Raw genomic sequence first — 110,868 nt, 5'->3', positions numbered from 1 at the left:
TTCGTCCGGGTCGAGCGCTGGGTGACCGGTCGGGGCGGGCGTCCGCTGGTGGACGCCAAGGTGCTGGCCGCGCCGGGCATGCGTCCCGGCCTGGCGATCCTGCTGTTCGGCCCGGCGACCTGGGGCGCGTTCCTGTTCACCTCGGCCCTGCACCTCCAGGGCGACCTGCACCTCTCCCCGCTCGGCTCGGGCATGATGCTGGTGCCGTGCGCGCTCGCCTTCGGCATCGTCGGCCTGCTGTGGCCGCGGCTGCCCGCGGGGCTGCAGCGCCCGCTCGTCCCGGTCGGTTACGTGGTGGCCGCGCCCGCCTACCTCGGCCTCGGCCTCGCCGCCGACGGCGGCGTCCTGTACGCGGTCATGAGCGCCCTCATCGGCGCCGGGCTCGGCGTGCAGGTGGCGGTGACCAACATGGCGACCGAGCAGGTGGACGGCGCCTACGCGGCGGACGCGAGCGGCGCGCTGCTCACCGTGATGCAGCTCGGCCATGTCATCGGCGTCTCGACCGTGGGCACCCTGTTCATCTCGCTGAGCCAGGGCCACGGGACCGTCTCGGCCTCCCTCATGGCCGCCGTCGCGATGGCGGGCCTGGCCGTACTGGCGGGCCTGAGCAGCCTCTTCCTGGTCCGCCGCCGGGCCATGCGCTGACCGGCCGGCCCGGCGCGCGCGATGTTTCGGGGAGAAGGGGGCCTTGGGGCTCGGCGCGCGAGGGGCCAGGGCCGTTGGGCGGCCGAAGTGCGGTCGTGGCCGTCCGGGCTCGTCCTGAGCGGCCCTGCGAGGGTGTGCCACCAACTCGCCAGGGCCGCTTTTCACGCGCTGGCGGCCAGGGAGTCCAGGTCGAACTCACCGCCGCGCACGCCGGCCGTGAAGGCCGCCCACTCGGACGGCGTGAAGACGAGCACCGGGCCGTCCTGCACCTTGCTGTCCCGCAGGGCGACGTTGCCGTCGCCCAGAGGTGCGACCTCGACGCAAGAAGACGCTCCGTTGCAGAAGCTGCTCTTCCGCCAGGCCCGGATCGTAGTAGTGGTGTGCATTTTCTCCCCAAAAGGTATAGGCAGGCCCCTTTGCCTGCCTACTGGGACCGCGCGCTCTAGCGCCGCCACAACATGGCTTTGCGTTGGATGAGTACGCGGGATTCGTCCTCGTCGAGTGCCTCTGCCCACATGTGGTCAAAAGCGTTCTCATAGCCGGCGACTCGTTCGAGGTCCTCTACGAAGTGAGCAGTGTACAAGTGCTCCAAATAGACGACATCGTCGAAACCGGTGAACTTCAGATGAATGAACGCCCCGGTATTGACCGGATGGAGCGAGTCCAGCGGCAACACCCGGACGTTGACGTGCGGCAACAGGGAGACCTCGATGAGGTGTTCCATCTGCTCCCGCATGACCGAGGGCTCCCCGAAGCGCCGCATCAGCACCGCTTCGTCGAGCACCACGTTGAGGCGGCAGGGATCGGGCCGGTGCAGAACCCGTTGCTGCCGGTCGAGGCGGGCCTCGACGCGACTGCGCACGCCGCTGTGCGTGATCCGGACGATTCCGCGCGCGGAGAGGATGACCTCTCGCGCGTAGTCCTCGGTCTGGAGGAGACCGGACACCAACTGGGGTTCCCAGTTGCGCTGAACCGTCGCCTCCGCCTCCAGCCCGAGAAGCCTGATGTACTCCTCGGGCAGGGAGTCTTCATAATCTTCCCACCACCCACGCTGCTCCGCATCTCGCAGGAGGCCGAAGAGTTCGTCAAGTCTGTCGCCGTCGAGGCTGTAGAGCTCGCCCAGCGCCTTGATGTCGGCGGCGCTCGGCATGGTCTTCGCGGCTTCGATGCGGCTGACCTTGCTGGCCGACCAGCCGAGCTCGCGCGCCGCCCGGGCCCCGGTGAACTTCCGTCGTTCGCGAAGGAGGCGCAACTCCTGGCCTAGGCGGAGCCTGCGCACTGTCGGACTGCCCTGCTGCGATGGCACCGTCCACTCTCCTTGTCGGGAATGAAGGTGTGGCGGGAACGGATCGTTTGGCAACCCGGTTTGTGGGCCGTTCACTCAATCTTACACTGCAACTTGCACGAACTCTGCCGCATGGGGTTGCCCGAAGGCTTTCACGGAGAGAGCGTGGGAGCAAGACAAGGCTTCACGTAGGTATAGAGGTCAGGGGGAGGATTTACGGCCGTCCTGGAGGTCTCATGTGCCCCTGACAGAACGCGTGCAAGTTGCACGGCAACTAGAACGGCAATCTGCGAAGAAACTTAATTCTTCCCTTGCTCGATGTATTGCAGCATCACCGAACGCGGAGGACGATCGAGCCAGGAGGGTTCTCGACCGACGAGGGGAGGCCGGGATGACGAAACGGCCTCGCACGTCGGGCTCTCCGCTCACGATCGGGCGCCCGCGCGAGGGCCGCCTCACCGGCAACGGAGCCGTCCCGGATACGAATGTCCACATGAGGGAGGCCGCTTGCCGGAAGGACCGTCCCATCGCCTGAAAAGCGTGTCGCTCATCGGAGCAGGAAGAAAATGCCGGGCCGAGACCGGATCCGCGTTCGCCGCATATGGGCTGCCACCCTGCGGCGGGACGGGACCCGACCTGCGACCCGGCGAAGAAGCCACCTCTGGAAATGCCGCGAAAGGGGTCTTCTATGTACTCACAAGGTACCAAGGGGCTCGGCCGAATCAAGTCCCGGATCCGGGATCTGATCGCATGGACGGACCGCGAGATCTGCATGGAGCCGGACGAGTTCGCCATCTACCGGGGCTGGACGGTCACCAGGACGGGCTTCGGCGCCCGCGCCTACCGCGACCCACGCTTCGACCAGCTCACGGTGGCGTCACGGGTGCCCGAGGAGGTGTCCTGACATGTCGAGGAACCCGCGCAACCAGATCTACCCGGCCGTCGAGGACCTCCCGGGCGCGGGCGGCGGGGGCCCGCTGACGCGGATCTGGCGCGTCCGCAGCGAGCTCATGGTGCTGGCGGGGCTGGGGCTGTTCGTCCTGGCCCTGCTGGGCGCCGCGCGGGACGGCCACTGGGTGCCGTTCGTCCTGCTGAGCAGCGCCGTCTCGGCGCCCGCCGCCACCAGGACCGGCCGCAACTGGGCCCTGGCCCACTTCTGGTGCGTGGTCTCCCGCCACCGCCTGCAGCGGGTCTGCCTGGAGACGACCATGCACACCCGGGCGGGACGGATCCCGCTGGTGCTCTGGATCACGCCGTCGGCCAGGGGCGAGAAGGCGCTGGTCATGACGCGGGCGGGCATCTCGGCCGAGGAGTTCGACGCGTACGCCGAGGAGATCGCGGCGGCCTGCTGGGCCAGGAGCGCCACCGTCCACAGGCACCGCGACCGGGCCCAGCTGCTGCTGGTGGAGATCGTCCGGCGGGACGAGTTGCCCGGCGTGACCGCTCCCGGCCTGGAACGCCTGTACGGCCGCCGCTCCTGGACGCCGCTGCGGTCCGACCTTGAGGAGCCGCACGATCTGCGCGCGCCGCCGGCGTTGCCGCAGGTCGTCCGATGACCTAGGGAAGGCGGGACGTCTCCCTGGGAACGGCCCCGGGGACCGCGGGGGCTCCCGGGGCTTCCCCATGCGGACGGGACGGGCCAAGATGAGTTCACCTGGCGAACTCAGGAGTCGCGATGACCTCGACCGTCCACCGCACCTGTCCCCTCTGCGAGGCCGTCTGCGGCCTGACGCTCACCCTCGACGACGGCGGCCACGTCACCGGCGTCCGCGGCGACCGGGACGACCCCTTCAGCAAGGGGTTCATCTGCCCCAAGGGCGCGAGCCTGGGCCGCCTCGACGAGGACCCCGACCGCCTGCGCAAGCCGCTGATCCGCGAGGGCGACCAGTGGCGCGAGGCGAGCTGGGAGGAGGCGTTCGAGGCCGTCGGGCGGGGCCTGGCCCGCGTCACCGAGCGGTACGGACGCCGGTCGGTGGCGGTCTACCTGGGCAACCCCAACGCCCACACGATGGCCGGCGGCCTCTACGCCGGGCCGCTGGTCAAGGCGCTCGGCACCCGCAACGTCTTCACCGCCGCCACCGCCGACCAGATGCCCAAGCACGTCGCCAGCGGCCTGATGTTCGGCCACCCGCTGGCCGTCCCGGTCCCCGACCTGGACCGGACCGACTTCCTGCTGATGCTCGGCGCCAACCCGCTGGAGTCGAACGGCTCGCTGTGCACCGCCCCCGACTTCCCCGGCCGGCTCAAGGCCCTGCGCCGGCGCGGCGGCAGGCTCGTCGTGGTGGACCCGCGCCGGACCAGGACGGCGGCGCTGGCCGACGAGCACGTCTTCGTCCGGCCGGGCTCGGACGCGTACCTGCTGTTCGGGATCGTGCACACGCTGTTCGCCGAGGATCTGGCCAGGCCGTGGCACGAGGTCAACGGGCTGGCCGAGGTGCGCGAGGCGGCCAAGCACTTCCCGCCGGAGGCGGTGGCCCGGCGTACCGGGGTGCCGGCGGCGACGATCGTCCGGCTGGCCAGGGAGCTGGCCGGCGCGCGGACGGCCGCCGTGTACGCCCGGATGGGCACCTGCACGACCGAGTTCGGCACGCTGGCCCAGTGGCTCGTGGACGTGCTCAACGTGCTCACCGGCAACCTCGACCGGCCGGGCGGGGCCATGTTCCCCAAGCCGGCGACCGAGTTCGGGGCGCGGCGGCGGCCGTACGCGGTGGGCCGGTGGCGCAGCCGGGTGCGGGGGCTGCCCGAGGCCAACGGCGAGCTGCCGGTGGCCACGCTGGCCGACGAGATCGAGACGCCGGGCGAGGGCCAGGTCAGGATGCTGGTCACGGTCGCGGGCAACCCGGTGCTGTCCGCGCCGCACGGCGACCGGCTGGCGACGGCCTTCGCCGGGCTCGACTTCATGGTGAGCGTCGACCCGTACCTGAACGAGACCACCCGGCACGCGCACGTGATCCTGCCGCCGCCGCGCGTGCTGCAGTCGGGCCACTACGACTTCGCGCTGCTCGGGTTCGCCGTACGCAACTACGCCCGTTACTCGCGTCCCGCGCTCCCGCTGGACGGACGGCCCAGCGAGGCCCGGATCCTGGCCAGGCTGGCCGCGATCGCGTCCGGACTGGAAGGGCCGCACGGACCGGACGGGCCGGAAGCGGACCTGGACGAGTTCCTGATCGGCGAGATGCTGCGCAAGGCCGTGCAGACCCCCGGCTCCGGCGTCGAGGGACACGACGTGGCCGCGCTGCGGGCCGCGCTGGAGGGCGAGACGGGCGCCGAGCGCAGGCTGGACCTCATGCTCCGGCTCGGCCCGTACGGCGAGTGGGCCGGCAAGGGCGACCTGTCGCTGCGCAAGCTGCTGGACCACCCGCACGGCCTGGACCTCGGCGCCCTGGAGCCCCGGCTGCCCGAGGTGCTGAAGACCGCCTCCGGTGTGATCGAGCTGGCCCCGCCGCAGCTCGTCGAGGACGTCGAGCGCCTGCGCGGCGGGCTGGCGGAGGAGCCGCCGGACGTCGTGCTGATCGGACGGCGGCACCTGCGCTCCAACAACAGCTGGCTGCACAACGTGGGCCCGCTGGTCGGCGGCAGCAACACCTGCACGCTCCAGATCAACCCCGCCGACGTGGCCAGGCTGGGCCTGACCGGCCAGGCCGTGGTCACCTCGGCCACCGGCAGCCTCACGGTGACGCTGGAGCCCACCGACACGATCATGCCGGGCGTGGTGAGCCTGCCGCACGGCTGGGGGCACGCGGGCAGCACGCAGCAGGTGGCGGCCCAACACGCCGGTGTCAACACGAACGTGCTGACGGACGAATCCGCCCTGGATATCCCAAGTGGTAACGCAGTGTTCAACGGAGTTCCGGTCACGATTTCACCAACCGGGGTGATCACCGCACATTAGGGTGTCGCGCGTGACTATCGCGCCAGAAGAGGACCGCCTGTACGCCCAGATCGCGTTCGCCGTCGAGATCGACAAGTTGAAGCGGATCATCCGCCGCAACCATCTGATCGACGGGTCGCGGCGGGAGAACTCCGCCGAGCACTCCTGGTACGTGGGCACGCTGGCGATGGTCCTCGGCGAGCACGCCCCACCCGGGACGGACCTCCAGCGGGTGGTGGCGATGTTACTCGTGCACGACCTGGTCGAGATCGACGCCGGCGACACCTTCGTCTACGACCACGTGGCGGTCGCCGCCCAGGCCGCCGCCGAGACCGCCGCGGCCGATCGCATCTTCGGCCTGCTCCCCGCGGAGCAGGGCGCCCGGCTGCGGGAGCTCTGGGACGAGTTCGAGGCCAGGCGGACGCCGGAGGCCAGGTTCGCCAAGGCTCTCGACCGGTTCGCGCCCATCCTGGCCAACCACCACACCGAGGGCGGCACGTGGCCGCTGTTCAAGGTGACGGCCGGCGAGGTCAGGGAGAAGGTGCGGATCATCCAGGAGGGATCGGCCTCGCTCGGCGCGTACGCGCTGGAGCTGGTAGAACTCTCCGTGGCCAGGGGACACCTCGCCGAGTGATCCCGTCAAGGCCGGGGTAGGGGACTTGTCGTGAAAGAGACAGTGCGAGCGAAGCGTCGGCAATTGCGGGGTTTCGTCGGTCCGGTTGACCTCGCCGATCGACTTGAGAAGTCGAAGGCGATGGACAAACCGATCCGGGGGCTGGCCAAGGTCGTACGCGAGCGCCTGCGTCAGGGCACTCTGCGCGACCTGCTGCACGGCGTGCCCACGGGGAAACCGCTGCACCCGCCGCTGGCCACGGTCACCCTCGGCTGCTGGCTGTCGGCCGCCGTGCTCGACCTGGCCCACGCCGATCCCCGGGCGAGCAGGCTGCTCCTGGCCACGGGCATCGGCAACGCGCTGCCCACGGCGGCGGCCGGGCTGACCGACTGGTCCTCGCTCCACCGCGAGCAGCAGCGCGTGGGCTTCGTGCACATGGCCGCCAACATGGCCGCCCTGGGCCTGATGTCGGCCTCGCTGGTGGCCCGGCTGCGCGGCGCCGAGCGGGCCGGGCGCGTGCTGTCCTACGTCGGGCTCGGGCTCGGCGGGCTGGGCGGCTACCTCGGCGGCCACATGGCCTACCGCCAGGCCGCGGGGGCCAACCACGCGCCGCAGGTCGCCCATCTCGTACCGCTGGGCTGGCACGACCTGTGCCCGCTCAAGGACCTGCCCGACGGCAGGCCGGTCGCGCGCCGGCTCGGCTACATCCAGCTCTTCGTGCTGCGCCAGGGCGACGGGGTGACCGTGCTGGCCGACCGCTGCCCGCACCTGGCCGGCCCGCTGCACCAGGGCCGGCTGGTCATGGAGGACGGCGAGGCGTGCGTGGTCTGCCCGTGGCACAGCAGCACGTTCCGGCTGACCGACGGCTCGGTGAAGCACGGTCCGGCGACCGCGCCCGCGCCCATGTTCGAGACCCGCATCCGCCGCGACGGCACGATCCAGGTACGGCCGGGGTTGACCTGAACTTAACTTGAGGTCCTACCGTCGGGGCCATGAGCAAGATCCTGGTGACCGGCGCTACCGGCAATGTGGGCAAACATGTGGTCTCCCAGCTCGCGGAGGCGGGCCTGGACGTGCGGGCGCTGGTCAGGAACCCTGACAAGGCCCGGCTTCCCGAGGGCGTGGAGGCGGTGCGCGGCGACCTGACCGTGCCCGAGACGCTTGAACCGGCGCTGCGGGACGTCGAGAGCGTCTTCCTGCTGTGGCCCGGCTACTCCGAGGCGGCGACCGCGGACGCGGTGACGGCCCTGGCCCGGCACGCCCGCCGCGTGGTCTACCTGTCCGCCGACGTCGAGGACCTGGCCGACGGCGAGGAGCCGACGCTGTTCCACCAGAGTGTCGAGCGGCTGATCCGGCATTCCGACCTGGCCTGGACGTTCCTGCGCCCCGGCGGCTTCGCGGCCAACACGCTGGGCTGGGCCCCCCAGATCCGGCAGGGGGTCGTGCGCTGGCCGTTCGGTCAGGCGGTCAGAGCGCTGATCCACGAGAAGGACATCGCCGCGGTGGCCACGCACGTGCTCACCTCGGCCGGCCACACGGGCGGCAAGTACGTGCTCTCCGGCCCCGAGCAGCTCACCCAGGCCGAGCAGGTGCGGATCATCGGCGAGGTGGCCGGGCACGAGGTGCGCTGGGAGGAGCAGCCGCTGGACGAGGCCCGCGCGCACCTGACGGCCGCCTGGGGCGATCCCGGGTTCGTGGAGGCCGCGCTGAAGGGCTGGGGGGCGGCGGTGCACAACCCGGAGCGGGTGACCGACACGGTGCAGCGCCTGCTCGGCCGGCCCGCGCTGACCTTCCGCCAGTGGGCCGAGGACCACGTGGCGGACTTCCGCTAGTCGTCCCCGGCGGCTTCGTCGGCCGGATGCTCCACGAGGGCGAGGATCCGGCTGGACATGAAGCGGGCCGTGCGTACCGGCGTGCCGCTGCGGGTGACCTCGCTCACCTCCACCAGCCCGCGCCGGTTGGCCACCTCGACACGCCGGCCCGCGCGGGTGGCCGTGACCTCGTAGGTTCGCGGGGAGCCGCCCGCGTCGATGACGATCTCCACCCGATCACCCTTCATGTACTGATTTATACCCACTTAGTCCGGTATTTATCCGTACATGTGTTTGAGTTATCCCTCGGGGTTCTTCGGGGCGGGCGGGGCGAACAGCCCGCCCAGCCCTTCCAGCACCTTGCCCATCTCCGAGGGCACGATCCAGACCTTGTTGGCGTCGCCCTTGGCGATCTCGGGCAGGGTCTGGAGGTACTGGTAGGCCAGCAGGCTCTGGTCGGGCCTGCCGTCGTGGATGGCCTTGAACACCATGCCGATCGCGTCCGCCTGGCCCTTGGCGCGCATGGCCTGGGCCTCGGCGTCCGCCTGCGCCCGCAGCACGGCCGCCTCCGCCTCGCCCCTGGCGCGCAGCACGGCCGCCTGCTTGTCGCCCTCGGCGGCCAGGATCGCCGCCTGGCGCTGCCCCTCGGCGGCCAGCACGGCGGCGCGCTTGTCCCGGTCGGCGCGCATCTGCTTCTCCATCGAGTCCTGGATGGAGACGGGCGGGTCGATGGCCTTCAGCTCGACCCTGTTGACCCGGATGCCCCACTTGCCGGTGGCCTCGTCCAGGCTGCCGCGCAGCTCGGTGTTGATCTCCTCGCGCGAGGTCAGCGTGCGTTCCAGGTCCATGCCGCCGACCACGTTGCGCAGCGTGGTGACGGTGAGCTGCTCGACGCCGATCAGGAAGTTCGCGATCTCGTACGTGGCCGCCTTGGGGTTGGTGACCTGGAAGTAGATGACCGTGTCGATCGACACCACCAGGTTGTCGGACGTGATCACCGGCTGCGGCGGGAACGAGACCACCTGTTCCCGCAGGTCGATCAGGTCTTTGATGCGGTCGACGAACGGGACCACCACGTTGAGGCCGGGCGTCAGCGTGCGGTGGTAGCGGCCCAGCCGTTCGATGATGGCGGCCGTGGCCTGCGGGATGATGCGGATGCTGCGGGCCACCACGAATCCCATCGCCGCGACCACGACGAGGGCGACGACGAGCTGCTCGGTCGACATGGCGAAGCTCCGGAGTCGAGGGGACCGACTCGGTGCATGATATTTCGTTTCGCCTTTAGGCGACCGATATCCGCATAAATGGTGATCCAGTGAGGTCAGTGTGCCCTGGCGTACCAGCGGCCCTCGGCACTCCGGTCGAGCGTCAGCGGCACCCCGAACGTACGGGAGAGGTTGTCGGCCGTCATCACGTGGTCGAGCGGCCCCTGCGCCACCACGGACCCGTGCCGCAGCAGCAGGCCGTGCGTGAACCCGCTCGGCACCTCCTCGACGTGGTGCGTCACCAGCACCAGCGTCGGCGAGCGGTAGTCGCCGGCCAGCGCCGACAGCCGGCGCACCAGGTCTTCCCTGCCGCCCAGGTCGAGGCCGGCGGCCGGCTCGTCGAGCAGGAGCATCTCGGGGTCGGGCATGAGCGCGCGGGCGATCTGCACCCGCTTGCGCTCGCCCTCCGACAGGGTGCCGAACCGCCGCCTGATCAGGTGGGCCGCGCCCATCATGTCGATCAGCTCGACGGCCCTGGTCACGTCGTTGGAGTCGTACTCCTCCGTCCAGCGGCCCATGATGGCGTACGAGGCCGTCAGGACGAGGTCGATGACCTTCTCCTCCGGCGGGATGCGCTCGGCCAGCGCGGCGCTCGCCAGCCCGATGCGCGGCCGCAGGTCGAACACGTCGGTCTGCCCCAGCCGCTCCCCCAGCACCTCGACCACGCCCTCGGTCGGATAGAGCAGCGTCGCGGCGACCTGCAACAACGTGGTCTTGCCCGCGCCGTTGGGACCGATGACGACCCAGCGCTCGTCCTCGTTGACCGTCCAGTCGATGCCGCGCAGCAGGGCCGCCCCGTCGCGCCTGACGGCGACGTCCTGGAGCCGCAGCACCTGACCACCCATCCCCGTTCCCTCCCTTGGAGTCACTCTGGAGACCTTTGGAGTCACCCTGGGGACAAACCTATTGCAGGGCGAGCGCTTATCGTGGATCGGTGCACCCTGAATCACCTGTCTGTCCCTCGCTGGTCGCCTGGGGCAACGCGTGGCTCTCCGGTCACGTCGGCCTCGACGAGGCGGCTGACCACGTGGAAGCCGTCGCGGGGCCCGTCGTCGCCGGTGACGTGCCGCTGCGTAAATACCTCGCAAACCTGCGGTCCGACGGCCTGCACGAGTTCCGGCTCGCCCTTCCCGCGCCCGGCGACCCGCTGGGGCTGTCCGGGCCGGCGACGTTCAACTCCTCCGCCGTCGAGGCCGGGCAGGCCGCGGTGGCCGTGCTGCGCGACCGGCGGCTCGGCCTGGTGCCCGTCCCCGACCGGCGCGGCTCCTCGTACGTGGGCACCCGCCTGGAGGTGCACGACGCCGGGCCCGTGCGCCAGGACCTGCCCTCGCTGGCCGAGGCCGAGCACGAGCTGTCGTCGGCCATGCGCGCCGCCACCGAGGCGCTGACCGGCGTCGACGGCCCGGTCCAGGCCCGGCCCGACCGGCCGCAGCGCGGCGGCGAGCTGGCCCCCGGCTACCCGGCCCGCGCCCACCGCGTCTCCACGCTGGCCACCCGGCTGGCCGCCGTCCTCGTCCTGGCCGACGACCGCGGGCTCACCTCGACGCAGGTCGCGGCCAGGGCCACGGCCCTGCGGGAGCTCGACCGGGCCGTCCGCCGCGCACTGGTGGCCGCCCATCACGCCATCTTCGAGCCGGTACGCCACTCGTAGGCGGCTCAGGAGCCGGCCTCCTGCTTCGGCCTCCAGAGGCGGATGACCTTGTCCTTGCCGGCCGACACGACGACCGGGCCGCCGTCCGAGGGGACGATCCCGACCGCGTACACGCCGCGCTTGTGGGCCCTGACGGGTTTGCCCAGGGGCTTGTGCGTCTCGGGGTCCCAGAGGCGGATGGTCCCGTCGGTCGAGCCGGACAGCAGGACCGTGCGGCCGCCCAGCGTGCCGAAGGACAGGGAGTAGATGATCTTCTTGTGGCCGGATAGGGGCGAGCCGATGGTCTTGCCGGTCTTCGGGTCCCAGATCCGGATCTTCCGGTCCTTGCCGCCGGACGCGACCACCGTCCGGTCTCCGAGCCTGCCGGTGGTCACCGCGTACACGCCCTTCGCGTGCCCCTTGTACGCCTTTCCGTAAGGCTTGTGGCGGGTAACGTCCCACAGGCGCAGGGTCGCGTCCTCGCCGGCCGAGACGACGATCGCCCGGTCACCGAGGTGGGTGGCGTTGAGCCAGTTCACGGACGTGCGGTGGGCCTTGACGGCCCCGCCGGTGGCCTTGCGCCTCTTCAGGTCCCAGAAGCGCAGCCAGCCGTTGGCGTCCCCGGTCACGGCGATCCACTTGCCGCCCGCCTTGGTCAGCGCGACCGAGTAGACGGCGTCACCGTGCCAGCCGAGGACCTTGCCCTTGTGCGTCTTGAGGTTCCACAGGCGGACGCTGCCGTCGTAGCCGCCGGACACCGCCATCGGGGTCTTGCCCATCATGACGGCGGCCACGGCGTACACCTCCTCGCTGTGGCCCCTCATGGTGGCCAGCGGCTTGTGCCTGCCCAGGTCCCACAGGCGGACGCGGCCGTCCTGGCCGCCGGACACCAGCCAGGTCCTGCCGTCGCCCAGGGACAGGGCGGAGATCGTCTGGACGCCCTTGGTGTGGCCCTTGAGCGACTTGCCGTCCTGCTTGCCGAGGGCGGCGACGGCCTGCGGCGGCGGGACCGTCTGCGTGGGCATGGGCGTGAGGGTGGGGCTCGCGACCGGTGTGGACGGCGGGGTGGCGGTGGCGGGCAGCGTCGCAGTGGGCTGGACAGTGGGCTGGGCCGTGGGCTGGACGGTGGGCAGACCGGGGCTCGGGGCCAGGGACGTGGTGGCCTCGGCCGCCGCGCGGGGGCTCGGCGGGGTCTCCTGGCCGAACATCCTCGGCCCCAGGAACAGCACGCCGCCGGCCAGCGCGAGCGCCACGGCCAGCGCGCCGGACACCATGATCGCGCGCCTGCGCCTGGCCTTGGCCTCGTCGGGCGGCTCGACGGCGGGGGCGTGCCTGAAGAACGCGTCGTTGCCGCTGCCGGCCGGCGCCTGCCGCGGCCCCATGGGGTACGGCGGCGGAAGCTGCGGCGGCTGTCCGAAGGGTCCGGCGGGCGTCTGCCGGACGTACCGCGTGTCCCCCTCCTGCCGGCCGCCCGCCCCGGGCCCGCCGAACGGCGCCCCGGCCTGCCCTCCCCCGGCCTCACCCGCCTGCGGCGGCCGGGCGGCGGGCGTCGCAGGTGGCGGGGCGTAGGACGCCCCGGACGGATTGGCCCACCCGGACGGATTGGCCCACCCGGACGCCGCGGGCGCCCCCTGCGGCCCCCGACCTCCTACCGGCCCCGGAGCCTTCATCCCCCCGGCAGGCCCGGACGGCCCGGACGGCCCGGCGCCCGGGAAAGGACCGGAAGGCGGCGGGCTCGAAGGGGCGGGGCCGGGGTGGTCGGCGGCGAGCCGGGAGCCGGTGTTGAGGGCGACCTCGGCGTCCAGCTCGGCCGCCGTCCCCTGGTTCTCCAGCAGGGCGAACAGCGCGTCCGCCGCCGTGGGCCGGTCCTCGGCGCGCTTGCTCAGGCACGCCTGCACCAACGGCCGCAGCTCGCCGGGCAGCGCCGACAGGTCCGGCTCCTCGTTCATCACCCGGTAGATGACCGCTGGCAGGCTGTCCTGGCCGAACGCGGGCCGCCCGGTGGCGGCGTACAGCATGGTGAGCGCCCAGCTGAACATGTCGCCGGCGGGCCCCACGCGCTCGCCCGAGATCTGCTCGGGCGACATGTACGCCGGCGTCCCGACCACCCCGCTGCTGATCGTCATCGCCGAGTCCAAGGCCCTGGCGATGCCGAAGTCGATCACGCGCGGCCCGTCGGTCCCCAGCAGCACGTTGCTCGGCTTGAAGTCCCTGTGGACGATCCCGGCCCGGTGGATGGCGGCCAGCGCGGTGACGGTGCCGACGGCCAGCCGGTACAGCGCCCCGCCCTGGCGCGGCCCCTCCCGCTGCACCACGACCTGGAGGGACACCCCCTCGACCAGCTCGCTCACGATGTACGGCTGCTCGCCGTCCAGGTTGGCCCCCAGCACCTGCGCGGTGCAGAACTGGGCCACCCGGCGCGCGGCGGCGACCTCGCGCAGGAACCGTTCCCCGTCAAGTCCGGGCCGGTCGAGCAGCGTGTTCAGCAGTTTGATGGCGACGAGCCGCCCGTCGGGGCCCGCCGCCTTGAAGACGACCCCCTGGGCCCCCTTGCCGAGGCGCGCCAGCAGCCGGTAGGCGCCCAGAGATCGCGGATCGCCGGGCTGTAATGGGTGCGTCTCCGGCACCTGGTCCTCCCCTTGCGCTGAGACCCCCGATCGAAGCGTGATGAACCATGCGAAAAGCCCGCAATCCATCCCAAGTCACGAAAGATCATCGCTGTTTGCGAAAAATTTGCCCTACGCAATAATCACGGAGAAGATCGGGGATTTCCAGCACCGTACGGGGAGCCGTCACATGCGCAAGAGCTTCAGCCTGTTGTTAGTCAGCGGCCTGGCCGCCGTGCCATTGGCGGCCCCGGCCCAGGCAGAGGCCGCGACCACTGCGACCACCGCGACCACCGTGACCACCACGACGACGCGGGCCGCCGCCAAGCCGTTCTCGAACTTCAAGATCTCCGTTAAGTACAACAACCGCACCAGAAGCGGCGGAAAGATCACTTACTACCTCAAAGCGAAGAATTTAGGGCCGTACTACGCCGACTATTACTGGATCGGCGGGCAGGTGCCCAAGGGCGTGGTGCCCACGCTGCGCTGGGGGGCGCCGAAGGGCACGAAGTGCACCTGGGAGGGCCGCTGGTTCTGGTGCTGGGGCCGATTCGTCCTGCAGAAGGGCAAGACGGACTGGCTGAACTTCCAGGTCACCATGAAGAAGGGCACCAGGGGCGTGGCCGTCGCCAAGCTCGGCGTCATCGCGTACGACGTCGACCAGGGCATGGAGAACATCGACAAGGAAGAGCTCAAGCGCCTCGGCATCAAGGGCTACACCTGGCTCAAGACGGCCAAGACCAAGATCGTGGTCCCGCCGCGCAAGCCCACCAAGCACTGGACGCCGCCGCCGCCCGTCAAGGAGTACAACCCGCCGGCCAGCCACGAGGAGTCCAACAAGAAGAAGGACACCTGACCGGCTGATCCCGGCTGATCAGGCCAGGCCGTGCCGCACTGCGTACAGCGCGGCCTGGGTCCGGTCCTGGACGCCCAGCTTCATCAGCACGTTCGACACGTGGGTCTTGACCGTCTTCTCCGCGACGGCGAGGCTGCGCGCGATCTCCCTGTTGGACCGCCCGGCCGCGATCAGCGCGAGCACCTCCCGCTCGCGCTCGGTCAGCGGCGCCGGCCCCGGCGCGGCGGCCACGGCCGCCGGGGCGGACAACATCGCCTCGGCCGCCTCCGGCGCGAGCAGCACCTGCCCGTTGTGCACCGCCCGCACGGCCTGGACCAGCGCGGACGGATCGACGTCCTTGTAGAGGAAGCCCGCGGCCCCCGCCCGCATCGCCGGGCCGACGTCGGACCGGTCGCTCACGGACGTCAGCACCACCACCCGCGTGGCCGAGCCGGCCAGCCGCTCCAGCGCGCCGAGCCCGTCGAGCACCGGCATCTTCAGGTCGAGCAGCAGCACGTCGGGCGTCAGCTCGCCGACCAGCTCGACGGCCTGCGCGCCGTCGGCCGCCTCGCCGACGACGGTGATGTCGTCCTGGAGGTCGAGGAACGTCCGCAGCCCCTGCCGGACCACCGGATGATCGTCGGCGATCAGCACCCGGATCACACGCCCACCTCCACGCGTACGGTGGTCCCCTGGCCGGGCGCCGAGGAGACCGTCATCGCCCCGCCGACCGACTCCGCCCGGTCGCGCATCGACACCAGGCCCAGGCCGCGCGACTCCCCCTGCTCGAAGCCGTCGCCGTCGTCGTGGACGGTCAGCGCCAGCGTCCCCTGGTCGAGGACCAGGCGCACGGACACCCGCGCGGCCCCTGAGTGCCTGAGCGCGTTGTGCAGCGCCTCCTGGGCCACCCGCAGCACGGCCACCTCCACCGCCGAGTCGAGCGGCGGCAGCTCGTCGCACTCGAACGTGACCAGCGAGGGGTGCAGCCGGTCGAGCATGCGCACGTGCTTGCGCAGCGTCTCGGCGAGCCCGTGGCGGTCGAGCTCGGCCGGGCGCAGCTCGACGATCACCGCGCGCAGCTCCGACAGCGCCTCCCCGGCCAGGCGCTGGACGCGTTCGAGCTCGGCGTGCGCCTTCTCGGGGGCCTTGTCCAGCATGGTGGCGACGGCCTGGGCGGTCAGCCGGAGCGAGAACAGCTTCTGGGTGACCGCGTCGTGCAGCTCGCGGGCCACCCGGTTGCGCTCCTCCAGCATGGCCAGCTCGCGCCCGCGCTCGTAGAGCCTGGCGTTGGTGAGCGCGATGGCGGCGTGCGCGGCGAACAGCGTCAGCAGCTCCTGGTCCTCCTGGGTGAACCCGCCGGGGGTGCGCTTGTTGGCCAGGAAGATGATGCCGATCACCTGGTCGGCGTCGCGGATCGGCACGCCGAGGAAGTCCTTCATCACCGGGTGCGCCTTCGGCCACCACTCGAACCGCGGATCCTCCCGCAGGTCGGGCAGCCGGGCCGGGGTGCCTTCGCGCAGCATCGCGCCGAGCATGCCGTGCTGCCTGGGCAGCGGGCCGATGGCCTCCCACTGCTTGTCGGTGATGCCCTCGGCGACGAACTCGGCGAACGAGCCGTCGTCGTCGGGCACGCCGAGCGCGGCGTAGCGGGCGTCGAGAAGGCGCTGCGCCGACCGTACGATGACCTGGAGCACCTCGCGGACCGACAGATGCCGGGTGACCGCGAGCACGGCGGAGCTCACCGCCTGCAGGATCTCGTCCCGGTCCGATGAGCTCACGGACCCACTCTAGGGGCGGAGTCCTAGGACGATGTGCCCAGGCGGGAGCGGGCCCTGCGCCCGATGCCCGCGCGGCGCGCCGATCCTAGCGTCGGTGTCATGACGAACACCGCTCTCATCACCGGCGCCTCCCGCGGTCTCGGCCTCGCCCTGGCGAGGTCCCTGGCGGAGGCGGGCTGGAACCTCGTGCTCACCGCCCGCGGCGCGGACGAGCTGCGCCGGGTCGCCGACGAGCTGGGCGCCACCGCGATCCCCGGCGACGTGACCGACCCCGAGCACATCGCGCGGCTGGGACGGGCCGTGCCCGAGCTGGACCTGCTGGTCAACAACGCCAGCGACCTCGGGGCGACCCCGCTGCCGCCGCTGGCGGGCTACCCGCTGGAGGCGTTCCGGGTCCTGCTGGAGACGAACGTGACCGCCCCGCTCGCGCTGATCCAGGCCACGCTGCCCGCTCTGCGCGCGGCCGGCGGGGCCGTGGTCAACATCACCTCCGACGCCGCCACCGGCGCCTACGCGGGCTGGGGCGGCTACGGCGCGACCAAGGCGGCCCTGGAGCAGCTGTCGAACGTGCTGGCCGCCGAGGAGCCCGGCCTGCGGGTCTGGTGGGCCGATCCCGGCGAGATGAACACCCGCATGCTCGCCGACGCCGTCGGGGCGGAGGAGGCGTCGGCGGCCACCGACCCCGCCAAGGTGGCCGCGGCGCTGCGCGACCTGGTCACGTCCCGGCCGGCCGGCGGGAAGGTGAGCCTGCAATGACGGCGCTGCTGGACTTCGCGCTGCCCGACGACCTGTCGGCCCACGAGCCGCCCGAGGCGCGCGGGCTGGCCAGGGACGCGGTGCGCCTGATGGTCTCGCGCGGCGAGGCCGAGCCCACCCATCACCGGTTCGGCGACCTGCCGGGTCTGCTCGACCCGGGCGACCTGATCGTGGTCAACAACTCGGCGACGCTGCCCGCGGCGGTCCGGCTCGACCGGCTCGCGGTGCACTTCTCCACCGCCCGCGAGGACGGCACCTGGCTGGTCGAGCTGCGCCGCAGGACGGCCAAGGCGTCCGAGCCGTACGGGGGCGGCGAGCCGGGCGAGTGGCTGCCGCTGCCCGGCCGGGCCACGCTGCGGCTGATCGAGCGGGAGACGCCGCGGCTGTGGCGGGCGCGGCTGGACCGGGACGTGCTGCCGTACCTGCGCGAGCACGGCCGTCCGATCCGCTACTCCTACGTGCCGGCCGACTGGCCCATCGACGCCTACCAGACGGTGTTCGCCACCGTGCCGGGCAGCGCGGAGATGCCGAGCGCGGCCCGGCCGTTCACCTCCGAGCTGGTCACGGCGCTGGTCTCGCGGGGCGTGACGATCGCGCCCGTCACGTTGCACACCGGCGTGGCCTCGCCCGAGAAGGACGAGCGGCCCTACGCCGAACGGTACGAGGTGCCGGCCGCCACCGCCCGGCTGGTCAACCTCACCCGGCGGAACGGCGGCCGGGTGATCGCCGCGGGGACGACCGTCGTACGCGCCCTGGAGACCGCCGTGGGCCCGGACGGCCAGGTCGGCGCCGCCTCCGGCTGGACCGGCCACGTCGTCACCCCGGCCGCCGGCGTACGGGCGGTCACCGGGCTCATCACCGGCCTGCACGAACCGCGCTCCAGCCACCTGCTCATGCTGACGGCGATCGCCGGCGAGAAGGCGCTGGCCCGCGCGTACGAAGAGGCGCTGCGGAAGGGTTATCTGTGGCACGAGTTCGGCGACACGCACTTGATTCTGGATAAATAAGCTTTACATGGATTTTGCCCTCGTGATAGGAACAGCCGACATTTACGGGGGCTTGTTCATGCGCGTCCCCGTGCTCACTTCCTCTCCGGAGACGTTAATGCGCAACTCCCTCACTAAGGTCGCCTCGCTGGCTTTGCTGGCCGGCGCGCTGATTGTTCCGGCGGTGCCCGCGTCCGCCACGACGACCGCCACGACGACCGCCGCCGCCCACACCGCCAAGGCCGCCGACGACCCGTTCGCGGTCTTCGACATCAAGTTGAAGGCGTCCAAGACGGCCAAGGCGGGCGGCCAGATCAAGTACAGCCTCCAGGCGACCAACACCGGCCCGTACTCGGCCGACGCCTGGTTCGTCGGCGGCCAGTTCCCGAAGGGCGTGGACCTCCGGAAGATCCGCTACCGCGCCCCCAAGGGCACCATCTGCGCCCTCGACGGCCGCGCCCTCTACTGCAGCGTCCCCTACGTCCTGGAGAAGGACGACTGGGTCCGCCTCGACTTCTACGCCAAGCTGAAGAAGAGCGCCATGGGCACGCAGAAGGCGACCCTCGGCGTGGTCACCTACGACGTCCAGCAGGGCATGTGGGACCAGGAGAAGGGCACGTGGTCCCTGGCCCAGGAGGAGCTTGAGCGCCTCGGCATCCCCGAGCACGGCTACGCCAAGACCGCCAGGACGCGGATCGTCCGCTAGTCCCGTGGCCGCTGCGCCCGTGTCCGAATGGCGAGCCTGCTGCGCGGGCACCGGACCGGGCGCAGTACCGTGGCTGGATGTGGACCAGCGCACCCTCCTGATCACCCTGACCGGCCCCGACCGGCCCGGTGTCACCTCCAGGCTCTTCTCCGTGCTGTCCGGGTTCCCGGTGACGGTCGCGGACATCGAACAGGTCGTCATCCGCGGCAGGCTCACGCTCGGCGTGCTCGTCGCGTACGCCGGCGGCCCGTCCACCGGCACGGGCACCACCCTCGGCGCGATGTGGACCGCCGTCGAACGGGTGGCCGAAGACCTCGGGATGGAGGTCGAGCTCTCCACCGGCTCCCAGGCCAAGGAGCAGCGCCGCCGCGGCCGCCTGTCGGTCAGCGTGCTGGGCGCCACCCTCCAGCCCGCCGCCATCGCGGGCATCGCCGGCCGCATCGCCGCCGCCGGCGCCAACATCGACCGCATCGAACGCCTCGCCCAGTGGCCCGTCACCTGCATCGAGCTGTCGGTCTCCGGCGCCAACCCGACCGCCCTGCGCGTCGAGCTGGCCGCCGAGGCCGCCGCCCAGGAGGTCGACGTCGCCGTCCAGCGCACCGGCCTGTCCCGCCGGGCCAAGCGGCTCATCGTCATGGACGTCGACTCCACCCTCATCCAGGGCGAGGTCATCGAGCTGCTGGCCGCGCACGCCGGCTGCCTCGACGAGGTCGCCCGGGTCACCGAGCAGGCCATGCGCGGCGAGCTCGACTTCGCCGAGTCGCTGCGCCGCCGGGTCGCGCTGCTCGAAGGGCTGCCGGCCGAGGTGTTCGAGCAGGTGCGCCAGGAGGTCGTGCTCACCCCGGGCGCCCGCACCCTCGTCCGTACGCTCAAGCGCCTCGACTACCGCTTCGCCATCGTCAGCGGCGGCTTCACCCAGATCACCGACGCCCTGGTCGAGGAGCTGGGCATCGACTACTCGGCGGCGAACGTCCTGGAGGTCATCGACGGGAAGCTCACCGGCCGGGTCGTCGGCGAGATCGTCGACCGGCCGGGCAAGGCCCGCGCGCTGGAGCGGTTCGCCAAGGAGGCCAGGCTGCCCATCTCCCAGACGGTGGCCATCGGCGACGGCGCCAACGACCTCGACATGATCGCCGCGGCCGGGCTGGGCATCGCCTTCAACGCCAAGCCCGTCGTCCGGCAGGCCGCCGACACCGCGGTCAACACGCCCTACCTCGACTCGATCCTCTACCTCCTGGGCATCTCCAGGGACGAGGTCGAGGCCGCCGACGCCGAGGACGGCGTGCTCACGTCCTGAACCGGGCGGTGACCTCGGCGGCCAGGTCGAGCGCGTCCTTGCAGAGCGACCTCAGCGCCGGGTGGGCGGTCACCGCGTGCCGCAGCCGCCTGCGCACCGCCGTGCCCTCCCCCGCCGCCGCCTCCTCCATCAGCGAGCTGACCTCCCGCGCCACCTCGTCGAGCTGCGACTCGAACGCGTCGGCCGCGGGCGGCGGCTCGCCTTCCCGTACGGCCTGCCCCACGGCGTCCAGCCGGTCGGCCACCGCGTCCAGCACGCCGGCGGTGGCGTCCGAGCCGGGCTCGGCCCCGCGCAGCACGGCGCCGAGCAGGATCGCGTCGTCCCTGAGCTTCCTGGCCAGCGTCAGCGCGGCCCGCAGCTCGGCCGGCGCCCTGCCGCCCGGCTCCTTGTCCAGCTTGTCCAGCGACTCGCGCAGCCGGTCGGCCGCCGTCCCGGCCGACTCCGTACGGTCGGGCAGCCGGTCCAGGTCGCCTTCGGCCGGCGCGCGTACCAGGCAGGCGTGCTCGCGCAGCAGGTCGGCGGCCAGGCCGCGCAGCCGTCCGGCCTGGCCGCGCGGCCACAGCAGCCGGGCCGCCGCCAGCGCCAGCACGCCGCCGCCCGCCGTGAGCGCCAGCCTGATCCCCGCGGCCTCCCAGTCGAGCCGGGTGGAGAAGTCGGTGAGCATCATGGCCAGCGGCGTCGCGAAGATCGACCAGTAGCCGTAGCTCACCTCGCGCAGGGCGAACCCGAGCGTGCCGAACACCAGCACCGTCCCCACGATCGTGTACGGCCCCGGCACCGCCGCCAGGATCAGCGCCGCAGCCGCGGCCCCCGCCACGGTTCCGGCCACCCGCAGCACCACCCGCTCGACGGTGTCCCCGTAGGTCGGCCGCACCGCCAGCAGCACGGTGAACACGAACCATTTGCCGTACTGCTCGTGCACCCCGAGCATCAGCGCCATCGCCACGGCGGCGGTGAGCCCCAGCCGCCCGGCGTGCTCGGGCCCCGTACCGCCCGGCGGCGGCTTCCACGGCAGCCGCGGGAACAGCCGGCGGCCCGCCACCGGCTTCCCGGGCAGCAGCCCGCGGCCGGCCGGGGGCACGTGCCGGGCGGTCAGGAGGCCGACCGTGCGCACTCCCACCGCGATCCGGTCCAGGCAGCGCCGGGCCTGGCCGAGCACCGCGCCGCTGCGCAGCGCCGCCGGGTCGGCGCCCGGCTCGCGCGCGCCCAGGCGCTCGGCGTAGTCGGCGGTGACTGCCAGCGCCTCCACCACTCCGGCCCGCCGTCCGTCCGCGGCCTCCCGCAGGTCCGCGGCCAGGGTGGTGGCCACGTCGTCGATCCCGTCCTGCTCGTCCGGGGCCGCCGCGCGCAGGGCGCGCAGCGCCACCGTCTCGTGGAAGATCCGGACCAGCGCCTCGACGTACGCGGCGGCGGAGCGGCCGGCCGCGTCCATGCTCGCGAACGCCGCCGACGCCGTGGCCGCGGTCTCCAGGGCCTTGGACGCGCGTTCCCTGCGCTCGCCCCAGTCGTCGCCGGCGAGCCCGTCGAGCAGCCCGGCCACGGCGCGGACGGCCTCGCCCAGCGCCGTCGCCAGCGGGTCGAACCGGCGCAACGGCCACAGGGCCAGGGCGAGCACCGCGTACAGGAGGCCGCCGAACACCATCAGCTCGGGCGGCCCGAAACCCGCGGGCACCGCCAGGTAGAACCCGGTGACCAGGGCGAACGCGGGCGGCGTCCCCACCGTCCGCCACCGGCCGCCCGCCGCGGCGACCGCTCCGAGCGCCAGCACCGCCCACCAGGGCCGGTCCGCCAGGTACAGGCCCAGCCAGCACCCGCCGGCGATCAGCACGATCTTGATGGCCATGGACCGCGCCCGCGCCGCGTACGGCTGCCCGTACATGTCGCCGAACGCCGTCAGATAGGCCCCGAGGGCCAGGAACGCCCCCGACTGCGGCCTGCCCGCCAGCACCCCGGCCAGCAGCGGCCCGGCCACCGCGAGCCCGCACAGCAGCCCGTACCCCCAGGGCGGACGCGCGGGCAGCGAGAAGCCGTCACGCAGCGCTCTGGCGGCCCCCCGCATAGGCGTCGTCCCCGGTCAGTGCTCCTTGGGATCCCAGTGCGTGACCAGGCGTCCCTCCCCCGGCCACAGGTCTACCCACGCCGCCTCCACCTGGATCACCGCGAACGCCCCCGGCCGGAAGCCGTAGTCGCCGCCGCCCAGTTGCAGGGCCAGCTCGTGCACCGCGGGATTGTGCCCGCACAGCACGACCGTGCCCAGCTCAGGATCGATCCTGTGCAGCAGTTCGAGCAGTTCCTCGGGATATGCCTGGTAGATGTCGCGTTCGTAGCCGATCTCCATGCCCGGGAAGGCCAGCTCGGCGGTGCGCCTGGTCCGCAGCGCAGGTGAGCAGAGCACCGCGTCGGGGCTCAGCCCGGCCGCCCTGATCTCGTCGCCGGCCCGAGCGGCGTCCCGCTCGCCGCGCTCGGTCAGCGGACGTTCGCGGTCGGCCAGACCGGGCACCTGCGCGGCCTTGGCATGGCGGAGCAGTATCAGGGTCCGCGTCACGTCATCACCTCGACCGTCATCTCCCTCGACCCGTCGTCCTCTCGGCCTGTCATCCCCTCGACGCCCAGATGCCGAGGCCGATGATCACGCCCAGGATGACCAGCATCGCCAGCAGGATCAGGCCCAGCGTCTTCCCGCCCGAGGGCCGGTTGTCCTCTTCCACCCGCCCAGTTTCCCACCGCGCCCCCGCCGTCCCCGCGCCACCCACCCGCATGCGAAGACGCCCGCCCCTGGCCGGGGCGGGCGTCTCGTCGATCGGTCGTTACGAGGCCACGGGCTCGTGCTCGCGGTCGTTGTTGGCCGGCTCGCTCGTCACCGACCTGCGCTTGGAGACGACGATGGCCGCCACGACCACCGCCACCGCCACCACCGTGATGCCGACCCGCAGCGCGGCGTTGCCCGCGTACAGGACGACGGCCGGCGCGACCAGCAGCGCCACCAGGTTCATCACCTTGATCAGCGGGTTGATGGCCGGGCCCGCGGTGTCCTTGAACGGGTCGCCGACCGTGTCGCCGATGACCGTGGCGGCGTGGGCCTCGGAGCCCTTGCCGCCGTGGTGCCCGTCCTCGACCAGCTTCTTGGCGTTGTCCCAGGCGCCACCGGAGTTGGCCAGGAAGACGGCCATCAGCGTGCCGCAGGCGATCGCGCCGGCCAGGAACGCGCCGAGCGGCGCGTAGCCGAGCGCGAACCCGACCGCGATCGGGGTCATCACCGCCAGCAGGCCGGGCGTGGCCAGCTCGCGGAGCGAGTCGCGGGTGCAGATGTCCACGACGCGGCCGTACTCGGGCTTCTCGGTGCCGTCCATGATGCCCGGCTTGTTGCGGAACTGGTCGCGTACCTCGAAGACCACCCGCATGGCCGCGCGGCCGACCGCCGAGATCGCCAGGCCGGAGAACAGGAACACCACCGCGGCGCCGACGATCAGCCCCACCAGCACGTTGGGCTGGTCGATGCTGAGGCTGAAGGTGGAGAAGGCGCCGAGCGCCGCCTTGATGTCCTGGCCGGCCTTGGAGAGCTGGTCCTCCACCGCCGTGCGGAACGCGCCGAACAGCGCCGTCGCCGCCAGCACGGCCGTGGCGATGGCGATGCCCTTGGTGATGGCCTTGGTGGTGTTGCCGACGGCGTCGAGGCTGGTGAGCACCCGCGCGCCCTCGCCCTCGACGTCGCCGGACATCTCGGCGATGCCCTGGGCGTTGTCGGAGACCGGGCCGAAGGTGTCCATGGAGACGATGACGCCGACCGTGGTCAGCAGGCCGGTGCCGGCCAGGGCCACCGCGAACAGCGCGATCGTGACGTTCCCGAACCCCAGCAGGAACGCCCCGTAGACCGCGCCGCCGATGATCAGCGCCGAGTAGACCGCCGACTCCAGGCCGACGCTGATGCCGGCGAGGATGACGGTGGCCGGCCCGGTGGCCGAGCTCTCGCCGATCTCGCGCACCGGACGGCGGTTGGTCTCGGTGAAGTAGCCGGTCAGCAGCTGGATGGCGCTGGCCAGGACCAGGCCGATCAGCACCGCGCCCACCGCGATCAGGCGCGGGTCGGCGTCGGAGGTGACGGTCGAGCCCGACAGGGCGCCGAAGCTGCTGGGCAGATACCAGAAGGCCGCCGCGGCGACCAGCACCGCCGAGATCGCGGCCGAGATGAAGAAGCTGCGGTTGATCGCCGCCATGCCGCTGCGGTCGCGGTCGCGCAGCCCGGTGACGAAGATGCCGATGATCGCCGTCAGCACGCCGATCATGGGCACGATCAGCGGGAAGATCAGGCCCTGCTCGCCGAAGGCCACCTTGCCCAGGATGAGGCTGGCGACCAGCATGACCGCGTACGACTCGAACAGGTCGGCCGCCATGCCCGCGCAGTCGCCGACGTTGTCACCGACGTTGTCGGCGATCGTCGCGGCGTTGCGCGGGTCGTCCTCGGGGATGCCCTGCTCGACCTTGCCCACCAGGTCGGCGCCGACGTCGGCGGCCTTGGTGAAGATGCCGCCGCCGACTCGCATGAACATCGCCAGCAGCGCCGCCCCGAACCCGAAGCCTTCGAGAACGTGGGGCGCCTCGCCCTGGTAGATGAAGACGACCACGGCCGCACCGAGCAGCCCGAGGCCGACGGTGAACATGCCGGCGACGCCGCCGGTGCGGAAGGCGACGCGCATGGCGCGCTTCTCGCCCGACTCGTTGGCCGCGGCGGCGACACGCACATTTCCGCGCACCGCCAACCACATGCCCATGAATCCGGTCAATGCGGAGAACACCGCACCGACCACGAAGAAGATCGAGCGACCGACGCGTACGTCCATTTCGCCCGGCAGCAAGAGCAACAGGAAGGGAATGACGATCACGAAGATCGCCAGGGTGCGGAATTGGCGCGCGAGATAGGCTGCCGCGCCCTCCTGCACGGCTCGCGCGATGTTCTGCATGCGTTCGGTGCCCTGGCCGGCGGACAGCACCTCGCGTACGAGGCCGCCGGCGACGGCTAGCGCGATCAGCGCGACCGCGGCGACCACGATCACGATGGTGAGGTTGTTACCGCTCAGGGACAGATTGGGCGCTGGCGCCAATGCCAGCATGTGCCTGCTCATCGTTCTCCTCGGCAAGACCGGTCGTCCTGCCCGAACGGTGCTGCGGATCTCTCGGCGGGCGGGTGCGGCACCATCCGGGTTGTGGGTGCCGCTTCCGGTTGAATCCGCGGTTCCGCCGGATCACCTTGGCCGGTGCCGGGAGTCTACGCAGGCACTGAACGGATATGAAGGCTCTCGGGGCGGCTATTTGCGCGGGCGTTCAGTAATCCCCTGACAGCGGGCCGGTTTGAGATCTGACAGGCGAAATTTCCTCAGGTTTACGGGCATGACAACCCCACAAATCGGACCGCCCGAAACCAAGATTAATTCCCCACGACACGCCGACCCACCCCACCACCGACCCCCCACCGGCCGGCCCAGCCCCAGAACCACCACCGGCACCCCCGCAAGGCGGCACCTCCCGGCGCCATCCGCGGGGCGCCACATCCGCGACATACGGCGCGGCACCACGACCATGGAACGCCGCCCTGCGCCACGAGCCGACGCGGCCAGCTGACTCAGTTCGCAGGACGCGGCCCGGTGCCACGGCCCGCGGGGGACTCGGCCCGATGGACGCGGACCTGACGATACGGCCGACCAGCGTGTCCCGGCGCCGTGCACCGCCCCTGACCATCCGACCAGGCGCCACTCGAGCCACTGGCCGACACTGTCCCGCTCCTGCAGGCCACTTCCACGACGGCCCGGCGTCTCCCAGCGCCCATGCGCCGCCCCTGCCACCCGATGAGCACCACTCAGTCCCTTGCCGACGCAGCCTCGCCCCTTCAAACCACCTCCGCGACAGGCCAGAGCTCTCGCGTCGGCCTCGAAGGCGCTGCACCGCCTCAAAGCGCCCTACAGCGGCCGAGGGGCGACGCCAGGCACCTGCCAACCCGTATACCTCCAACTAGGCCCGGGGCTCCCGCGCCGCCACCTCCGGATGTCGGTCCAGGCAACCCGATGCGCAGCCGCCATGGCTTCTTTCCGGTCGCCGCCAGTCACTCACCTCAGCCCTTGGCCCCTACCGCCTCGCGGCGAGCCCTTCTGGTGACCTGGCCCACTATCCCCCGTTCATCCACAGCCTGTGGACAACTCTCATCGCCTTCCACAGGCACCACTGCGGGGAGCAAGATCCCATGGCGCAGCCGCATCGCTCCACCAGAACACTCCAGGCAGGCCCAGGCCGTACTTCGCCGCCCTGGCATTCGGACCTCAGTCGCGCCCTGCCATGCAGAGTCTTCGCTTCGCGCTGAGCCTTCAACCGTCAGCCCAGGCCCTCGCCGCACTGACCATCGTCCTTCCGACTCGGGCCTTCGCCACCGTAGACCTTCGCCCTTCGACCCCAGCCTGTGACCCGCGCCCTGTAGAACCGCCTGCACAGCCGGCCCGCAGTCCGCCCATGAGCAACCGCCCAATCGGAGCCTGGGCGTCTCACCGCATGACTCAGCGGCTGAACGTGCAGAGCCGGGCTCTGGGCCTGACCTGAGCCCGAAGCTTCGTAAGCGTGCGACGCAGAGGCGTGCGCCCCTCACAACTGCTTGGACGCCATGCCGGGCTCCACGCCGGACCGTCCTGAGCCCTTCGCTTCGGCCGGTCCATGCCGAGTCCCTGCCGCACTAAACCAGGACCTCGCTGAACCGCTCCAGCGGGACCCCTGGACCAGAACTTCGCACCGGCCCGGCCAAATCCTGCGGCCAGCCCTCCGACGTCCCGCGTACATGCGCTGCCGCTCATCGCAGAGCGGCGCAGGCAGTCCAGGCATGCCAACAGAACGAGGCTCCCAGCACCCTCGTCAGGACATGCGAAAACGTGGTGCGACTCGACAGGGAGGAAGGCATGCCGCAACCGGACATCCCCTCATCCCCGTCTATCGCCCCTAAACCACACCCGACCAGCTCGAACACGCCCCCAGGGAGACAAGGGACCGATCCAAGCGATGTCAGGTCAGGAACCCGCCCCGTTGGAGGCGGGCCAGCTCATCCGGATGTTCGTCCCCTTGGGGCTGGGGAAGACCTCGACGTCATCGGCCAGACCGGAGATGACGGCGATGCCGAAGCCTGACATGAACGAGTCAGAGAGCATGCCCAGATCCAGCGGCTGCTCCTGCTTGATCTCGTCACTGGGGGCCAGATCGCTGACCGTGACCTCGAAACGCCCGGAGTCGTCACGTAGCTCGATGCGGATGGGCTCGCCCGGGCAGTGAAGTCGATGCGCCTCGACCGCCCGGGAGCATGCCTCACCCACGGCGAGCCTGACTTCGTCCAACAGCGATTCCTCCACGCCGGTACGACGGGCGATCGCCGTGGCCACCAGCCGGGCGGTCCGCACATGCGCGGGGAGAGCGCTGAACGTCAGCTCGACGGTAGCCATGCTACTTGTCTTTGCCGTGAGCTTCCTTGGCCTCGTCGACGGAAGCGTAAATCCCGAAGACCTTGGTCAGACCGGTGATGCGGAAGATCTTGAGGATGCGCTCCTGGGTGCACACCAGCTCAAGCGAGCCGTCGTGCGCCCGGACCCTCTTGAGCCCTCCGACGAGCACTCCCAACCCCGTGGAGTCGAGGAAGTCGACCTTCTCCATGTTCACCAGAAGGTGGAAGTTGCCCTTGTTCACCAGGTCGATGAGGAGCTCACGCAATCTCGGCGCCGTGTAGACATCGATCTCACCCTCGACCTCCACGATGGTGAGTCGGTCTTCGGTGCGGTGATCCAACTTCAGATCCACAGATCCTCCAGCGCCTCGCCTGCGAAAGTACTCTTGCGGGCCTGGCAATCTGGAGCGTGGCCCCAGACTGTCCGACCCTGACGCGCGGCATTCAACCACGCGTCTGGCTTGTGTCTATACGAAATCACGATTCCCGGCGACTTTGCCCATCGATGCAAGACTGGAAACAGTGACTTCCTCGGCATCCTCCCCACAACAGGCAGGTCCACTCCTCGCCCACCTGCTCGGAGTTCCCGCACGTCATGAGCGTGTCACCCATGTGGAGCATGTTCCAGCACGTCAGGCGGGTCAAGCCCGTTGGCCGGACTGGGCTCCGGAAGTCCTGGTTACGCGCTTGGCGAACCGTGGAGTTACAGGACTCTGGCCCCACCAGTACGAAGCCGCCGACCTGGCTTTCCGTGGCCGAAACGTGATCATCAGTACGGGAACGGCCTCGGGCAAGTCCCTGGCGTACCTCACGCCGGCGGTCGCATCCTGCCTCGACGGCGGCACCGTCCTGTACCTGACGCCGACCAAGGCCCTGGCCGCCGACCAGCTCCGCGGCCTGCGCGAACTGCGCATCACGCAGGTGCGCGCCGCCTGCTTCGACGGCGACACCCCCTTCGAGGAACGTACGTGGATCCGCCAGCACGCCAACTACGTCCTGACCAATCCGGACATGCTCCACCGCGGCGTCCTGCCCCGGCACGCGCAGTGGTCCTCGTTCTTCCGCCGCCTCCGCATGGTGGTCGTGGACGAGTGCCATGGATACCGCGGCGTCTTCGGCTCGCACGTGGCCCAGATCCTGCGCCGCCTGCGCCGCGTCTGCGCCCGGTACGGCTCGCGCCCCACGTTCGTGCTCGCCTCGGCCACGGCGAGCGAGCCCGGCGTGTTCGCCATGAGGCTGACGGGGCTTGAGATGGACGAGGTGACCACGGACGCCTCTCCGAAGGGTTCCACGACCATCGCGCTCTGGGAACCGCCTCTGACGGATCTGCGGGGCGAGGGAGGGGCTCCTGTGCGCCGCACGGCCACCGCGGAGACCGCTGACCTCCTCGCGGACCTGGTCCTGGCGAACGTACGGACGCTCGCGTTCGTACGTTCGCGACGCGGCGCCGAGACGGTCGCCCTGTCCGCCCGCGCCAAACTGGCCGACGTCGCCTTCTCCGTCACCGCTCCCTGGCCCCCGCACGCCACGACCGATACCGCGCCGCACACCACCCCCGATACCGCGCCGCACACCACCCCCGAAGCCGGGCCTTGGCCTCCGCACACCAGCCCCGAAACCGCGCCCCGGCCCACCCCCGAAACCGCGCCTCCGAACTTCTCCCCCAGCGCCACGCCCCCGACGCTCGCCTCCCCTTCGGCCCCTCAGGACCCCGCGTCCCCCTCCGCAACCGCAGCCCCCGGCGCCCAGGACCCACGCCACTCCACCCCGCCGAGCCCGCTCACCTGGGCCATCCCCGACGACGTCCAAGACCTGGCCGCCCTCCCCGACAAGGTCGCCGCCTACCGCGCCGGCTACCTCGCCGAGGACCGCCGCCTCCTGGAGAAGGCCCTGCGCGCCGGCACCCTCATGGGCCTGGCCACCACGAACGCCCTCGAACTCGGCGTGGACGTCTCCGGCCTGGACGCCGTACTGATCGCCGGCTGGCCCGGCACCCGCGCCTCCCTCTGGCAGCAGGCCGGCCGGGCGGGCCGCGACGGCCAGGACGCCTTGGCCGTGCTCATCGCCAGGGACGACCCCCTGGACACCTACCTCGTCCACCACCCGCAGGCCCTGTTCGGACGGCCGGTGGAGGCGATCGTCCTGGACCCGGACAACCCGTACGTCCTGGGCCCCCACCTGTGCGCCGCCGCCGCCGAGATCCCGCTGACGGACGACGACCTGCCCGTCTTCGGCACCACCACCCCCGACGTCCTGGAAGACCTGGTCGCCCGGAACCTCCTGAGACGCCGTCCCGCTGGCTGGTTCTGGACCCGCCGCGAACGCGCCACCGACCTCGCCGACATCAGAGGCGGCGGAGGCGCCCCGATCCAGGTGGTCGAGTCCTCGACCGGCCGCCTGCTCGGCAGCGTGGACGAGCCGTCCGCCCACACCACGGTCCACACCGGCGCGGTCTACATCCACCAGGGCGAGACCTTCCTCGTGGAGACCCTCGACCTGGACGCCGGAGTCGCCCTGGTCGAGGCCGCCAATCCCGACTACTCCACGTTCGCCCGCGACATCACCGACATCTCCATCCTCGCCACCCAGCGCTCCCGCCCACTCGGCCCGGGAACGCTGCACTTCGGCGAGGTGGAGGTGACCAGGCAGGTGGTCTCGTACCTGAAAAGACGCCTGCAGTCCGGCGAGATGCTCGGCGACGAACCCCTCGACCTGCCACCCCGCACCCTCCGCACCCGCGCGGTCTGGTGGACCCTGCCCGCCACGGCGGTCGCGCCGCTCGCGGCGGCGGACATCGACCTCGGCGGCGCGGCGCACGCCGCCGAGCACGCCTCGATCGGCCTGCTCCCCCTGTTCGCCACCTGCGACCGATGGGACATCGGCGGCGTCTCCACCGAACTGCACGCCGACACCGGCCTGCTCACCGTCTTCGTGTACGACGGCCACGAAGGCGGCGCGGGCTTCGCCGAACGCGGCTACGCGCGGGCCACCGACTGGCTGACGGCCACGCGTGAGGCGATCGCGTCCTGCGAGTGCGAGCGCGGGTGCCCGTCCTGCATCCAGTCCCCGAAGTGCGGCAACGGCAACGAGCCCCTGCACAAACGCGGCGCACTCCAACTCCTGGACATCCTCCTCACCCCCGCCCCCACGCCCTAACTGCCACCCTTCTCCGACCGACGCCCCGCAAAAGCCCGCTCTCCGTCGTCGGGGGCCCATAAGTCGCCGACCCCCGGCAGCGGACGCTCCCAGAAGCCCCTGTCCCCCATGCATCCGAGAAACGACTAGGCACCGCCGTCACCGTCGCGCAGCGAATGAATCATGCTCTGCAAGATTCGGAACGCGTCCGACTGCTCGGCGTCGGTCATGCCGGACAGCATTCTGACCTCCACAGACCGGACCGCCGCGCTCGCCTTCTCCAGGCTCCGTCGTCCGCGAGGGGTGAGCCGCGCGGGAAGAGCCTTCCCGACGGGCGCCTCGGCGGGCCTGGTGACGTAGCCGTCTCGTTCCAGGGTCTGGAGCAGGACGTTCATCGACTGCCGGGTCACGAACGCGCCGCGAGCCAGCTCGGAGTTCGACAAGCCGGGCCGTTGAGCCAGCAACTCCAGGCAGGAGTAGTGCGTCACGGTCATCCCGAGCGGTCGCAGCACCTCCTCCATGGCTGCGCGCAGGGCGCTCGAAGCCTCTTTCAGCAGGTAGCCCAGCGATTTGTTCAGGTCGACGCCGGCACCGTGTTGACTCATGTCAGTATTCTGACATACGTTGGGCCATGTCAGAAAACTGACACGAAGACAAGGAGCATCATCATGCCCGTCACCGGCCCCGACTTCATCTCGCTGCAAGCGCGCGACCTCGACGCTTCGCAGGCGTTCTACGAGCAGTACCTCGGCCTCGTCCGCTCGCAGGCCGGGCCTCCGCACGCCGTCGTCTTCGAGACGAAGCCGATCGCGTTCGCGCTCCGCGAGGTCGTTCCCAGCACCGATCTCGCCTCCGTCGCCCAGCCCGGCGTCGGTGCCGCGATCTGGCTGCACGCCACCGACGTCCAGGCCATCCACGACGCCCTCGTCGCCGACGGTCACACCATCGTCTCCGCCCCGATCGACGGCCCCTTCGGCCGCACCTTCACCTTCGCCGACCCCGACGGCTACCAGATCACCCTCCATGACCGCGCCTGAGGCGAGCGCCCTGGTCTTCGGGGCCACCGGGGCACTCGGTCGCCACGTCCTGGACGCGCTGGTCGCTCGGGGAACCAGCCCCGGAACGATCACCGCGGCCGGTCGGAACCGAGCGCGTCTCGCGGAACTTGCTTCCGCCGGGTTCAACACCGCCGCCGTCGACCTGTCGGATTCGGCCGGCGTCGCGGAGCTCGTTGCCAGGCACTCCGACGTCGTGTTGATCTCGGGCAGAGACCCGAGCCGCCTTGCCCAGCACGAGTCGGTCATCAAGGCGGCGAAGAACGCGAATGTCCGACACGTCTACTACACCAGCGGAGTCCGAGCCGACGACGACCGGTTCGAGATCAACGCGGACCACAGAGCGACCGAGGACGCTCTCACCGCTTCCGGCGTGACGTACACGATCCTGCGGAACACCTGGTACATCGAGAACTACATCCAGGCGCTGGCAGGCCCCCGCTTCACCGGCGTCCTCGCCGCGGCGACCGGTGACGCCGTCGTTGCCCCAGCCAGCCGGAAGGACCTGGCTGAGGCGTTGGCCGTCGTCGTCACCACAGGTGGGCACGACAATGTGACCTACAGCCTCTCCGGCGACACGAACTTCACCTACGCCGACATAGCCGAAGCGATGTCGGTCGTGCTGGAGCGCGAGGTCGCCTACCGGCCTGTCACTTCCGAAGAGCTGCAGGTAGCGCTCGTCAACTCGGGGATGGATGGCGAGCTGGCCGGCTTCTTGGCACGTCTCGACGAAACCATCGCCGCCGGGGTCTTCGCTCGGGTCGGTGACGATCTCCCTCGACTCCTCGGCAGGCCAACTACCGGCCTGGTCGAGGGACTGACGGCAGTGTGAACACCGGGCCGGCGCAGGCGAGTCGGCATCTCGGCTCGCATCGTCCCTTCTCCCGATCAGCGCGTCTGGATCACGTCGAAGCGGCCGGCGACGCTGTCCGGGGGCCGGATTCGCGTGACACACCCCGAGGCTTGCACGTGTCGGCGGTCGATCACTCGCCCCCTTTGGCGCAGGACAGTGGCCTCATGAACGGCTGCCGCTCCCGGCTGCTACCCAGGTGACATCGTGACCGGCCCCGCCCGAGACCTGCCTGTAAGGGTGTGTGCGCCGGCGATCGGCAAGGTGATCGACAAAGAGGTCCGGACATCCGCGATCTCTCCCGTGATCTCACAAGCCGCCAGCCGGACGCCGTTTCTTCTGGCCAACGCCGCCGCCCTGCCGCAAGCGCCCTCGGGATCGGCGATCGCCGCTCTGGCCGCGGCCAGAGCGCTCAGGTCGGCCGCGCTGTCAACCCGATGACGAGCCACACGAACCGCCCCCACGGCGGCCAACCCTCCGGCAACCGCCATCAGGAGCCCCATGAGGGCCACTCCCCATAAGGTCGCCGACCCTCGTTCCTTGTTCTTGATCATCTTGTCCTCGGAGTGATTGATCGGTGAAGGTCGTCGATTCGCTCGGCTTTGAGGCGCTTCTGCGCCTTCCGCGCGAACGATCTCCGTGCCGCGTCGCGGAGTTGTCGGCCCGTCTTGTGGGTAGAAGACGCCGTAGGGGTTGGAGATTTCGCCCCCCGACTGCCAGGAGGACACGAGGGCTCATGTCCTCCTGGCAGATCTCCATTCGGCGGGCACCTGCGTGACGTCACTGTTCTGTGGCGGCTGTCGCCGAGGCCGACACGCGGACGGCCGGCAGCGAAGCGCCCCAAGCTGGTCGTACATCTACTGCGATCTCTGCGTGGGTGAATTCTGCGTCTCGGGTGATCTCTACGTGTGCGTCTGGGCGAGTGGCGGAGCGGGCGAGCTCGCGGACCTGGTCCAGCGGCTCGCCTCGGGCTGCGGCGCGCACTGCCGCTCGGGCTGCGTCTACACATTCCAGCTGGACGTTCACCGCTTGTATGGCCCAGAGCGCGGCTGCCAGGACGATCATGAGCGCGGGCAGCATGGCGGCCGTCTCGGCCGTCACCGAGCCGCGTGATGCCGACCGTTGCCTGGTGGCGGCGTTCCGCGTCTGGTGGAGGGTCATCCGGTGATCTTGAGCGCTCGGTCTATGAGGGACTTCAGCATCTCCTGCACCTCGGGGCTGCTGACCACCTTGAACAGAAGCGCGGCGAAGGCGCAGGCCGCGATGGTGCCGACCGCGTATTCGGCTGTGGACATGCCGCGCTCTCGGTTCGCGACAGCGCAGGTGATCCACTTGCCCGGGTACCAGCGTGAGCTCTGCCCGGCGGGTCCGCCGGGAGGTGCGGAAGTGGTCGAGGAAACGCAGGTGGCTTCCGTCTCTACGTTGGAGGCATTGTCGGCTTCTTGAGGCGGCGCGGTGGTGGTCGGATTGGTGGAGGCGCTGGGCCGGGGTGAAGTGGCGTACGCGTGAGCTGGAGTGGGGCTGAGGGTGCCTGGCATGGTGGCGGGACCTTGCATCGTGCCTCCAGGTGGTCGGAGCCGGGTCTTGTCCGGCGGGAGTCCAAGGTTCGCCGAGAAGGCACAGCCGCCGTCGGGCCGAATGGCGTTCTGGGGATTGTCCGCGGGTCGGCCCTCAGGCTGTGGACAACGCCGCCGCCGGCGCTCACGGCAGGACGATCGTGGAGGCCAGGCCGGCGATCACCGGGATGATGCCCAGGAGGACGAAGGCCGGCAGGAAGCACAGGCCCAGTGGGGCGACCGCTTTCACGCCCACGGTCCGGGCGGCGGCGAGTGAGGCTGCTTTAGCTGTGTCTCTCGCGTCGTCGGCCAGGCGGGTCAGGACGTCCGCCAGCGGGGCGCCGGTCTGCGCGGCCCGGCTCATGGCTCTCGACAGCTGGCTCAGGGCCGGATCCTTCGCCAGGGTCGCCCAGGTCGGCTCGGGGTCGGCTCCCAGGCGGAGTTGGCTGCCCACCCATGCCAGACGCTGGCCGAGGGGGCCGCCGATCGTGGTCGCGGCCAGGTCGGTGGCGGCGGTCACCGGTTGTCCGGCGAGCAGGCAGGCGGTCATCAGGTCGGCGGCGAAGGGGAGATCGGCGGTGATCTGCTCGCGTTCCTGGCGGGACTGCGGGGGTTCCTTCCTGTGCAGGATCAGGGCGATCACCGGGGCCAGCAGAAGTGCCGCCACGATTCCGGCGAGGCCACCGACCAGGAGGCCGGTGATCACGCCGGTGACAGCGGCGGTGGTGACGGTTCTGCGGGTCGGGCGGCGGCGGTGGGGGTCCTTCTTGTCGAGCCAGTCGGGCTGGGCGGGGGTGTCCATCGGAGAGGTGGGCGGGCTCGACGGCGGGCCGGGCGAGGGCAGGAGGCGGGTGAGGCGGTCCACGGCGGTGCGTGGGGCCGACCACAAGAAGACGGCGAGGGCTGCACAGAAGGCGGACAGCAGAGGGAGCATCGGGCGGATCCAGTGGTTCAGGCGGGCGTGCATGAGCACGACCGAGATGGGCGTGGGTGAGCACGACTGGGACGGGCGTGGGTGAGCACAACCCGAACAGGATGGGGACGAGCACGGCTCGCCGAGGACGACTCGCCGGAGCAGGGCCTACAAGCTCCACTGGAGAGCTGGCCTACAGGTCTCGCATGGGGCTTGGCGACAGGACCCGCATTGGCGACAGGATTCGCATGAGTGCCGGGCTACACGTCTCACCGGAGTCAAAGGGCCTACAGACCGTTCGGGGACGTGCCCGGTCAGGGTTGGGCCTTGGTGGCCATGCGGTGGGTCCACCACAGGCCGCAGGCGTCGAGGGCGGTGCCGGACAGGAGGCAGAGCAGGCCCGGCAAGGTGCCGAACAGGAAGCCCAGCGGGTGCATGTTGAGCGCTCCCGCCATGAGCAGACCGAGGACCGGCAGGGCGGCGAGCATCCGGGCTGTCGTGCGGGGCCCGGCCAGTTGGGCGGCGACGTCCTGGCGGTGGGTCTGGGCGGCGCGGAGTGTGCCGCCGACGCGTTCGACCAGCGCGGACATGCCGGCGCCCACGGTGAGGCTGACGTCCCAGCAGGCCGCGAGCCGGCGCAGGCCCTCGCCGCCCTGAGCCGGCGCCGCCGCCGTGAGGGCCGCGGAGACGTCGCCGCCGTCTCGTGCGGCGGCCAGGGCGGGGCGCAGGGCTTCGGGGTCGGGGAAGTCGACTGCCGTGATGGCTCGGGTCAGGGCTTCGCCTGGGGTGCGGCCCGCGGCGAGCTCGGCCGAGAGCGACTGGCACAGCTCTATGGAGGCCCGGCGCCAGGAGTCGGCACGGCGGGTGGGGCCGGGGCGGGTGAGGGTGGCCCGGAGCAGGCGTTGCCATGGGAGACGCCGATGGCGAGCGGTCAGGAGGGCGTGCAGGCGGAGGGCGGGCGTGGCGGGGCCGGTCCACAGCCAGATGGCACAGGCTGTGGACAGGGCCGAGATGAGCGCGGCGGTCATCGTCCGGGGGCCTTCATGATGTCCTGCGCAGCAGGGATTCGTAGCCGGGGCCGGTGTGGGAGGAGCCGTCGGGGGCGAAGGTGAGGGCGGGGAGCGACTCGACGAGGCCGCCGGGGGCTCTGGAGAGCAGGCAGATCTCGGCGACGCGCCTTCGGCCGTCGCTGCGGGTGCGGGTCAGGTGGACGACCATGTCGAGGGCAGCGGCAAGCTGGCTGTGCACGGCCTCCCTGGTCAGGCCGGCCGCGCAGCCGAGGGCTTCCAGGCGGGGTGGCACGTCGGCCGCGGCATTGGCGTGCAGCGTGCCGCAGCCGCCCTCGTGGCCGGTGTTCAACGCGGCGAGCAGGTCGACGACCTCCGCTCCCCGCACCTCGCCCACCACGAGGCGGTCGGGACGCATGCGCAGCGCCTGGCGCACCAGGTCGCGAAGGCCCACCCCGCCCGCTCCTTCGAGGTTGGCCGGGCGGGTCTCCAGGCGCACCACGTGGGGGTGCAGAGGGCGTAGCTCGGCGGAGTCCTCCACCAGCAGGAGGCGTTCGGCCGGGTCGGCCCGGGACAGCAGGGCCGACAGGAGCGTGGTCTTGCCCGTGCCGGTGCCTCCCGTGACGAGGAAGGCCAGCCGGGCGTCGACCGTCGCCGTCAGCACCGGGACGGCCGCCGGGGCGATCGTGCCGGCCGACACCAGGTCGGACAGGGTGAAGGTGCGGCGCGGCGGCAGGCGCAGCGACACGCAGGTGCCGCCGGACGCGATCGGCGGCAGTACGGCGTGCAGCCGGACACCGCCCGCCAGCCTCGCGTCGACGTACGGGGACGCGTCGTCGAGCCGGCGACCGGCGGCGGCCGCGAGGCGCTGGGCCAGCCTGCGGACCGCCCCGTCGTCGGTGAAGGTGACCGAGGTGCGGCGCAGGCCACCGCCGTCGTCGATCCACACCTCGCGTGGGCCGTTGACCAGGACGTCGGTGACGTCGGGACGGGCCAGAAGGGGCTCCAGCGGGCCTGCTCCGATCAGGTCGGCGCACAGGGCGCGGGCGACCGCCAGGATCTCGGCGTCTCCGTAGACCGAGCGTTCGGCCCGGAGCGCCACGGCCACCTGGGCCGCCGTCGGCTCGACACCGGCACGCGCCAGGCGGACGCGGACGGCCTCCACGAGCTCCGGCGAGACCTCCTCGGCGGCGCTCATGCCGGAAGCAGGTCGCGGAGAAGGGCGGCGCAGAGGGTGCCGAGCACCGTGCGCGGGCCGAGCCTGGGCAGCTCGCCGCGGTTGAGGGTGGCGGTGAGCTTCGGATGGTCGGGCAGGTGGGCGGCGACGGGGATGCCGAGGGACGCCGCGGCCGTCTCCTCGTCGAGGACGCCGGGACGGAGGACGGCCCGCACGTCGGAGGTGTGTTTGCGCAGCTCGCCCAGGACCTGGACGGTGGACAGGATGCCGCGCAGGTCCGCCGTGGTGACCGTCAGGGTCGTGGTCGCCCTGGTGAGCGCTTCCACGGCGGCCGGGTCGAGATGGCGTGGCAGGTCGACGACGATCAGGTCGAAGCCGCGCCGGCCCGCTTCCAGGACCGAGCGCATGGCCTGGGGCGGGATCGCGGCCACCTCGCCTCGGTGGAAGGACAGGACCGCGAGGTCGCCGAACGACGGGAGCGCCGCCTGCAGGGCGCTGGAGCTGATCCTTCCCTCCCTCGCCACCAGGTCGCCCCAGCGGGCGCCCGCCGCCTCCTCGTGGCCGAGCAGCGCGTCGATGCCGCCGCCCAGCGGGTCGGCGTCGACCAGCAGCGTACGGAGGCGGTCGCCCGAGGCGCGCAGGGCCAGGCAGGCGGCGACGACGCTCGCGCCCGCCCCGCCGTGGCCGCCGATGACGCAGGTGACCGCGCCGGATCGGGGTTCGGGCTCCATGGCGTCGGCGAAGCGTTCCACGAGGTGGCGTTCGTCGCCGGGGAGGCGTAGGACGGCCTGGGCGCCCACCGCCACGCATTTTCGCCAGGTGTCGGGGTCGTCGGGGGCGCGGGTCACCAGGAGCACCTGGTCGCGGGCGGGCGGCGAGGTGGCGGAGAGGGCGTCGGCCTGGTCGGGGCCGACGGCGACCATGGGGGCGAGGTTCCAGTGAGGGCGCGCGCCGGCGGGGGTGTGGGCCACGTCGAGCTGGGCGCCGGCGGCGGCCGCGATGCGGACCAGGTCGTCGAGGAGGTCGTGGTCCTCGGTGATGACCAGGGGGCGGTGCACGGGGTCCTCCTCTTGCCAGGGGCGTGGGAGGCCAACCCTGCCGGTGAGGAGGGACGTCGCGAGAGGGCGAACGGGATTCTGTGGACGGCGGCGCGAAGGCGCGTGCGGCCTGTGGACAACCGGTGGGCGCAGGACGACCTGGGCCGGAAAAAGGGCGACCCCCGCCGGGGGGGAGAGCGGGGGTCGCCTGATCGGTCCGGCTCCGGGGGGGTAGAGCCGGTCCCGTTTCAGAAGAAAGCTTTCATCACTTCACCGGAGCATGGCAAGAGAGTTGCAAAGCAATCCCTCACACAGTCGCTCCAGTTTCGGGCGATACCACCGTATGCTGCCCGATCCACTCGAGTTTCGTCGAGCAGTAATCTGGCATTTTCGCCAAGTTTTTTCGCCATCCCATAACGATCACATAAAGGCGATCACTGTCCGTAATCGTCACAGGTAGGTAACGGGTTGGCGTTCGCGGGCGCCGCAACGGAACCCTCCCGGCCGCTCCACGGCTCGGTAAAGGTCTTGCTTTAAGGGGTTCCCATCAGGGGGGATCCGACGTAGAAAGGTGTTACGGACCACTTGTCCGGGTGCATCAGCCGGGCACCCACGCGCGACCAGCCGCGGGAGGCGCGTCGTGACGGGCTTGACCCGCTCCGACGGATTGAGGTGCACGCTTGGTAACCCGGTGTGATGCACCGGCGGACGGCGTCTCGCACGAGACGCCGTCAGCTATGTGACCAGCCCGTCCGTCAGCCCCGCTGCATCGCCTCGCAGATCGCGGTCGTCTCCCGGGCCCCCAGGCTTACCGCCGAGGCACAGTGTTGTACCCACTGGCCGACGCCCTCCGGAGTCCCGGTCAGGTACGCCCGCAGCGCCTCCGCGTACGGCAGCTCCAGGTGCCCGATCTCCACGACGACCAGCGATTTCGGGTCGAGCCCGTACTCCACCAGGGTCAGCCGCTCCGCGGAGCGCGCCACGACGCCGTCGCACGTACCGAACGGACGAAGCACCGCCAGCTCGGCGTGCACCACGGCGGCCAGCACGATCGCGGGCGCCTTGCCCGCCCCTTCCAGCAGCCGGAGCAGGGCCTCCATCCGCGTCGCGGTCTCCGCGGCCCCCGGCGCGGGGCCGAGCCCGAGCGGGTCGGGGGCGGAGTCGTCCGTGCGGGGACGTCCCAATGCGGGCTGGTCGGCGAGCCCCGCGGCGGCGACGGTGTGCAGGCGGGCCAGCACCTGCCTCGGGGCCTTCCGCCAGGTCGGCCCGAGCCGGCCCATCTCGGCGGACGCCCGCAGCGCCCCCTGGACCAGCGGGTCGTGCACCTCGTCGCGGCGCAGCGCGTCCAGCGGCACGTCGGCGCCCTCGATCGCGGCCGAGGCCCGCGCGCCGCGCAGGGACGACTCGGTGGACACCGCCGGGCTCGCCCGGCGCAGGACGCGGTGCCGATAGAGCCGGTCGACGGCCTGCCGCGCCTCGTCAACCGCCTCGGACACGCCTGGGAACCGCGCGATGACGGCCAATGGGTCACTCACGGAAACCGACCTTACCGGCGGGTACACCATGCCCGGCCAGCGACCACACCGCCGCCGTGAAACGCGCCGCACCATGCCCCACCATCCGCCACGCCGCCGCCGTACGAGGCGCCGTGCCGCGCCCCGCCACGGCTCGCACCATCGCCGCGCAGGGCGCCACGCCACGCGCCGCGGCGCCACCCCGATAACGCCTCACTGCGCCTCCGCCATGGACCGGACCGCCGACGGATTAGGCGCTACGGAGACCCCCGCTTTTTCCCGCCACGCCGAACCGCATATTCTCCTGATTTCAGGATGACAACAGTTCAATTGCGTTTGTCATGCGAGCTGATAATCGTGCGACCACCCACGCGAATCGGTACAGACCTGTCTAGACCTCTTGTGTGGGGAGGCCGTGAGCTGGTGAAGTGGGAGCCGACCTATCCCACCTGGCCATAGAAGGAGCACGAAGTGGCCCCGGAGACCCCTGGCAACGAGACCCAGGCGCTGTCCAACCTGCTGCAGGAGAACCGCCGGTTCGCACCACCGGCTGAGCTGGCCGCGGCCGCGAACGTGACCGCCGCCGCCTACGCCGAGGCCGACGCCGACCGTCTCGCCTTCTGGGAGCGCGCGGCCGAGCGGCTGACCTGGGCCAGGCGGTGGGACACGACGCTGGAGTGGAACGCCCCGTTCGCCAAGTGGTTCGTCGGCGGCGAGCTCAACGTCGCCTACAACTGCGTCGACCGGCACGTCGAGGAGGGACGCGGCGACAAGGTCGCCTACCACTGGGAGGGCGAGCCCGAGGGCGACAGCCGCACGCTCACCTACAACGACCTCAAGACCGAGGTCAGCAAGGCCGCCAACGCCCTGCAGGAGCTCGGCGTGGGCAAGGGCGACCGGGTGGCCATCTACATGCCGATGATCCCCGAGCTGCCGATCGCGATGCTGGCCTGCGCCCGCATCGGCGCGATCCACTCGGTGGTGTTCGGCGGCTTCTCCGCCGGCGCGCTCAAGAGCCGCATCGACGACGCCGACGCCAAGCTCGTGATCACGGCCGACGGCGGCTACCGCCGCGGCAAGCCGAGCGCCCTCAAGCCCACCGTGGACGAGGCCGTCGCCGAGTGCCCGCAGGTGGAGAACGTGCTCGTCGTACGGCGTACCGGCCAGGACGTCGCGGTGGGCGAGAAGGACGTGTGGTGGCACGACCTGGTCGAGCGCCAGAGCGACCAGCACACCGCCCAGCCCCACGACGCCGAGGACCCGCTGTACATCCTCTACACCAGCGGCACCACCGGCCGGCCCAAGGGCATCCTGCACACGACCGGCGGCTACCTCACCCAGACGGCCTGGACGCACCACGCGGTCTTCGACCTCAAGCCCGAGACCGACATCTACTGGTGCACGGCCGACATCGGCTGGGTCACCGGCCACTCCTACATCGTCTACGGCCCCCTCGCCAACGGCGCGACCAGCGTCATCTACGAGGGCACCCCGGACACCCCGCACCGCGGCCGGTTCTGGGAGATCGTGCAGAAGTACAAGGTCACGATCCTCTACACCGCCCCCACCGCGATCCGGACGTTCATGAAGTGGGGCGACGACATCCCCGCCAAGTTCGACATGTCCAGCCTGCGCGTCCTGGGCTCGGTCGGCGAGCCGATCAACCCCGAGGCCTACGTCTGGTACCGGGAGAACATCGGCCATGACCGCTGCCCGGTCGTGGACACCTGGTGGCAGACGGAGACCGGCGCGATCATGATCAGCCCGCTGCCGGGCGTCACCTCGGCCAAGCCGGGCGCGGCGATGCGGCCGCTGCCGGGCATCAACGCCGACGTGGTCGACGACCAGGGCAACAGCGTGCCCAACGGCGGCGGCGGCTTCCTCGTGGTGCGCGAGCCGTGGCCCGCCATGCTGCGCACGATCTGGGGCGACGACCAGCGCTACATCGACACGTACTGGTCGCGTTTCGAGGGCATGTACTTCCCCGGCGACGGCGCGAAGAAGGACGAGGACGGCGACCTGTGGCTGCTCGGCCGCGTCGACGACGTCATGCTCGTCTCCGGCCACAACATCTCCACCACCGAGGTGGAGAGCGCGCTGGTCAGCCACCCCAAGGTCGCCGAGGCGGCCGTGGTCGGCGCCACCGACCCGGTGACCGGCCAGGCCATCGTGTCGTTCGTGATCCTTCGCGGCAGCGCCGAGGAGAGCGACGACATCGCCGCCGAGCTGCGTGACCACGTGGCCAAGACGCTCGGCCCGATCGCCAAGCCGCGGCAGATCCTGGTCGTGCCCGAGCTGCCGAAGACCCGCTCCGGCAAGATCATGCGCCGCCTCCTGCGCGACGTGGCCGAGAACCGCAGCATCGGCGACGTCACCACGCTGGCCGACAGCACGGTGATGAACCTCATCTCCGAGAAGCTGCCGGCGGCCAAGTCCGAGGACTGATCAGGCCGCACGTCAGCTGAGGCGCATGCCCGAACCGGGCATGCGCCTCAGCTGTCTGCGCCGGACGGCGTTATCGTGGGCGATCGGGTAGTTCTGTGAGTAGCAGCGTCCTCGGCGTGTTCGGTGGCGCCCAGCCGTCAGTACGGGATGTTTGACACGGCCACCAGGCCTCGATAGGAGACGTTCATGCCGCAGACTCCCGAGGAAGAATCCCTGGGCTCGCTGGTCGCCCAGGCCAGCAGCCATATCTCCGACCTCGTCCGCTCCGAGATCGAGCTGGCCAAGGCCGAGTTCAAGTTCGACGCCAAGCGGGTGGGCATGGCCGCGGGCCTGTTCGCCGCCGCCGCCTTCATGGCGCACCTGTGCCTGATCCTGGCCTCGTTCACCATCGCGTACGTGCTGGCCCAGTGGCTGCCCAACTGGCTGGCCTTCCTCATCGTGACCGTGTTCTACCTGGTGGCCGCGGGCCTGCTGGTGCTGGTCGGCGTGCGCCGGCTGAAGGGCCTGGCCGGGATGAAGCGCACCGCCAGGTCGATCAAGGGCCTCAAGGAGATCGCGACGCCGGAGGAGCAGCCGCTTCCCGTGCCCAGCCCCGAGGGCCAGCCGGTGAGCCGTGATGGCACCTGACGAGACGGTCGTCCAGATCGACGGTCCGTGGACGCACCGGGCCGTGCACGCCGGCGGCACCCGCTTCCACGTCGTGGAGGCCGGTGAGGGGCCGCTGGTCCTGCTGCTGCACGGGTTCCCACAGTTCTGGTGGACCTGGCGCAACCAGCTCACCTCCCTCGCCCGCGCCGGTTTCCGGGCGGTCGCCGCCGACCTGCGCGGCTACGGCGGCAGCGACAAGCCGCCGCGCGGCTACGACCTGCCCACCCTGGCCGCCGACGCCACCGGGCTGATCCGCGCGCTCGGCGAGACCGGCGCGGTCGTCGTCGGGCACGACTGGGGCGGCCTGCTGGCCTGGACGATGGCCGTCCTCGACCCCAAGTGCGTGCGCCGGCTGGTCGTGGTCTCGGCGCCGCACCCGCTGCGGCTGCGCAACGCGCTGGTTACCGACCCCGCCCAGTTCAGGGCCGGCCGGCACGCGCTCGGCTACCAGCTCCCGCTGCTGCCCGAACGCCGGCTCACCCGGCACGACGCCGCCCTGGTCGGCCGGATCCTGGCCGGCTGGTCGGCGCCCGGCTGGCCCGACGCCGAGACCGCGCGCACCTACCGGGAGGCGTTCCGGATCCCCGCCGTGGCGCACTCGGCGCTGGAGTACCACCGCTGGTTCGGCCGTTCCCAGCTCCGGCCCGACGGCCGCCGCTACGCCAGGGTCATGCGTACCGAGATCGAGGCGCCGACGCTGCACCTGCACGGCGCGCTCGACCCCTGCGTGCTGCCCCGCACCGCCCAGGGCTCCAGCCGGTACGTCGCCGCCCCCTACCGCTGGCGGCTGTTCGAGGGCGCCGGCCATTTCCCGCACGAAGAGATCCCCGACGTGTTCGACACCGAGCTGCTCGGCTGGCTGGCCGACCCCGAGCCCGACCGATGAGGAAGCCCCGCGAGCGATGAGAGACCGCGACCCCCAGGGCAAGCCGCGCAACGCCAGGCCACGCGACGCGTACGGCAGGCCGCTCCCCTACGGCTCGCCCGGCGTCGACCGGGTCCCCGACGACTACGCCCCCACCGCCGACCAGGCGCTCGCCGACGCGCGGCGCTTCCTGGCCGAGGGGCTGCCGTTCAACGCGCACGAGGTCTTCGAGGGCCGCTGGAAGTGCGCGCCCGAGGAGGAGCGCGAGCTGTGGCAGGGGCTCGCGCAGATCTGCGTCGGCCTGACGCACCTGCAGCGCGGCAACGGCCGCGGCGCGGTCACCCTGTTCAGCCGCGGCGCGGCCAGGGCGCAGGCGTACGGCGGCGACTACGACGCCGTCGGCAGGGCGGCCACCGGCCTGACCCAGGACAGCGACCCCGGCGAGGCGATCGCCCTGGTCCTGAACGAGCTGCCCGGTTAGTCGCACTCCTGGGTGCTGGCCGCGGAGGTGTCGTTCCTGCCCTGGCCGGCGTCGGGCGCGACCTCCTCGGCGGTCAGCACGTAACCGGTGTCCTTCTCGCTGACCGCGGCGGCGAAGATCACGCCGTAGACGCGGCCGTCGACGGTGAGCAGCGGGCCGCCGGAGTTGCCGGGCAGCACCTTGCCGCGGATCGCGTAGACCTTCCGCCGGACGTTGCTGCCGTGGTAGATGTCGGGGCCCTCGGCGTCGAGGCGGCCGCCGATGCGGGCCGGCTCGGCGGTGAAGCCCTTGCCCCTGGGGAAGCCGGCGATGATCGCGTTGGCGCCGCGCTTGCCGTCGGCCTCGAAGGTGAGCTGCGGCAGGTCGAGGCCGGGCACGTAGAGGATCGCGATGTCGCGCTGGGGGTTGTAGCGCACGACCTTGGCCGGGTGGCGCACGTTCTTGTAGTCGATGACCTCGAGATCGCGGGTGACGCCGGCGACGACGTGGGCGTTCGTCATGATCCGGTCGTCGGCGTAGACGAAGCCGGTGCCCTCGATGTGCTTGTTGCAGCTCTCGGCGTTGCCCTGGACCTTGACGATGGCCCGCTGGGCCCGGCCCAGCTTGGCGCCCTGGAGGATGCTCTGCGCGGGCGGCGGCACGTCGATCAGCGTGTCGGCGCCGATCGCGTCGAAGACGGGCGGGAACTCCGACCTGTCCACGAACTTCTTGAACGGCTGCTGCCAGTTGCGCGCGGCCTGCGGGATCGCGTCGTCGACGGTGGTCAGCAGCGCGGAGTTCTTGACCTGGTCGACCAGCGGGGTGAACGTCGTCGAGACGATCAGCGACCCGATCAGCCAGGCGATCACCAGCACGGACAGGGCGCTGGCGAACGTGCCGCCCACCGCGTCGGCCATCTTGGCCGGCTCCCACGTGACGTGGCTGCGCACGACCGCGCCGACCGTGGAGGAGGCGAACTGGCCGATCGTGGCGGCCAGGAAGACGATCACGATCGCGAGCAGCGCCTGCGGGGTGTCGCCGTCGACGACGGCCTTGGCGATCGGCGGAGCGATGAAGATGCCGAGCACGGCGCCGCCCACGAACCCCACGAAGCTCATCGCGCCGATGATGAAGCCCTGTCGGTAGCCGGATACGCCGAAGGCGATCACGAGGCCGATCAATATGAGGTCAAGCAGATCACCGCGCACGCTTCAAAGGTAACCAGCGATACGGTCAAGTGTGCACGTCTTCCGCCAGGACGGCGTCACCCGCCTGGCTATCTTGAGCGGTATGCCGCCGGCCGAGGGAACAGTGCGCGATCTCATCCAGGCAGCTCTCAGCGACACCGATCCGGACGGCCCGCTGCGCTGGCACGTGATCTGCCAGCTGCGCCAGCGGGCCGACCTGGAGTCGTTCATCGAGGCACGCCGCCTGTGCGCTGCGGACAACGTGGCCGAGCGCCTGCTCGGGGTGGACATCATGGGCATGCTGCGGCCGTTCGTGGACCGTACGCTGCCGGTGCTGCGCTACCTGGCCGCCAGCGAGGACGACGCCATGGTCCTGTACTCCGTGCTGATCGCCTTCGGCCACCTGGCCGACCCCCGCTCGCTGCCTTCGGTGATCGACCTGGCCTGTCACGGCGACGCGCGGGTGCGGTACGGGGCGGCGTACGCGCTGCAGCACGTGCTCGGCGATCCGCCCGACCGGGCCGGCCTGGAGATGCTGCGCACCCTGGCCGCCGACGACGACGCCGACGTGGCCGACTGGGCCTCGCTGGGCGTCTCGCTCAGAGCCCCGGAGTGACCCCGGCCCGGCGTCTCGCGTCAGGGCGCCGGAGTGGTCCGCTCGCGCAGGCCCAGCCGGACGACCTCGGCCGGCAGGTCCTCCAGCCGCGCCTGGTCCCAGGGACGTTCGAGGCCGCCCTCGCGCAGCACGGCGTCGAGCACCATCGCGGTGAACCCCCACACCAGCATGCCGCGCACGTGGAAGGCCGGCCCGGCGAGCCCGCTGGGGTGCCGCAGCATGACCCGGTTGCCCGGATCGACCAGCTCGGCGATCGGCACCCGCTCCACGGACTCCACCTCGTCGGGCGAGGCCGCGTGCACGGCGGACGGCGTGTGCCACCAGCCGAACACCGGGGTGACCCGGTTGTCGCTGTGGTCGAGGTAGAGCTCGGGCATCGTGCCGAGGACGCGGACGCCGCGCGGATCGACGCCGGTCTCCTCCTCCGCCTCGCGCAGGGCCGCGCCGACCGGGCCGCCGTCGCCGGGATCGACGCCGCCGCCGGGGAAGGCGGGCTGGCCCGCGTGCCTGCGCCCGCGCGAGCTGCGCTGGATGAGCAGCACGTCGGGGCCGAGCGGGCCCTCGCCGAACAGCATCAGCACCGCGGCCGGGCGCCCGCCGTCGGCCGGGGGGCGCAGGTATCGGGGGACCGTGATGCGCGCGGCCCGCGCCGCCAGCCGTTCGAGCCAGTCGGGCACTTCTGTCACGCCAACCTCCAACACGGCACGGCCTCGATCACTTCCCGCGGCTCGGGGATCAGGAGAAGGGGCCGGGCCTGACCAGCTTCTCGGCCTCCGCCTCGCCGGTGGGCCCGGCGCCGAAGGAGGGGCACAGGTTCGCCAGCGGGCACACGCCGCAGGCCGGGCGGCGGGCGTGGCAGATGCGGCGGCCGTGCCAGATCACCCGGTGGGAGAAGATCGTCCACTCGCGGCGGGGCAGCAGCTCGGCCACGACGTGCTCGATCTTGACGGGGTCGGTCTCCTCGGTCCAGCCGAAGCGGCGCACGAGCCGCTGGAAGTGCGTGTCGACGGTCAGCCCCGGCACGCCGAACGCGTTGCCGAGCACCACGTTGGCGGTCTTGCGGCCCACGCCGGGCAGGGTGACCAGGTCTTTGAGGCGGCCGGGCACCTCGCCGCGGTAACGCTCGCACACGGCCTGGGCCATGCCGATGATGCTGTTGGTCTTCGCCCGGAAGAAGCCGGTCGAGCGGATGATGTCTTCCATCTCGGCGCGGTCGGCGGCGGCGTAGTCCTCGACGGTCGGGTACTTGGCGAACAGGGTGGGGGTCACCATGTTCACCCGCTTGTCGGTGCACTGGGCCGACAGGATGGTGGCGACCAGGAGCTCCAGCGGGTTGCGGAAGTCGAGCTCGCAGTGGGCGTCGGGGTAGGTCTCGGCGAGGATGCGGTTCATCTTGCGGGCCCGCCGTACCAGGGCGAGCTGGGTCTCCGGCTTGCGCCCCGCCGCGTTCGTGGCCATGCCGCAAGACTATGGGAACGGTTGAACCTTCCAGGCCGCGTTCGCGTACAACCTGGCGGCTTGGAGGGCGGCGACCATGGGCGATCGGCACAAGGGCGAGTCACTGACCGAGTTCGTCCGCGCGGGCGGACCGTTGCGCGGCGCGGCGCTGCACCGGCTGGCGCTGGGCAGCGCGGCGGCCATGGCCAGGATGCACGCCCACGGCGTGACCGGCCTGCGGCTCACCCCGGACAACGTCGCGCTCGGCACGCGCGGCCAGGTGCTGGTGGGCGTGCAGGGCTCGCCCGGCCGCGGCGGCCAGGCCGCCGACGTGCGGGACTGGGCCGAGCTGGTGAGGTTCGCGAGCGGGTCCGGCCCGCTGCCGCAGCCGCTGCGCGGCGTCGTCGAGCGGTGCCGCCGTCCGGAGCCGGCCGGCCGCCCTTCGGCGGCCCATGTCGTACGCGTCCTGCTGGGCCACACGATGGCGACGGCGGTCGCCTCCGTGGACGACCTCCTGCGGAAGTAAGCAGGTCACCCGATTTGTTCATACACTTCAGTGCGCAACACAACAGGGCAATCCCGGGCTAACCCGGGCATTCCCATAGCCTGTGTGTGCCGCCCGGAGTGGGGTGAGTCACAATGGCAGCAGAGGAGGCAGAGTGAACACCGAAGATGTGCTGGGCAAGGCCCCCCTGTTCGCCGCGCTCGACCGCGAGAGCGCCGCGGCGCTGCGGACGAGCATCACCGAGGTCCAGCTGTCCAAGGGACAGACCCTCTTCCACGAGAACGAGACCGGCGACCGGCTCTACGTCGTGCTCGAAGGCAAGATCAAGCTTTCCCGCACCTCGCCCGACGGCCGCGAGAACCTGCTGAGCGTGCTCGGCCCGAGCGAGATGTTCGGCGAGCTGTCGCTGTTCGACCCGCGTCCGCGCACCGCCACGGCGACGGCGCTGACCGACGTGCGCCTGGCCGGGCTGGGCCACGACGACCTGCGCCCGTGGCTGACCGGCCGTCCCGAGGTGGCGCTGCACCTGCTGCGCGCGCTGGCCCAGCGGCTGCGCCGCACCAACGACGTGCTGGCCGACCTGGTCTTCACCGACGTGCCCGGCCGGGTCGCCAAGCAGCTCCTCGACCTGGCCGAGCGGTTCGGCACCAAGACCGACGACGGCATGCGCGTGCACCACGACCTCACCCAGGAGGAGCTGGCCCAGCTCGTCGGGGCCTCGCGCGAGACGGTGAACAAGGCCCTGGCCGACTTCGCCCAGCGCGGCTGGCTGCGCATCGAGGCCAAGGCCGTGGTCATCCTCGACATGGACCGGCTCTACAACCGCTCCAGGTAGTCGAGCTGGGCCCGTACGGAGACCTCCGCGGCGGGCCAGAGCGACCTGTCGACGTCGGCGTACACGATCTCGACGACCTCCTGCGGCGTGCGCGCGCCCCGCGCCTGCGCCGCCCTGATCTGGTCGAGCCGCTGCCGCCGGTGGGCGATGTAGCCGTCGAGGGCCGCGATCGGATCGGGCAGCACCGGGCCGTGGCCGGGCAGCAGCGCCCGCGCCCCGAGGCCCTCGGCCGCCGCCCGCAGCCGGTCGAGGCTGCGCAGGTAGTCGCCGAGGCCGCCGTCCTGGGCGATGATCGTGGTGCCCCGGCCGAGCACGGTGTCGCCGGTCAGCATGGCCCGGTCCTGGGGCAGCCAGAAGCACAGCGAGTCGAACGAGTGGCCGGGCGTGCCGTAGACGTGCAGCTCCAGGCCGTCGACCGTGATCACGTCGCCGTCGCCGAGCCCTTCGTCGCCGAGCCGGTGGCGCGGGTCCAGAGCTCGTACGGGGGCGTCGACCAGCTCGGCGAACCGCTTGGCGCCGCCGCTGTGGTCGGCGTGGCCGTGCGTGAGCAGGATCTGGGTGACCCGCCGCTCGCCCAGATGGTCGCGTACGCGCAGCAGGTGCGCCTCGTCGTCGGGCCCCGGATCGACCACGACCGTGTCGCGGGTGCCGATGACCCAGGTGTTGGTGCCGTCGAGCGTCATGGCGGACGGGTTGGGCGCCAGCAGGTTCTCGGCGTGCTCGGTACGGGAGCCGTCGGGCGAGCCGAGCGGGATGTGCAGGCCGCTCACGGCGTCATCAACCTCATCTCGCCCTCGACCTCCATGGCCGTCGGCAGGATCGCGGTGATCCGCCGCTCCTCGGCCAGCACGGACGCCACGCTGTCGTGCCCGGCCAGCTCGGTGAGCGTGTGGGAGGTGGGCGGCATCAGGAAGATCTCACCCGCGCGCCACAGCTCGATCGCCTCGGCCGGCCGCCGCCACACCACGTGGTCGGCCTCGCCGCCCACGTCACGGGTGCGCTGGCCCTCGGGCAGCACCGCCACGAAGAACCGGGTGTCGAACCTGCGCTGCTCGATCTCCGGCGTGATCCAGTGGGCCCACGGCTTGAGCAGGTCGGACCTGAGCACCAGGCCCCGCTTGGCCAGGAAGTCGGCGAAGGCCAGGCTCCGGTCGATCAGCGCCAGCCGGTCGGCCTCCCAGTCGTCGCCCGTGGTGTCCTCGACCACGCTGTCCGGCCCGGGCCCCGCCAGCAGCACGCCGGACTCCTCGAACGTCTCCCGCACGGCCGCGCACACCAGCCCGCGCGCGACGTTCTCGGCGGCGTGGAAGACCTCGCCCCACTGCTTGGGGGACGGCCCGGCCCAGGCCACCGCCTGGTCGGTGTCGCGCGGATCGACGGAACCACCGGGGAAGACGTAGGCGCCCGCCGCGAAGGCCATCGTGGACTTCCGCCGGAGCAGGTAGACCTCGGGCCCGCCGCGCGGGCCCGAGCCGCGCAGGATCACCACCGTGGCGGCGTCGCGCGCCGGGACGGGGGCGAGCCGCCCGGCGATGATCTCTCTGGCTCGCGCGGCGAGCTCGTCGGGAAGGGGAAGACCGGCCACCTGACCTCCTACTAGAACATCACTCGGTCATGGTGACACATCCTGATGGTCAGGAGACCTCCGCGATCAGCTCCACTTCCACGGGGGCGTCCAGCGGCAGCGCGGCCACGCCCACGGCGCTGCGGGCGTGCTTGCCCGCCTCGCCGAACACCTCGGCCAGGAAGTCGCTGGCGCCGTTGGCCACCTGGGGCTGCTCGGTGAAGCTCGGCGCGCTGGCCACGAAGACCACGACCTTGACGATCCGCCGCACCCGGGACAGCTCGCCCAGCTCGGCCTTCAGCGCGGCCAGCGCGTTGAGCACGCAGATGCGCGCCTGCGCCTTGCCCTCGTCGACGCCGAGGTCGACGCCGAGCTTGCCGGTCTGGTGCAGCTTGCCCTCCAGCATGGGCACCTGGCCGGAGGTGTAGACGAGGTCACCGGTACGGGCGGTCGGCACGTACGCGGCCAGCGGCGTCACCGGCTGGGGCAGCTCGTACCCGAGTTCGGCGATCCGCTCCTCGGGGCTCACGCCTTCTCCCGCTTGAAGTAGGCGACGAGCTGCTCGGGCGAGGCGCCCTGGACGATCTGGACGAGCTCCCAGCCGTCGGACCCGAAGTTGTCGAGGATCATCTTCGTGTTGTGGATCAGCACCGGAGCGGTGAGGTACTCCCATTTCTTCATGGCATGACGATCTCATGGAAAGCCGCTTCCCGGCCTGTCACCCCACCCATACGTGGGGCGGTGACCACAATGTGAGCAATCAAACGGTGGCCGTCGGGTTTCGACAAGTAACCGTTCGGTAGCCTCGAAACGTGGACTCTCCGGACACGGATTGGGGCGACGTGCGGCTGCACGTCGTCACCGGCAAGGGCGGCACCGGCAAGACGACCGTCGCCGCCGCCCTCGCCCTCGCACTGGCCGCGGGCGGGCGCAAGGTGCTGCTCGTCGAGGTGGAGGGCAGGCAGGGCATCGCCCAGATCTTCGACCTGCCGCCACTGCCCTACGAGGAGCGCAAGATCGCCGTCGCGCCCTCCGGCGGCGACGTGTACGCGCTGGCCATCGATCCCGAAGAGGCCATGCTCGAATACATGGAGATGTTCTACGGCATGCGCAGGGCCGGGCGCGCGCTGACCAAGATGGGCATCGTCGACTTCGCCACCACAGTGGCCCCCGGGTTCCGCGACGTCCTGGTCACCGGCAAGACGACCGAGGCCGTGCGCCGGCGGGGCAAGAACGGCCGCCGGGTCTACGACGCCGTCGTCCTCGACGCGCCGCCCACCGGCCGCATCACGCGCTTCCTGAACGTCACCCAGGAGGTCGCCGGCCTGGCCAAGGTCGGACCGATCAAGAACCACTCGGACCTCGTGAACGGCGTCGTGAAGTCCAGGGAGACGATGGTGCACTTCGTCACCCTCCTGGAGGAGATGCCGGTGCAGGAGACCCTCGACGGGGTCGCCGAATTGCGCTCGGCCGGGCTGCCCGCAGGTTGCGTTTTCATCAACATGGTCCGTGAATCACTGCTTCCACAGGCCGCTCTTGACATGGCTGTCAAGGGCCGATTCGACGTGGGCGAGCTGGCGCTCGGGCTCAAGGCGGCCGGTCTCGCCGACACCTCCGACGCCGCCGCGATGGCCGAGGCGCTCGCCGAGGAGGTCGTCGAGCACGCCCGCCGCACCGAGCTGGAGCACGCCGAGCGCGAGTCGCTGGCCGAGGCCGGCCTGCCGCGCGTCGAGCTGCCGCTGCTGGCCGACGGCGTCGACCTGGCCGGCCTGTACGAGCTGGCCGAAGTCCTCCGCACCCACCGGGGAGCAGCGTGAAGAAGCCCATCCCCCTCGACGTCGACGCGATCCTCGACGACAAGGGCACCCGGATCATCGTCTGCTGCGGCTCCGGCGGCGTCGGCAAGACCACGACCGCCGCGGCCCTCGGCCTGCGCGCCGCCGAACGCGGCCGGTGCGCGGTGGTGCTGACCGTCGACCCGGCGCGCCGCCTGGCCCAGTCGATGGGCCTGACCGAGCTGGACAACACCCCGCGCCTGGTCAGCTCGCACGAGGGCGGCGGCCAGCTCTTCGCCATGATGCTCGACATGAAGCGCACGTTCGACGAGATCATCGAGGCGCACGCCGACCCCGAGCGGGCCCGCCAGATCCTGTCGAACCCCTTCTACCAGTCGCTGTCCTCCAGCTTCTCGGGCACGCAGGAGTACATGGCGATGGAGAAGCTCGGCCAGCTCCGCCGCTCCGACGAGTGGGACCTGATCATCGTGGACACGCCGCCCTCGCGGTCGGCGCTGGACTTCCTGGACGCGCCGGAGCGGCTCGGCCGCTTCCTCGACGGGCGGTTCATCCGGCTGCTCACCGCCCCCGCCAAGGCGGGCGGACGCAGCGCGTTCCGGCTGCTCAACGCCGGGTTCGGGTTGATGGCCGGAGCGATGACCAAGCTGCTCGGCGCGCAGGTGATCAAGGACCTGCAGACGTTCGTGTCCGCCCTGGACGCCGTGTTCGGCGGGTTCCGGCAGCGGGCCGAGATGACGTACAAGCTGTTGCAGGCGCCGGGCACGGCCTTCCTCGTGGTGGCCGCGCCGGAGCGCGACGCGATGAGGGAGGCGTCGTACTTCGTGGAACGGCTCGCCGAGGAGCGCATGCCCCTCGCCGGGCTCGTGGTGAACCGGGTGCACGTGTCGCCCGGCTCGGCGCTGTCGGCGGCACGCAGCGCCGCCGCGGCCGAGGACCTGGAGACCAGGGGCGAACACGAGTTGACGGCCGCTGTGCTGCGGCTGCACACCGGCCGGATGCAACTCGCCACTCGCGAGAGCCGCGAGCAGGAGCATTTCGTCTCGGCTCATCCCACGGTGCCCGTGGCACAGGTACGTGCGATGTCCGGAGATGTCCACGACCTAGCCGGTTTGCGGCAGATCGGGAACCTGTTGGCGAGCGCGTAGAGAGAGCACGGCCGACGGGCGGCGCCGGCCGTGCTCTCCCTCCGCGGGCTCGATCAGCCCGCGATCAGCTCATTGGTCCGTTCGTACTCTTCCTTCGCGGACTCGAGCAGGTCGCGCCACGAGTCCACGTCGGGCCGGCGCCTGAGCAGCGCGCGGCGTTCGCGTTCGGTCATACCGCCCCACACCCCGAACTCGATGCGGTTGTCCAGCGCATCGGCGAGGCATTCGGTACGGACCGGGCATCCTCGACAGATCAGCTTCGCCCTGTTCTGTGCGGCGCCCTGGACGAACAGCGCGTCCGGGTCCGCACCCTTACAGGCGGCACGGGAGGTCCAATCCGTGATCCACATTTTTCGACCCCACTCCCCTTAGGTGGTCAGTCGTCATTTGGGGCCGACGGGCGCGGGCGCCGAGCCTCCGTATTCAGTTGCCGCAGAGGATGAACGTACGCAACTTCACGTTCGGGCCGACAGACCCCAGAGGACCAATTTCTCGCCGGACTGTTGACCGGGAATGACTAGTCACCCCTCCCAGTCAAGGCGAAATGGTGTCGTGTTACCGATAAGGACAGTGTTTCGACGTACCCTTGGGAGCGTGCAAGCGAAGGGCAAAGACCGCTCCCACCCGCTCCTCAGCGTCCTGCGTCTGATCATCGCCGGGACGGCGGCGGGTGTGCTGGCGGCGGCGGTGGCGCTGCCGGCGGTCGGCGGGGCGGGCGTGTCGGCCAAAACCGCCATGGACGGACTCGAACTCAAGCCCAGGGAACTCGACGAACCCCCGCTGCCGGAACGCACGAAGCTGGTCGACGCCAACGGCAAGCAGATCGCCCAGTTCTACTACGAGAACCGGCAGTCCGTGACCCTCGACAAGGTCGCGCCCATCATGCAGACCGCGCTGATCGCGATCGAGGACTTCCGCTTCTTCGAGCACGGCCCGATCGACGTCGAGGGCACCGCCCGCGCCCTGGTGAAGAACCTCACCGGCGGCGGCGTCATGCAGGGCGGCTCCTCGATCACCCAGCAGTACGTCAAGCAGGTGCTGGTCAACAAGGCCGAGACGCCGGAGGAGCAGCAGGCGGCCATCGCCCCGACGATGTCCCGCAAGCTCCAGGAGCTGCGGTACGCCATGGCGATCGAGCGCAAGTACAGCAAGCAGCAGATCCTGGAGAAGTACCTCAACATCGCCTACTTCGGCGCGGGCGCGCACGGCATCCAGGCCGCGGCCAGGCGCTTCTTCGACAAGCCCGCCTCCGAGCTCGACCTGTCGGAGGCCGCCACCCTCGCCGGCGCCGTCCAGAACCCGGCCCGCACCGACCCCAACGTCGGCCCCGAGTCGCGCGAACGGCTGCTGATGCGCCGCAACACCGTGCTCGACCGGATGGCCGAGATCCACAAGATCACACGGGCGGAGGCCGACGCGGCCAAGGCCGAGAAGCTCGGCTACAAGGACGTCAAGTTCCCCGGCGGCTGCGAGGCCAGCAAGTTCCCGTACTTCTGCCTCTACGTCCAGTACGAGATCCTCAACAACGACGACTTCGGCAAGAACCAGGACGAGCGCAGGAAGCTGCTCCAGCGCGGCGGCATGACGATCAAGACCACGCTCGACCCCAAGATGCAGAAGGCCGCCGAGAAGGCCATCAAGAAGTACGTCAGCCCCAAGGACAAGCCCGTGGCCGCGCAGGCCATGGTCGTGCCCGGCACCGGCGAGATCAAGGCGATGGCGGCCTCGCGCAAGTTCGGCGGCAGCAAGAAGAAGAACGAGATGAGCTACAACGTCGTCGCCGACGCCGCGCACGGCGGCGGGCGCGGGTTGCAGCAGGGCTCGACGGCCAAGGCGTACACGCTGGCCACCGCCCTGGAGGAGGGCCTGAAGTACGGCGACGGCTTCCCCTCGCCGGCCGGGTTCACCGCGAGCGGCTACAACTCCTTCAAGGACTGCAAGGGCGAGAACGTCGGCGACCCCTCGCACACCGCGCACAACTCCAGCGAGGGCGGCGGCGGTTTCAAGACCCTGCAGACCGGCACGTGGGGCTCGGTGAACACGTTCTTCCTCAAGCTGGAGCAGGAGGTCGGGCTCTGCAAGGTCGTCAAGCTCGCCAAGCGCCTCGGCGTCAAGCGGGCCGACGGCGGCAAGCTGCGCGAGGTCGAGACGTTCACGCTGGGCGTCAACGAGGTCGACCCCGTGACGATCGCCAACTCCTACGCCGTGTTCGCCTCGCGCGGCCAGTACTGCAAGCCGCTGGCCATCACCGAGATCAAGGACAGGAACGGCGCCGCCAAGCAGTACAAGCCCAAGTGCTCGCAGGTCATGGAGGAGGAGGTCGCCGACGCGGTCAGCGGCATCCTGTCGGGCGTGTTCACCAAGGGCACGATGAGCGGCGTCGGCGGCATCGGACGTGACGCGGCCGGCAAGACCGGAACGACCGACGACTACATGTCCGCGTGGTTCGCCGGTTACACCCCGAACCTGTCCTCGGCCGTGAGCCTCGGCGACCCGCGCGGCGCCTCCACCCACAAGCTGATCGGGGTCACGATCGGGGGGCAGTACTTCCCGTACGTGTACGGCGCCTCGATCTCCGGGCCCATCTGGAAGCAGTCGATGATGCAGGCGCTCAAGGGGGTGGAGCCGGCGGAGTTCACGCCGGTGGACCACTCGCGGTTCGGCGGCTGCTCCGACAAGTGCGCGCCGAAGCCCAAGAAGAAGAAGCGCGGTGGCGACGAGGGGCCCGGGGACGGCGATCCGTTCGACAACTTCTTCGGCGACCACAACGACCGCGGCGACGGCGGCGGGGACGGGCGCGGCGACGGGCGCGGGCCGGGCGACTGGCAGCGGCCGGGCAACGGGTTCGGCGGCGGGCTGGGCGACGGCGGACAGGCCAACACCGGCTTCACCGCCCCGGCAACCCGAACCCGCCGCTGAAAGACATCGGGCGCTGAGAGACATCGGGCATCTGAGAGGCGCCGGGCATCTAAGAGGCACTGGGGGCTGAGAGACACTGGGCGGCCCCGGGCACCGGTTCGCCACCGAATGCCCCTTATGGCCGCCCAGCCCCTCCCACAACGCCCCCAGAGGCGTTCCCGGGGGCTTCCGGGGCCTCCCTGGGGCCTCCCTGGGGCTTCCCAGGGGCTTCCCAGGGGCTTCCGGGGGGCGCTCCTCAGCCACCCGTCCCCGGCAACCGCTCCCGACGCGTCCCGGACGAACGCCGCACTCCGGTCCCGGCCGCCCTAGAGGCCGGGGGCGCCACTCCCCCGAACCACCGCCATGGGCTGTGCCGGGAGGTCAGGCGGTGAGGCGGGCGCGGACGGCGGCGGCGACGCGGCCGCCCTCGGCCCTGCCCGCGACCTTGGGGTTGACCACCTTCATGACCTGCCCCATGGCCTGCGGCCCCGACGCGCCGGTCTCGGCCACGGCCGCGTCGACGATCTGGGCCAGCTCCTCGTCGGAGAGCTGCGCCGGCAGGTACTCCTCCAGCACCGCCTGCTCGTCCAGCTCGGCCTGGGCCTGCTCGGTGCGTCCGGCGTTCTGGAACGCCTCGGCGGCCTCGCGCCGCTTCTTGGCCTCCTTGGTCAGCACCTTGATGACCTCGTCATCGCTGAGCTCCCTGGCCTCCTTGCCCGCCACCTCCTCGACGTTCACGGCCGCCAGAGCCATGCGAATCGTCCGGAGACGGACTTCGTCCCGGCTCTTCATCGAGGCCGTGAGATCGGCCTTCAGCTTGTCCTTCATTGCGCTCATGCGGTCCATCTTGCCGTCTGCCGGGACGGCTCGTGCCCGTTGTCAGGCATCATGAGTACGTGAGGAAAGCCGTCGCAGTGCCCCTGTCCATGATCGGTCTCGGCCTGGCCGGGCTGGGCTACGCCTCCGTCGTGGAGCGCAACTGGTTCCGGCTGCGCCGCTTCGACGTGCCGGTGCTGGAGCGCGGGCGGCGTCCCGTACGCGTGCTGCACCTGTCCGACCTGCACCTGACCCCCAGGCGCACGATGCTCATCAACTGGGTGCGCTCCCTGGGCGCCCTGGAGCCCGACCTGGTGGTCAACACCGGCGACTCGATCGCCCACCCCGAAGCGGTCCCCGCGCTCCTGCACGCCCTGGAGCCGCTGCTGTCCCGTCCCGGCCTGTTCGTCTACGGGTCCAACGACCTCTACGCCCCGCAGCCGAAGAACCCGGCCCGCTACCTCTGGCGTACCTCGAAGAACGACCGCCGCCAGCACATCCCCAACCTCCCGTGGGAGGAGCTGGGCGCCGGCATGGCCGCCGAGGGCTGGCTGGACATGAACAACACCACCGCCCGCGTCAAGATCGGCGACCTCGACGTCGCGGTGGCGGGCATCCACGACTCCCACATCTCCCGCGACCGCTACGACCTGGTCGCCGGCCCGGCACCCGCCGACGCCGACCTCCGCCTCGGCGTCATGCACTCCCCCGAGCCCCGCAACATGACCCGCTTCGCCGAGGACGGCTACCAGCTCCTGCTCGCCGGCCACACCCACGGCGGCCAGCTCTGCGTCCCGTTCTACGGCGCCCTGGTCACCAACTGCGGCATCGACCGTGCCCGCGTGAAGGGCCTGAGCCGGCACGACAACGCCTGGCTGCACGTGTCCGCCGGCCTCGGCACCTCGCCGTACGCACCGGCCCGTTTCGCGTGTTTCCCGGAGGCGACGTTGCTCACGCTGGTTCCGCGACGCTGAGGCGGTCACGAGTACCCGCGAAGTCCGCTAGACTTTCTCAAGCACGCGCAGAACGGGCGTGCACCGGGGTGTAGCGCAGCTTGGCAGCGCGCTTCGTTCGGGACGAAGAGGTCGTGGGTTCAAATCCCGCCACCCCGACGCCGTTTGACCAGGTAGAGGGCTTGATCCGCTTAGCGGGTCAGGCCCTTTTCTGCTTCTGGAAGTCGATACGTTCGCCGCGTCCGTCGGGCGGGTGTCAACGTTCCTGCGTTCGGTGTGACCGGCGCGTCTCGGTGTCACCTCCTGCCCGGTCGGCTCGCCAGCAGCGCTGCGGTCCCGATGCTCGGGATGGCCGAACCCGAGAGGTTGGGCTGAGGTCTTTCGGTGGGCTTACCGGGTTCGGCCTCGCCGTGCCGCTGAGACGCTACGGTGCACCGGGTACCGGCCAGCAGGAGAAATCCGCCGAACTGCCTGTCATCGGGCGACTTGATCCCCTCGCTACGATACGCGGCGTGAGCGATGACTCTTCCGTGATGAGCACCGGGCGCCTGGAGGCGTTCAGCGACGGCGTTTTCGCCATCGCCATCACCCTGCTGGTGCTTGAGATCCGGCTGCCCGAAGGCTGGGAAGAGGACCCCGGTGGTGCGCTGATCGGCCTGTGGCCGTCCTACCTCGCCTACATGGTGACGTTCCTGCTGGTGGGCATGATCTGGATGAACCACCATCGGATGTTCCACTTCATCCGCAGGACTGACGGCCCGCTGCTGGCCCTCAACGTGCTCCTCCTGATGGATGTCGCCTTCCTGCCGTTCCCCACGCATGTGCTGGCCGAGACGCTGCACGCCGACCACGGCACCCAGACGGCCGCCGTCTTCTACGGAATCGTGCTGGTGATCGGCGGCATCTTCTACAACGCCGTGTGGTGGTACGCCTCGTCAGGCCACCGCCACCTCGGCGGGCACATCACTCCGGCCGAGGCGCGCTCGTTGCGATTCCGCTGGGGCATGGGGCCGGTGCTCTATCTCGTCGCGACCGTCATCGGCGCGTTCAGCGCGATCGGCGCGCTCGTGTTCTACGTGTTGCTGCTCTTCTTCTACATGTTCGACATGCGTCCCAGACGACAGGCTGCGTAACACCCGGCAGGCCATCATCGGCGGCGGTGGCCTGCTGGGAGCGTTGCCCGTCCAGGATCGCGCTGCCAGACAGCCTCATCGAAGTGCGAACAGTCGCAGCAGGTCCGCTTGCTCCGGGGTCACCGAAAGTGCCGGGCTATTTGCGCTCGGGTAGATCTCAGCTGCCGCCCACTGCGCTGCTCGAACGCTGGAGGCGACTCCGATCTTGACTCCGCGCGCACGGAGCTCCGCCAGCAACTGCTTGGAGTCGAACAAGTACACCGATTCGATGCACCACGGACGAGTGCCGCCGCGCGACGAGGCCGCCGGTGATGCAGGCCCCGTCAGCACGAGGTAGTGGTCGAGCTCCGTCCGCTCGGTGACGTCCAGCAGGCCCTCGCGCTTGAGATACCACTTCACGTTGACAGTGCGGCCACGCAATGGACCGGACGTGAACCGGCCATCGACCGCGGCGGCCACGGCGGATCTCTCCAACTCGATTCCGAAGACTTGCGCTGCGATCCACTCGCCCAGATGGCCCGCGGTCATGGGACGCCGGATGGTCGCTGCGATCCTCCCGTCGACGCCGTTCCGCTCTCTCAGCAACGCGGCGATCTGCTTCACATCGGCGTCGCTCATGCCGCCCTGCTTTCCGCTCCCGGCCCACATGTCGATGTGTTACGCCTGCCGAAAGACCGGAGAGTCGGCGAAGTGCCGGTCGCACACCGCCCACCAGCTCTCTCCGCGGGCATCACGCACCAGGACGCTTCGGGTCGCCTGATTCGGGCAAGGTGCTCCCCACGTGCATTCGCCTCGCCGCGCTGGACTCTCGGCGCCGTGCGCGCCGGCATCCCACTCACGTTCTTCTATGAGCTCCACGCCTTCAACATAACCTTGGCGGTTTCCCCCGTCTCCATGATGAACAAAGCGAAGGACGCCGCCCGGGAACTCGGTGGGACCACCTGCCTACGCACATCGCCAGATCCGTGTCGGTTCTTCTACTGGTTCGCGGGTCGGTAGCCGTCTGGCAAGCCGTTCTTGACGTACCGGGTCTTGCCGGTTGCCAGGTCGAGGTAGAAGGTCCCGCGCTCCCCCGCCCCCGCGTTCTCCCGGAGGACCTGGAAGGGGCCCTTGGTCGACCAGCCTCGTCCTGCTTCGATCGCGTCCCCGCCGGGGAGGCGGGGGCGCACGCGGTGGATGCGCTTGCGGGTGGAGAGGTCATAGGTCTCGACGAGTTGGCCGTAGTCGCTGATGACCACGAGCCGGCTGCGGTCCGGCTTGAGGAAGGCGGTATGGGAGTCCAGAAGCACGTCGCCTTCGCCAGGGCCCAGGCGTGGGCGGTGGGCATGATCCCCGTCTCGCTGGTGGCCGTCTTCACGGGCGGCACGCCCACGTACGAGCCGATCAGGTACGTGATCGGCACCGCCGCCACGGCCGGCGGCCTGGTCACCGTCTGGCTGATCGTGGACGCGCTCATGACCCGGATGCGCTCAAGAGGCGACAGCTCACAGATCCCCCTGCTGGACGTGTTGCGCTGGGCGGTGGCGGGTCTGGGCACGGCCGGTCTGCCGGCCGGTCTCGGCTACAGCGAGTTGTCATCCGTCCTGCTCGTCGGGTGGTTCGTCGCGCTCGTCGCCCTGATCGTCGTGCTCTGTCGCGCGGCCGGCAGGCCGGAGCTCTCCGCCGTCCCGCCGGCCGCCGAGGGCAAGATCGGCTCCGGGTAGCGCGATGGCGATCACTGCTCAGGCCGGCACCCGGTCTTCTCCTACATCGTCTGTACGAGGTCGGCGGGCAGGTCCGAGTCGCTGACCTGGAGTGTGGCCTTGCCTGCCATCGTCAGGTAGCCGCCGACGACGTGCATGGACTCCGGGACCGACGCCTTGGTCACCGGCTCGGTCTCCTTGCCCTCCTTCGTCCAGAAGGCGGGGCCGAGGACGTCGAACGCCTCGACGTCCACCCCCTGGGCCTTGAGCAGGGCGCGGACCTCGCTGACGGGCCTGTTGTGGTACGGCTCGCAGTGCAGGGGCTCGCCCGGCGAGTCGAAACCGCCGATGATCTGGTACTCCCACCGGGACGCGCCTCCCGGCCGAGGACGAGCTCGGCCGAACCCTTGAAGTCCCGGCGGACCTTGATGCTGATCGGGCAGCCGCCCGCCGACTCGCAGCCTTCCTGACGGTCGATCACCTTGATCCCGTCCGGTTCCACCGTGCTCGGGGCGACCGTGCCGACGCTGCCGGGCGTGGAGGGCAACAGCCGCAGCTTGATGTCGAGCCCGGCGTCGCGCAGTTGCTGCTGGTACGCCTCCGGCTTGGCGAACACGTCCTTGACCTCGATGACGAAGTAGCCGCCCTCCTCCTTGACGTCGAGGGCCGCGGCCGAGGCGGGCCCGAGGGTGGCGACGACGGCCAGCGACGCCGCGAGGGCGCCCAGCGCGGCCGGCAGCACGAGCAGCGTGCGCCGCCTCCCGCGCGCGGGCAGGGCCGGGGCGGGCTCCTCCTCCATGATCTTGCACATCGTCTCCCTGGCGCCGGGCGTCAGCCCCGGCCCGGCGGGCGGGGCGAGCCGCCTGAGGAGGTCGTCGAGCTGCGGGTTCATGAGGTCTCCTTGGCGAGACGGACGGCTCGCGGGCCGTACCGGGCGAGATCGGGGTCGTCGGCGGCGAGTTCGGCGGCCAGGCGCTTGCGCGCGCGGTGCAGGCGCTGCCGGACGGCGAGGCGCGAACAGCCGAGCACCTGCGCCAGCTCGGCGTTGCCGAGCCCCTCCCAGGCGACGAGCGAGAGCACCTCCCGGTCGTCGGCGGACAGCCGCAGGGAGGCCGCGCGGGCGGTCTCGGGCACGGCTCCGGCCGCGGGGTCCGCCGCCGAGTCCGCCCCCGGGTCGGTCCATTCCGCGAGTTCGGCGCGCAGGCGCGTGGTGAGGGCCGCCCGGCGGGACTCGCCGCGGCGGTGGTTGGCCAGGGTGCGCCGGGCCACGCCGTACAGCCAGAGCCGGGCGCGGTCGCCGGCCGGCACCAAGCAGGTGTCCGGGTGGTCGCAGGCGTGACAGGCGAACACGGAGAAGGCCGCCTCCGGAGCCGGGAAGCGGCCTTCTCGTCGGGTCGTGTGTCCTATGGCCGTGGTTCGAGGTGGCGGCGGTAGGCGTCCAGGACCAGGCCGTGGAAGTGGTGGACGGCGTGTTCCGACAGGCCCGAGCCGTCGGGATCGTAGACGATCTTTCCCTGGGTGAACGCCGGGGTGCGCATCCCCCGCTGGACGCTCTCCACCAGGGCGATGTCCTCCACCTGGAGCACCTCGTCGATGTAGCGGATGCTGTCCAGCTCGGCCTCGTCGGGCTCGGCGGTCTCCAGGTAGAAGTCCCAGGTCTCGCGGGTGCGTCCGGGGCCGTCGGGGACGATCTGCAGAACCATGAAGTTCCCCCGGCCGGGGTAGCGCAGCAGGCACGTGTTGGGCCAGAGCCACCAGACGGCGTGCTCGGTGACCGTCGCGCCCGACACGTCGTAGGCGGAGTTCTCCGACCTGCCCGCCTGGGCCATGTGGCTGGAGTAGATGCCGTACGTGGTGACCTGGTACGTGCTCATGTCCACCAGGGACACGAAGTCCTTGTGCGCCACGTGGCAGTGGTAGCACTCCAGGAAGTTGTCGACGACGTTCTTCCAGTCGGAGGCGATGTCGTAGGTGAGCCGGCGGGCCAGGGTCAGCCCGGCCACGTCGGGGGCCCGTGCCGCGATCTCCGCCTCCAGGTTCCCGGCCTGCTCGGCCAGCGCAGGCGCGTCGGGGGCCAGGTTGACGTAGACCATGCCGGCGAACTCGGTGACCTTGATCCGGTCGAGGCACACCGTGGAGGGGTCGAAGCCGGGCATGCCGCCGGTGTTGCGCGCCCGTCTCAGGCGTCCGGTCAGGTCGAAGTTCCAGGCGTGGTACGGGCACACGATGCTGCGCCGGACGCCGGAACCGGTCAGGAGTTCGTGGGCGCGGTGCTTGCACACGTTGTAGAAGGCGCGCAGGATGCCGGACTCGTCCCGTACGGCGACGATCGGCAGGCCGGCCACCGTCCCCGTCACGTAGCTGCCCGGCGTCCGCAGGCGTTCCACGTGACACAGCCACTGCCACGAACGGGCGAAGATGGCCTGCTGGTCGATGTCGTGCCATTTCGGGTCGGTATAGGCGTCGGCGTGCAGGGACATCGAAAGCGCGGGATCGGGGTGGTATCCGGCAGAGATGTGATCGAATGCGGGGTTCGAGGCGGGGGGCACCGTACCTCCGGGGCATGGGCCGCATTGAGGGTTGATGATCCATTGTGTACGGATCACCGCGCCGCTTCCACGCCTATCCCCGAGGGTCGGTGACGCCGCCTTCGCCCTGCCGGTCGGCGTTCGCGCGGGCCCCTGAAGTCGTCTGGCCGAAGAAGAAGCCGAGAATGAGCAGGAAGGCGCTGGCCACGAGCTCGGGGATCGCGGTCGCGGTGAACATCGCGACGATGAGGGCGACGCTCAGCAGAATCAGCAGCACCGCGCCGATGAGAATGGCCACCGGTTCCCGTTCGAGGAACGACCAGCGCATGCGCCATTTCCGCTCGCTGATCTCGATGTCCCGCAGGGCCATGTCGATGTCGTCGAGCTGCGAGGCGGCGCTCTGCTCCGCCAGCGCGCGCTGCTCGGCGAGCAGAGAAGAGATCATCCCGTAGAGCTCGTCGCGGACCGCCGGGTCGTCGACTTTCCGGCTGACGACCTCTTGCACGTCCTGCAGTTGTTCCTGCGGATAGACGACGCGAATACGGTCGATGATGGTTCGCTTCCGCTCCAGCAAAATGGGCAGCGCGCCGATCGAGACCGTCGCCTCGGCGCCGGTCTTGGCGATTATCGCGCCGGCCGAGGCGCTGATCTTCAGCGCGAGCGTGCCGAACTGCGACGGGTGCGCAATGGCCCGGTTCACCCGGTCGAGCGAATCCTTCAGCTCGGTCAATGACTGCTGCTCGATCTGCTGCTGGCCGAGCCCCATGAGCTGCATCTGGGGTTCGTAATAAGCCCGCGCGGTCTCCACGTAACTCGCCAGTTGTGAAACCGGGACGATGGGCGTTCGGCTCATGACCGGAAACCCTAACCGGACCGGCAGGTGAACAGCGGCGGAAATCTGGGACTGGCGTTATCGATGTTATTGATGGGATGATCCCACAACTGATTGTCGATTCCAGCAAAAGGGGTTGTCGAATGAGTCCGTCTTCCCGGGCGCTGCCGATGGCGGGGTTCATGTTCTCCGCCGTCGGAGTGGGCGGCGTGGTTCTGCAGATGTTGAGCGTGGCCTATCCGGACGGCGATCCGGCGAAGGCGCGGGCGGCCGCGGGGTTGCTGCGGCAACTGGCCGGACGCGTGGACGCCAGCCTTGACGACGTGGAGGAGGTCGCGGCCCGGGTCTGGCGTCCGCCGAGTTCCGGCGCGGGCATCGACGCGTTCCGGACGTATTTCAACCAGGAGATCGCGCCCTATCCGCCGCGCGTCTCCGCCTACATCCGCGGCCTGGCGGACGCGGTCGAGGATTACGCCGAATTGCTGGAACGGACCCAGCACACATTGCGCACGATGGCCATGATCCAGTGGATCGAACTGCTGATGTTCTTCTGCTGGCCGGCGATCGACAAGAAGGTCCAGGTGATGATCAACTGGGCGATGCGCAGGTCGCAGGCGCGGCTGTTGCTCAAGATGTTCGAGAACGCCGTGGGCAAGCGGTTCATCTACGCCGTCGGCGGCAGCCTGGCCTACACCGTGCTCGACCAGGCGGTCGTCGACGGGCTCAAGCTGGCGCGCGGCGAGGACACCGGCTCCTGGGGCGACCGCGGCGACTACATGCTGAAGAACTTCGCGGCGGCCATGGTCTTCTACCACGTGGACCCCGCCAACTTCGGCAAGGCCGCGAACGTGCTGCCGAAGAACCCGGCGGCGCGTAACGCGGTGGTGTTCCTGACCGGGTCCACCATCTTCAGCACCACCGCCAACGCCCTCAACCGGCCGGGCGACGTCGTGGACGACCCGGTCAGCCTGCTGCCGACCTGGCAGCAGATGCTCGCCAAGCTGGGGGTCGCGGCGGGCCAGGACCAGTTCAGGCGGTGGCGCCGGTACTGAGTGCCGGTCACGTCGTCAGTCCCGGGTGAAGCGACGGATCTCGTCGGCGAAAGGGGTCAGGCCGGTCGTCATCAGGCCGGACATCCGGGCGGCGAGGTCCTCGGCGGCGGCGTTCGCGGCGGCCAGGACGGCCTCCGCCAGGGCGTCCGCGCCCAGTCGCATGGCCCGCGGATCTATGCGCAGGCCGCCGAGCGCGCCGGTCGGCAACACCTCGGCCGTCACCTGGCCGTCGGCGGCCTCGCCACGGCCGCGGACGGCGTCGAGGCTCTCCTGCAGCTCCTCAAGCGGGCGGATGTCGGCCTGGAACTGGCCGAGGAGGTGGCGCATCTCGTCGTCGAGGTAGGGGGTGGGGTCTTCGGGGGTGGTCATCGGGGGCTCCAGGGGTGTCAGATGAGCTGTCCGTCCTTGGGGGCGAGCTTGGGCGGGTCGGACACTTCGGGCAGGGATGCGATGGTGGCCCAGTTGGCGACGTCGAAGCTGGTCCGCATGTCGGCCAGGCGGTCGGCCACCGCCGGGTAGACCTCGCGCAGGGCGTCGACGTAGGTCTCGGCCTTTCCCAGGGCCGTCGCGTAGTTCTTCTTGAAGGTGTTCGCGGTCTCGTCGGTGCCGGCGAAGTCGCCCAGTGCGTCGAGGGCGTCGAGGATGCGGCGGGTGTCGTTCGCGAATTCGGTGCGCTCGGCGAGGAAGGCGCCGGCGGCCTTGGTGAAGGTGGTGCCGTGCACCTCGGTGGTCGGCATCCCGGGGCCCTGGGGGCCGGCCGCGCCCGGAGCGGGGGCCGAGGGGGTGGCGCTCGGGGCGGGAGCCACCCCTGAAGGGCTCGGTGTCGCACTGGGGGTGGTGGTCGGGGTCGGGGTCACGGTGGGGGTCGGGCTTGCGGTGGGGGTCGGGGTGCCGGTGGGGGTCGGGGTGCCGGTCCCGGTCGGGGTCGGCGTCGGTGTCCCGGTCGGAGAGGGTGTCCCGGTCGGAGTGGGGGTTCCGGTCGGAGTCGGGGTCCCGGTGGGCGACGGGGTTGCCGTGGAGGTGGGGGTCGGGGTGGGGTACGGGGTCGTGGGGCTGGGGGTCGGGGGCTCACTGGGGGTTGGGGGCGTGGGGCTCGGGGCGGGCGTACCGGTCGGGGTGGGGGTGGGCGGCTCGTAGGTGGGCATGGCGGTTCTCCTGTCGGTACGTGGCCGCCGGCGGGCGCACAGAGTTGTCCACAATACCGACAGGAATACCGGGAAGCAGCTACGACTCGTAGACGGGGGCGAGATCGGCGAAGATGCGATAGTCCGAGATCAGGCCGTCGTCCCCGGTGCGCCAGATCGACACGGCCACCACCGCGGCGTCCTTGCCGTCGAGCCGCCGGTACGTCACCTCGGTCTCGGCGATCGTGTCGGCCCCCGCCTGCCAGTCCCGGACGATCCGGTGCCGCAGGCCGCCGATGGTCGAGTAGAACGTCCGCAGGCCGGCGGCGACGGCGTCGCGTCCCACCATGGGCTCGGCGTTGCCGAACACCAGGGTGGCGTCCTCGGCCAGCAGCTCGGCGAACTTGTCGGGGTCGAACGAGTCGACCACCTGGAAAACGCGTCGTACCACATCGTGGGACATGTTGATCATTCCTCACGTGGACGGGGTCGCTGCTGCGGACGATACGGGACGACGCGTTCCCGTGCGACAGGCCGGCGCGTCCGGCGCGTCCGGCACACAGCCGGGCGTTCCGGCGGGCCGCTCAGGCGGGCGAGGCCCCGCCGGGGCCGGCCGGCGACTCGAAGGTGATCGACACGATGGCGCTGATGGCGAGGTTGTGCTCCCGGACGCCGGCGGCCCGCTCCGAGGACTCGACGGTGACGACGGAGTCGCCCCGCCGGGTGACGTGGCCGGTGAAGGAGTCGCCGCTCAGCAGGCGTACCGAGATGACCCGGTTCTCGTGGCGGGCGTTGTCGAGGAGCGCGATCCAGGAGGTGATGAGCCCGGCTCCGGGGGGTTCAAAAGGGTCTTGGGTCATGAGCAGCCCTCTGCCCCGAACAGAGGGAAGGGAACGGCCGGTCCGGGGACCTCACCGGCAGGCAAGGGACATGGGCGGGATCAGCCCGTGCAGCCCTCGCCCGACAGGGAGCCGTTCCAGGAGAAGGCCGTGCGGCACAGGTACGTGCCGGGGCGGGGGCCGGCCATGAGCGTGACGTTGACGTTCACGTAGCCGACGCCCTCGCAGTCCTGGCCGGAGATCGTGCCGTGGTCGATCCAGCCGAGGAAGCAGGTGTAGGCGCCGTCGGCGCGGGCGGCCTGCGTGGGCAGCAGCGAGCAGATGAGCGCGGCCGCCGCGGCGACGGCCGTACGCCGGATGAGGGTCACGGCTCCCACGGTAGGAAGCCCCCTGAAGGCCGCCTAGTACGACATGTCACCGATCGTCGTATGACGAATTCACGCGCCCTTCAGCGGCAGGACATCCAGCGTGGATACCTTTCGACCCTTATCTGTAGATTTGCTGCCAAGGGAAGCGTCATGTCTCGTTCGTTCATCGCCATGCTGGCCGTCGGCGCGGCCCTCGCCACCGCCGTCGCCGCGCCCGCCGACGCCGCCTCGGGACGGCAGCCCCGCGTCCTGTCCGACGTGACGCTGCCCGCCCCCGACCTGGCCGCCTTCGAGCCGGACATCGTCAAGGACTCCCGCGGCGTCAAGCTCGGCGGCCTGGGCAGCGGCCTGTTCCCGGCCAGGCGCGCGGGCGAGTACTGGATGGTCACCGACCGCGGCCCGAACGGCGAGCCCAAGGTCAACGGGGAGAAGCGGCGCACGTTCCCAGTGCCGGAGTTCGCGCCGGCGATCGTCCGCGTGGCCGTGCGGCACGACACGGCCCGCATCGTGGAGAGCATCCCGCTGAAGACCTCCGACGGCACCCCGATCACCGGCCTGTCCAACCAGTCCGGCCACGACGAGATCCCCTACACCTGGGACGGCCTGACGCAGCTCCCCTACGACCCGAACGGCCTGGACACCGAGGACGTCGTCACCGACGGCCGCGGCGGCTTCTGGCTGGTGGACGAGTACTCCCCCTCGCTGCTGCACGTGGCGGGCGACGGCCGCGTCCAGGCCAGGTACGTCCCCAAGGGCCTGAAGCTCACCGGCGCCGGCTACCCGGTCCACGAGACGCTGCCCGCGATCCTGGCGACCCGGCAGCAGAACCGCGGCATCGAGGCGCTCGGCGTCTCCCAGGCCGAGCGCGCCCTGTACCTGGCCGTGCAGAGCCCGCTCGCCAACCCCGACAAGAAGACCGGCAAGGCGTCGAGCACGGCCCGCATCCTGCGCGTTGACCTGCGCACCGGCCGCCCGACCGGCGAGTGGGCCTACACGATGGAGAACGTGGCCGCCTTCGACCCGGCGGCCGAGCAGGGCGACATGAAGATCTCCGCTCTGAACGTGCTGAGCCCCGGCCGCCTGCTGCTCCAGGAGCGCACCGACGCCGTGGCCCGCCTCTACACCGTCGACCTGCGCCGGGCGACGAACCTGCTCGGCGGCCGGCACGACGACCCGGCCACCACGCCCTCGCTGGAGGCGTCGCTGCCCTCGAACGTCACCGTCGCCACCAAGACGCTCGCCGTGGACCTGGCGGCGATCCCCGGCCTGCCCGGCAAGATCGAGGGCGTCGCCCTGCTCGACCCGGTGACGCTCGCCGTGGCCAACGACAACGACTTCGGCCTCGGCACCTTCGACGCCGACGGCCGCCTGGTGGACTCGGGCGTGACCAGCCGGATCCTGACGATCCGGCTGGCCAGGCCGCTCTTCTAGAGCCGTCCCGTCAGGACAGCGTGCCGGCGTACGGGTCCCAGCCGGCGGGCAGGGGCTCGGGGGCCGTCACGGCTGAGGTGATCGGGCGGAACTCGGCGCGTTCGCCCGACTCGGTGATGGCCGTCATGAGCTCCAGCACGTGCAGCGTCAGCTCGCCCGAGGCCCGGTGCGGCGTGCCGGCGCGCAGCGACCGGGCCAGGTCGAGCACGCCGATGCCGCGCCCGGCCCGGTCGGCGGCGACGGGCAGCTCCCGCCAGTCGGCGTCGTGCGGCCCGCGGACCAGCAGCGGGCCGCCGAAGGTGTTGGGGTCGGGCAGCAGCAGGGCGCCTTCGGTGCCGATCACCTCGATCAGCTTGCGGCTGACGGGCGAGTCGAAGCTGAAGGTCGCGGTGGCGGTGGCCGTGCCGGGGAAGTCCAGCAGGGCGTTGACGTGGGTGGGCACGTCCACGGGGAACAGGGTGCCGGCCTTGGGGCCCGAGCCGACGACCCGCTCGGCGCGGGCCCTGCGCGTGCCGCCCGCGACCCGGGCGACCGGGCCGAGCAGGGAGACCAGCGCGGTCAGGTAGTAGGGGCCCATGTCGAACAGCGGGCCGCCGCCGGGCCGGTAGTAGAACTCGGGATCGGGGTGCCAGGACTCCGGCCCCAGGTTCTGGAAGGAGACGGTGATCCCGACCGGCTCGCCGATCAGGCCGGAGCGCAGGGCGTGCGCCGCGGCCTGGAGCCCGGGGCCGAGGAAGGTGTCGGGGGCGCCGCCGACGCGCAGGCCCAGGTTGGCGGCCTCGGCCATGACCTTGGCCGCCTGGTCCATGTCCAGGGCGAGCGGCTTCTCGCCGTACACGTGCTTGCCGGCGCGCAGGGACTCCAGCGCGACGGCCGCGTGCGCGGCCGGGACCGTCAGGTTGACCACGATCTCGACCTCGGGCAGGGCGAGGATCTCGGCCAGGCTGCCGGAGGCGGGCACGCCGTGCTCGCGGGCCGCCGCGGCGGCCCGGCCGGTGTCGAGGTCGGCCACGCCGAGCACCCGCACGTCGGGGAAGGCGGTGAGGTTGCGCAGGTACTGGGCGCTGATCACCCCGGCGCCGACGACCGCGACGCCCACGGGCCCGCCGCTCATGAGCCCTCCAGTGCGGTGAGGTGGGCGTGGCTGTCGGCCAGGGCGGTGAACAGGTCGGTCGCGCACGTGTCGAGCTCGACGATCCGCCAGGCGTCCGGCGCGGCGGCCAGGATCTCGGGCACCGGCATCGCGCCCGCCCCCACCGCCGTGTGCGGCTCGCCCTTCACCACCGGCCCGTCCTTGACGTGCAGCGCGAGCGTGCGCCCGGCCAGGCGGCCGAGCAGGGCGGGCACGTCGGCGCCGCCCACGGCCGCCCAGTACGTGTCGATCTCCAGGAACACCTCGGGGGCGAGCAGGTCGGCCAGCGCCTCGATGGCGTGCCGGCCGTCGATCCTGGGCTCGATCTCCCACCAGTGGTTGTGGTAGCCGATGCGCATGCCGTGCCCGGCCGCCTGCTCGGCCAGGCCGTTCAGCAGGTCGGCGGTGCGCGAGAGGCCGTCGCGGGTGGTGAACTCGGCCTCGGGGACGCCGCCGGGGATGATCACCAGGTCGGCGCCGACCGTGGCGACGGCGTCGAAGACCTCGGCGGGCTCCTGGCTGAGCAGCGCGTACGCGTGCGTGCTGCTCACCGCGAGCCCCAGGTCGTCGAGCACCTGGCGGAAGCCCTTGGGGTCGGCGGTCGGGTCGAAGGGCTCGACGGCGCCGTACCCGATGCCGGCGATCCGCTCAAGGGTGCCGTCGCGGTCGGCGGCGAGCTGGTCCCTGACGGTGTAGAGCTGGACGCTGAGCGGCCTGGTCATCCACGGACCCCCATGAGGTGCTCAAGGGCGAGCTGGTTGAGCCGGGTGAAGTGGAAGCCGCGCCGGGCCGCCGCCTCGGGGTCGAAGTCGTCGGCGGCCAGGTCCTGCCAGGTCTCGCCCGCGGCGAGGGTGGGCCGGGCCAGCTCGTCCACGCGGGAGGCGCGCAGGGCCTCCCGCACCTCGGGGTCGGCGCGGAAGGCGCGCGACTTCTCCTTGAGGATCAGGTACGTGCGCATGTTCGCGGCGGCCGAGTCCCACACGTCGTCGGGGTCCTCGGTGCGCAGCGGCTTGTAGTCGAAGTGGCGCGGGCCGTCGTAGCCGCCGTTCTCCAGCAGGTCGACCAGGAAGAAGGCGCTCTTGAGGTCGCCGTGGCCGAAGATCAGGTCCTGGTCGTACTTGGGGCCGTGCTGGCCGTTGAGGTCGATGTGGAACAGCTTGCCGTGCCACAGCGCCTGGGCGATGCCGTGGACGAAGTTGAGCCCCGCCATCTGCTCGTGGCCGACCTCGGGGTTGAGGCCCACCATCTCCGGGTGCGCCAGGTCGTTGATGAGCGCCAGGGCGTGGCCGATGGTCGGCAGCAGGATGTCGCCGCGCGGCTCGTTGGGCTTGGGCTCCAGGGCGAAGCGCAGGTCGTAGCCGCGGTCGAGGACGTACTGGCAGAGCAGGTCCAGGCCCTCCTTGTAGCGGTCGAGTGCCGCCTTGACGTCCTTGGCCGCGTCGGACTCGGCGCCCTCGCGGCCGCCCCAGCACACGTACGTGGTCGCGCCGAGCGAGGCGGCCAGGTCGATGTTGCGCATGACCTTGCGCAGGGCGTACCGGCGCACGTCGCGGTCGTTGCTGGTGAACGCGCCGTCCTTGAACACCGGGTGGGTGAACAGGTTCGTGGTGGCCATCGGGACCTTCATCCCGGTCTCGTCCAGGGCCTTGCGGAAGGCGGCGATCGCCTTGTCCCGGTCGGGCTCGACGGCCAGCAGGTCGTCGTCGTGGAAGGTGACGCCGTACGCGCCGAGCTCGGCCAGCCGGTGCACGCTCTCGACGGGGTCGAGCGCGGGACGGCTCGCGTCGCCGAACGGGTCACGGGCCTGCCAGCCCACCGTCCAGAGTCCGAAGGTGAAGCGATCGGCGGGTGTCGGAGTGAAGGATGACATTTGCTGACGTCCCCTACCTTTAGTCCATAATCTGTACATAATCCTGAGGAGGCATGCATGGTGGCGTCAAGGGGGGTCCGGCATGATTCCATGCGTGCCCGCAATCTGGCCGTGGTACTCCAGGCCGTCCACGGGCACGGCCCGCTCACCAGGGCGGCGCTGGCCGAGCTCACCGGGCTGACCAAGACCACCGTGTCGAGCCTGGTCGCGGCCCTGCTGGAGGCCGGGGCGGTGAGCGAGTCGGGCGCGGTGCGCGACGGCGAGCGCGGGCGGCCAGGCGTGGCCGTGGGGCTGAGCGGGCACCGGGTGGCCGCGCTCGGGCTGGAGGTCAACATCGACTATCTGGCCGCCTGCGTGGTCGACCTGACCCGGTCCGTACGCCTGCGCCGCACCCGCCCGGCCGACAACCGCGGCTCCGACCCGGCCGACGTGCTGCAACTGCTGCGCGACCTGGTGAAGGAGGTCGTCGCGGAGGCCGAGGCGGCCGGGCTGCGGATCATCGGCGCCGCCCTGGCCGTGCCCGGCACGGTCGAGGACGGCCTGCTGCGCAACGCCCCCCACCTGGGCTGGCGCGACGTACGGGTGGCCGACCTGCTCGACCTGCCGTGCGCGGTCGACAACGAGGCGAACCTGGCGGCGCTGGGCGAGCTGTGGTTCGGCTCGCGGGCGACGGACTTCCTCTACGTCTCCGGCGAGATCGGCGTCGGCGCCGGGCTGGTCGTGGACGGGACCGTGTTCCGGGGGACGTACGGGCTGGCCGGCGAGCTGGGCCACGTCGTCGTGACCCCCGACGGCCCCGCCTGCCGCTGCGGCGGCCGCGGCTGCCTGGAGGTGTACGCGGGCCAGGACGCCCTGCTCGGCGACCTGGACTCGATCGCCGCCCTGTCCGACGCGCTGGCCGCAGGCGACCGGCGCGCGCTGACCGCCTGCGCGCGGGCCGGAGAAGCGCTCGGGGTGGCGCTCACGTCGGCCGTGCACCTGATGGATCCCGGAAGGATCGTGCTCGGCGGCGTCTTCGCCCCGCTGTTCCCCTGGCTGGAGGCCCCGGCCCGGGACGTGCTGGCGGCCCGGCTGGGGCAGATGCGCGGCACGCCGCCCGCCCTGGTCGTCTCGGCCAACGGCGCCGACGCGGCGGTGCTGGGGGCGGCCGGGCTGATCATCCAGCGGATCGTCGCCGACCCGGCGGACGTGCTGGGCGCGTGAGGGGTCAGTAGTAGCCCTTGCTCCCGTCGACCAGCTCTCGGACGATGTCGAGGTGGCCGGCATGCCTGGCGGTCTCCTCGACCATGTGCATCAGCACCCAGCGCAGCGAGGACGCCGCCGACCGGAAGTCGGGGTGCTTGCCGACGTCGTCGAGCGAGTGGGCGGCGACGATCTCGTTGGAGCGCTCGCACTGCTTGGCGTAGTCGTCGAGTAGCTGGGCCAGCGTGACGCCCTCGACCAGCATGTCGGCGTCTTCGGGCTCGTCCTGGAACTGCGGGTTGCCCTCGGCGGTGCCGCCCAGGAAGAGCACCTCGAACCAGCAGTGCTCCGTCCAGCGCATGTGGGAGACCAGGCCGGCCACCGTCATCAGGGGCGAGGTCGGCAGCACCGGCCGGTGGGCGTCGGCCTCGGCCAGCCCCTCGCACTTCCAGTGGACGATCGCGCGCTGCATGTCCAGCCAGCCGACGAGCTGGGTACGTTCGTCGGCCACGAAGGGCGGACGTACACGGGGTGGCGTCATGCGCGGGAGGCTACTGGAGGGCTCATCGGTGACGCACCGGATTTTCGGCTGGTTCGCGTATGACCCGGGCGAGCCGCGACAATGGCTCGATGGCGGAAAGTGCAGAGGCCGACTGGGTCTCCAGGTTCGCGGACGAGGTGATCTCCGAGGCGGAGCGTCGCGCCCCGGGCAAACCGATCGTCTGCGCCTCCGGGCTCAGCCCCTCGGGCCCCATCCACCTGGGCAACCTGCGCGAGGTCATGACCCCCCACCTCGTCGCCGACGAGATCAGGCGGCGCGGCCTCGACTGCGTGCACCTGCTGTCCTGGGACGACTACGACCGTTTCCGCAGGGTGCCCGCGGGCGTCGACCCGTCCTGGGCCGAGCACATCGGCAAACCGCTGACCTCGGTGCCCGCCCCGCCGGGCAGCCCGTACGCCAACTGGGCCGAGCACTTCAAGGCGCCGATGACCGCCGCGCTGGCCGAGCTGGGCGTCGACTACCGGGGCATCAGCCAGACCGAGCAGTACACCTCGGGCGCCTACCGGGAGCAGATCCTGCTGGCCGTGCGCGAGCGGTCGCGGATCGACGCGATCCTGGCGGCGTACCGGACCAAGGACGGCGGCCGGGAGGTGGCGGACTACTTCCCGTACAAGCCGTACTGCGAGCTGTGCGAGCGCGACCTGACGAAGGTCACCGCGTACGACGACCAGACGACCGAGCTGGCCTACACCTGCGAGTGCGGGTTCGGCGAGACCGTGCGCCTGGCCGAGCACGACCGCGGCAAGCTGGTGTGGAAGGTCGACTGGCCGATGCGGTGGGCACACGAGGGCGTGGTCTTCGAGCCGTCGGGCGTCGACCACCACTCCCCCGGCTCGGCCTGGATCGTCGGCGGCCAGATCGTCGGCGAGGTGTTCGGCGGCGAGCAGCCGATCGGCCCGATGTACGCCTTCGTCGGCATCACCGGCATGGCCAAGATGAGCAGCTCCAAGGGCGACGTGCCGACCCCGGCCGACGCCCTGGGGATCATGGAGGCGCCCGTGCTGCGCTGGCTGTACGCCCGCCGCAAGCCCGCCCAGTCCTTCAAGATCGCCTTCGACCAGGAGATCCAGCGCCTCTACGACGAGTGGGACGCCCTGGCCCGCAAGGTCGCCGCCGGCCAGGCCCAGCCCGCCGAGCTGGCCGCCCACGCCCGCGCCGTGGGCACCGCCGCCGGGCCGCTGCCGGCCACGCCGGTCCCGGTGCCCTACCGCACGCTGGCCTCCGTCCTCGACATCACCACCGGCCACGACGAGCAGGCGCTGCGCATCCTGCGCGACCTCGACGCCGTCGGCGAGCTCGACCAGGCCCGCCCCCGGCTCGACCGGGCACAGCGCTGGGTGGCCGACCACCTGCCCGCCGACCAGCGCACCCGCGTGCGCGAGACGCCCGACCAGGAGCTGCTCGACTCCCTCGGCCAGACCGAGCGCGAGTCGTTGCGCCTGCTGGCCGACGGCCTCGACGACTGGACGCTCGACGGCCTCACCAGCCTGGTCTACGGCGTGCCGAAGCTCCAGGCCGGCCTTGACGCCGACGCCAAGCCCACGCCGGAGCTGAAGGCGGCCCAGCGGGCGTTCTTCGTCCTGCTCTACCGGCTGCTGGTGGGCCGCGACACCGGGCCGCGGCTGCCCACGCTGATCATGGCGGTGGGCGCCGACCGGGTGCGGAAGCTGGTCGGCGGGTGAACGGCGTCGTCCTGGTCACCGGGATCTCGGCCGCGGGCAAGTCCACGGTCGCCCAGGCGCTGGCCGAGCGCCTGCCGCGGTCGGCCCACGTCCGGGGCGACACCTTCCGCCGCATGGTCGTGGGCGGCCGGGCCGAGATGACGCCCGGGTCGGAGGAGGAGGCGGCGCGCCAGTTGCACCTGCGCTACCGCCACGCGGCCCAGACGGCGGACTTGTATTTCGACGCCGGATTTACAGCAATTGTGCAAGATGTGGTTCTTGGGGAGGACTTGGAGCGGTTCACCCGGTGGATCCGCACCCGTCCGCTCAGGGTGGTCGTGCTCGCCCCCGACGCCGCCGCCGTCGAGCGCCGCGAGCGCGAACGCGCCAAGACCGGCTACGGCGCCTGGACGATCGCCCAGCTCGACGCCGCCCTGCGGGCCGGGACGCCGCGCATCGGCCTGTGGCTGGACACCTCCGCCCAGTCCCCCGCCGAGACCGTCGAGGAGATCCTCGCGCGGGCGGACGAGGCATTGGTCGGTGGAGATCGCATATAAGTAGGATCACTGCAAGGCAGTGTCAAGTGGGCTGCATGTGTGCAGGTGCACCTTGTACCCATGAACAAGCAGCCCTTCGCCGCCAGTGTCAGTGTCATCGTCCCCGCGATGAACGAAGCCGAGAACCTTCCCCACGTCTTCGCCACGCTGCCCGACTGGATCGACGAGGTGATCCTGGTCGACGGCAACTCGACCGACGACACCATCGCCGTCGCGCGCAGGCTGCGCCCCGACCTCCGGGTCGTCGTGCAGAGCCGGCGCGGCAAGGGCAACGCCCTCATCGAGGGCTTCCAGGCCGCCCGTGGCGACATCATCGTCATGATCGACGCCGACGGTTCCACCGACGGCAAGGAGATCCGCTCGTTCGTCGAGACCCTCATCGACGGCGCCGACTTCGCCAAGGGCTCCCGGTACGCCCCCGGCGGCGGCTCCGACGACCTCAGCCCCATCCGGTCGCTGGGCAACAAGTTCCTCACCGGCCTGACCAACATGCTGTACGGCACCCGCTTCACCGACCTGTGCTACGGCTACAACGCCTTCTGGCGCGACCACCTGGACGTCATGGAGCTCGACTGCGACGGCTTCGAGATCGAGACCCTCATGAACGTCCGGGCCGCCCAGGCCGGCCTGGTCATCCACGAGGTGCCCAGCCACGAGCGCTCCCGGATCCACGGCGCGAGCAACCTGCACGCGGTGCGCGACGGCTGGCGCGTGCTGAAGACGATCATGCGCGAGCGGACGCGCGGGACCGCTCTCATGCCGCAGACCGAGGTGGCGCTCGCCAAGTAAGAAGTGACATTCTCGGACAGTGCGCTACATAGTGATCGGAGCAGGAGCAGTCGGCGGCACCATCGGCGCCCGCCTCCACCAGGGCGGGCACGAGGTCGTGCTCGTCGCGAGAGGCGCGCACCGCGAGGCGCTCGAACGTGACGGACTCCGCCTGATCACCCCCGATTCCGACGAGACCCTGCGCATCCCCACCGCCTCCGGCCCGATCCCCACCCGCGACGACGACGTGCTGATCCTGGCCACCAAGTCCCAGGACACCCTGGCCGCCCTCGATCCCTGGCCGACGGACCTGCCGGTCGTGTGCGCGCAGAACGGCGTGGCCAACGAGCGCACCGTCCTGCGCAGGTCCGAGCGGGTCTACGGCATGTGCGTGTGGCTGCCGTCCCAGCACCTCGAACCCGGCGTCGTGGCCGCCTACGGCCACCCGTACTCGGGCCTGCTGCACGTCGGGCGCTATCCCCAGGGTGTGGACGACCTCGCCGGGCAGATCGCCGACGACCTCGGCAAACACGGCCTCCTCGCCCGCGCCACCCCCGACGTCATGCGCTGGAAGCACGGCAAGCTGCTCAACAACCTCGGCAACGCCGTCGAGGCCCTCGTCGGGCACGCCGACGGCATGGCCGAGCTCGCCGACCGGGCCCGCGCCGAGGCCGTCGGCGTGTTCGAGCACGCGGGCATCCCCTACTCCACCGCCGAGGACGAGCGCCGGGTCCGCGGCCACCAGGTGGACGTCGTCCCGATCGAAGGCGTCCGGCGTGGCGGCGGGTCGTCCTGGCAGAGCCTGGCCAGGGGCAGCGGCTCGATCGAGGCCGACTACCTCAACGGCGAGATCGTCCTGCTCGGCCGCGAGCACGGCGTGCCCACGCCGGTCAACGAAGTGCTGCGCCGCGAGGCCAACCGGGTCGCCCGCGAGAAGCTGCCGCCCGCCTCGATGCCGGTGGCCGAGCTGACAGCGCTCATCGACGCGCGTTCCGCAGCCTGATCCCGCTGAAGCACATGCTGCTGCCGGTCACCTCGTGCCAGAACGGCCACAGGTTGTCCAGCACGCGCAACTGGATCCCGGCCTGCTCGTGCAGCTCGAACAGGTCGCCCACCGGCTCCGGCGGGCCGATCGGCACGACCGGCTCCCTCGACACCACGGCGTGCGGGGGGTCGCCGATCGGCGCGAACCCGGCCGCGGGCAGGCGGTAGGCGAACAGGCGGACGTCCATGATGGCCTTGAGCCAGGCGTACTCGACGGCGTGCACCCGGTCGCCGCAGCCCGCGCCGGCGATCCTGGCCACGTCCTCGTCGGTGGTGTCCGGCCCGCGCCAGGCCATCGCCCGCGGGCAGGCGCGCGGGAACCAGTAATCGGGGCAGCGGTCGTGGCCGACCGCCCACACGTACGGCTCGCCGAGCGAGGACGTCTGCGCGACATGGGGCACGAACCGCTCGATGGTCGGGTCCTCGGAGAAGTGCAGCACCTGGCCGGGCTCGGGTCTCATACCCGCCATCATGCGCATACCCCGTCCTCGTCAGGGCAGAAGAAACGCGCTCTGACGACAAGGGGTGAGTTCGGATGGTCTTATTGGGTCTGATCCTGGTCCTGCTCGCCGGCGGCGCCGTCGCCTTGGTGGCGACGGAGGAGAGCTCCAGGTACATCCTGTTCGGCAACACCTACCAGCTCGACCACGTCCAGATGTTCATCGCCGGAGCGGTCGTCGCGGCCGCCCTGCTGGCGGGGATCTGGCTGATCGGCGCCGGGTCGCGCAGGACCGCCAGGAAGCGCCGCAGGCTGCGGGCCGCCCGCGCCGAGGCGTCCGACCGGGTCTCCCGCCTGGAGGACGAGAAGCGCGACCTCGAACGGCGGCTCGAACGCGACCGCAACCGCGCCGCGCGCGACGGCGCGACGGTCGGCGCCACGGACAGCGCCACAGACGGCGTGACGGACGGGCGCGTCGCGCACGAACGGGTCGCGAGCGAGCGAGCCGCGCACGAACGAGTGGACGGCGACCGGCTGGTGGCCGGCGGCCGCCCCGACGACACCAGGCCGTGAGCTCATGGGCGCGAGGGCAGCAGCTTGCCCTCGCGCCAGAGCGCGAACCCCGTGACCAGCGCTCCCACGCCTTCCCAGAGCCCCACGCCGAAGAACTCGCCCGGCGCCGCCCCCGTCAGCACCAGCGTCGTGAACACCGCGAACGTCACCAGCCGGAACGGCACGGTCCACCGGAAGAACGGCGTGTAGTCGGCGGATGCCGCGAAAACGTAATACACCCCCATGTTCACCGCCGCCATCGACGAAGCCGCCATGTAGACCAGCGTGTAGTCGCCGGACGGGCGTACGTCGAGCACCTCGAAACCCAGCAGGACCAGCAGGGAGTTCGGCGACAGCAGCCCCACGAGCCCGAGGGCGAGGGCGAGCACGCCGAAGACGCCGATGGTCCAACCGGCGGTGGAACGCGGAAGACGCACAGAAATCCTTCCAAAGGGGGGTGTAATCTGCGAGGCGATCTCATCATGCACCCGGAGGTCGCATGCCCCCCACGCGTGGCCGTCCCATTGCTCTGAAGCTCCTGATCCTCCTGCTCGTGCCGCTGCTGTCCCTGGTCGGGCTGTGGGCGTTCGCGGCGGGCCTGACCGGCGGCGACGGCCTGCGCCTGCTGGAGATCAACAAGCTGGCCTCCAACCTGGCCACCCCGTCGGAGCGCATCAACGCCGAGCTCCAGGACGAGCGGCTGGCCTCGGTCGAGTTCCTGGCCACCCACCGCGGCGCGGACAAGCTGGCCAGGCAGCGCGGGCAGACCGACCGGGCCGTGGCGGCCTTCCGCAAGCTGGCCAGGGACCAGCGCGGGATGTCACCCGAGATGCGCACCCAGCTCGACGCCCTCAACGCCAAGCTCGACCTGCTGTCCGGCATCCGCGCCGAGGTGGACGGCGGCACGGTCGCGCCGCTGGCCGTGATCGACGGCTACAGCCAGATCGTGGACGCCTCCTTCCGCATGTACGACGCGATGGTGCTGGTTCCCGACATGTCGCTGTACCGGCAGGCCCGGGCCGTCACCATGCTCGGCGAGGCCAAGGACCTGGTCTCCCGCGAGCGCGCGATGATCGTCGTGGTGCTGGCCAGAGGGCGGGTCGAGGCCGTCGAGCGGGAGGCGTTCACCGGGATGGTGGCGACCCGGCGGCTGCTGTACTCGCAGGCGCTCTCGCACCTGGACGGCGGCCTGCGCGGCCCGTACGAGCAGCTGGCCACCTCGCCCGTCTACAAGGAGTTCCTCGACGCCGAGGACGCCATCCGCGGCCAGGCCGCGATGAACGGCCTGCCCGCCACCGCCGCCACCTGGGAGATCGACGGCCAGAACCTGTGGGCCGTACTCGAACGCGACCAGGGCCAGGCCGTGGAGGGCATCGTGGCCCGGGTGACGCCGGCCGCCGGCACCATCCTGATCAAGATCGGCGTCGCCGGCGGCGTGGGCCTGCTCGCCGTGCTCGCCTCGATCCTGCTGTCGCTGCGCTTCCGCCGGCGACTGGTCCGCGAGCTGGCCGGGCTGCGCGACGCGGCCACCGAACTGGCCGAGGTGCGGCTGACCGGGCTGATCGAGCGGCTGCGCACGAACACCCGGCCGCCCACGGCCGCCGAGGTCGCGCCGCTGGAGGTCAGGACGGAGACCGCCGAGGTCGCCGACATCGTGCGGGCCTTCAACCACGTGCAGTCCACGGCCGTGGAGGCCGCCGTCGACCAGGCGAGGCTGCGGCACGGCGTCAGCCAGGTCTTCGTGAACCTGGCCCGGCGCAACCAGTCGCTGCTGCACCGCCAGCTGCTCCAGCTCGACAGCATGGAGCGGGCCACCGAGGAGCCCGACCTGCTGGCCGACCTGTTCAAGCTGGACCACCTCACCACCCGCATGCGCAGGCACGCCGAGAGCCTGATCATCCTGTCCGACCAGGCCCCCGGCCGCGGCTGGCGCAACCCGGTGGCCATCCTCGACGTGCTGCGCGCGGCCGTCGCGGAGGTGGAGGAGTACGAGCGCGTCGAGATCCTGCCGCCGCCGCAGGCCGCGCTGCTCGGCGCGACCGTCACGGACGTGGCCCACCTGCTGGCCGAGCTGGTCGAGAACGCCACCCTCTTCTCACCCCCGCAGACCAGGGTGGACGTGCGCAGTTCCAGCACCCCGAACGGCCTGATGATCGAGATCGAGGACCGCGGCCTCGGCCTGCCCCGCGTCGAGCTGGACGAGCTCAACGAGCGGCTGGCCAAGATGCCGGAGTTCGACCTGGCGCAGAGCGACCGGCTTGGCCTGTTCGTGGTCGGCCGGCTGGCCGCCCGTCACGACATCAAGGTCACCCTCGCGCCCTCGCCGTACGGCGGCCTGACCGCGATGGTCTTCCTGCCCTCAGCCCTCCTGGCCGACCAGCCGGTCCTCGCCGGGAGCTAGGTAGGCCGTCCCGCCCGAGGCCCGCGCCCGCGCGGCCGCCAGCAGCCGCCGGTGGCCGTGGGCGGGCAGCAGGCGGGCGGCCTCCTCGTGGGTGTAGAAGCCGTGGTCGTCCAGCTCCTCGGCCTGCAAGGTGATCACCGTCCCGGACGGCAGCTCGCCGCAGTCGAACAGGAAGTTGACCATCGCGTACGGCACGTAGGCCAGGCCGTCGACCCAGCTCACGGCGAGCAGCCTGCCGACCTCCAGCACCAGGCCGAGCTCCTCGGCCACCTCCCTGGCGCACGCCTGGGCCGGGTGCTCGCCCGCGTCGATGATGCCGCCGGGGAAGGACCAGTGGTCGCGGTAGTTGGGCTTGACGAGCAGGGCCCGGCCCCGCTCGTCGGTGATGTAGGCCGCTGCCCCGGTGACGACCCGGTTGACGGTGGACCAGAAATCGTTCACCGGGCCAACGTTACGGCAGCACCTGGAGCAGCGCCTGGGTCCTGGCCCTGGCCGGTTCCTCGATCCGCCGGCTCTCCTTGGCCGCCGCGTCCAGCACGACCAGCGTGTTGTGCGCGGCGCCCGCCACGCGGACCACCAGCCGCCCGTCGGCCAGGTAGAACGCGCCGATCAGGCGGCCCTTGACGGCCGGGGTGAGGGTGCGGCCCGACACCAGATCGACCACGGCCGGTTTGAAGGCCGACGGCCAGCTCCCGTCGCCGAGCGCGGCGGGGTCGGCGGGGACCGCGACGACCGCGTTGCGGCCGTTCGGCGACAGGCTCTGCACGTGGGTGACCAGCTTGACGCCCTTGGCCCTGGCGGCCTTCCCGGTCCTGACGTCGAGCCGGTAGACGGCGTCGGCCTCGCCGGTGTAGCCCGCGAGGTAGCGGCCGCCCGCCGCCCACGCCAGATGGCACACGCCCTTGGACGTGCCCAGCCTGCGCCTGCCGGTGCCGTCGGCCTTGACCGCCATGACGGTCTCGCCCTTGCCGACGTAGGCGATCTGCGTCGAGTCGGGCGACCAGACGGGCGTCAGGCACGGCGTGCCGCCCTGGAGCTTCGTGGCCGCGGTGACGGTCTTGGCGCCGTCCTTGACCTGGAGGTTGCCGCCGTCGGTCACCCAGGCGGCCTTCCTGCCGTCCGGCGAGACGGCGAACTGCGGCAGCGCGCCGATCTCGGCGAGGGTGCTCCACTTCCCGCCTTCGTAGCGGGCGAGCCGGTGGCCGTCGGCGTAGACGGCGGCGCCCGAGAGCTCGGGCGCGGTGGCCGCCGTCGCCGGGGCGGGGGCCAGCAGTGCGGCTCCGAGGGCGACCCCGGCCACAACACGAATCTTCATGACAGCCAATGGTGCCGTAACGGATCAAAGACGCATGAACGGCTCGCTGAAGTGGGCGGTGGCGATCGTCGCCCGCTCGGCCCGCAGCGCCGCCAGGACCTCGATCCGCGTGCGCGCGGCCGTCTCCTGGTCGTCGTCGTAGGCGTAGTGGATGCCCGGGTCGGCCAGTTGCACCGGGTGGAGCACGAGGTCGCCCGTGACGGCCAGGTCGCCGACCCTGACGATCTGGTGGCCGGGGGTGTGGCCGGGCGTGTGCTGGACGTGGACGCCCGGCGCGATCTCGGCCTGCCCCTCGACGACGTGGAGCTGGTCCTTGAGCGAGGTCAGCAGGTCGGACATGGCTCCGGAGGCCGCGTCCACCTCGGCCCGCTGGAGCACGTGGCGCGCGTTCTCGAACACCGGCCGGCCGCCGGCGACCGCGCCGCTCGCGTGGTCGCTGTGCAGGTGGGTGAGGACGACGGTGCCGATGTCGGCGGGCGTGACGCCCACCGCAGCCAGCTCGTCCGTCAGGACGCCGGGCACGGGCGCCCAGCCGGCCGCCGGGGAGTCCTCCCCGCCGATGCCGGTGTCGACGAGGGTGAGGCGGCCTGCGCCGTCACGCAGCAGGTAGCAGTGGAAGTGCAGGACCCACGGATCGTCCGCCGGGCCGGATCCGGGGAACATCTCGGCGAGCGGGAGGCGGATCGCGGGGCCCATCGGGCCCACCGCGTCGCAGAGCGGCGTCACCTCGACGCCGGAGACGGTGATGGGGCTGTGCTTCATCCCGCCTAGGTTAGGCGGCGACGGGCTGCCGCGGAACGTACTCGTTCTCCAGGTCGGCGGCGTAGACGGCGCGGCAGCAGTGGGCGCACCGGTACATGATCGGGCCCTCGTCGAGCGTGTGCTGGCACTGCGGGCAGTGGACGGTGTTCATGGTGTTCCCCCAAGGAGCTCGGATGTGTCCATGGAACCCCCGCCGAGTTGCAGGGGTCCTGCATGTCACTTGACACGGTGCCGCTGCGCTGATGGGGGTTTGTGTGCCTTCGTCGCACCGCCGGCCGGGCGTCTTCCTCACGGCGTGGTGCGATGAAGAACATTGTCACGCGTACGGGCCGGGACACGCGGCAGAACACACCAGAACCGTCCGGGAATAGTCCAAGAGGGCTAGGCGTTTGATGGGGCGGAACGTGTGGTATCTTCCCCACAAGCGTTGAGCTTCCGCTCCGCTCGTTTTCCTCGTAAGCCCCGCCCAGGTTCGCCGGGCCCGGCTTCTTCATCGAACTCGCCGATCTCTGGTCGGCGCATCTCCCCCAAAGGGGCTCATCATGTCTGTTCACACCATTCCGCAACAGCGTGCGGAAACGCCCGCGGGGCAGGTGAGCGGCCTCCTCGACGTGCAGGAGAAGTCCGCCTTCATCCGCGCGGCACACCTTCCAGGGCCGGGCGACGTACGCATGCCCGCCGAGCGGGTCAGGCAGCTCGGGCTGCGGCGCGGCGACCACGTCGTGGCCACCGTGGCCGGGAGCAGGCTGGCCGGCGTCCAGTCCGTCAACGGCCTGACCGAGTGGCGGGAGCGGCCGCGGTTCGAGGAGCTGACGCCCGTCCACCCGGACGAGCGGCTGGTCATCGAGGCCGGGTCGCTCAGCACCCGGGTCATCGACCTGGTCGCGCCCATCGGCAAGGGGCAGCGCGGTCTCATCGTGGCGCCGCCCAAGGCCGGCAAGACGATGGTGCTGCAGGCGCTGGCCGCCGCGGTCACCCGCAACCATCCCGAGGTCCACCTCATGGTCGTGCTCGTGGGCGAGCGGCCCGAGGAGGTGACCGAGATGCGGGCCTCCGTCCAGGGCGAGATCTTCGCCTCCACCTTCGACCACCCCGACCGCGACCACGCCGCCGTCGCCGAGCTGGCCCTCGAACGCGCCAAGCGCCTGGTGGAGGGCGGCCGCGACGTCGTGCTGCTGCTCGACTCGCTGACCCGGCTCGGCCGGGCCTACAACAACCTCGCGCCCGGCGGCGGCCGGGTGCTCACCGGCGGCATCGACGCCCGCGCCCTCTACCCGCCCAAGCGCTTCTTCGGCGCGGCGCGCAACGTCGAGGGCGGCGGCTCGCTGACCATCCTCGCCAGCGCCCTGGTGGACACCGGCTCCCGCATGGACAACAGCCTGTACGAGGAGTTCAAGGGCACCGGCAACATGGAGCTCCACCTCGCCCGCGACCTGGCCGAGCGCCGCCTGTTCCCGGCGGTCGACCTGGAGGCCTCCGGCACCAGGCGCGAGGAGATGCTGCTGCACCCGCAGGAGCTTCAGGTGATCTGGCGGCTGCGCCGCACGCTGGCCGGGCTGGACCGGCAGCAGGCCCTGGAGACGCTCGTCGGCAAGCTGCGCACGACGCCGTCCAACGCCGCGTTCCTGCTGGAGGCGCTGCGCGCGGCGGCGTGAGGCCGCTGGAGAATGGGCGCATGCTGGCCGACATCGTCGAACACCTGATCTGCCCCGTCTGCCACGCGGACGTGGAGCTCGCCGACGGCGCCCTGCGGTGCGCGCGGGGGCACTCCTTCGACGTGGCCAAGCAGGGGTACGTCAGCCTGCTCACCGGGTCACGCCCGCCCGGCACCGCCGACAGCCCCGCGATGGTGGCCGCGCGGGCCGAGTTCCTGGCGGCCGGTCACTATGCCCCGCTGGCGCAGGCGCTGGCGGAAACCGTACGCGTACGGGTGGCGGCCGGAGAAAAACGTGAATCTTCTACTGAATCGAATGACGAAACCGGGCCGAGAGCGTACGGTGGGGCGGGAGTGGAGGCCGGTCCGCAAGATGGGCCGGTGACCGTCGAGGGTCTCGGCGCGGCGGGCAGGGTCGCACCGCTGATCGTCGACGCCGGCACGGGCACCGGGCACTACCTGGCGGCCGTGCTCAATGCGGTGGACGATGGCATCGGGATGGCGTTCGACGTGTCCAAGCACGCCGTACGGCGGGCGGCGCGGGCGCATCCGAGGCTGGGGGCGTTCGTGGCGGACGTGTGGCGGCCGCTCCCGATCCGGCATGGGGTGGCCGATGTGGTGATCGATGTGTTCGCGCCCAGGAACGGGCCCGAGTTCCGGCGGATCCTGCGCCCTGGAGGGGCCGCGGTCGTCGCGACCCCCGCGGCGGCGCACCTGAGCCCGCTGGTCGAGGAGCTGGGGCTGCTCTCGGTGGACGAGGAGAAGGATCGCCGGGTCGCCCGCAGCATGCAGGGGTTCGCCCAGGCCGGGCGGCGCACGATCGAGTTCGACATGGAGCTCGGGCCGGACGAGCTGGTTCAGGTCGTCGGAATGGGCCCGAGCGCGTGGCACACTGATTCCGCCGAGCTGGCCGGTCGCATATCCAGTTATTTCCGGCGGCATGCCAAGAATGGCCAGAATAAAGTTACGGTCAGAGCCGCGTTTCACCTGTCTATCTTCGAGCCTGAGCCCCGTTCAAGACCTGTTCCTTGACGGGCATCTGCGACTGGTGTTACTGATGGGGTATTTAGTCCGAAATTCCCCCACATTCCCCGAGTATTTCCCCGACTCAGGCGCAATACTGGACGGCATCCCGCACCCAGAGGGCGTGGGCCATCGATGGGAGGGGGCGCGCCGGATGAAGGCGGAGGAACGCTGGCAGGCCAGGTTCCGCGCGTCGCGCATGACGTTGCCGGCCTGGGCCCGCCAGGCCCCGAACCGCTCCATCTACCGCTCCAACGCCACAGGGACGTGGGAGGTCTACGCCTGGGACCGGGCGACGGGCGCCGTGCGCCAGGTCACCGACCGGCCCAAGGGCACCGCGCACGCGGCGATCGACCCGGCGGGGCAGTGGATCTACTGGTTCGCCGACACCGACGGCGACGAGTTCGGCACCTGGTGGCGCCAGCCGTTCACCGGCGGCCCGAGCGAGCCGGCCGCGCCCGGCCTGCCACCGGGCCAGCCGGGCGGCATCGCGCTGTCGGCGACCGGCCTGGCCGCCATCAGCCTGGCCAGCGAGGGCACGTTCCGGATCCACCTGGTACGCCCCGGCGCCCCGGCCGAGCTGCTGTACGAGCACGCCGAGGCCGCCTGGGTGACCGACATGTCCCTCGACGGCTCCCTCATCGCCATCAACCACGGCGAGTACGGCGACTTCCGGCGTCCGGCGCTGCGCGTCGTCGACCAGCACGGCGAGACCGTCGGCGAGCTCTACGACGGCCCCGACAAGGGCGTGCACGGCCTCCGCTTCGCCCCGGTGCTCGGCGACCGCCGCCTGCTGACCCTGCACGAGCGCCGCCAGCGCCACGAGCCCCTGGTCTGGGACCCGGTCACCGACGAGCAGCGCGAGATCTGGCTGAAGGACCCCGGCGACCTGGCCGCCGAGTGGTTCGACGACGGCCGCGGCCTGCTGATCGTGCGCGACCACCGCGCCCGCAGCTACCTGCACCGCTACGACCTGGCGGGCGGCGTCCTGACGCTCATCGACACCCCGCACGGCGTGATCGACGAGGCCGCGCCCCGGCCCGGCGGCCACATCGAGTACTCCTGGTCCAGCGGCTCCCGCCCGCCGGTCATCCGGTCGAGCAACGGCCAGGTCGTGCTCAACGCGGGCGGCCCGCCGGCGCCGCCGAGCGTCCCCGTCGAGGACCTCGACGTCGAGGGGCCCGGCGGGCGCATCCACGCGCTGGTGTCCAAGCCCGAGACCGGCGCGGCGCCCCATCCGGCGGTCTTCCTCATGCACGGCGGCCCGACCGACCACGACCGCGACACCTTCTCCCCCGAGGTCGCGGCCTGGGTCGACGCGGGCTTCGCCGTCGTCCGCGTCAACTACCGCGGCTCGACCGGCTACGGCTCGGCCTGGCGGGACGCCCTGCACGGCGACGTCGGGCACATCGAGCTGGCCGACATCGCCGCCGTCCGCCGGACGCTGGTGGACCGGGGCACGATCGACCCGGCCCGGCTGATCCTGGCCGGCACCGCCTGGGGCGGTTACCTCTCGCTGCTCGGCCTCGGCGTCCAGCCCGGCCTGTGGGCCGCGGGCATCGCCGCGGTGCCCATCGCCTGCCACCAGACCTGCTACGAGGACGAGGCCGAGAGCCTGCGCGCCTACCAGCGCGCCCTGCTCGGCGGCTCCCCCGACGAGCAGCCCGAGCGGTACGCGTTCTGCTCGCCGATCACGTACGTGGACCAGATCAAGAGCCCCCTGCTGATCCTCGCCGGCGAGAACGACACCCGCTGCCCGCTGCGCCAGATCGAGAAGTACGTGGCCAAGCTCGCCGAGCACGGCCGCGAGCACGAGCTCTACACCTACGGCGCCATCCGCGGCTCGCTCGTGGTCGCCGAACGCATCGCGCAGACGGCCCTGCAACTGGAGTTCGCCCGCAAGCACGTGCACGCCGGCTGACCTCACGCGCACGTCGTGGGAGCGCTCCTGCGGGGGCGCTCCCGCGCGGGTCAGCGCGCGCGCAGGACCACGATGGCGAGGTCGTCGGCGCTCGGCTCGGCGGCGAACTCCGCCGCGCCCCTGCGGATGCGCTCGGCCACCGCCCTGGCCGACAGCCCGGCGCACTCGGCCAGCAGCTTGGCCAGGCCGCCGTCGTCGTCGAGCAGCCGGCCGCCCGAGCGCCGCTCGGTCACGCCGTCGGTCACCGCCAGCAGCACGTCGCCGTGGTCGAGATGGATGGTGTCGGCCTCGAAGACGACCTCGTGGAAGACGCCGAGCAGCGACTGCGGCGTGGTCACCGCCTCCACCTTGCCGCTCGGCCTGAGCCGCAGCGCCTCGGGATGGCCGGCGGACACCAGCCGCACCTCCAGGCCGGACTCCACGGGCGTGATGTCGCCGTGGAGCAGCGTGAGGAACCTGGCCCGCTCGCCCTCCTCCAGGATCGCCTGGTTGAGCCGGCCGAGCACCGCGGCGACGCCGTAGCCCTCGCGGGCCAGCAGGCGCAGCGTGTGACGGGCCAGGCCGGTCACCGCGGCGGCCTCCGGACCGGTGCCGCAGACGTCGCCGATCGCGAAGCGCCAGGAGTCGTCGCCCGCCTTGAACAGGTCGTAGAAGTCGCCGCCGACCTCGTTGGCCTCGCCGGCGGGCTCGTAGATGACGCCGTAGTCGAGCCCGGGCACCTCGGGCTCGTTGGGCGGCAGGAGGCTGCGCTGCAGCGCCCGGTTGGCCGCGGCCTGCTGGGCGTAGAGCCGGGCGTTGTCCATGGCCAGCGCGGCGCGCCTGCCGATGTCGTCGGCGAACTGGATGACCTCGTCGGGGAAGCGGTCGGAGCGGCCCAGGCACATCATGCCGAGCCCGCGGCCGCGCGCGGTGAGCGGCACGGCCAGCACCTGGGAGTCGTTCAGGTGGATGACGGACGTGGCCCTGGTGTCGGCCGCGCCGACGTCCATGTCCGTGAGCTGCTCGCGCAGGCCGTCGATGCGGGCCTCGTCGGCGTGCCAGAGGTAGACCAGCCGCAGCGGGCCGCCCGAGGTGCCGGCGGTGTAGACGGCGCACCAGCTCGACAGGCGGGGCACGACGATCTGGGCGATGATCGCCGGGACCATGTCGGGGTCGAGGGTGCCGGCCAGCAGGTCGCTGGCGTCGGCCAGGAAGCCGAGCCAGTGGGGGCCCCGCGCGCTCTCCTCCACCCATTCGGCGGCCACCTGGTCCACGGAGCCGGGTAGCGTGAGCCTTGCCCAATGGACACGGGAATCGCCCGCGAAGGTGACTCCCCACTCTTCGACGTTCACGGAAGGAGCTTTCGGGTCACCGTGCGCGGTGATCCGCTGCCGCAGTTCGACCTGTACGGCGTCCCCGTAATGCTTCCAAATCACCTCAAACGGCTCGTCAGAGACCTGCTCCGCCAGATCGCCGGCCACCTGCTCGGCGGTGTGGAGCACGCTGACGGTGGCCCACGCGGTCATCACCTCGCGCGTGAACCTCATCGCAGCCGTCACAGCGGTATCGCCAGGCGCGAAGGTCGCGGCCAGGACCGCGTGGGGAGAAGCAGTCATCCCATCGTGCCTACCACACTTCTCACTGACTTGGGGTAAATCCAAGGGCAGGACTACGAGCTACTCATCGTGACAGACTTGAATCACTCGCCGGGACCCGTCGCGAGTGAAGGAGGCCCCATGACCACGGCCAAGGCCGCATCAAGCCCGGAGGAGCGGACCTATACAGAATCGGATCTCGTTCCCGTACTGGAGACGCTCTTCTCCTGGCGTGACGGCGATTTCCGGCGTCGGGTCCCGCACGCGCCTCCCGGCATCCTCAGCGAAGTGCGCCTGCTGCTGAACGAAGTGGCCGACCGCCGCGAGCATCTCGCGAACGAGCTGGCGAGGGTGCGCAAAGAAGTCGTCAAGGAAGGGCGCTTCGGCGAGCGGCTGACGCCCGGCCCGGGCGTCGGGGCGTGGTCCGAGAGCGTCGAGTCGGTCAACATGCTGATCGACGCCCTGGTGAGCCCGGTCAGCGGCGCGGCCGACGTGATCGACGCGGTGGCCAAGGGCGACCTGTCGCGGCGCATCGACCTCGACCGGTCGGCCCGCGGCGAGGTGCGCCGCCTGGGCAAGGCCATCAACGGCATGGTCGACCAGCTCGCCCTGTTCAACTCCGAGGTCACCAGGGTCGCCCGCGAGGCGGGCACCGAGGGCAGGCTGGGCGGCAGCGCCAACCTGCGGGGCATGTCGGGAAGCTGGCGCGACCTCACCGAGGCCGTCAACACGATGTCCTCGCGCGTGGCCGCCCAGGTCCGCGACATCGCCGTGGTCACCACGGCGGTCGCCAAGGGCGACCTGAGCCGCAAGGTCACGGTCGACGCCGTGGGCGAGATGTTCGAGCTGAAGAACACCGTCAACACGATGGTCGACCAGCTCTCGGGCTTCGCCGAGGAGGTCACCCGCGTGGCCCGCGAGGTGGGCACCGAGGGCCAGCTCGGCGGCCAGGCCCAGGTCACCGGCGTGTCGGGCGTCTGGAAGGACCTCACCGACAACGTCAACTTCATGGCCAACAACCTGACCTCGCAGGTGCGCTCGATCGCGACCGTCGCGACGGCGGTCGCCCAGGGCAACCTGTCGAAGAAGATCACTGTTGACGCCGAGGGCGAGATCCTGCAGCTCAAGGACACCCTCAACACGATGGTCGACCAGCTCTCGTCCTTCGCCGACGAGGTCACCCGCGTCGCCCGCGAGGTCGGCACCGAGGGCAAGCTCGGCGGGCGCGCCGAGGTGAAGGGCGTCTCGGGCGTCTGGAAGGACCTCACCGACAACGTCAACTCGATGGCCAACAACCTGACGTACCAGGTGCGCAACATCGCCCAGGTGACCACGGCCGTGGCCAACGGCGACCTGACCCGCAAGATCGACGTCGACGCCCAGGGCGAGATCCTCGAACTCAAGTCGACCATGAACACGATGGTCGAGCAGCTGTCCTCGTTCGCCTCCGAGGTCACCCGCGTGGCCCGCGAGGTGGGCACCGAGGGCCAGCTCGGCGGCCAGGCGCAGGTGCGCGGCGTGTCCGGGGTGTGGAAGGACCTCACCGACAACGTCAACTCGATGGCCAACAACCTCACCTCGCAGGTGCGCCAGATCGCGGCCGTCTCGTCCGCGGTGGCGCAGGGCAACCTGTCGAAGAAGATCACCGTTGACGCGCAGGGCGAGATCCTCCAGCTCAAGGACACCCTCAACACGATGGTCGACCAGCTCTCGTCCTTCGCCGACGAGGTCACCCGCGTCGCCCGCGAGGTGGGCACGCAGGGGCAGCTCGGCGGCCAGGCGCGGGTGCAGGGCGTGTCGGGCGTGTGGAAGGACCTCACCGACAACGTCAACTTCATGGCGAACAACCTGACCTATCAGGTACGCAACATCGCCGAGGTCACCACGGCCGTGGCCAACGGCGACCTGACCCGCAAGATCGACGTCGACGCCCAGGGCGAGATCCTGGCGCTGAAGACCACCATCAACCGGATGGTCGACCAGCTGTCCTCCTTCGCCTCCGAGGTCACCCGCGTGGCCCGCGAGGTGGGCTCGGAGGGCCAGCTCGGCGGCCAGGCCCGGGTCGAGGGCGTCGAGGGCACCTGGAAGCGGCTCACCGAGAGCGTCAACGAGCTGGCCGGCAACCTGACCACGCAGGTGCGCGCCATCGCGACCGTGACCAGCGCCGTGGCCCGGGGCGACCTGACCCGGTCGATCGCCGTCGAGGCGCAGGGCGAGCTGGCGGAGCTGAAGGACAACATCAACTCGATGGTGGCCAACCTCCGCGAGACCACCCAGGCCAACCAGGAACAGGACTGGCTCAAGTCCAACCTGGCCCGCATCTCCCGGCTCATGCAGGGCCACCGCGACCTGTTCGAGGTCGCCAAGCTGACGATGAGCGAGCTCACGCCGCTGGTCTCGGCCCGCTACGGCGCCTTCTACGGCATCGACCCCGAGGGCGACCACGAGCTGACGCTGATCGGCGGCTACGGCGTGCGTCCCGACCGGGGGCCGCGCCGGCGCTTCGCGATCGGCGAGGGCATCGTCGGCCAGGCGGCGGCCGAGGGCAGGCACATCATCCTCGACGACGTGCCGCCGCAGTTCATCACCATCGACAGCGGGCTCAGCCAGTCCACGCCCGCGCAGATCGTCGTGCTGCCGATCCTGTTCGAGAACCGCGTGCTCGGCGTGCTGGAGCTGGCCTCCTTCACCCCGTTCGGCGAGGTGCACCTCGACTTCCTGACGCAGCTCGTCGAGACCATCGGCGTCACGATGAACACGATCATCGCCAACTCCCGCACCGAAGACCTGCTGACCGAGTCCCAGCGGCTCACCCGTGAGCTGCAGGAGCGCTCCGACGAGCTCCAGCGGCAGCAGGAGGAGCTGCGCAGGTCCAACGCCGAGCTGGAGGACAAGGCGGCGCTGCTGGCCAAGCAGAACCGCGCGATCGAGATCCAGAACTTCCAGATCGAGCAGGCCCGCCGCACCCTGGAGGAGCGCGCCGAGCAGCTCGCGGTCTCCTCGCGGTACAAGTCCGAGTTCCTCGCGAACATGTCCCACGAGCTGCGCACGCCGCTCAACAGCCTGCTGGTGCTGGCCAAGCTGCTGACCGAGAACGCCGAGGGCAACCTGACGTCCCAGCAGGTCGAGTTCGCCCGCACGATCCACAGCGCGGGCTCGGCACTGCTGCAGCTCATCAACGACATGCTCGACCTGTCGAAGGTCGAGGCGGGCCGGATGGACATCCATCCGATCCAGGTGTCGCTGCCCAAGATGGTCGACCTGCTGGAGGCGGCCTTCGCGCCGCTGGCCCAGGACAAGGGGCTGTCGTTCGGCGTCGAGGTGGCCTCCGACGTGCCGAGCGAGCTGCGCGCCGACGAGCAGCGCCTGCAGCAGGTGCTGCGCAACCTGCTGTCAAACGCGGTGAAGTTCACCCCGAAGGGCGAGGTCAAGCTGCGGGTCGCGGCGGCGCCCCGGGGCGTCGACTTCGACGACGACACCCTCCACGACGCCACCGACCTGCTGGCCTTCCAGGTGATCGACACCGGCATCGGCATCGCGCCCGACAAGCGCGAGGTCATCTTCGAGGCGTTCAGGCAGGCCGACGGCACCACCAGCCGCAAGTACGGCGGCACCGGCCTCGGCCTGGCCATCTGCCGCGACATCGCCCGGCTGCTCGGCGGCGAGATCCACGTCGAGAGCGAGCTGGGCAGGGGCAGCACGTTCACCCTCTACCTGCCGGCCTCCTACACCGGCCCGCTGGCCGCCACCGACGGCAGCACGGCCCCGCGCCGGCAGCTCATGACCTCGCCCGCCGAGGAGCAGGCCGCCGCCGCGGCCCTGCCCGAGCCGCCGCCGCTCGACATGCCGATGCCCGAGCTGGTCGAGGCGCCGGTGGAGACGCCCGTCCAGTGGCAGGGCGACGACCCGCTCAACGGCGCCAAGATCCTCATCGTCGACGACGACATCCGCAACGTGTTCGCCCTCACCAGCGTGCTGGAACGACACGGATCGACGGTCGTCTACGCGGAGAACGGCCGCGAGGGGATCGAGCAGCTCGAACGGAACGAGGACGTCGCGCTCGTGCTGATGGACATCATGATGCCGGAGATGGACGGCTGGGCCACGACCTCGGCCATCCGGCGCATGCCCCAGTTCGCCGACCTGCCGATCATCGCGCTGACCGCTAAGGTCATGCGTGGTGATCGCGAGAAGAGCATCGCCTCGGGCGCGTCCGACTACGTGCCCAAGCCGGTCGACGTCGATCGCCTGCTCGAACGGCTGCGCGGCTGGCTCAGCCGTGGACGAGGAGCCACGACCGACTCCTCGTCCTCAACCGCTGAAGGGTCGTGATCGATGCCGGACCGTGCGAAGATCCTCCTGGTCGACGACCGCGAGGAGAACCTGATCGCCCTGGAGGCGATCCTCAGCTCGCTCGACCTGGTGCCCGTACGCGCCAGGTCCGGCGAGGAGGCGCTCAAGGCGCTGCTCAACACCGAGTTCGCGCTGATCCTGCTCGACGTCCGGATGCCGGGCATGGACGGCTTCGAGACGGCCGCCCACATCAAGCGGCGGGAGCGGACCAGGAACATCCCGATCATCTTCCTGACCGTGGTCGACAGCGCCCCCGACTACGCCTTCCGCGGATACGCGGCGGGGGCCGTCGACTATCTCACCAAGCCGTTCGACCCCTGGGTCCTGCGGGCGAAGGTGTCGGTGTTCACCGAGCTCTACAACATGAACAAGCGCCTGGCCGAGCAGGCGTCGTTGCTGCGCGAGCGGCTGACCGGCGAGCTGCCGCCCGGAGCGGGTGACCACGCCTCGGTGCTGCCGGAGCTGTCCCGGCGGCTGACGGCGGTGGAGGACGAACTGACCCGGGTGCGGGAGCTGGCCCGCAAGTCGCAGGACCCGGCGCTCGCCGTGCCGCTGGCCGACCTGGGCGATCGGGTCGCCCACCTGCGCGCCGGGTTCGACGCGCTCTCCTGACCTCGTCCCGTCCGACGCCCGGGCCGCCGTTCATGGCGCCCGGGCGTCCGGCTTTCCGGGCGGGACCGGGGTCAGTGGCGGGCGCGTTCGAGGGCGTCCCAGAAGCCGCGGCGCAGGGCGTGGCGGACCTCGTCGTGCAGCAGGAAGTCGATCGGCAGCGAGGAGCCCTGCAGCAGGCGGGCCTCCAGGTCGGAGGGCATGCGGGGCTTGCGGGCCAGCACCGCCTCCAGCCACAGCGCGGGCGCGTCGCGGGCGACGGACTCGCCGAAGTCGTGCCCTTCGCGATGGGCGGCCTTCACGGCGTCGGCCAGCGTGGTGGCCCCGGCGGTGGCCGCGGGCGGCGGAGAGACGGGCGCGGCCTGCGGCCCGGTGTACGGCCCGAGCTGCGCCTGCTGGTAGGTGCCCCCCGAGGACGGCGTGGCGAACTGCCCGGTGCTCGGCGAGGCGGACTGAGGCTGCTGCAGCGGCCCGGTCGCCGGCGCGGACGGGGGCACGGACGGCGGCACGGACGGCGGGATCGACGGCGGCTGCTCCTGGTACCCCGAGTACGAGGGCAGCACCGGCGGCGTGGCCGACCGCCCGCCCGAGGACGCCTGCCCGTTGGCGGACGACTGCCCGGCGGAGGGGGCCGCGTGGCTCCCGGAGGGCTGCCCGGCCGCGTGGCTGCCCGCGGACGGCGCCGGCGGCAGCGAGGCCGTCGGGGTCACCGGGGGCGCCGGGGGCGCTGCCGGCGGCGCGGGCGGCAGCGAGTGGGCGGCGTGCCCGTTGCTGAGCGGCTGGTGGTGGCCGTTGGAGGACTCGGTGACGCCGCTCACCATCGTGACGTAGGGCCGCAGGTGGGCGTTGCCCAGCTCGACCAGGTCGTCGCACTCCTGCCGCAGCGACCGGGACACCGCCCACCCGCCGTCGGCGGCGATGTGGATGACGGTGACCCTGATGCCGAGGTCTTGGGCGTCGCACACCACCTGGGCGAGGTCTTCGTCGCCGCTGACGACGACGGCGTCGCAGATGGCGTTGTTGCGGGCGAGGGTCATGAGGTCGCGATGGACCTGGGCGTCGACGCCTTCGCGGCGGCCCGGCCTGATGCGCGAGAGCCTGAGCTTGAGGCCCGGGATGTCGGCCAGCGCGTCGTGCTCCGGGGTGCGGCGGCCCTCGACGGTCGCCTCGTACCAGTAGCACCGCAGCAGCGGCAGGCCCGTGCGTTCGCGCGACAGGTTGGTCATCAGCTGGAGGAGCCCGGGGTAGTCCCAGGCGACGGCCTCTCGATGGCGAGTGCCGTGCACGGCCATCGCTCCGTCTGCCAGCAGATAGCCGGCGTCCACGAACAGCGCACAGCGATCCACTGACACCGCCCCTTTCCTGGTGGTCCGACCTTGCTGGCTCTGCACCGTCAGAGACCGGACTCGGCGGCCCTCTTTCAGGGTAATGAAAGCAGGTGATCGCGCGAGGGTGAATCCCGACGATTCGACCGCGGGCCGCCGTGCAGCCAGACCATTTAGGCAGACCGTACCAGTTCGTCCTGTTTGCGGTCATGAGCGTGCCCTGACGGTCAGCGCGGCCGCGCCGAAGAGCACGACGTCCTTGTCTGTCACGATCGTCAGCGCCGGATCGCGGCCCAGCTCGGCGTCGACCGTGTCGACGTCGACGCCGAAGGTCATGCCCCTGGCGCCGTTGGCGGAGCCGTCGAAGACGTTGGCCCGCTCGCGGTCGCCGCCCTCCGGGACGATCGCGCCGGTGCCGAGCGAGACCTTGTCGCCCTGGAGATCGGCGTCGCCCTCCCAGGTCACCAGCTCGGCGCGGGCCGGCGCGGCGGCCGGGCTCAGGCCGCCGAGCGGCATGCGCACCTTCCTGGCCGCGCCGCCGATCACGGTCGCCGTGTCGAGCACCACGGCCTGGCTGTACGGCTCCCGCGGCCCGGTCACGACCACCACCAGGCTCCACCCGGCGTGGCTGGAGGCCCCCGCCGCCATCGGCGCGTCGGCCGCCCACCACAGGCCGCCCGGCCGCGCCTGCCCGGCCAGCGCGGTGACGTCGGCGAACGCCTGGTAGGCCGGGCCGAGCGGCATGTCGAGAGCCGTGACGTGGTCGGGACGGACCGACACGTACGTGCGCCGCCCCGGCGCCCTGACCTTGACGGGCCCCGCCGCCGCCCCGCTCGCCGACCAGTAGAGGCCGGCCCACACGACCCGGCCGTCCTTGGGCAGGGTGAGCCGGGCCGCGCTGGAGGCGCTGGTGGCCGGGCTGGCGTCCTGGTCGAGGGGGGTCATCGGCCACAGGTCGTTGTCGCGCTGGTCGCCCTGGCGGCGCCTGGCCTCGGGACAGCCGTCGTGCTCCTCGGGACAGCTCAGCAGCGTGTTGCCGATCGCCCGGACGGCCACCCTGCCCTCGGTGGCGAACCGGGCCGAGGCCCCCACCGTGCGCACGCCCTGCGCGGCCCGCGCGTCGACGTGGAGGTCGTCGGCGTCGACGCGCACGGCGGGCCCGGCGCCCTCGGGGGCCAGCTCCGACACCAGCACGCGCAGGAACACCGCCGTGCCCTGCCCGGCGGCCAGCGGCTGCCTGACGCACCGCGCGCCCTGCCCGGCCGGCCGGCAGGACCAGCCGTCGACCGTGCCCACGGGCTGGAGCAGCGCCACGCCGTGCCCGCGCCTGGCCGGCGGCAGCAGCGTCACGCCGGGCGGCAGCTCGACGGTCGCGGCCAGCTCGCCGCTCGGGCCGTCGCCGTCGTTGCGCAGGCGCATGCCGACGATGCCGGGCTGGGCGCGTACGAGGGCGCCGAGCGCGCCGATCGTGGCCCGCAGCCGCGCCCGGCCCCGCGGCTCCTTCCGCGGCGGCGGGACGCGCGCCGGCGGCTCGCTCGCCACGGGCAGCGGCACCGGCCGCACCGACGCCGAGGGCCGGGCCACCGGCACGGGCTTGGCCACCGGCCGCTCGGCCACCGGCGACTCCCCGGACACCAGCACGAACGCCGCCACCGCCGCGGACGCGACCGCGACGCCGCCCGCCGCCACCACCTGCTGCCGCGAGGGCGCCCGCCGCAGCGGGCCGGACAGCCGCAGCAGCCAGCCCGCGCCGCCGCCGGCCGCGCCCGCCTTGGCCAGCGCCGCGGCGTAGCCGCTGAACACCGGGCCGGCGATCAGCGGGCCGACGATGACGCGCAGGCCGCGGTTGACGTCGGTCAGTTCGAGCAGGACGCCGTGGCACTCCTCGCAGTCGTTCACGTGGTCGTCGACCGCGCGTGAGTCGCGCCTGGCCAGGCCGCCCCTGACGTAGGCGCCCATCTTGCCGAGCACCGGACGGCACTCGTGCTGCGGCGCCGCGCGCAGGTGCATCTGCAGGTACGCCTGCCGCAGCCCCTCGCGCGCCCGGTAGGCCAGCGCCGCCACCCCGTTGGCCGACAGGCCGAGCAGCGGCGCGACCTCGGCGGGCTTGCACTTCTCCACCTCGGTGTGCCAGAGCACCGCCCGCCACCGCTCGGGCAGCGACAGGAACGCCCGCGAGATCATCGACCGCTCCAGGCCGACGAGCGCGGGATCGACGAAGGGCACGCCCGCGTCGTAGCGCTCGATCTCGCCGGTGGTCACCTGGCGGCTCTCGACCCGGCCGCGGTCGTAGACGGTACGGCGCACGACGGTCAGCAGGTACGTGCGGAACCCCGACTCGGGCCCGCCGCCCCTGCCCACCAGGTCGAGGATCTTCGTGAACGACTCGGCCACGACGTCCTCGACCTCGGACTCGCCCCTGACGAGCTGCCTGGCCAGCGCGCGCGCCGCGGCCACGTGACGCTCGTAGAGCCGTCCGTACGCGGTCGCGTCGCCGGCCCGGACCTCCTTCAGCAGGTCCGCATCGCTCCGCGGCGATTCCACACTCATTGTGACCTCACGATTACAGCGGGTTGCCCCGCGCAATCATTCCGCATTCTCCGTCATGACTAAACCGAAGCGGCGTCTTTACCTCTGAGGACCACGGGAGGACGCATGGACGAGGACGTGCTGTCGCGCTGGCGCGGCCGCAGCATGGCGGAGGGCTGGTCGCTGGCCGACGACTGGTGGACCCCGGCGGTGGCGTACGCGATCAAGGCCGTGACGGACGGCGGCGACCTGCCGCGCGCCTGTGAGGAGCTGGGCGCGGCGCGCGCCGGGGCGGGGGTGGGGATCACCGAGGGGCTGGGCGACCTGGCGGCGCTGTTCGCCGTCACCGATCGAGGAGAGCCGGCGTTCCCGCTGGTACGGGCGTACGCGGCCGGGTGGGCCGAGCAGAGCTTCGCGCCCATGAACGATTTGCAGTGCGAGGACCCGCTGACCGGCCTGGCCACGGTGGCCTACCTGCGTACCAGACTGGGCGAGCTCTACCGGGGGGCGGTCGCGGGCGGGCACCTGCTGGTGGTGGCCGAGCCGTACGGGCAGATCGCGGAGCTGGCCGAGCGGCTGGCGGCGGCGCTCAACCTGGCCACGGCGCTGCGCAAGGCGTTCACCGGCGACGAGACGCTGGCGCTGCTCGCGCCCACCCGCGTCGGCGCGGTGACCAGGGAGGACGACGGGCTGGCCGGCAAGGTCGCCGACCTGCGCGCCACGGAGATCCTGTACGGCCGACAGCCCCGCGTCCGGGTGCGCCGGCTCCCCCGCGCGCACGCGCAGGCCCTGGCTCTCATCAGGACGCTGAGCCTGGGACCCTAAGCTTGGGCGCATGACAGACCGCGACAACCTGCTGGCCGAGATCAAGCGCAAGGCCGTCGTCCACGGCAAGGTCACGCTCTCCTCGGGCAAGGAGGCCGACTTCTACCTCGACCTGCGGCGGATCACGCTCGACGGGGTGGCCGCGCCGCTCGTCGGCAAGGTGATGCTCGACCTGACCGACGATCTCGACTTCGACGCCGTCGGCGGGCTCACGATGGGGGCCGACCCGGTGGCCTGCGCGATGCTGCACGCGGCGGCGGCGCGCGGGCGCACGCTCGACGCGTTCGTGGTGCGCAAGGCGCAGAAGTCGCACGGCATGCAGCGCCGGATCGAGGGGCCCGAGGTGAAGGGCCGCCGGGTGCTGGCCGTGGAGGACACCTCGACGACCGGCGGCTCGCCGCTGACCGCCGTCGAGGCGCTGCGGGAGGCGGGCGCCGAGGTGGTGGCCGTGGCCACGATCGTCGACCGGGGCGCGGGCGCGCGGATGGCGGAGGAGGGGCTCGACTACCGCACCGCCTTCACCCTCCAGGACCTCGGGCTGTGAAGGCCTCCCTCGCGCCCTGCTCACCGGGGGCGCGGGGGCTGCCGTTCTCGGTGACGCGGACGGTGCCCGCGTCGCCGAGCACGACGTCGAGCTCGGGCTCGAAGTAGCTGACCTCTTCGCCCCTGCTCATCTCGCGATGGTGCAGCACGTCCCCGCCGGGGACGCGGACGGTCACCGTGGGGCAGACCTCGGCCAGGCACTCGATGCGCACGGTCGGCGCCCTGCCCTCGCTCGCCCGCACGGGCGCGGCCGTGGGCGCCGGCCGCTCAGGCTGCGAGCCGGACGAGCCCACCAGGGCGCGCACGCCGACGACCACCAGCGTCACCACGGCCCCCACCGCGAGGACGACGAGGGCTGATCGGGCGATTCCCATCGGATCTGACCTGTGGCGTCCCACAGGCGGCACTGTACCCGGCGGTAACGCCGGGCCCCCTGCCGGCGCCTGAGGTCAGTGCTGGGGGTCGGTGCTGGAGGGCACGCGGTGGTGCTTGCCGTTGGGCAGCGGCAGCCGCTTGCGCTCGCGGCGCTTCTTGACGACCTCGACGATGATCGGGATCAGCGAGATGAAGACGATGATGAACACGCCCGGCAGGATGTACTTGTCGATCTGCTTGGGATCGACCTTGCTGCCGAGGAAGTAGCCGAGCAGCACCAGGCCCTCGACCCAGACCACGCCGCCGATGACGTTCCACAGGAAGAAGCGCCTGGCGGGCATCTCCAGGACGCCGGCCACCGGGTTCATGAACGTGCGGACGATCGGCACGAACCGCGCCAGCACGACCGCCCGCGCCGGGCCGAACTTCTGGAAGAACTCCTCGGCGCGCATCACGTGTTCGCGTTTGAACAGCCGCGAGTCGGGCCGGTCGAACATCTTCCTGCCGAACCTCGCCCCCAGGAAGTGGCCGAGCTGGGCGCCCGCGATGGCGCACAGCGGTGTGCCGATCACCAGGACGGGGAAGGAGATCGGCGGCGCCTCGCCCACGACCAGCGACGCGGAACTGAAGATCCCCGCCGCCACCAGCAGCGAGTCGCCCGGCAGGAAGAAGCCGAGCAGCAGACCCGTCTCGGCGAAGATGATCGCCAGGACGCCGATGGTGGCGAAGGCGCCGAGGATGGTGAGCCACCACGTCGGGTCGAGGAGATTCCAGAGCCAGTCCACCCCGTGAGCCTACCTGGAGCCGAGCGAATCGGATGTGGCCATCCGGCTCGCGTTGTCACTACCAGTTGTGGTTGGGAGCCGGGATACTGGGCAGGCGCGAAGCCGTACTTCTCAGGGAGATGACTCATGCCCATCGCGACTCCAGAGGTCTACGCCGAGATGCTCGACCGTGCCAAGGCGGGCGGGTTCGCCTATCCGGCGATCAACGTGACCTCTTCTCAGACCTTGAACGCCGCGCTGCGCGGGTTCGCCGAGGCCGAGAGCGACGGCATCGTGCAGGTGTCCACGGGCGGCGCGGAGTTCCTCTCCGGCACCACGGTCAAGGACATGGTGACGGGCGCGACCGCGCTGGCCGAGTACGCGCGGGTGGTGGCCGCCAAATACCCGGTCACGGTGGCGCTGCACACCGACCACTGCCCGAAGGACAAGCTCGACGGCTACATGCGGCCGCTGATCGACATCTCGCTGGAGCGGGTGTCCAAGGGCCTCGACCCGCTCTTCCAGTCGCACATGTGGGACGGCTCGGCCGTGCCGCTGGAGGAGAACCTGGAGATCGCCAAGGAACTCCTCGACAAGTGCGCCCGCGCCCGGATCATCATGGAGATGGAGATCGGCGTCGTCGGCGGCGAGGAGGACGGCGTCGTCGGCGAGATCAACGAGAAGCTCTACACCACCGCCGAGGACGCGCTGGCCACGGCCGAGGCCGTCGGCGTCGGCGACCGGGGCCGCTACATGCTGGCCGCCACGTTCGGCAACGTGCACGGCGTCTACAAGCCGGGCCACGTGAAGCTGCGGCCGAGCGTGCTGAAGGAGATCCAGGAGGCGGTCGGCGCCAAGTACGGCAAGGACAAGCCGTTCGACCTGGTCTTCCACGGCGGCTCCGGCTCGCTGCTGGAGGAGATCCACGAGGCCATCTCCTACGGCGTGGTGAAGATGAACGTCGACACCGACACCCAGTACGCCTTCACCAGGCCGATCGCCGACCACATGTTCCGCAACTACGACGGCGTCCTGAAGGTCGACGGCGAGGTCGGCAACAAGAAGGCCTACGACCCGCGCGCCTACGGCAAGAGCGCCGAGACCGGCATGGCGGCCCGCGTGGCGGAGGCCTGCCACAACCTCAAGAGCAGTGGGACGAAGATCTCCTAGCCACTTGGGCGGCACGGCGGGTATGACTTGTCCTATGGATAACCTTCTCGCCGGGCCGCCCCCGACTCACCTGCCGGACCTGCCCGAGGCCAGGGAGGCGCTGGAATCCGGGGCCAAGGCCGCCGACGTGGCCGCCCGCTTCCCCGCCCACCCGGCGGCCTGGGCCGCGCTCGCGGAGGAGTACTTCGCGCAGGGCCATGCCGTCACCTCCTACGCCTTCGCCCGCACGGGCTACCATCGCGGCCTCGACCAGCTGCGCAGGAACGGCTGGAAGGGCCACGGTCCCATCCCGTGGGAGCACGAGCCCAACCGCGGCTTCCTGCGCTGCCTGCACGCCCTGTCCAGAGCGGCGCAGTCCATCGGCGAGAAGGACGAGGCCGAGCGTTGCCTGCAGTTCCTCAAGGACAGCAGCGAGACCGGATATGAGGCGCTGACCAAGGGTTAGCAGCGCATTGGGCCCGCATTGGGCCCACGCGCCTTGGGACGAATAGGCAGACTCGGGTAGTCTCTCTACGCAAGAGCCCCTGTCGCACTTGCGCCAGGGGTTTCGTTTTGTGCTCGGGAGACTGAACAATGCCGGCTGCCGTTCTCGTTGGGGCCCAGTGGGGCGATGAGGGCAAGGGCAAGGCCACCGACCTGCTCGGTGGCGACGTCGACTACGTCGTCCGTTATCAGGGTGGCAACAACGCGGGACACACCGTCGTCATCGGTGACCAGAAATACGCTCTGCATCTTCTGCCGACGGGGATCCTGTCGCCGGACGTCGTACCGGTCATCGGCAACGGTGTGGTGATCGACCCGGGGGTGCTGCTGAGCGAGATCGACGGGCTGGCCGAGCGGGGCATCTCCGCCGAACGCCTGCTGATCTCGTCCAACGCGCACCTGATCATGCCGCACCACAAGGCGCTGGACAAGGTCACCGAGCGCTATCTGGGCAAGGCCAAGATCGGCACCACCGGACGCGGCATCGGCCCCGCGTACGGCGACAAGATCGCCCGGATGGGCGTGCGGGTCCAGGACCTGCTCGACCCGGGCATCCTGGCCAAGAAGATCGAGGTCGCCCTGACCGAGAAGAACCAGGTGCTGACCAAGGTCTACAACCGGCGCGGCATCGACCCGGCCGCCGTGCTGGAGGAGTACCTGGCCTACGCCGAACGGCTCAAGCCGCACATCGCCGACACCTCGCTGGTGCTGTCCAAGGCGCTGGACGAGGGCAAGTTCGTGCTGCTGGAGGGCGGTCAGGGCACGCTGCTGGACATCGACCACGGCACGTACCCGTTCGTCACCTCCTCCTCGCCGACGTCCGGGGGCGCGTGCGCCGGGGCGGGCATCCCGCCGAACCGGCTCACGAAGATCATCGGGATTCTGAAGGCGTACACGACCCGCGTGGGCTCGGGGCCGTTCCCGACCGAGCTGACCGACGAGACGGGCGAATGGCTGCGCAGGACCGGCGGCGAGTACGGCGTCACCACCGGCCGCAACCGGCGCTGCGGCTGGTTCGACGCGGTGATCGCCCGCTACGCGACCCGGATCAACGGGATCACCGACTACTTCCTCACCAAGCTCGACATCCTGTCGGGGCTGGAGCGCATCCCGGTGTGCGTGGCCTACGAGGTCGACGGCGTGCGGTTCGACGAGATCCCGATGACCCAGACCGACTTCCACCACGCGGTCCCGGTCTACGAGGAGCTGCCGGGCTGGAAGGAGGACATCTCCAACGCCAAGTCGTTCGACGACCTGCCGCCGAACGCGCAGTCGTACGTGCGGGCGCTGGAGGAGATGAGCGGGGCGCCCATCTCGGCGATCGGCGTCGGCCCCGGCCGCGACCAGACCGTCGTGGTGCGGTCGCTGGTCTGACCGGCACGTGACGAGGGGCCCGGCGCGGGAACGCGCCGGGCCCCTCGCGTGTCACGGGGCTGCGGCCGGGCGCCGGGCCCCTCGCGTGTCACGAGGCTACGGCCGACCGCCGGGCCCTCGCGGGTCAGGGCGCTACGGCCGGCCTGCGGGCCCCTCCTCCGCCGGGTCGCCGGCGGTGAGGACGGCGGCGGTCATCGGGGTGTGCAGGGTCCAGCCCAGCGTCTCGTACAGGGCCTGGCCAGCGGCGGTGGCGACCAGGATGCCCGTACGGGCGCCGCGGGAGACGGCGGCGGCGGCGAGCGCGGCCATGACGACCGTGCCGAGGCCGCGCCGGCGGTGCTCGGCGGCCGTCTCCACCTGGTCGATCACGGCGGCCCGGTCCGCGACGGCGAACTGGCCGCGCGCCGCGACCTCGCCCGCGGCCGTGAGCAGCCGGGCCACGGTCACCCCCGCCCTGGTGGTGATCGCCAGGGTGTAGCCGGCGGGGGCCTTCGGGGTGGTGCGGGCCAGGGACGCGGTGGTCATCATGTACTCCTGCTCCTGCACGGACCATCGCGGGGGCAGGGAGGGGGCGACCGCCTCGGCGGGGGCGCAGAGCTTGAGCCAGGTGCCGGGGACGGTGAGGGCGCCGGTCAGGTGGTCCAGGATCTCCGCGGTAGGGGTGGGGACGACGTGCCGCGCCACGTGGCCGGGAAGGCCGACGTCCACTCTGAGGCCCCAGGGTTCGGGTACGGGCCGAGGGGCGTTGCGGGAGATCACCCAGCCGTCCACCCATGCCCGGACTGTTGCTGAATGGGCATGTTTGAGAACCTCCGTCATGAGCTCCAGCTTATTGCAAGGTAGTTGCATTTATCGTGCAATAAGCGGGCGGAGAGTCCTCTTGACGCCTTCACTGCCGACCTGGGCGTAGCAGGATAAAAAGGACACGGCGTGGCACTGCCTCAGCGGCCCTCCAGCCAGGTAGTGTCCCCGGTGTGCGCGTTGAGATTCATGGTCACCGGGGAGCGCGGGGCCTGTGGCCGGAGAACACCCTGCCAGGGCTGAGCCGCACGATGGAGCTGGGCGTTCACGCGCTTGAGCTCGACGTCGCCCTCACCGCCGATCGCCGCCTCGTGCTCACGCACGACCTCACGGTCTCGGCCGTCACCAGTGCCGACCGCCGGCCGCTGCGGCAGGACGATCCGCTCTTCCCGTACGTGGGCAAGCCGATCAACGCGCTCAGCCTCGCCCAGCTGCGCACGCTCGACGTGGGCGTACGCCTGCCGCGCCACCTCGACGACCCGTTCGCGCTCACCCAGGTCGCCATGCCGGAGACCAGGATGCCCACGCTCGGCGCGGTGCTCGGGCTGGTCAACGCCTACGAGGCCGAGCACGTGCGGCTGCACGTCGAGCTGAAGTCCGACCCGACCAGGCCGGAGCTGACGGCCGACCCGGAGATGTTCACCGAGCTGGTGGTCGAGGAGCTCGACCGGCACGGCAGGCTGGGCAACGCCGCCGTCCTCAGCTTCGACTGGCGGGTCATCAGGCACGCGGCCCGGCTGGCGCCGGCGGCCAGGCGGTTCGCGCTGATCGAGCTCGACACGCTCCACTGGCACGAGGGCGGGCTGGGCGACGACATCCCGGCCGCCGCCCGCGAGGCCGGGGCCACCACGCTGTCGCCCGAGCACGTGATGGTCGACGAGAAGCTGATGGCCCAGGCGGCCGCGGCCGGCCTCGACGTGGCGGTCTGGACGGTCAACGACCAGGCCCTGGCCGGTCGCATGATCGACCTCGGCGTGGCCGGGATCGTGACCGACTACCCCGACCGCATGCGGGAGCTGTGGCGCGAGCGCGGCCTCGACCTGCCGGAGGGCGTCCGGCCGCTCAAGCCCGTGAGCGTCTGAGCATCGCTCAAGCCGTGAGCGTCTGAGGATCGCCCGAGCCCGTGAGCGTCTGAGCGACGCTCAAGCGCTTGAGCCTCTGGGCGCGGCGCTCAGAGCCAGCCGTTGCGGCGGAAGCCGCGGTGCAGCAGCACGCAGGCCGTGATCATCACGGCCAGCACCGCCGGATAGCCCCAGACCTGCTTGGTCTCGGGCATGAAGTCGAAGTTCATGCCGTAGATGCCGGCGATCATCGTCGGCACGGCCAGGATGGCGACCCACGACGAGATCTTGCGCATGTCCTCGTTGGCCAGGGCGTTCGAGCGGGCCAGGGCGGCCTGCAGGATCGAGCTGCACAGTTCGTTGGAGGACTCGACCTGCTCGCACACGCGGGACAGGTGGTCGCCGACGTCGCGGAAGTACTCGCGCATCTCCGAGGGGATGACGCGGCGCTGCGGCAGCGCCGACAGCGGCGACTGCAGCGGGGTCACGGCCCGCTTCATCTCCAGCATCTCCCGCTTGAGCTGGTAGATCCGGTTGATGTCGCGGGAGCTGACGTCGGCGAAGACGGTCGCCTCGACCTCTTCGAGCTCCAGCTGCATCAGGTCGGCCACCTGGAGGTACTGGTCGACGACGTGGTCGGCGATGGCGTGCAGCACGCCGGCCGGGCCGCGGTTCATCAGCTTGGGCTTGTCCTCAAGGCGCTCGCGGACCAGGGTGAGCGGGCAGTGCTCGCCGTGGCGCACGGTGACCACGAAGTCGACGCCGAGGAACACCATGATCTCGCCGGTGGCGATGATCTCGCTGTTGGCCGTCAGCTCGTCGTGGTCGAGGTAGGCGACCGTCTTCAGCACCATGAACATCGACTCGCCGTAGCGCTCGACCTTGGGACGCTGGTGGGCCTTGACGGCGTCCTCTACGGCCAGCGGGTGCAGCCCGAAGACCTCGGACAACCACTCCACCTCGGGCGCCTCGGGCTCGTGCAGCCCGACCCAGACGAACGCGTTCGCGCCGTCGGAGTTCTTGTTGTGCTCGCGGACGAGGTCGAGGGACTCGACGATGCCCGGGGCGCAGACCTTCTTGCCCTGGATGTAGGCGCCGAATTCGACGATGGAGTCGACAGGAGGCACGCAGACCTCACGCACCGGCTTGGTGAGCGGGCGTGCGGCATGCGGCTGAACAGGGTGACGGTTGATGCGACGGAAAAGCGTGGACGAGCGCATGGCAGTCCCTTTCCGCCCGACCTGGCACGCTCCACGCGCGATGAAAAGTCACCTCAATCGAACACAAATGCGTGGAGGCACGATCAGGCTGCCGGATTGGAGTGGTCGGGGGTAACTGGGGCGTACGTGGGAGAGCACGTACTGCTGGGATCACCAGGATTCATCCCGGACCACCTCCAATCACAAGAGACGCCGCAAAGCCGCCTTAACCTACCACAGGCGGGTGAACCCAAACGACGATACTCGCCGGAGGGCGCTCGGTTCAGGTAGAACCGCACAAAGATGCGGGCTTGTTCCGGCATTCGACCTGCCCGCGACCCGCCCGGAACCTGCTCGGGGTCCGCCCGGAACGCGCCCGCCACCTGCCCGCCGCCTGCCCGCCGCCCGCCCGGGACCCGCGCCGGGCGAGGGGGCCGGGCCTGCGACAATGGGGCACGTGCGCGTTCTAGTCATTGGTTCCGGAGGGCGTGAGCACGCCCTGTGCCGTTCGCTCAAACTCGATCCCCAGGTCAGCGAGCTCCACTGTGCTCCCGGTAACGCGGGCATCGAAGGCGTCGCGACCGTTCATCCCGTCGATCCCGTCGATCCCGCGCAGGTGGCCGAGCTGGCCGGGCGGCTGGGGGCCGACCTCGTCGTCATTGGGCCGGAGGCGCCGCTCGTCGCGGGCGTGGCCGACGCCGTGCGCGAGGCCGGCATCGCCTGCTTCGGCCCGACCCGCGAGGCGGCCATGCTCGAAGGCTCCAAGGCGTTCGCCAAGGAGATCATGAAGGCCGCCGACGTGCCCACCGCCCGGGCCCGCACGTGCGAGACCGAGGAGGAGGCCGCCGCCGCGCTCGACGAGTTCGGCGCCCCCTACGTCGTCAAGGACGACGGCCTCGCCGCGGGCAAGGGCGTGGTCGTCACGCGCGACCGCGACCAGGCGCTGGAGCACGCGCGGGCCTGCGAGCGGGTGGTCATCGAGGAGTTCCTCGACGGGCCGGAGGTGTCGCTGTTCGCGCTCTGCGACGGCAGCACGGCGGTGCCGCTCCAGCTCGCCCAGGACTTCAAGCGCGCCTTCGACGGCGACGAGGGGCCCAACACCGGCGGCATGGGCGCGTACACGCCGCTCCCCTGGGCTCCGGAGGGGCTGACCGAGCAGGTCATGCGCGAGGTCGTGCACCCGACGATCGCCGAGCTGGGGCGGCGCGGGCTGCCGTACCAGGGGGTGCTCTACGTGGGGCTGGCCCTGACCGGGAAGGGGCCGAAGGTGGTCGAGTTCAACGCCCGCTTCGGCGACCCCGAGACGCAGGTTCTGCTCGACCGGCTGGAGACGCCGCTCGGCGGGCTGCTGATGGCCTGCGCCACCGGCGAGCTGGGCCTCGACCCGGTGTTCAAGGACGGCTCGGCGGTGACCGTGGTGATCGCGGCGGAGAACTACCCCGACTCCCCGGTCAAGGGCGACGTGATCACCGGCCTGACCGAGACCGACAACGCGTACGTGATCCACGCCGGCACCGCGCGCGGCCCCGGCGGCGAGGTCGTCTCCAACGGCGGCCGGGTGCTGACCGTCGTCGGCCACGGCCCCGACCAGGCCAGCGCCCGCCGCAACGCCTACGACCTCGTCGACCGCGTCGAGCTGCGCGGCTCGCACCACAGGACGGACATCGCCCGATGAAGCATCTGCACTCCGGCAAGGTACGCGACCTCTACGAGACCGACGAGGGCCTGCTGCTGATGGTCGCCTCCGACCGCATCTCGGCCTTCGACTACGTGCTGGAGCCCGGCATCCCCGACAAGGGCGCCATCCTCACGCAGATGTCGCTGTGGTGGTTCGACCAGCTCAAGGACGTCGTGCCCAACCACATCCTGGCCAGGGGCGACGACGCGCGCAGCGTGGTGTGCAAGCCGCTGCGCATGGTCCAGGTGGAGTGCGTGGCCCGCGGCTACCTGACCGGCGGCGGCCTGTCGGAGTACCGCGCGACCGGCACGGTCTCCGGGGTGCCGCTGCCCCCGGGGCTGGAGGACGGCTCCCGCCTGCCGGAGCCGATCTTCACCCCCTCGACGAAGGCCCCGCAGGGCGAGCACGACGAGCCGATCTCCTTCGATCAGGTGGTCGCAGAGGTCGGCGCGGAGACGGCCGGCGAGCTGCGGCGCATCACGCTCGACGTCTACACGCGCGGCGCGGAGATCGCCCGCGAGCGCGGCATCATCCTGGCCGACACCAAGATCGAGCTGGGCTGGGACGCCGACGGCGTGCTGACCCTGGGCGACGAGGTGCTGACGCCGGACTCGTCGCGGTTCTGGCCGGCCGACGAATGGCAGCCGGGCCGGGCGCAACCTTCTTTCGATAAGCAATATGTACGTGATTGGCTACTGTCGCCCGAATCTGGATGGGACAAATCCTCTGGAAACCCCCCACCTCGACTTCCCGAGCACGTTGTCGAGCGCACAAGGCAGCGATACCTAGAAGCGTATGAGCGCGTCACGGGGGCTCCCTTTAGCGGATGATTCGGCTGGGTCACCTGGTGTCAGCCACTACTGTTGGCCCGATCGAGCCTCACCGTTGATTTCAAGGAGCCGCACGAAATGGTCCGTTACCGCGTGCGCGGTGGCAACGCACTGCGTGGAACCGCGTTCATCCAGGGCGCGAAGAACGCCGTGCTTCCCATGATCGGTGCGGCTCTGCTGGCCGCCAAGGGCCGTACCGTGCTGCGGAACGTGCCGATCATCGAAGACGTCCGGCGCGCGGTCGAGCTGGCCGAGGCGATCGGCGCGTACGTGGAGCTGCACGAGTCCGAGCGCACGCTGGTCATCGACGCCTCCCGGCTGAGCAGCCCCGTGCTGCCGGCCGAGATCGCGCGCCGGTTCCGCGGCTCGGTGCTGTTCACCCCCGCGCTGCTCCACCGGCTGGGCGAGGCGATCGTGGAGGGCGTGGGCGGCTGCAACCTCGGCAGCCGCAACCTCGACTTCCACTACCTGGGCTACAAGCGGCTGGGCGCGGTCGTCGACGAGGGCGAGACCGTCATCCACGTCAAGGCCAGCGGCCTGACCGGCGCGACGCTCTACCTCGACACGCCCTCCCACACCGGCACCGAGAACCTGATCATGGCCGCCGCCCTGGCCAAGGGCACGACGGTGATCGAGAACGCGGCCCTTGAGCCGGAAGTGCTCGACGTCATCGACATGCTCACCAAGATGGGCGCGCGCATCAGCGGCGGCGGCACCGGGTTCATCACCGTCGAGGGCGTGGAGGAGCTGCACGCCGTCGAGCACACCGTGATGCCCGACCGGCTCGACGCGGGCGTGTTCGCGATGGCCGCGGCGATCACCGGCGGCGAGCTCAGCCTCGTGGGCACCGGCCTCGACCTGGGCGTCGTCCGCTACAAGCTGGAGCAGATGGGCGTCGACTTCGCCCGGCAGGGCGCGGTGCTGCACGTGCGGTGCGACCGCCCGCTGCGGCCCATCAACATCATCACCGACACCTACCCCGGGTTCGCGACCGACCTGCAGTCGCCGATGATGACGGTGGCCGCCCTGGCCGACGGCACGAGCTACATCCACGAGCGCATCTTCGACGGCCGCTTCGCGCTGGCCGGCGAGCTCAACAAGATGGGCGCCGACGTCGAGGTCGACGACAGCAGGGCCGTCGTGCGCGGGCGCACGCCGCTCAAGGGCGCGCAAGTCACGGCGCACGATCTGCGCTCCGGTATCGCGCTCGTGCTCGCCGGTCTGGCGGCCGAAGGCGAGACCGTCATCGAGTCCGGATACCTCATCGATCGCGGCCACGCACATCTCGCGACGCGAATGCGCGCGCTCGGCGCGGACATTACACGAGAGATTTCTGAGCGCTAAAAAACATGAGAAAAACCGCGTTGAGCTGCTGAGACATCTTGTCGGGCGGTCAACCAGAACGACTTTCCGGAAAAGTCGGGCGTGACATTACGGCCCCCGCGAGCGATCGTTCCAAAAGAGAGCACTGCAACGGACGGCAGGATGGGACGAACATTGGTCGAGAGGGCCGAAGAAACTCCCCGAGTGTCACGCCCGGGCGCCATGACACCGGACCTCACCATCGGCGTGGTCGGACC

114 protein-coding genes and 1 tRNA gene (2 of these 115 running past the window's edge) are annotated in these 110,868 nt (G+C 71.2%); 55 read left to right on the top strand and 60 right to left on the bottom strand.

The features are described from left to right. A protein-coding gene (locus ACIBQ8_RS25330) for an MFS transporter (RefSeq protein WP_397193115.1) crosses the window boundary here: on the top strand, positions 1-645 show its 3' end. It extends 765 nt beyond the left edge of the window; 645 of the gene's 1,410 nt are visible here — the last part of the coding sequence; the start codon falls outside the window, past its left edge; it ends in the stop codon at positions 643-645. 161 nt (positions 646-806) lie between these two features. Here the strand turns inward: ACIBQ8_RS25330 and ACIBQ8_RS25325 are convergent, their stop codons facing one another. Continuing rightward, on the bottom strand, positions 807-1,031 hold the full coding sequence (locus tag ACIBQ8_RS25325; protein WP_397172827.1) for a DUF397 domain-containing protein: 225 nt from the start codon (positions 1,029-1,031) through the stop codon (positions 807-809). Positions 1,032-1,087: 56 nt separating this feature from the next. Continuing rightward, positions 1,088-1,951, bottom strand: coding sequence for a helix-turn-helix transcriptional regulator (locus ACIBQ8_RS25320; protein ID WP_352319091.1), 864 nt, complete (start codon positions 1,949-1,951; stop codon positions 1,088-1,090). A 667-nt stretch (positions 1,952-2,618) separates the two neighbouring features. Here ACIBQ8_RS25320 and ACIBQ8_RS25315 point away from each other — a divergent pair. The 6 genes from ACIBQ8_RS25315 (at position 2,619) to ACIBQ8_RS25290 (ending at position 8,246) form a co-directional block, all read left to right on the top strand. Then, positions 2,619-2,834 carry a hypothetical protein gene (locus ACIBQ8_RS25315; protein ID WP_358290371.1) on the top strand — a complete coding sequence of 72 codons (216 nt, stop codon included), beginning with the start codon at positions 2,619-2,621 and terminating at the stop codon, positions 2,832-2,834. A 1-nt stretch (position 2,835) separates the two neighbouring features. After that, on the top strand, positions 2,836-3,486 hold the full coding sequence (locus tag ACIBQ8_RS25310) for a hypothetical protein (RefSeq protein ID WP_397193114.1): 651 nt from the start codon (positions 2,836-2,838) through the stop codon (positions 3,484-3,486). A gap of 119 nt (positions 3,487-3,605) precedes the next feature. After that, positions 3,606-5,822 carry a molybdopterin-dependent oxidoreductase gene (locus ACIBQ8_RS25305; protein WP_397172823.1) on the top strand — a complete coding sequence of 739 codons (2,217 nt, stop codon included), beginning with the start codon at positions 3,606-3,608 and terminating at the stop codon, positions 5,820-5,822. A 1-nt stretch (position 5,823) separates the two neighbouring features. Further along, on the top strand, positions 5,824-6,435 hold the full coding sequence (locus tag ACIBQ8_RS25300; protein ID WP_397172821.1) for an HD family hydrolase: 612 nt from the start codon (positions 5,824-5,826) through the stop codon (positions 6,433-6,435). A 120-nt stretch (positions 6,436-6,555) separates the two neighbouring features. Then, a complete protein-coding gene (locus tag ACIBQ8_RS25295; protein WP_397172819.1) occupies positions 6,556-7,377 on the top strand; it encodes a Rieske 2Fe-2S domain-containing protein in 822 nt (273 codons plus the stop codon). Positions 7,378-7,406: 29 nt separating this feature from the next. Further along, complete coding sequence (locus ACIBQ8_RS25290) at positions 7,407-8,246, top strand: NAD(P)H-binding protein (protein ID WP_397172817.1); 840 nt, start codon at positions 7,407-7,409, stop codon at positions 8,244-8,246. Here ACIBQ8_RS25290 and ACIBQ8_RS25285 read toward each other — a convergent pair. The 3 genes from ACIBQ8_RS25285 to ACIBQ8_RS25275 form a co-directional block, all read right to left on the bottom strand. Beyond that, complete coding sequence (locus ACIBQ8_RS25285; protein WP_352319104.1) at positions 8,243-8,473, bottom strand: hypothetical protein; 231 nt, start codon at positions 8,471-8,473, stop codon at positions 8,243-8,245. The two genes, ACIBQ8_RS25290 and ACIBQ8_RS25285, sit on opposite strands and share 4 nt — an antisense overlap. A 51-nt stretch (positions 8,474-8,524) precedes the next feature. Next, positions 8,525-9,451 carry an SPFH domain-containing protein gene (locus tag ACIBQ8_RS25280; RefSeq protein WP_397193113.1) on the bottom strand — a complete coding sequence of 309 codons (927 nt, stop codon included), beginning with the start codon at positions 9,449-9,451 and terminating at the stop codon, positions 8,525-8,527. Positions 9,452-9,546: 95 nt separating this feature from the next. Further along, positions 9,547-10,335: an ABC transporter ATP-binding protein gene (locus ACIBQ8_RS25275; RefSeq protein WP_352319106.1), complete on the bottom strand. Its 789-nt coding sequence runs from the start codon at positions 10,333-10,335 to the stop codon at positions 9,547-9,549. Positions 10,336-10,424: 89 nt separating this feature from the next. Between ACIBQ8_RS25275 and ACIBQ8_RS25270 the strand changes: the two genes are divergently transcribed. Then, the gene (locus tag ACIBQ8_RS25270) at positions 10,425-11,141 is read left to right on the top strand and encodes a hypothetical protein (protein ID WP_397172814.1); all 717 of its coding nucleotides are present in this window, start codon (positions 10,425-10,427) and stop codon (positions 11,139-11,141) included. Positions 11,142-11,146: 5 nt separating this feature from the next. Here the strand turns inward: ACIBQ8_RS25270 and ACIBQ8_RS25265 are convergent, their stop codons facing one another. Then, positions 11,147-13,747, bottom strand: coding sequence for a protein kinase (locus ACIBQ8_RS25265; protein ID WP_397193112.1), 2,601 nt, complete (start codon positions 13,745-13,747; stop codon positions 11,147-11,149). Positions 13,748-13,916: 169 nt separating this feature from the next. Between ACIBQ8_RS25265 and ACIBQ8_RS25260 the strand changes: the two genes are divergently transcribed. After that, positions 13,917-14,582 (top strand): hypothetical protein, encoded by a 666-nt coding sequence (locus ACIBQ8_RS25260; RefSeq protein ID WP_397172811.1) that lies wholly within the window; start codon positions 13,917-13,919, stop codon positions 14,580-14,582. 18 nt (positions 14,583-14,600) lie between these two features. Here the strand turns inward: ACIBQ8_RS25260 and ACIBQ8_RS25255 are convergent, their stop codons facing one another. Both ACIBQ8_RS25255 and ACIBQ8_RS25250 read right to left on the bottom strand, forming a co-directional pair. Continuing rightward, on the bottom strand, positions 14,601-15,224 hold the full coding sequence (locus ACIBQ8_RS25255; RefSeq protein ID WP_397172810.1) for a response regulator: 624 nt from the start codon (positions 15,222-15,224) through the stop codon (positions 14,601-14,603). Beyond that, positions 15,221-16,339, bottom strand: a complete 1,119-nt coding sequence (locus tag ACIBQ8_RS25250; protein ID WP_397193111.1) for a GAF domain-containing protein — start codon at positions 16,337-16,339, stop codon at positions 15,221-15,223. Before ACIBQ8_RS25250 ends, ACIBQ8_RS25255 begins: the two co-directional genes overlap by 4 nt. Positions 16,340-16,438: 99 nt before the next feature. Here ACIBQ8_RS25250 and ACIBQ8_RS25245 point away from each other — a divergent pair, with 99 nt between their 5' ends. The 4 genes from ACIBQ8_RS25245 to serB all read left to right on the top strand — a co-directional run bounded on the left by ACIBQ8_RS25245 (position 16,439) and on the right by serB (position 20,084). Continuing rightward, entirely contained in the window at positions 16,439-17,095 is a 657-nt protein-coding gene (locus ACIBQ8_RS25245) for an SDR family NAD(P)-dependent oxidoreductase (RefSeq protein ID WP_397172807.1), read from the top strand. Further along, complete coding sequence (locus ACIBQ8_RS25240; protein ID WP_397172805.1) at positions 17,092-18,102, top strand: S-adenosylmethionine:tRNA ribosyltransferase-isomerase; 1,011 nt, start codon at positions 17,092-17,094, stop codon at positions 18,100-18,102. The genes ACIBQ8_RS25245 and ACIBQ8_RS25240 overlap by 4 nt, the downstream gene beginning before the upstream one ends. Before the next feature lie 97 nt (positions 18,103-18,199). Next, a complete protein-coding gene (locus ACIBQ8_RS25235) occupies positions 18,200-18,787 on the top strand; it encodes a hypothetical protein (RefSeq protein WP_397172803.1) in 588 nt (195 codons plus the stop codon). A gap of 79 nt (positions 18,788-18,866) precedes the next feature. Next, complete coding sequence (gene serB / locus ACIBQ8_RS25230; RefSeq protein ID WP_357966193.1) at positions 18,867-20,084, top strand: phosphoserine phosphatase SerB; 1,218 nt, start codon at positions 18,867-18,869, stop codon at positions 20,082-20,084. On the opposite strand, the gene ACIBQ8_RS25225 is transcribed toward serB, so the two are convergent. The 5 genes from ACIBQ8_RS25225 to ACIBQ8_RS25205 all read right to left on the bottom strand — a co-directional run bounded on the left by ACIBQ8_RS25225 (position 20,074) and on the right by ACIBQ8_RS25205 (position 27,902). Further along, positions 20,074-22,143, bottom strand: coding sequence for an FUSC family protein (locus ACIBQ8_RS25225; RefSeq protein ID WP_397193110.1), 2,070 nt, complete (start codon positions 22,141-22,143; stop codon positions 20,074-20,076). The two genes, serB and ACIBQ8_RS25225, sit on opposite strands and share 11 nt — an antisense overlap. A gap of 15 nt (positions 22,144-22,158) precedes the next feature. Beyond that, positions 22,159-22,629, bottom strand: a complete 471-nt coding sequence (locus tag ACIBQ8_RS25220) for a SixA phosphatase family protein (protein ID WP_397172800.1) — start codon at positions 22,627-22,629, stop codon at positions 22,159-22,161. Positions 22,630-22,891: 262 nt separating this feature from the next. Continuing rightward, positions 22,892-25,204, bottom strand: a complete 2,313-nt coding sequence (locus tag ACIBQ8_RS25215) for a sodium-translocating pyrophosphatase (RefSeq protein ID WP_397172799.1) — start codon at positions 25,202-25,204, stop codon at positions 22,892-22,894. 1,920 nt (positions 25,205-27,124) lie between these two features. Further along, positions 27,125-27,550, bottom strand: a complete 426-nt coding sequence (locus tag ACIBQ8_RS25210; protein ID WP_352357402.1) for an ATP-binding protein — start codon at positions 27,548-27,550, stop codon at positions 27,125-27,127. Between the two features lies 1 nt (position 27,551). After that, the gene (locus ACIBQ8_RS25205; RefSeq protein ID WP_043629845.1) at positions 27,552-27,902 is read right to left on the bottom strand and encodes an STAS domain-containing protein; all 351 of its coding nucleotides are present in this window, start codon (positions 27,900-27,902) and stop codon (positions 27,552-27,554) included. 409 nt (positions 27,903-28,311) lie between these two features. On the opposite strand from ACIBQ8_RS25205, the gene ACIBQ8_RS25200 reads away from it, so the two are divergent. Next, entirely contained in the window at positions 28,312-30,705 is a 2,394-nt protein-coding gene (locus ACIBQ8_RS25200; protein WP_397193109.1) for a DEAD/DEAH box helicase, read from the top strand. A 125-nt stretch (positions 30,706-30,830) separates the two neighbouring features. On the opposite strand, the gene ACIBQ8_RS25195 is transcribed toward ACIBQ8_RS25200, so the two are convergent. Further along, positions 30,831-31,289: a MarR family winged helix-turn-helix transcriptional regulator gene (locus ACIBQ8_RS25195; RefSeq protein WP_397172795.1), complete on the bottom strand. Its 459-nt coding sequence runs from the start codon at positions 31,287-31,289 to the stop codon at positions 30,831-30,833. A gap of 63 nt (positions 31,290-31,352) precedes the next feature. On the opposite strand from ACIBQ8_RS25195, the gene ACIBQ8_RS25190 reads away from it, so the two are divergent. Both ACIBQ8_RS25190 and ACIBQ8_RS25185 read left to right on the top strand, forming a co-directional pair. Further along, complete coding sequence (locus ACIBQ8_RS25190) at positions 31,353-31,721, top strand: VOC family protein (protein WP_397193108.1); 369 nt, start codon at positions 31,353-31,355, stop codon at positions 31,719-31,721. Then, positions 31,708-32,571, top strand: coding sequence for an NAD(P)H-binding protein (locus tag ACIBQ8_RS25185; RefSeq protein ID WP_397193107.1), 864 nt, complete (start codon positions 31,708-31,710; stop codon positions 32,569-32,571). The genes ACIBQ8_RS25190 and ACIBQ8_RS25185 overlap by 14 nt, the downstream gene beginning before the upstream one ends. A gap of 209 nt (positions 32,572-32,780) precedes the next feature. Here ACIBQ8_RS25185 and ACIBQ8_RS25180 read toward each other — a convergent pair whose 3' ends face one another. Together ACIBQ8_RS25180 and ACIBQ8_RS25175 are read right to left on the bottom strand one after the other, a co-directional pair. Beyond that, positions 32,781-33,143: an Rv3654c family TadE-like protein gene (locus tag ACIBQ8_RS25180; protein ID WP_397193106.1), complete on the bottom strand. Its 363-nt coding sequence runs from the start codon at positions 33,141-33,143 to the stop codon at positions 32,781-32,783. A gap of 226 nt (positions 33,144-33,369) precedes the next feature. Further along, on the bottom strand, positions 33,370-33,654 hold the full coding sequence (locus ACIBQ8_RS25175) for a TadE family type IV pilus minor pilin (protein WP_397193222.1): 285 nt from the start codon (positions 33,652-33,654) through the stop codon (positions 33,370-33,372). Between ACIBQ8_RS25175 and ACIBQ8_RS25170 the strand changes: the two genes are divergently transcribed. Then, a complete protein-coding gene (locus tag ACIBQ8_RS25170) occupies positions 33,623-33,757 on the top strand; it encodes a hypothetical protein (protein ID WP_397193225.1) in 135 nt (44 codons plus the stop codon). The two genes, ACIBQ8_RS25175 and ACIBQ8_RS25170, sit on opposite strands and share 32 nt — an antisense overlap. Here ACIBQ8_RS25170 and ACIBQ8_RS25165 read toward each other — a convergent pair. From ACIBQ8_RS25165 to ACIBQ8_RS25140, 6 genes are all read right to left on the bottom strand, one after another. Continuing rightward, positions 33,747-34,127, bottom strand: a complete 381-nt coding sequence (locus tag ACIBQ8_RS25165; RefSeq protein ID WP_397193104.1) for a DUF4244 domain-containing protein — start codon at positions 34,125-34,127, stop codon at positions 33,747-33,749. The two genes, ACIBQ8_RS25170 and ACIBQ8_RS25165, sit on opposite strands and share 11 nt — an antisense overlap. A 163-nt stretch (positions 34,128-34,290) precedes the next feature. Next, a complete protein-coding gene (locus ACIBQ8_RS25160) occupies positions 34,291-35,079 on the bottom strand; it encodes a type II secretion system F family protein (protein WP_397172788.1) in 789 nt (262 codons plus the stop codon). 293 nt (positions 35,080-35,372) lie between these two features. After that, positions 35,373-36,086, bottom strand: coding sequence for a type II secretion system F family protein (locus ACIBQ8_RS25155; protein ID WP_397193103.1), 714 nt, complete (start codon positions 36,084-36,086; stop codon positions 35,373-35,375). A 13-nt stretch (positions 36,087-36,099) separates the two neighbouring features. Then, complete coding sequence (locus ACIBQ8_RS25150) at positions 36,100-37,263, bottom strand: TadA family conjugal transfer-associated ATPase (RefSeq protein ID WP_397172785.1); 1,164 nt, start codon at positions 37,261-37,263, stop codon at positions 36,100-36,102. Then, positions 37,260-38,300 (bottom strand): septum site-determining protein Ssd, encoded by a 1,041-nt coding sequence (gene ssd, locus ACIBQ8_RS25145; protein ID WP_397172784.1) that lies wholly within the window; start codon positions 38,298-38,300, stop codon positions 37,260-37,262. Before ssd ends, ACIBQ8_RS25150 begins: the two co-directional genes overlap by 4 nt. Positions 38,301-39,034: 734 nt before the next feature. Beyond that, the gene (locus tag ACIBQ8_RS25140; protein ID WP_397193102.1) at positions 39,035-39,814 is read right to left on the bottom strand and encodes an oxidoreductase; all 780 of its coding nucleotides are present in this window, start codon (positions 39,812-39,814) and stop codon (positions 39,035-39,037) included. A gap of 450 nt (positions 39,815-40,264) precedes the next feature. Between ACIBQ8_RS25140 and acs the strand changes: the two genes are divergently transcribed. The 4 genes from acs to ACIBQ8_RS25120 all read left to right on the top strand — a co-directional run bounded on the left by acs (position 40,265) and on the right by ACIBQ8_RS25120 (position 44,232). Next, positions 40,265-42,238, top strand: a complete 1,974-nt coding sequence (gene acs, locus ACIBQ8_RS25135) for an acetate--CoA ligase (protein ID WP_397193100.1) — start codon at positions 40,265-40,267, stop codon at positions 42,236-42,238. A gap of 186 nt (positions 42,239-42,424) precedes the next feature. Beyond that, positions 42,425-42,865, top strand: coding sequence for a phage holin family protein (locus ACIBQ8_RS25130; RefSeq protein ID WP_352321392.1), 441 nt, complete (start codon positions 42,425-42,427; stop codon positions 42,863-42,865). Beyond that, positions 42,855-43,772 carry an alpha/beta fold hydrolase gene (locus tag ACIBQ8_RS25125; protein ID WP_397172780.1) on the top strand — a complete coding sequence of 306 codons (918 nt, stop codon included), beginning with the start codon at positions 42,855-42,857 and terminating at the stop codon, positions 43,770-43,772. The genes ACIBQ8_RS25130 and ACIBQ8_RS25125 overlap by 11 nt, the downstream gene beginning before the upstream one ends. 16 nt (positions 43,773-43,788) lie before the next feature. After that, positions 43,789-44,232, top strand: coding sequence for a DUF309 domain-containing protein (locus tag ACIBQ8_RS25120; RefSeq protein WP_397172779.1), 444 nt, complete (start codon positions 43,789-43,791; stop codon positions 44,230-44,232). Here ACIBQ8_RS25120 and ACIBQ8_RS25115 read toward each other — a convergent pair. Then, the gene (locus ACIBQ8_RS25115) at positions 44,229-45,419 is read right to left on the bottom strand and encodes a MarP family serine protease (RefSeq protein WP_397193099.1); all 1,191 of its coding nucleotides are present in this window, start codon (positions 45,417-45,419) and stop codon (positions 44,229-44,231) included. The two genes, ACIBQ8_RS25120 and ACIBQ8_RS25115, sit on opposite strands and share 4 nt — an antisense overlap. 103 nt (positions 45,420-45,522) lie before the next feature. Here ACIBQ8_RS25115 and ACIBQ8_RS25110 point away from each other — a divergent pair, with 103 nt between their 5' ends. Next, entirely contained in the window at positions 45,523-46,014 is a 492-nt protein-coding gene (locus ACIBQ8_RS25110) for a HEAT repeat domain-containing protein (RefSeq protein ID WP_352321385.1), read from the top strand. Positions 46,015-46,034: 20 nt separating this feature from the next. Here ACIBQ8_RS25110 and ACIBQ8_RS25105 read toward each other — a convergent pair whose 3' ends face one another. Next, positions 46,035-46,700 (bottom strand): NUDIX hydrolase, encoded by a 666-nt coding sequence (locus ACIBQ8_RS25105; protein WP_397193098.1) that lies wholly within the window; start codon positions 46,698-46,700, stop codon positions 46,035-46,037. 49 nt (positions 46,701-46,749) lie between these two features. Continuing rightward, a complete protein-coding gene (gene nth / locus ACIBQ8_RS25100; RefSeq protein ID WP_397172776.1) occupies positions 46,750-47,472 on the bottom strand; it encodes an endonuclease III in 723 nt (240 codons plus the stop codon). A 76-nt stretch (positions 47,473-47,548) separates the two neighbouring features. On the opposite strand from nth, the gene ACIBQ8_RS25095 reads away from it, so the two are divergent. Then, entirely contained in the window at positions 47,549-47,977 is a 429-nt protein-coding gene (locus ACIBQ8_RS25095) for a hypothetical protein (protein WP_397193097.1), read from the top strand. A gap of 133 nt (positions 47,978-48,110) precedes the next feature. Next, complete coding sequence (locus tag ACIBQ8_RS25090; protein ID WP_125644033.1) at positions 48,111-48,791, top strand: Crp/Fnr family transcriptional regulator; 681 nt, start codon at positions 48,111-48,113, stop codon at positions 48,789-48,791. Here ACIBQ8_RS25090 and ACIBQ8_RS25085 read toward each other — a convergent pair. From ACIBQ8_RS25085 to ACIBQ8_RS25070, 4 genes are read right to left on the bottom strand one after another with little or no spacing between them, the layout of a single operon-like run. Next, positions 48,773-49,561 carry an MBL fold metallo-hydrolase gene (locus ACIBQ8_RS25085; RefSeq protein WP_397193096.1) on the bottom strand — a complete coding sequence of 263 codons (789 nt, stop codon included), beginning with the start codon at positions 49,559-49,561 and terminating at the stop codon, positions 48,773-48,775. The genes ACIBQ8_RS25090 and ACIBQ8_RS25085 overlap by 19 nt on opposite strands. Further along, positions 49,558-50,376, bottom strand: coding sequence for an NUDIX hydrolase (locus ACIBQ8_RS25080; protein WP_397193095.1), 819 nt, complete (start codon positions 50,374-50,376; stop codon positions 49,558-49,560). Before ACIBQ8_RS25080 ends, ACIBQ8_RS25085 begins: the two co-directional genes overlap by 4 nt. Before the next feature lie 49 nt (positions 50,377-50,425). Beyond that, the gene (locus tag ACIBQ8_RS25075; protein ID WP_352357450.1) at positions 50,426-50,884 is read right to left on the bottom strand and encodes a RidA family protein; all 459 of its coding nucleotides are present in this window, start codon (positions 50,882-50,884) and stop codon (positions 50,426-50,428) included. Then, positions 50,881-51,036, bottom strand: a complete 156-nt coding sequence (locus ACIBQ8_RS25070; protein WP_352321370.1) for a hypothetical protein — start codon at positions 51,034-51,036, stop codon at positions 50,881-50,883. The genes ACIBQ8_RS25075 and ACIBQ8_RS25070 overlap by 4 nt, the downstream gene beginning before the upstream one ends. Before the next feature lie 131 nt (positions 51,037-51,167). On the opposite strand from ACIBQ8_RS25070, the gene ACIBQ8_RS25065 reads away from it, so the two are divergent. Further along, on the top strand, positions 51,168-52,172 hold the full coding sequence (locus tag ACIBQ8_RS25065; protein ID WP_397172771.1) for an ArsA-related P-loop ATPase: 1,005 nt from the start codon (positions 51,168-51,170) through the stop codon (positions 52,170-52,172). Beyond that, positions 52,169-53,296 (top strand): ArsA family ATPase, encoded by a 1,128-nt coding sequence (locus tag ACIBQ8_RS25060; protein WP_397193094.1) that lies wholly within the window; start codon positions 52,169-52,171, stop codon positions 53,294-53,296. Before ACIBQ8_RS25065 ends, ACIBQ8_RS25060 begins: the two co-directional genes overlap by 4 nt. 53 nt (positions 53,297-53,349) lie before the next feature. On the opposite strand, the gene ACIBQ8_RS25055 is transcribed toward ACIBQ8_RS25060, so the two are convergent. After that, positions 53,350-53,646 (bottom strand): WhiB family transcriptional regulator, encoded by a 297-nt coding sequence (locus tag ACIBQ8_RS25055; RefSeq protein ID WP_090771382.1) that lies wholly within the window; start codon positions 53,644-53,646, stop codon positions 53,350-53,352. 244 nt (positions 53,647-53,890) lie between these two features. Here ACIBQ8_RS25055 and ACIBQ8_RS25050 point away from each other — a divergent pair, with 244 nt between their 5' ends. Beyond that, positions 53,891-56,215 (top strand): transglycosylase domain-containing protein, encoded by a 2,325-nt coding sequence (locus ACIBQ8_RS25050; protein ID WP_397172769.1) that lies wholly within the window; start codon positions 53,891-53,893, stop codon positions 56,213-56,215. A gap of 360 nt (positions 56,216-56,575) precedes the next feature. Here the strand turns inward: ACIBQ8_RS25050 and ACIBQ8_RS25045 are convergent, their stop codons facing one another. Continuing rightward, positions 56,576-57,031 (bottom strand): GatB/YqeY domain-containing protein, encoded by a 456-nt coding sequence (locus ACIBQ8_RS25045; RefSeq protein WP_397172767.1) that lies wholly within the window; start codon positions 57,029-57,031, stop codon positions 56,576-56,578. Positions 57,032-57,120: 89 nt separating this feature from the next. Here ACIBQ8_RS25045 and ACIBQ8_RS25040 point away from each other — a divergent pair, with 89 nt between their 5' ends. From ACIBQ8_RS25040 to ACIBQ8_RS25030, 3 genes are all read left to right on the top strand, one after another. Continuing rightward, a complete protein-coding gene (locus tag ACIBQ8_RS25040) occupies positions 57,121-57,984 on the top strand; it encodes a metallophosphoesterase (protein ID WP_397193221.1) in 864 nt (287 codons plus the stop codon). Between the two features lie 64 nt (positions 57,985-58,048). Beyond that, a tRNA-Pro gene (locus ACIBQ8_RS25035) sits at positions 58,049-58,122 on the top strand. Between the two features lie 353 nt (positions 58,123-58,475). Then, the gene (locus ACIBQ8_RS25030; RefSeq protein ID WP_397193093.1) at positions 58,476-59,096 is read left to right on the top strand and encodes a TMEM175 family protein; all 621 of its coding nucleotides are present in this window, start codon (positions 58,476-58,478) and stop codon (positions 59,094-59,096) included. 75 nt (positions 59,097-59,171) lie between these two features. Here ACIBQ8_RS25030 and ACIBQ8_RS25025 read toward each other — a convergent pair whose 3' ends face one another. Together ACIBQ8_RS25025 and ACIBQ8_RS25020 are read right to left on the bottom strand one after the other, a co-directional pair. After that, a complete protein-coding gene (locus tag ACIBQ8_RS25025) occupies positions 59,172-59,714 on the bottom strand; it encodes a hypothetical protein (protein WP_397193092.1) in 543 nt (180 codons plus the stop codon). Between the two features lie 359 nt (positions 59,715-60,073). Next, on the bottom strand, positions 60,074-60,385 hold the full coding sequence (locus tag ACIBQ8_RS25020) for a hypothetical protein (RefSeq protein ID WP_397172761.1): 312 nt from the start codon (positions 60,383-60,385) through the stop codon (positions 60,074-60,076). Here ACIBQ8_RS25020 and ACIBQ8_RS25015 point away from each other — a divergent pair. After that, positions 60,368-60,799 carry a hypothetical protein gene (locus ACIBQ8_RS25015; protein ID WP_397193091.1) on the top strand — a complete coding sequence of 144 codons (432 nt, stop codon included), beginning with the start codon at positions 60,368-60,370 and terminating at the stop codon, positions 60,797-60,799. The two genes, ACIBQ8_RS25020 and ACIBQ8_RS25015, sit on opposite strands and share 18 nt — an antisense overlap. A gap of 41 nt (positions 60,800-60,840) precedes the next feature. Here the strand turns inward: ACIBQ8_RS25015 and ACIBQ8_RS25010 are convergent, their stop codons facing one another. From ACIBQ8_RS25010 to ACIBQ8_RS24990, 5 genes are all read right to left on the bottom strand, one after another. Further along, entirely contained in the window at positions 60,841-60,963 is a 123-nt protein-coding gene (locus tag ACIBQ8_RS25010; protein ID WP_397193090.1) for a hypothetical protein, read from the bottom strand. Beyond that, positions 60,960-61,670 (bottom strand): hypothetical protein, encoded by a 711-nt coding sequence (locus tag ACIBQ8_RS25005; RefSeq protein ID WP_397193089.1) that lies wholly within the window; start codon positions 61,668-61,670, stop codon positions 60,960-60,962. Before ACIBQ8_RS25005 ends, ACIBQ8_RS25010 begins: the two co-directional genes overlap by 4 nt. Beyond that, positions 61,667-62,128, bottom strand: coding sequence for an RNA polymerase sigma factor (locus ACIBQ8_RS25000; RefSeq protein ID WP_397193088.1), 462 nt, complete (start codon positions 62,126-62,128; stop codon positions 61,667-61,669). Before ACIBQ8_RS25000 ends, ACIBQ8_RS25005 begins: the two co-directional genes overlap by 4 nt. A 53-nt stretch (positions 62,129-62,181) precedes the next feature. Next, complete coding sequence (locus tag ACIBQ8_RS24995) at positions 62,182-63,258, bottom strand: SRPBCC family protein (protein ID WP_397193087.1); 1,077 nt, start codon at positions 63,256-63,258, stop codon at positions 62,182-62,184. A gap of 142 nt (positions 63,259-63,400) precedes the next feature. Continuing rightward, positions 63,401-64,159 carry a hypothetical protein gene (locus tag ACIBQ8_RS24990; RefSeq protein ID WP_397172753.1) on the bottom strand — a complete coding sequence of 253 codons (759 nt, stop codon included), beginning with the start codon at positions 64,157-64,159 and terminating at the stop codon, positions 63,401-63,403. A gap of 122 nt (positions 64,160-64,281) precedes the next feature. On the opposite strand from ACIBQ8_RS24990, the gene ACIBQ8_RS24985 reads away from it, so the two are divergent. Then, positions 64,282-65,190 carry a hypothetical protein gene (locus ACIBQ8_RS24985; RefSeq protein ID WP_397172751.1) on the top strand — a complete coding sequence of 303 codons (909 nt, stop codon included), beginning with the start codon at positions 64,282-64,284 and terminating at the stop codon, positions 65,188-65,190. A 15-nt stretch (positions 65,191-65,205) separates the two neighbouring features. Here the strand turns inward: ACIBQ8_RS24985 and ACIBQ8_RS24980 are convergent, their stop codons facing one another. From ACIBQ8_RS24980 to ACIBQ8_RS24960, 5 genes are all read right to left on the bottom strand, one after another. Next, positions 65,206-65,559, bottom strand: a complete 354-nt coding sequence (locus tag ACIBQ8_RS24980; RefSeq protein ID WP_397172749.1) for a YbaB/EbfC family nucleoid-associated protein — start codon at positions 65,557-65,559, stop codon at positions 65,206-65,208. Positions 65,560-65,576: 17 nt separating this feature from the next. Next, positions 65,577-65,927, bottom strand: coding sequence for a hypothetical protein (locus ACIBQ8_RS24975; RefSeq protein WP_352321331.1), 351 nt, complete (start codon positions 65,925-65,927; stop codon positions 65,577-65,579). Between the two features lie 487 nt (positions 65,928-66,414). Further along, positions 66,415-66,777: a nuclear transport factor 2 family protein gene (locus tag ACIBQ8_RS24970; protein ID WP_397172747.1), complete on the bottom strand. Its 363-nt coding sequence runs from the start codon at positions 66,775-66,777 to the stop codon at positions 66,415-66,417. Positions 66,778-66,898: 121 nt separating this feature from the next. Beyond that, the gene (locus ACIBQ8_RS24965; protein ID WP_397193086.1) at positions 66,899-67,174 is read right to left on the bottom strand and encodes a hypothetical protein; all 276 of its coding nucleotides are present in this window, start codon (positions 67,172-67,174) and stop codon (positions 66,899-66,901) included. Positions 67,175-67,254: 80 nt separating this feature from the next. Beyond that, positions 67,255-67,521 carry a hypothetical protein gene (locus tag ACIBQ8_RS24960; RefSeq protein WP_397193085.1) on the bottom strand — a complete coding sequence of 89 codons (267 nt, stop codon included), beginning with the start codon at positions 67,519-67,521 and terminating at the stop codon, positions 67,255-67,257. 150 nt (positions 67,522-67,671) lie between these two features. Here ACIBQ8_RS24960 and ACIBQ8_RS24955 point away from each other — a divergent pair, with 150 nt between their 5' ends. Beyond that, positions 67,672-68,952, top strand: a complete 1,281-nt coding sequence (locus tag ACIBQ8_RS24955) for an esterase-like activity of phytase family protein (RefSeq protein ID WP_397172743.1) — start codon at positions 67,672-67,674, stop codon at positions 68,950-68,952. Between the two features lie 10 nt (positions 68,953-68,962). Here the strand turns inward: ACIBQ8_RS24955 and ACIBQ8_RS24950 are convergent, their stop codons facing one another. Genes ACIBQ8_RS24950 through xylA form a run of 3 tightly spaced genes read right to left on the bottom strand, consistent with a single transcriptional unit; the run spans position 68,963 to position 71,954 of the window. Then, complete coding sequence (locus ACIBQ8_RS24950) at positions 68,963-70,066, bottom strand: Gfo/Idh/MocA family protein (RefSeq protein ID WP_397193084.1); 1,104 nt, start codon at positions 70,064-70,066, stop codon at positions 68,963-68,965. Next, the gene (locus ACIBQ8_RS24945) at positions 70,063-70,806 is read right to left on the bottom strand and encodes a sugar phosphate isomerase/epimerase family protein (protein ID WP_397172739.1); all 744 of its coding nucleotides are present in this window, start codon (positions 70,804-70,806) and stop codon (positions 70,063-70,065) included. The genes ACIBQ8_RS24950 and ACIBQ8_RS24945 overlap by 4 nt, the downstream gene beginning before the upstream one ends. Further along, positions 70,803-71,954 carry a xylose isomerase gene (gene xylA, locus ACIBQ8_RS24940; RefSeq protein WP_397193083.1) on the bottom strand — a complete coding sequence of 384 codons (1,152 nt, stop codon included), beginning with the start codon at positions 71,952-71,954 and terminating at the stop codon, positions 70,803-70,805. The genes ACIBQ8_RS24945 and xylA overlap by 4 nt, the downstream gene beginning before the upstream one ends. A 90-nt stretch (positions 71,955-72,044) precedes the next feature. Here xylA and ACIBQ8_RS24935 point away from each other — a divergent pair, with 90 nt between their 5' ends. Continuing rightward, on the top strand, positions 72,045-73,157 hold the full coding sequence (locus ACIBQ8_RS24935; RefSeq protein ID WP_397193082.1) for an ROK family protein: 1,113 nt from the start codon (positions 72,045-72,047) through the stop codon (positions 73,155-73,157). A 4-nt stretch (positions 73,158-73,161) separates the two neighbouring features. Here ACIBQ8_RS24935 and ACIBQ8_RS24930 read toward each other — a convergent pair whose 3' ends face one another. Continuing rightward, positions 73,162-73,677: a DinB family protein gene (locus ACIBQ8_RS24930; RefSeq protein WP_397172737.1), complete on the bottom strand. Its 516-nt coding sequence runs from the start codon at positions 73,675-73,677 to the stop codon at positions 73,162-73,164. An 89-nt stretch (positions 73,678-73,766) separates the two neighbouring features. Between ACIBQ8_RS24930 and lysS the strand changes: the two genes are divergently transcribed. The 4 genes from lysS to ACIBQ8_RS24910 are packed head-to-tail and all read left to right on the top strand — an operon-like array spanning position 73,767 to position 77,687. Continuing rightward, positions 73,767-75,380, top strand: a complete 1,614-nt coding sequence (lysS, locus tag ACIBQ8_RS24925; protein ID WP_397193081.1) for a lysine--tRNA ligase — start codon at positions 73,767-73,769, stop codon at positions 75,378-75,380. Further along, positions 75,377-75,916 (top strand): AAA family ATPase, encoded by a 540-nt coding sequence (locus ACIBQ8_RS24920; protein WP_397172733.1) that lies wholly within the window; start codon positions 75,377-75,379, stop codon positions 75,914-75,916. The genes lysS and ACIBQ8_RS24920 overlap by 4 nt, the downstream gene beginning before the upstream one ends. 60 nt (positions 75,917-75,976) lie before the next feature. Beyond that, on the top strand, positions 75,977-76,705 hold the full coding sequence (locus tag ACIBQ8_RS24915) for a glycosyltransferase family 2 protein (RefSeq protein WP_397172731.1): 729 nt from the start codon (positions 75,977-75,979) through the stop codon (positions 76,703-76,705). A 19-nt stretch (positions 76,706-76,724) separates the two neighbouring features. Continuing rightward, positions 76,725-77,687 (top strand): ketopantoate reductase family protein, encoded by a 963-nt coding sequence (locus ACIBQ8_RS24910; RefSeq protein WP_397193080.1) that lies wholly within the window; start codon positions 76,725-76,727, stop codon positions 77,685-77,687. On the opposite strand, the gene ACIBQ8_RS24905 is transcribed toward ACIBQ8_RS24910, so the two are convergent. After that, complete coding sequence (locus tag ACIBQ8_RS24905) at positions 77,662-78,189, bottom strand: DUF6886 family protein (RefSeq protein ID WP_397172728.1); 528 nt, start codon at positions 78,187-78,189, stop codon at positions 77,662-77,664. The two genes, ACIBQ8_RS24910 and ACIBQ8_RS24905, sit on opposite strands and share 26 nt — an antisense overlap. A 74-nt stretch (positions 78,190-78,263) precedes the next feature. On the opposite strand from ACIBQ8_RS24905, the gene ACIBQ8_RS24900 reads away from it, so the two are divergent. Then, on the top strand, positions 78,264-78,740 hold the full coding sequence (locus ACIBQ8_RS24900; protein WP_397193079.1) for a hypothetical protein: 477 nt from the start codon (positions 78,264-78,266) through the stop codon (positions 78,738-78,740). 2 nt (positions 78,741-78,742) lie between these two features. Here the strand turns inward: ACIBQ8_RS24900 and ACIBQ8_RS24895 are convergent, their stop codons facing one another. Then, positions 78,743-79,156, bottom strand: coding sequence for a hypothetical protein (locus ACIBQ8_RS24895; protein ID WP_397172725.1), 414 nt, complete (start codon positions 79,154-79,156; stop codon positions 78,743-78,745). A 62-nt stretch (positions 79,157-79,218) separates the two neighbouring features. Between ACIBQ8_RS24895 and ACIBQ8_RS24890 the strand changes: the two genes are divergently transcribed. Then, complete coding sequence (locus tag ACIBQ8_RS24890; RefSeq protein WP_397193078.1) at positions 79,219-81,120, top strand: nitrate- and nitrite sensing domain-containing protein; 1,902 nt, start codon at positions 79,219-79,221, stop codon at positions 81,118-81,120. Here ACIBQ8_RS24890 and ACIBQ8_RS24885 read toward each other — a convergent pair. The 4 genes from ACIBQ8_RS24885 to ACIBQ8_RS24870 are packed head-to-tail and all read right to left on the bottom strand — an operon-like array spanning position 81,079 to position 83,348. Beyond that, positions 81,079-81,561, bottom strand: coding sequence for an NUDIX domain-containing protein (locus ACIBQ8_RS24885; protein ID WP_397193077.1), 483 nt, complete (start codon positions 81,559-81,561; stop codon positions 81,079-81,081). The two genes, ACIBQ8_RS24890 and ACIBQ8_RS24885, sit on opposite strands and share 42 nt — an antisense overlap. A 10-nt stretch (positions 81,562-81,571) precedes the next feature. After that, positions 81,572-82,435 carry a TolB family protein gene (locus tag ACIBQ8_RS24880; protein ID WP_397193076.1) on the bottom strand — a complete coding sequence of 288 codons (864 nt, stop codon included), beginning with the start codon at positions 82,433-82,435 and terminating at the stop codon, positions 81,572-81,574. Positions 82,436-82,459: 24 nt separating this feature from the next. Then, entirely contained in the window at positions 82,460-83,197 is a 738-nt protein-coding gene (locus ACIBQ8_RS24875) for an MBL fold metallo-hydrolase (RefSeq protein ID WP_397193075.1), read from the bottom strand. A 10-nt stretch (positions 83,198-83,207) separates the two neighbouring features. Then, entirely contained in the window at positions 83,208-83,348 is a 141-nt protein-coding gene (locus ACIBQ8_RS24870; RefSeq protein ID WP_352321299.1) for a hypothetical protein, read from the bottom strand. Between the two features lie 391 nt (positions 83,349-83,739). Between ACIBQ8_RS24870 and rho the strand changes: the two genes are divergently transcribed. The 3 genes from rho (at position 83,740) to ACIBQ8_RS24855 (ending at position 87,795) form a co-directional block, all read left to right on the top strand. Beyond that, positions 83,740-84,852: a transcription termination factor Rho gene (gene rho / locus ACIBQ8_RS24865; protein WP_397193074.1), complete on the top strand. Its 1,113-nt coding sequence runs from the start codon at positions 83,740-83,742 to the stop codon at positions 84,850-84,852. Between the two features lie 20 nt (positions 84,853-84,872). Beyond that, on the top strand, positions 84,873-85,883 hold the full coding sequence (locus ACIBQ8_RS24860; protein WP_397193073.1) for a putative RNA methyltransferase: 1,011 nt from the start codon (positions 84,873-84,875) through the stop codon (positions 85,881-85,883). A gap of 145 nt (positions 85,884-86,028) precedes the next feature. Further along, positions 86,029-87,795, top strand: coding sequence for a S9 family peptidase (locus ACIBQ8_RS24855; protein WP_397172713.1), 1,767 nt, complete (start codon positions 86,029-86,031; stop codon positions 87,793-87,795). Positions 87,796-87,845: 50 nt separating this feature from the next. Here the strand turns inward: ACIBQ8_RS24855 and ACIBQ8_RS24850 are convergent, their stop codons facing one another. Then, positions 87,846-89,048, bottom strand: coding sequence for a PP2C family protein-serine/threonine phosphatase (locus tag ACIBQ8_RS24850; RefSeq protein WP_397193072.1), 1,203 nt, complete (start codon positions 89,046-89,048; stop codon positions 87,846-87,848). Between the two features lie 462 nt (positions 89,049-89,510). Between ACIBQ8_RS24850 and ACIBQ8_RS24845 the strand changes: the two genes are divergently transcribed. After that, the gene (locus ACIBQ8_RS24845) at positions 89,511-93,701 is read left to right on the top strand and encodes a HAMP domain-containing protein (protein ID WP_397172710.1); all 4,191 of its coding nucleotides are present in this window, start codon (positions 89,511-89,513) and stop codon (positions 93,699-93,701) included. Between the two features lie 3 nt (positions 93,702-93,704). Beyond that, positions 93,705-94,334, top strand: a complete 630-nt coding sequence (locus ACIBQ8_RS24840) for a two-component system response regulator (RefSeq protein ID WP_397172708.1) — start codon at positions 93,705-93,707, stop codon at positions 94,332-94,334. A gap of 71 nt (positions 94,335-94,405) precedes the next feature. Here ACIBQ8_RS24840 and ACIBQ8_RS24835 read toward each other — a convergent pair whose 3' ends face one another. Together ACIBQ8_RS24835 and ACIBQ8_RS24830 are read right to left on the bottom strand one after the other, a co-directional pair. Further along, positions 94,406-95,677, bottom strand: a complete 1,272-nt coding sequence (locus ACIBQ8_RS24835; protein ID WP_397172706.1) for an NYN domain-containing protein — start codon at positions 95,675-95,677, stop codon at positions 94,406-94,408. Between the two features lie 186 nt (positions 95,678-95,863). Next, the gene (locus ACIBQ8_RS24830) at positions 95,864-98,206 is read right to left on the bottom strand and encodes a sigma-70 family RNA polymerase sigma factor (protein WP_397193071.1); all 2,343 of its coding nucleotides are present in this window, start codon (positions 98,204-98,206) and stop codon (positions 95,864-95,866) included. A 105-nt stretch (positions 98,207-98,311) separates the two neighbouring features. On the opposite strand from ACIBQ8_RS24830, the gene ACIBQ8_RS24825 reads away from it, so the two are divergent. Further along, positions 98,312-99,010 (top strand): hypothetical protein, encoded by a 699-nt coding sequence (locus ACIBQ8_RS24825; protein ID WP_397193070.1) that lies wholly within the window; start codon positions 98,312-98,314, stop codon positions 99,008-99,010. Positions 99,011-99,020: 10 nt separating this feature from the next. Further along, positions 99,021-99,554, top strand: coding sequence for an orotate phosphoribosyltransferase (pyrE, locus tag ACIBQ8_RS24820; RefSeq protein ID WP_352357535.1), 534 nt, complete (start codon positions 99,021-99,023; stop codon positions 99,552-99,554). Here the strand turns inward: pyrE and ACIBQ8_RS24815 are convergent. Continuing rightward, entirely contained in the window at positions 99,529-99,927 is a 399-nt protein-coding gene (locus ACIBQ8_RS24815; protein ID WP_397172701.1) for a hypothetical protein, read from the bottom strand. The two genes, pyrE and ACIBQ8_RS24815, sit on opposite strands and share 26 nt — an antisense overlap. Positions 99,928-100,002: 75 nt before the next feature. Continuing rightward, positions 100,003-100,713 carry a DedA family protein gene (locus ACIBQ8_RS24810; RefSeq protein ID WP_397172699.1) on the bottom strand — a complete coding sequence of 237 codons (711 nt, stop codon included), beginning with the start codon at positions 100,711-100,713 and terminating at the stop codon, positions 100,003-100,005. Positions 100,714-100,839: 126 nt separating this feature from the next. Between ACIBQ8_RS24810 and fbaA the strand changes: the two genes are divergently transcribed. The 3 genes from fbaA to ACIBQ8_RS24795 all read left to right on the top strand — a co-directional run bounded on the left by fbaA (position 100,840) and on the right by ACIBQ8_RS24795 (position 103,719). Next, positions 100,840-101,862, top strand: coding sequence for a class II fructose-bisphosphate aldolase (gene fbaA, locus ACIBQ8_RS24805; protein ID WP_352318009.1), 1,023 nt, complete (start codon positions 100,840-100,842; stop codon positions 101,860-101,862). Between the two features lie 34 nt (positions 101,863-101,896). Beyond that, positions 101,897-102,307: a DUF3151 domain-containing protein gene (locus ACIBQ8_RS24800; RefSeq protein WP_352318011.1), complete on the top strand. Its 411-nt coding sequence runs from the start codon at positions 101,897-101,899 to the stop codon at positions 102,305-102,307. Between the two features lie 128 nt (positions 102,308-102,435). Then, complete coding sequence (locus ACIBQ8_RS24795; RefSeq protein WP_397172697.1) at positions 102,436-103,719, top strand: adenylosuccinate synthase; 1,284 nt, start codon at positions 102,436-102,438, stop codon at positions 103,717-103,719. 132 nt (positions 103,720-103,851) lie between these two features. Here ACIBQ8_RS24795 and ACIBQ8_RS24790 read toward each other — a convergent pair whose 3' ends face one another. After that, on the bottom strand, positions 103,852-104,427 hold the full coding sequence (locus tag ACIBQ8_RS24790) for a GNAT family N-acetyltransferase (RefSeq protein ID WP_397193069.1): 576 nt from the start codon (positions 104,425-104,427) through the stop codon (positions 103,852-103,854). Positions 104,428-104,693: 266 nt separating this feature from the next. On the opposite strand from ACIBQ8_RS24790, the gene ACIBQ8_RS24785 reads away from it, so the two are divergent. After that, positions 104,694-105,602, top strand: a complete 909-nt coding sequence (locus tag ACIBQ8_RS24785) for a glycerophosphodiester phosphodiesterase family protein (protein WP_397172693.1) — start codon at positions 104,694-104,696, stop codon at positions 105,600-105,602. Positions 105,603-105,691: 89 nt separating this feature from the next. Here ACIBQ8_RS24785 and corA read toward each other — a convergent pair whose 3' ends face one another. Then, on the bottom strand, positions 105,692-106,708 hold the full coding sequence (gene corA, locus ACIBQ8_RS24780; protein WP_397172691.1) for a magnesium/cobalt transporter CorA: 1,017 nt from the start codon (positions 106,706-106,708) through the stop codon (positions 105,692-105,694). A 529-nt stretch (positions 106,709-107,237) separates the two neighbouring features. Here corA and purD point away from each other — a divergent pair. The 4 genes from purD to ACIBQ8_RS24760 form a co-directional block, all read left to right on the top strand. Continuing rightward, positions 107,238-108,455 (top strand): phosphoribosylamine--glycine ligase, encoded by a 1,218-nt coding sequence (gene purD / locus ACIBQ8_RS24775; RefSeq protein WP_397193068.1) that lies wholly within the window; start codon positions 107,238-107,240, stop codon positions 108,453-108,455. After that, positions 108,452-109,288 carry a phosphoribosylaminoimidazolesuccinocarboxamide synthase gene (locus ACIBQ8_RS24770; protein ID WP_397193067.1) on the top strand — a complete coding sequence of 279 codons (837 nt, stop codon included), beginning with the start codon at positions 108,452-108,454 and terminating at the stop codon, positions 109,286-109,288. The genes purD and ACIBQ8_RS24770 overlap by 4 nt, the downstream gene beginning before the upstream one ends. A 78-nt stretch (positions 109,289-109,366) precedes the next feature. Further along, the gene (gene murA / locus ACIBQ8_RS24765) at positions 109,367-110,632 is read left to right on the top strand and encodes a UDP-N-acetylglucosamine 1-carboxyvinyltransferase (RefSeq protein ID WP_397193066.1); all 1,266 of its coding nucleotides are present in this window, start codon (positions 109,367-109,369) and stop codon (positions 110,630-110,632) included. A gap of 201 nt (positions 110,633-110,833) precedes the next feature. After that, positions 110,834-110,868, top strand: the 5' portion of a protein-coding gene (locus ACIBQ8_RS24760; RefSeq protein ID WP_352357559.1) for a GTP cyclohydrolase IIa. It continues 1,255 nt past the right edge of the window; 35 of the gene's 1,290 nt are visible here — the first part of the coding sequence; it begins with the start codon at positions 110,834-110,836; its stop codon lies beyond the right edge, outside the window.

It is taken from the genome of Nonomuraea sp. NPDC049646 (genome assembly GCF_044465525.1).
Taxonomy (GTDB): Bacteria; Actinomycetota; Actinomycetes; order Streptosporangiales; family Streptosporangiaceae; genus Nonomuraea.
The sequence above is the reverse complement of the archived record's forward strand: the minus strand, read 5'-3'. Positions and strand labels throughout refer to the sequence as shown.

Coding starts and splice junctions, on each gene's coding strand:
- ACIBQ8_RS25325 (WP_397172827.1), bottom strand. CDS start 1,031: ATGCACACCACTACTACGATCCGGGCCTGGCGGAAGAGCAGCTTCTGC.
- ACIBQ8_RS25315 (WP_358290371.1), top strand. CDS start 2,619: ATGTACTCACAAGGTACCAAGGGGCTCGGCCGAATCAAGTCCCGGATC.
- ACIBQ8_RS25310 (WP_397193114.1), top strand. CDS start 2,836: ATGTCGAGGAACCCGCGCAACCAGATCTACCCGGCCGTCGAGGACCTC.
- ACIBQ8_RS25305 (WP_397172823.1), top strand. CDS start 3,606: ATGACCTCGACCGTCCACCGCACCTGTCCCCTCTGCGAGGCCGTCTGC.
- ACIBQ8_RS25295 (WP_397172819.1), top strand. CDS start 6,556: ATGGACAAACCGATCCGGGGGCTGGCCAAGGTCGTACGCGAGCGCCTG.
- ACIBQ8_RS25290 (WP_397172817.1), top strand. CDS start 7,407: ATGAGCAAGATCCTGGTGACCGGCGCTACCGGCAATGTGGGCAAACAT.
- ACIBQ8_RS25285 (WP_352319104.1), bottom strand. CDS start 8,473: ATGAAGGGTGATCGGGTGGAGATCGTCATCGACGCGGGCGGCTCCCCG.
- ACIBQ8_RS25280 (WP_397193113.1), bottom strand. CDS start 9,451: ATGTCGACCGAGCAGCTCGTCGTCGCCCTCGTCGTGGTCGCGGCGATG.
- ACIBQ8_RS25275 (WP_352319106.1), bottom strand. CDS start 10,335: ATGGGTGGTCAGGTGCTGCGGCTCCAGGACGTCGCCGTCAGGCGCGAC.
- ACIBQ8_RS25260 (WP_397172811.1), top strand. CDS start 13,917: ATGCGCAAGAGCTTCAGCCTGTTGTTAGTCAGCGGCCTGGCCGCCGTG.
- ACIBQ8_RS25245 (WP_397172807.1), top strand. CDS start 16,439: ATGACGAACACCGCTCTCATCACCGGCGCCTCCCGCGGTCTCGGCCTC.
- ACIBQ8_RS25240 (WP_397172805.1), top strand. CDS start 17,092: ATGACGGCGCTGCTGGACTTCGCGCTGCCCGACGACCTGTCGGCCCAC.
- ACIBQ8_RS25235 (WP_397172803.1), top strand. CDS start 18,200: ATGCGCAACTCCCTCACTAAGGTCGCCTCGCTGGCTTTGCTGGCCGGC.
- ACIBQ8_RS25225 (WP_397193110.1), bottom strand. CDS start 22,143: ATGCGGGGGGCCGCCAGAGCGCTGCGTGACGGCTTCTCGCTGCCCGCG.
- ACIBQ8_RS25215 (WP_397172799.1), bottom strand. CDS start 25,204: ATGAGCAGGCACATGCTGGCATTGGCGCCAGCGCCCAATCTGTCCCTG.
- ACIBQ8_RS25210 (WP_352357402.1), bottom strand. CDS start 27,550: ATGGCTACCGTCGAGCTGACGTTCAGCGCTCTCCCCGCGCATGTGCGG.
- ACIBQ8_RS25195 (WP_397172795.1), bottom strand. CDS start 31,289: ATGAGTCAACACGGTGCCGGCGTCGACCTGAACAAATCGCTGGGCTAC.
- ACIBQ8_RS25190 (WP_397193108.1), top strand. CDS start 31,353: ATGCCCGTCACCGGCCCCGACTTCATCTCGCTGCAAGCGCGCGACCTC.
- ACIBQ8_RS25185 (WP_397193107.1), top strand. CDS start 31,708: ATGACCGCGCCTGAGGCGAGCGCCCTGGTCTTCGGGGCCACCGGGGCA.
- ACIBQ8_RS25180 (WP_397193106.1), bottom strand. CDS start 33,143: ATGATCAAGAACAAGGAACGAGGGTCGGCGACCTTATGGGGAGTGGCC.
- ACIBQ8_RS25170 (WP_397193225.1), top strand. CDS start 33,623: ATGGCCCAGAGCGCGGCTGCCAGGACGATCATGAGCGCGGGCAGCATG.
- ACIBQ8_RS25175 (WP_397193222.1), bottom strand. CDS start 33,654: ATGATCGTCCTGGCAGCCGCGCTCTGGGCCATACAAGCGGTGAACGTC.
- ACIBQ8_RS25165 (WP_397193104.1), bottom strand. CDS start 34,127: ATGCCAGGCACCCTCAGCCCCACTCCAGCTCACGCGTACGCCACTTCA.
- ACIBQ8_RS25160 (WP_397172788.1), bottom strand. CDS start 35,079: ATGCTCCCTCTGCTGTCCGCCTTCTGTGCAGCCCTCGCCGTCTTCTTG.
- ACIBQ8_RS25155 (WP_397193103.1), bottom strand. CDS start 36,086: ATGACCGCCGCGCTCATCTCGGCCCTGTCCACAGCCTGTGCCATCTGG.
- ACIBQ8_RS25150 (WP_397172785.1), bottom strand. CDS start 37,263: ATGAGCGCCGCCGAGGAGGTCTCGCCGGAGCTCGTGGAGGCCGTCCGC.
- ACIBQ8_RS25130 (WP_352321392.1), top strand. CDS start 42,425: ATGCCGCAGACTCCCGAGGAAGAATCCCTGGGCTCGCTGGTCGCCCAG.
- ACIBQ8_RS25125 (WP_397172780.1), top strand. CDS start 42,855: ATGGCACCTGACGAGACGGTCGTCCAGATCGACGGTCCGTGGACGCAC.
- ACIBQ8_RS25120 (WP_397172779.1), top strand. CDS start 43,789: ATGAGAGACCGCGACCCCCAGGGCAAGCCGCGCAACGCCAGGCCACGC.
- nth (WP_397172776.1), bottom strand. CDS start 47,472: ATGGCCACGAACGCGGCGGGGCGCAAGCCGGAGACCCAGCTCGCCCTG.
- ACIBQ8_RS25095 (WP_397193097.1), top strand. CDS start 47,549: ATGGGCGATCGGCACAAGGGCGAGTCACTGACCGAGTTCGTCCGCGCG.
- ACIBQ8_RS25070 (WP_352321370.1), bottom strand. CDS start 51,036: ATGAAGAAATGGGAGTACCTCACCGCTCCGGTGCTGATCCACAACACG.
- ACIBQ8_RS25055 (WP_090771382.1), bottom strand. CDS start 53,646: ATGTGGATCACGGATTGGACCTCCCGTGCCGCCTGTAAGGGTGCGGAC.
- ACIBQ8_RS25045 (WP_397172767.1), bottom strand. CDS start 57,031: ATGAGCGCAATGAAGGACAAGCTGAAGGCCGATCTCACGGCCTCGATG.
- ACIBQ8_RS25040 (WP_397193221.1), top strand. CDS start 57,121: ATGATCGGTCTCGGCCTGGCCGGGCTGGGCTACGCCTCCGTCGTGGAG.
- ACIBQ8_RS25025 (WP_397193092.1), bottom strand. CDS start 59,714: ATGAGCGACGCCGATGTGAAGCAGATCGCCGCGTTGCTGAGAGAGCGG.
- ACIBQ8_RS25015 (WP_397193091.1), top strand. CDS start 60,368: ATGGGAGTCCAGAAGCACGTCGCCTTCGCCAGGGCCCAGGCGTGGGCG.
- ACIBQ8_RS25005 (WP_397193089.1), bottom strand. CDS start 61,670: ATGAACCCGCAGCTCGACGACCTCCTCAGGCGGCTCGCCCCGCCCGCC.
- ACIBQ8_RS24995 (WP_397193087.1), bottom strand. CDS start 63,258: ATGTCCCTGCACGCCGACGCCTATACCGACCCGAAATGGCACGACATC.
- ACIBQ8_RS24990 (WP_397172753.1), bottom strand. CDS start 64,159: ATGAGCCGAACGCCCATCGTCCCGGTTTCACAACTGGCGAGTTACGTG.
- ACIBQ8_RS24985 (WP_397172751.1), top strand. CDS start 64,282: ATGAGTCCGTCTTCCCGGGCGCTGCCGATGGCGGGGTTCATGTTCTCC.
- ACIBQ8_RS24980 (WP_397172749.1), bottom strand. CDS start 65,559: ATGACCACCCCCGAAGACCCCACCCCCTACCTCGACGACGAGATGCGC.
- ACIBQ8_RS24975 (WP_352321331.1), bottom strand. CDS start 65,927: ATGCCGACCACCGAGGTGCACGGCACCACCTTCACCAAGGCCGCCGGC.
- ACIBQ8_RS24970 (WP_397172747.1), bottom strand. CDS start 66,777: ATGTCCCACGATGTGGTACGACGCGTTTTCCAGGTGGTCGACTCGTTC.
- ACIBQ8_RS24965 (WP_397193086.1), bottom strand. CDS start 67,174: ATGACCCAAGACCCTTTTGAACCCCCCGGAGCCGGGCTCATCACCTCC.
- ACIBQ8_RS24955 (WP_397172743.1), top strand. CDS start 67,672: ATGTCTCGTTCGTTCATCGCCATGCTGGCCGTCGGCGCGGCCCTCGCC.
- ACIBQ8_RS24950 (WP_397193084.1), bottom strand. CDS start 70,066: ATGAGCGGCGGGCCCGTGGGCGTCGCGGTCGTCGGCGCCGGGGTGATC.
- ACIBQ8_RS24945 (WP_397172739.1), bottom strand. CDS start 70,806: ATGACCAGGCCGCTCAGCGTCCAGCTCTACACCGTCAGGGACCAGCTC.
- xylA (WP_397193083.1), bottom strand. CDS start 71,954: ATGTCATCCTTCACTCCGACACCCGCCGATCGCTTCACCTTCGGACTC.
- ACIBQ8_RS24935 (WP_397193082.1), top strand. CDS start 72,045: ATGCGTGCCCGCAATCTGGCCGTGGTACTCCAGGCCGTCCACGGGCAC.
- ACIBQ8_RS24930 (WP_397172737.1), bottom strand. CDS start 73,677: ATGACGCCACCCCGTGTACGTCCGCCCTTCGTGGCCGACGAACGTACC.
- lysS (WP_397193081.1), top strand. CDS start 73,767: ATGGCGGAAAGTGCAGAGGCCGACTGGGTCTCCAGGTTCGCGGACGAG.
- ACIBQ8_RS24915 (WP_397172731.1), top strand. CDS start 75,977: ATGAACAAGCAGCCCTTCGCCGCCAGTGTCAGTGTCATCGTCCCCGCG.
- ACIBQ8_RS24905 (WP_397172728.1), bottom strand. CDS start 78,189: ATGAGACCCGAGCCCGGCCAGGTGCTGCACTTCTCCGAGGACCCGACC.
- ACIBQ8_RS24900 (WP_397193079.1), top strand. CDS start 78,264: ATGGTCTTATTGGGTCTGATCCTGGTCCTGCTCGCCGGCGGCGCCGTC.
- ACIBQ8_RS24890 (WP_397193078.1), top strand. CDS start 79,219: ATGCCCCCCACGCGTGGCCGTCCCATTGCTCTGAAGCTCCTGATCCTC.
- ACIBQ8_RS24880 (WP_397193076.1), bottom strand. CDS start 82,435: ATGAAGATTCGTGTTGTGGCCGGGGTCGCCCTCGGAGCCGCACTGCTG.
- ACIBQ8_RS24875 (WP_397193075.1), bottom strand. CDS start 83,197: ATGAAGCACAGCCCCATCACCGTCTCCGGCGTCGAGGTGACGCCGCTC.
- ACIBQ8_RS24870 (WP_352321299.1), bottom strand. CDS start 83,348: ATGAACACCGTCCACTGCCCGCAGTGCCAGCACACGCTCGACGAGGGC.
- rho (WP_397193074.1), top strand. CDS start 83,740: ATGTCTGTTCACACCATTCCGCAACAGCGTGCGGAAACGCCCGCGGGG.
- ACIBQ8_RS24860 (WP_397193073.1), top strand. CDS start 84,873: ATGCTGGCCGACATCGTCGAACACCTGATCTGCCCCGTCTGCCACGCG.
- ACIBQ8_RS24855 (WP_397172713.1), top strand. CDS start 86,029: ATGAAGGCGGAGGAACGCTGGCAGGCCAGGTTCCGCGCGTCGCGCATG.
- ACIBQ8_RS24845 (WP_397172710.1), top strand. CDS start 89,511: ATGACCACGGCCAAGGCCGCATCAAGCCCGGAGGAGCGGACCTATACA.
- ACIBQ8_RS24840 (WP_397172708.1), top strand. CDS start 93,705: ATGCCGGACCGTGCGAAGATCCTCCTGGTCGACGACCGCGAGGAGAAC.
- ACIBQ8_RS24830 (WP_397193071.1), bottom strand. CDS start 98,206: ATGAGTGTGGAATCGCCGCGGAGCGATGCGGACCTGCTGAAGGAGGTC.
- ACIBQ8_RS24825 (WP_397193070.1), top strand. CDS start 98,312: ATGGACGAGGACGTGCTGTCGCGCTGGCGCGGCCGCAGCATGGCGGAG.
- pyrE (WP_352357535.1), top strand. CDS start 99,021: ATGACAGACCGCGACAACCTGCTGGCCGAGATCAAGCGCAAGGCCGTC.
- ACIBQ8_RS24815 (WP_397172701.1), bottom strand. CDS start 99,927: ATGGGAATCGCCCGATCAGCCCTCGTCGTCCTCGCGGTGGGGGCCGTG.
- fbaA (WP_352318009.1), top strand. CDS start 100,840: ATGCCCATCGCGACTCCAGAGGTCTACGCCGAGATGCTCGACCGTGCC.
- ACIBQ8_RS24800 (WP_352318011.1), top strand. CDS start 101,897: ATGGATAACCTTCTCGCCGGGCCGCCCCCGACTCACCTGCCGGACCTG.
- ACIBQ8_RS24795 (WP_397172697.1), top strand. CDS start 102,436: ATGCCGGCTGCCGTTCTCGTTGGGGCCCAGTGGGGCGATGAGGGCAAG.
- ACIBQ8_RS24770 (WP_397193067.1), top strand. CDS start 108,452: ATGAAGCATCTGCACTCCGGCAAGGTACGCGACCTCTACGAGACCGAC.
- murA (WP_397193066.1), top strand. CDS start 109,367: ATGGTCCGTTACCGCGTGCGCGGTGGCAACGCACTGCGTGGAACCGCG.